The organism is Methylicorpusculum oleiharenae (assembly GCF_009828925.2).
In the GTDB taxonomy this organism is placed as follows: Bacteria; Pseudomonadota; Gammaproteobacteria; order Methylococcales; family Methylomonadaceae; genus Methylicorpusculum; species Methylicorpusculum oleiharenae.
In genome coordinates this window covers 3,574,152-3,689,494 of record NZ_WUTY02000001.1, presented here as the reverse complement: position 1 = coordinate 3,689,494, position 115,343 = coordinate 3,574,152, and the positions used below count along the sequence as shown (strand labels likewise).

Below are 115,343 nucleotides of genomic sequence, written 5' to 3'. Positions count from 1 at the left end.
GTATAAATAGCGCTCAATGGCCCATAGCCGGCGTCAAAGTTAAAAGTGCCCATTAGTTGATCAATTAGGCCAAATCCCAAGACGGCGAGGATATTGAACAGCGTGAAGTACCAGTATTCACTACGGGTAGCACGGCCTTTGAATACGGCGTATTTTCTGAAAGCTGCAAAGTAGTAGTTCACGATAGACTCCAATCGATTGTTTGTTTTCCAAGGTTTGCTAAAGCCTCATTTGCACGGCTAAACGGCCTCGAACCAAAAAAGCCTTTATTGCATGAGCCGCCGATCGGCGAGGGATGGCTCGATTCGATGATTGTATGCTCATTATTAGCGATGAACGGTCGAACCGACTTGGCATGGTTTCCCCAAAGAATGAACACAATGCCCGAATGCTGTTGAGACAGAGCTGATACCAATGCTTCTGTTACCTGTTGCCAGCCAAGTTTGCTATGAGAACCGGGTTTATCTTTCTGGACGCTGAGCATGCGATTTAAAAGCAAAACCCCTCTATCGGCCCAAGCGGTTAAATCGCCGTGATCCGGCGCCGGATAGCCAACATCTTGATTCAGTTCCTTGAAAATATTGCGTAAAGAAGGCGGGATTTTTATTCCCTTGGGTACCGAAAAGCTCAGGCCCATTGCCTCCGGTACTGAGTGTGTTTCTCCGGATTCAAGGCATATTTCTGCAATGCCGTGGTAAGGATCTTGGCCAACGATCACGCATCTTACCTTTTCCGGATCGATTGAAAGAGCCCTATAACGGTGATCGGCAGTGGGCAAAATCACAGCTTGTTTTGAAAGACCATCAAGAATGCTCTCAATTTCAGCAATAGCATCAAGAATCTCAGGTTTGCCAGCGGTCAATAAAAGATTTGCCCAAAGTGATGGGATTTTGATCATTGCTTCTGGCTCCCTGAAAACTTCGGACAATCCGCCGGCACCTCACTGCGAATCCAGCGCGGACTTTTAGTTCCGTCACAGCCTACCCGTTTTTCTACGACGGCAGGTATATCATCTTGAAAATGCAGACATTTGCTGTACGGGTATGGCTTGCCCAAACACCCGCCCGGCGCAGAGTACCAGTTGCGCTTGCAAGCGACGCAAATTGAAACAGAACTCATCAAGATACCAGCCGAGAATAAAAGCTCGCCTTTTCCATTTGCTCAAGCGATGAAACCCGGCAGCGTTCCAAGCCAGGATTGGCAACGATAATAGCCAAGGCCTGGGCACGGGAAACAGCGACATTTAGACGGTTGATGTCGAAGAGGAAATCGAGGCCTCGACTACTTTCCTCTACGTCGCTGACGGCCATGGAAATAATCACCACAGGCGCTTCCTGGCCCTGAAATTTATCAATGGTGCCAATGGCGATTTTGTCGCCTAAGCGATCTTTGAGCAAATTCACCTGCATGTTGTAAGGCGACACAACCAGGATATCCTCATCGGCGATTGAGCGAGCTTCGCCATTTTTAGCGGTACACCGCCCCATTTTGAGGTCGTCGATGATTCGTTGGATGACATCGACTTCCTCTTCGCTGCTTTGTCGGTTGCCATCGTGATCAACGTTGACCACCATGACCCCATGGGTCTGCTTGATCAGCTTCGAGTCCGGTACCGAAACCAGTTGACGATCGTTGTGTTTGGCTGCCTTGAGCTTGCCCTCATAGACCACCTCGGATAGTGGATGACAAACAGCGGGGTGCATGCGGTATGTCCTTTCCAGGAAGATTCCCATATCTTCAGGAATGACGCCATGCCCACCAAGCATGTAATCCAATACTGATAATCCTGAGCTCCCAGGATGACTTCCCTGGATCGGTTGCTCCAACTGCATTTGATCGCCCATCAGGACGATGTTTCTTGCACATCCGGCCACGGCCACAAGATTTGCCAAGGCAACCTGGCTGGCCTCATCCACAAACAAGAAATCCAGTGGTGATTCAAAGGACGTATTCGAGGCAAAGGCATAAGCAGTTGCACCGACCACCGCAAAAGAATGATAAGGATCGCGTTTGGTGAAATTCATGGAAGTCCGATACACGTAATTCGGGAAATCTTTTTCAGAATATTTCTCCTTGAACGCATCCTGTTTGGAACCAAAACCGCCGACTTTGGCAATTCTTGCGTGCTCGGTGGGTCCGTGGAGGGTATCCAAGAGATTCAGGATCGCAGCATGGCTATTACTCATCACTCCAACCCTGTTTCCTTTACGGACAAGCGAGGTAATGATGTGTTTTGCGGTGAAGGTCTTCCCAGCGCCTGGAGGCCCTTGAATACACATCGTGCTGTTATTCATGGCCTCGACCGCTGAAATGATGGCTTCCAGATACAAATCGTCTTCGGGGAATCTTGAACGAGTGATTGGCAAGTAATTGCCATCGGGCTCAGAGTCCGTTTTGAAAACTGGATTTTCTCGGTTCAGTACCGATTGAATTGCGCCTGGCAGTCGACCGTCGAACAATGCTTCCGCCACTTCGCATAGCCGGGTTTCCAAAGTCTCGGTACTGATAAATGGCTCGTCGGCGAACAATGTCATGCGATCGGTGCCAAGCTTTGATATTTGGTCGGGATCAGCGATGAATTCAATAAGTGCGTCCGTTTCGGATTCCGGAAAACGAATGCCTTTCACTCGAATGTCTGTGCCTCTGATCGTCCCGGTGGCAAACTTGTCTTTTCTGACCGGTTGCTTGATGTCGAATTTGTAACGGAAAAGAACGCCATCATCGGATGGCATTTGACCGGTGATGACCACATCGTGAACGCAGGTATCATCGTCGAACAATTCCTCTTCAGGCTTTTCAAGACGCTCGAAATAAGCCCAGATTTTGGGTTTGCGTTCCCGATTATGAAACCCTAGCAGATCCATAACCAATTGAGCGTTGGGATCGTTTTTAAGCGATTCACTCGCTTCGAAGCGTTCGAACAGACGTTGCTGCCAATCGCGGAGCACCTGCTTTTTCTCAGTCGCTTGTATTTGTCGATCGGTTTTTTGCTGGTCAGGTGTTGCGGCATCCGATTTGGGGGCATAAGCGATGCCAGCGATGGATTGTTGTTCACGCAGCCAATTCACCAGCTCCAGCGTGCTTTCACAGTCGTCGATGTTGTAGTCGCGAATGTCTTTCAATTCGGGCCATTGCGCCCAATCAAAAGCGGCTGGATCGGCAAGCCAAGACCAATAGCCGTTGACGTTGTCACTCCAGCGGGTAACGCCACCTTGTTCACGCCATAGCTCATAAGCAATGACTGAATCACCGCCATTGGCGACTTGCGTGGTCCGTTTGCTTCTGAACAGATGTTCGACGTTTTTGATACTGTAACGGGGCTCGCCAATGAGGACGCCATTCAAGACAATCTTATACAGATCGACGAACACGCCGTTGGCCAACATTTCGGCAACCTCTTTGATTCGGGTTTCATACCGGGTAGAGAGTTTGCGTATGGCGGCCACTTCGTAATTGGCATAGTGGTAGACATGCAGGGTGTTGTCGCGTTTCCATCGATCATAGACCCAATCAATAAACCCTTCGAATGCGGATTTTTCTTGGTCAGGGGTATGTGCCCACCAATCTCTAAATGCATAAAACTTACCTTGTGCGGCATCGGGACAGCGGTAACTGCAACCCCAAAGGTATTCGAGTCCGCCGTCATACAACGGATGTCCCTCAATATCGAAAAACACGTCGAGAGCAGACGCCGGCGGCAACGAGGACAGACCCTTACCATTGTCGTTTTGAAGAATCTTGAATAGCGGTTTTTCAAGTCCGCGAGATGCGTGTTGAATTTCGGCTTGGGCTTTCAGTTTTGCCAGTGTCGCGGTTGAGATTCCTTTGAGCAATTCGATGTCGTTACCGGCAAAATCAGTCATGGTTTCAATGCCGGCCGCACGGAGTTTACGGATATGGCTTTTCCGGATACAGGCAATTTGCGCCAGGCTGTCTGTTCTCTCGATCCAGTCCTTTGCGAAAGACGACCAAGCGCCATGATCACTGTAATAGGCTGGATCAGGCATGCAGGCAAAATCTGCGGTGAATGCGTATTGTGCATTGAGAAAGTCGCGTTTCAAGCGGTCGAAAAAGCTGTAATAGCGGGCGATACGAAAACGATCTTCAGTTAAATCACCCAGAACAATGGCGGCCTCGTTTGGGATGATGCCTTGGATCGATTCCAGCATCCAGCTGTAGCAACAAAGCTGGATCAGGAAATAGGGGCGAGTGGTTTGAGAGAGTTTGGTATCCCAGGCTTTGTAATGGTAATCGCCCAAACCGGATTTTCCTTCGAGCTTGACCAGGAAATCGGCGCTGCCGGCGAAGCCGTCCCGCGACAAATAGGCTTGGTAGATGAAAGGATACCCGGCTTGCATGTATTGCAGGGTTTCAATCGCCTTGTCGTGGTGCGATTTGCTTTTGACGATCGCAATAACCTCGGCGCCGTGCTTGTCCTGCAGGGATTGGAGAAAGTTCGCTTCATGGGTATTACCCTTGGCGGCAAGAAGGGCCATCATTGGATCGTGATCTTTCTCGATACCGGAGATCAGGGCAGGAGATTCAATTGCCAAACGTTCCATCCAGGATGCGAAGGGAGAACGCATGGCAAGAACCAGATCGGATGGAGAAAATATTAATTGATTAGTATTATTTTTATACATTATGTTCAGGAAAATCAGTCCAAAATTAACTATTTTCCTGACATCTTAGAAAATGCAAGCAAACCTATCTTTTTTGAAAACACTATTAGCAATGTATGGTTATTCGACATGGTAAGACTTTGGGTAAAAATGTTTTTTGCGTTATCTAGTCTCTTTTTTCGCTGAACTCTTTTTGCATTATTGAGATTTGTTCAATCAATTTATCAGGGCTGCCAGACATCATTAATCTAATCATCTGAGCAGAAAGAGGATGGACCGTCACGTAACATCCCTCATTGACGGAAATATCTGTGCCGTACTTGCGTTTGAAATCGATATTTTCTTCGGCACCTAGAATTTCTGCAATAAAAGGAATTTCTTGATTTTCAATGCTTTTTATATTCCTCATTGATTCAAGCCTTCCCCAGAAAGTTACTTTCTTATCATCGTGTGTCATGGCATGCTGCCATATAACAGGTTTAGTTTGCCCTATTCCCCCATCGAGCAATTCAGTGATAATGTATTGTTCTTTTTTCATTTTCAAAAATCAATTGGCATTTATTCAGCCAAAAGAATTGTGTTCAGTAAATTGAGCTCATTCGATGCAGCAAGGTATCGATCATCGAATATCAAATCCAATCTGGCTGGGTCTTTTTCGCCAATTACCGCTGCATAGGGTATATCCGCATAGCGTGGAATGACAGGTAGGATTTCTGCTGAGGAAGTGGAAATGCAAGCACCTAAAGAATCTCGCCAACTTGCCTCGTCGCTTCCCAAGGATGGTAGTCGGCCTGTAGCGTCTTTTTTCCAAAATCGCGCATAATCCAACGGCACGACCAACCAAGTCGATGGCGATTTCAAGGTCTTAACGGTCGAAAACTCACGGGTAGCTTCTTTTTTCTCTCGCGCCAAAATCCGGTAGAGCTCTTCGGCTGGCTTCCGCAATTTAAAAGGTAGTGTTTCATCGACAAAAATATATTTCAGCTCACCGAACAGATTAGAAATGTAGCGGTCGACATTGGTCGACCAGCCTTCGACGTTGAGCCGTTCCAGCTTATCCACTTTATCCCAATGCTCTAACCAGAATGGGCCTATACAATAAAGATGATCGGGTAACAAGCAATCACGATCGTCGTTTGGGGAGATTAACAGCGGCGCGTTATCGGCACTGGCCCGCCGCGAAAAGGCCTGAATATCCTCCAACTTGGCGACGCTTTTGAAATCCTTGAATTGGGCGGTCCCTTCCAAGGAAAATTTTGAGAATAAGCGATGAATATTTTGCTGGGCACTCACGACCTGACCTCGTCGTTGTTGGTCCGCGGCATGATCTCTAAGAAAAACGTCGGCTTCCTGCAAAAATTCCCTAATGTGAGTGCTCATCAATGACAACATTTCCGTGCTGCCAATGCCACCAACAGGCACCATGGCCAGATTCTGCCTATCTAACCCCGCATCTCCGATAATGCGGGTGTATATCGTTGATCTCAGCATGACTAAATAGGTCAGTAAATCGCTGACTTGGCGGAGCCACTGACGCGGTTCCGGCGTATCATCCTGAGGCAGAAAATCCTGGAGTAACATGACCAGTCGGCGGCTTTTCCAGTCGCCGTCGTCTTTGCGCGCACCGTCATCAGCTGTATAACGTTGCCCTCGCCCCCGGTAAATCAATTGAGCGACCTCCATCAGCGCAGCTTCAATGCCGAAACGGGGTATCAAGGCGATAATCCAGTCGGTTTTAGGGAAAGAAACGCCACGGGCGCCACTTGAGGTCATGAGGAAAACTTTCACGGCATCCCGCCGGTCTTCTGTTATCAGCGCTTTACGTCTGGCGGCCGTGACACTGGAATCCAATATGGCCACTTGTGATTCGTCTAACAGCGCTTCGCTGTCATCAGAGCTGACTAATGCGGTTTGAACCGATCTCAAAAAGGCTTTGTCTTGTGCGAAAAAGATGATTTGGTCGCCCCCCATATTAAGTGCTCGACTAATTTCCTGGATGACATTACCGATAATCGCCTCACCTTGTTGTTCCGCGATAGCTTGGCGAACGGTTTGCGTTCTGCCGTCAGCTAATTCGCCCGGTTTGATCAAGTCGAGCCGCACCCGATAGTCGACGGTCAATTTTGCAGCCGGGTAACTGTTGGTCATGATATGGAGAACCGGCATTCGTTTACCACCAATTCGAACCGGGGTGGCGGCCAGGCGAAAAGGACGTTTTCCTGCGCTTTGGGATACCAATACTTTGTCCGGCGTGCGCGAACCACTATTCAGATAACGGTCAAGGACGATTTCGTTGCCCAACGAGGCGTCCGATACGATCAAGATAACTCGGAATAATGGAGAGCCTTCGAATGGCTGGATGAATTGTTGATCCAACCATCGGGTGACGGCATGAATAAATGGCGCGCCCGCACCGTCGCCGGTTAGTTCGTCGACCATCACCACGATGGTAGGAATACGCTGGACAAACAGGCGTCGCTCTTGTTTGCCGGCTTGGCTATTCGCCGGATTTTTGAACAAGCCTTCCAATGCTGACAATGTGCTTTTGTCTCCACCCAGTTCTCGGTATCCCTGAATCGCGGCTGTCAGAACGACTTTGTTGATGTTACTATTTTCGGCCAGCAATTTGCGGGTGCTTATGGATAATACTTTCAATACGCCCGGACGTTTGACATCTTCCATGCGATCTTGGCGTTCGGTTTCAACCCGCTTACGATGGCTTGCGCCGATATGCGTCAGTTCGAGTTCTTCTTTTTGTTCTGGGAAAAGGATCAATGTACTGCCGTCTGGCAGATTTAGATCTTTAACGCCGTCGGCAACCACGGCACTATCTACACGTCTTTGAGGAACTTCACCTTGTTTTGCTCGCTCCTCATACCAAGCATTGGCGGATCCGATCAATTTCGAGTTAGTGGTAACCGTCAAAATACCGGTAGGATTTTGGGTGTTTTTATCCCTGGCCAGATTTTCGGTGACATCGTCATTAATAATCACCCGAGGACTAACATACAGAAACAAGAAACCAGCGTCGGAACTCTTTAGGTAACTGACAACTGCGGTTGTCTTGCCGATACCGGGATTACCCTCCAGCCCTAAAACGGTCAATTTTCCTAGTGTTGACGCCTTCATGCCGGCAACCACAGCGGCTGCATGTAAATCCCGCAAAGGCACAGATTGATTTTCTGCTACCTGTTCCGCTAAGGTTTCAGCTATGGCTACTTTAGGATCGCCCTTGAGGAAGTCGGCGATGGCCTCATCGGAATTTACCCACGACAAGGTGTCATGCCATGGTAGGGTCTCCATAGGATTTAAAAAACCTTCAACATCTTCTGTGAAATCAAAAGCCAGGCTTTTTCCCAATTCCTGTACTTCACGCAACTCAACAAACTGTTTGCTAATGACCTGAGGTAAGGCTTTGCGGATCGTATTGAAAGCGTGGAGAATATAATCGTTCAATGATTCATCATCACTTTCCGGTGACTTTTCGCTATTGCGATAGGCGCGGCCGAGATTTTCAATTAAAGTCGTACGGGGATCGAGAGTGGGTTGGGTAAAAAATCGTGCACTGAGACTTTCAAAGCCATTTTGCGTGATCGATAGGGCTCGCGCCTTGCAGGGTTTGTCATCGAAGCCCTTGCTTGCCAACCATCGCATGAAAGTGTAAACGTAGGAAGCGGCTTGACAGAGTTTATATAAGGGTTTGTCGCGCCCGGTAAAGGCCGGTAAGTATTGCTTGATATCCGGGGACAGCACGAATTCCTCAGTGGACACTTCGGCGCAGACACGGGAAAAAACGCTGCGAGTATCCATGAACCAAGCAAATCGGCGAAGTTCTTCCAAGTGGGCCTCGGGTTTTCGATAATCGGCTGTTTCAGGTAAACCGTTTAGCGAAAACTCCAAGCATAAGAACTCCCTATCGATTAACTCATCGTTCCCATCCAACCAGAGTAAGAAATCCGCTCTAACCGGAAAACCTTTATCTGCCAAAATCGACTCGACCCGCCGATTTTGTGCGAAGGCAATGGTAAAGTCCTGCAATGCCGCCGTTGTTTCCGCTTCGAAATTATCCTCAATCGTTAATCGAGGCAGCTGTAACGGACACCAAAGGGCTTTGATGCAGTAGTCTTCGGGATCGTACTTTAATCGGCGTAGATATTCGCGCATGGCAGTTTGACCCAACCCCATGCCCAACTCGAACAAGTGGCGCGCGGTCTCTCGTGTTCTGTCTTGCAGATTTCGATCCACTTCTTGAAGAACCTTGGCCAAAGCTTCGTACACATCGGCCGTATCCAATGCTTTCCAAGCTTTCAAATCGATTTTATCCAAACCATTCAAGCCACTGGCTAGCAAGGCCGTTAGAACACCTCTCTTTACCGCGATTTCGAAGGCCTGACCCCACAGCGAATAACGTTGGTTTGGCTCAAGCACAACGATTACCGACTGTGTAAGATTTCTGTTACATGGGATAGCAAGGCCGGCAATGAAAGCAAGACATTGCCTTTCCGCCGGCTGGATGGCAGCACTTCGATTTCGCCGGCAGCTTGATGGGTGGATGGCTTTACCCAACCGAAAGGATCTAAAACAGGTTTAAAAACGCCGCCGTCCGGTTGTTTTTCGGCTTCAAGAAAATGCAGCCCCCTGAGAACGTTTAATAAACTTGAGCGAATACCTAAATTCGAATTCATGAGGTTTGAACGAACTTGCTCTCGCCATTCGCTGTTTTTGACCTGGTAATCTTCATCCCAAAAATAAGTGCAAAACCCCGATTGCGGTCGCGCTGCATCGTCGTTACCCACGATGGCCAAGGTCGCAAAGGTATAAATGGGGATAAGTTTTTTTAAAACCGCTTTATCAGGATTCAGGGCAAATTCATTATGGTCGGAAATTTGTACGGCTTCGAATGCGGATTCGGTTTTTGTTCGGGTATGCAGGCGAGTAGCCGGGAACACGTCTCGCCGCAACATGTAAAGACTGACATGCGGAAATTTGGTGGCCACTTCATCTAAAAAGACGGTTTGCGTATGGGGAGAATGGCGCTGCGCGGCGCGGTTGATCCGACGATTACCGAAATGGTTTGAGATTAGAATAATGTGCTCGTAACCCAGTGCTTGTAGCCTTGAGACTTCTTCGACGATGAGCTTCGGACTTTTGAACTCTTTTTGGGTTTCCACGGCATGGGTCTGCATGCGATCAAAGGCCATCCGGTAACCGGTTGAAAGTTGGCTGATCGATTCGGCCAGATAAGTCTTTGCTTGAAAGATGAAGCCATTGGTATCGTGGACCCCGGGGTGATAATCGCATGGTCGAGTCGTGTAAACGATCGCGGCGACCTTATTGACAGTTGGGGAACAATCTGTTGCAAGGATTATCGGGAACGCCGCTGACAGGGCATAAGCCGCCCCACTTACCCTGTAATAAGCGGGGTTGTTTCTATCGTCGACTTTACTTTTATCGACGACTAAACCTTGCATACGCACCGGCACGTCGCGCATCAAGGCGGATTCGACAGCTTGTGAAATGGCGTAAACCCAGTGATCGCCTTCGTCCTTGGCGGCATTCTTCCCTTGCTGTTGGAAACGTACCATCAAAGCTGGGAAGTGCTTTTCCGCTTGAGAAACCAGTTTTTCGCTGATGACCTGCAGCACGACGTAAATCAATACGGCCATGGCTGTCGCTGTTGCTGCGCGGTATTGGCGTTGATCTTCCTCAAGGAATTTTGGATGGTTACGATATTTCAAACGCTCAGGGTCATACCAGATGTCAATGCCTGATGACATGAGCCAGGATTGATTCACCGCGACCCTGGGTTCACGTTTAATAGGCGTTTGGTTTTCGTCAACCCTAATCGGTCTCCAAACGATGTTTAGGAAACATTCAGGCAGTTCTCGATGGATTTGAATCCTAAGACTCTCACTATCTCTAACCGTGAGCGTTCGTTCATTTAATATTGTCCGGACGAGAATGGAAAACAAGGGGTTGACGACATCATGCGGATTATGCGCGATTTGAATATGGTTGAGCCATTCGATGTTTTCGGATTGGCCAGATCCCGGTTTGATGAGTGGGTCACGAACGCGGCCTTTCGAGCGGTCTATTGACGACCAGTCCACAACACCTTTTTGAACCACTAGGTATAAATCGTCCACTGATCGCTGAGCGTGTGCGATAACATTGCGCGACTGGGTGCGTAGGATGGTAATTAAGGTATTACTGAGATCCTTAACTGCATCGCTCCATGAATTTAAGTCATCTAACAAATCGGACAAGCCCAATTTTCCTTGTTCTTTTAGGCGAGTAGATAGCCGGGCGGCTTCCGTAAGCAATTCGGAATTGTGAATGGCTGGATTTAACACCAGCCACAAAAACGCCACTTCGCTGATACTCCTGCGCAGCATAAATTGCGGTACTTCGTTGTCTGACTCATTCAGTAATGTGTCGCGTAACCGATTAAGACGGGCATTAAAGGCCTGTTCCATCGCATTAAGAGGATCTTTCCCATTCACCCGAAAGCGGTAACTGACTTCGCGAACAACCAAAACCCCTTTGGATTCAGGCTCAACGCTGCGCGTTTCGAACAGTTGCGTATTCCATTCAGCCCAAACCGGTAGGCAGTTATAGAACATAGCCTTGACTAGTTCCTGGGAAATCGAAAATTCGGCGCCTAAGCCAAAATCGCGCGTTAAATCAAGATGCAAGGAGTGGCTGGATTCGGGCGCTCCGTAATGTTGAAAAATTAGGTTGACGCGTCGAATATAATCAATGAAACGTCGATCGGTTTCTTTTTCTGATTTCGATTTTTGTGCCGCGAGGCTGTCCATAATGGCGAAACTGACACGCAAACGCACTCGTGACAACGCCTCATCTTCAAGAAAATTCAAGAATCGCGTGACTTGACTGTCCTCTTTATCAAAGTCCTGGCGTAAGGTTTCAACCAATTTCCTGCGCTGAACGGAATCGAATTCATCATCCCTGTGTGATTGGGCTTTTGAAATACTATCCGCCATTCTTTCCAGCCAATCTTCCGCTTGAACTTCTTCTTGAGCCGAAAAAACGCGCGCAATATCTTTTTCACGAGCATCCTTGGAACGATCGTTCTGGGCAAATTCCATGGCAATCATCTGGGCCGGAAACGTACTGAATAAGCTCTTACAATTGGCGAGCTTTGACAATACTTCCAGGGCCGAAGCCGGCTCTTCTACCAATAAACTATCCAGTGGACAATTTAGACTTTCAATTTCATTTTTGATGAGCTGTTTTAGCTTGGTCAGGGCTTGAGAAAGTCCAGCAATATCGTCGTTGAAAAGCCGCCCTCCCAACTTGGTAGTAAAACCTTTTGGAGGGCTGGCTAGGTCGTGCAGAAATCCTGTGCTCGGGGTATGGCGAAAATGTGTAAGTAATTCTTTCTGGATAAGCAACCGGCGCAGTATCCCGTAGGTATTGATGCCAAGTCGGCGTTTTTCAGAATCGAAGCTTAAAACAGGCCATGTAATAACAGGCTTATCGGATTCGAAATCCGGAGGATAGGCTTTCGTCAAATATTGGATCAACGAAGCCAAATCGGTCGACGGAATTTGTCCGCGCGCATGAACGGACGCTCCGCCTTGTTGGGCGTTTTGAGTCATTGGCATTCTCCATCATAGATTGACCTTTCAAGGTCACATCGCCCTCTAATGTTTGCCAGATACGATAGAGAACGGAATTATCTTTCTATGCCCAAAGTCTATATCAGTTAAATAGATTAAGCTAGATTTTCACCAAATAAACTACTTATGACATGGCCAACATTCAGCGGATAAAAGTAACCATCTCCCAGCGAATTTCATTGAATTTAATCATTTATGGGGTTGAACAGGTTGCTTTTGACCTGGGTCGGCAGTTTTATCTGTTAACTTTCATCGGATTTGTTTGTAGATGTAACTGCAGCCAATACATTACAAATAAGCTGCTCGCCTGAATTCCATGCGGCTCTCCAGAAAACCAATAATTCCAGAGTAAAGATTGTTAGGTAAAGTCCCCAATTAATCCCAGGTTTGAAATATAAACCAATAATGATAAATGCTCCGAAGAATAGATATGCTAGTGATGTCAGATCCCTGAACATTAACCACATGCGATGCGCATGGGAAACAGCCTCCGTTTTTTCGTGAGTTTTGAATAATCGGTACCAAACCTTGTTTTCAATTTCTGGCGTTAAAGCCCATTGATCCTGCAATTCAGGGATTTCTGCTTTCAGTCGGTCATAATCCACGCGGATATCGCGTTGAGCATAGATTGAAAATGCACGGTGGCCGGGCGCCGCGTAGGGCCAGCGTAAATAAACCAGTGCATCTTTAACCTGTCTTGGAAGCATCAGGCTCAACGCTGCGATTGTCGCTGTTGATACTGCTGCAGCTAACCCGGAAAGTTTCCAGTTGTTTAGAAACGACGTAAGGACTTGAGCATCTATTTCTACCCCCTGCGAAAAGAAACACAACAGCCCTGCATTAATCAATGTAGTGGCCACGATACTTGGCATGTTGAGCGATTTTAACGATGGCATTCGATATTTTCCTATGGATTTGTGACTGGACCCGGTACTGCTAACAGTCCATGTGGCCGATAAATTAAACAGACGCTTGGAACGTTACCTCGCTCTCTCGTCAGTTCCGCCAATGTGCTTCGGTCTTTCCCTGATGCGGCGCCGCCATTCGGATGGCTGTGCCAAGTTCCCAAATAGGTGAGCGTATGGCTCGTAGTCTTTTCAATGACACTGATCTGCTTTTTCAGGCCTTGAATACCAAGCACGAATTCGTCAGTTCGAAACTCACTATCCGTAGGAGGTGGAAGAAGGCCGGTGACGTAGATAGTTCGTCTCCCCCAATTGATGTGTCCGATTAAGACGCCTCCGGTTTCCAGCGGTCTGCGCTGCTCAGTTTCCATGCGCATCTGATCTTTTAAGGCAGCAGGAATTCTTAGCTCCCATTTTGATTTGTCTCCGATGTGGAGAACTTCGATCTTGGTCGTAGGTTGACGCAGCCAATTCACTCCTAGACCGTCTTCAGTAAGCAATCCGACCAGAAATTCTCCGTCCTTTGGAATGCCGTTGTCGAGTAGCTGTGATGCTCGTTCAGAAATGCCAGCTGAGAACAATGAGATTTTTGCGTCAGACATTTTCATCGAAAACGATGCGCACCCTTGGCCGGTGTTTATGCGATCGAAATTAGTGGCTTGATATAACACGGCTCCAATCGGGCTGGAATCCAAGCCTAGTTGGTAAAGTTGGGCAACCATATCGTCGACTCTGGGATTTCGATCTTTTCCTTCAAGGCCAAAAAACCCGATCTTCCCGCGGCCATACAGGGCAACTTGCAGCAGTGGTGCGCCGAAATGCTTTTGGCGAACCATGCAAAGAGCATCTTGGACTGAACTGGAAGCTGTCGCGTCGATAATTAGCCCGTTACATTTTGCAAATAGATCAGGCTTGGTTTGCAAAATGGAAATGACATCTTCAAGGGAATTATTGACTTGAGTAACGTTGGCGCCAACTTGCTTTAGCAGGTCTTCAGTTAACCAAACCTTGGGGAGCATGAATTCGGCAGCGGCAGAATTCGCCACAGCATGTCTCGCGGTGTTATGCGGCGAAAAACAATCCTTATCATAAAGCCTAAACGGACCATGCCCAGAGCGAGCGAGATGCAAGGCTATTTTTGAGCCCAGACTGCCGCAGCCGATCATGGCAATTTCCTTGCGGCGGTCTGCTTCATTTAAATTACGATCCGACGTTTCGGCTAGTAACTGTTGGCTCACTTTCTGAATCAGCACTAATGGGAATACCGATGTTCGTGTCAATTGCAATCGGCGGTTTTGGTCCGAGGTAAAAGTAATTCCATAGGGAATAATTTCAATATCAATGTCTTCGCCGATCAGATTGCAGGGGCGTTTCACGGCAAATAAGACGGCAAAATCCAGTTTTTGCTCTATCAAAGGGAGGGTAATGTTTTCGGTAATCTCCTTCAGGCGGTTTTCCAATCCCGATCGACAGCCATAGCTTTCGGCTCTGAGTAGCAGCTGTTCAAGGCTCTCGACATCATCCGGCTGGTAAACATCAATCGTCTTCTTTGTGCCGCCTGAAATAACCATCGCCAGAGAAAAAATGCTTCTAAACGGTGAGCGCTCATTGTTTCCTATCCTAAACTTTCGAATGGCTTCACCGATGTTGGCGTATAAGGTATTTTCATCAATGATCCGACCCGAATGTCCGACGATGGACTGCCAATATTCATATCTAAGATATTGACTTATCGGGTTCTTGGCGTTGGCCATACGCTCGCGAATGATGGAGATATTGGTAACAATCGTCCCATCTACGCTATCCCTTCGAATGGGCTCCCACCCCTGACCAGAGCAATCAAGCAACTCGCCAGTCGCGGCTTTGCTTAACCAATCGGCGAGTTGGTTGATAATGCCATTTATCCAGTCCGGCTCATGTAATAAGTCGTCAAGTCTGCCTTCATAGATGCAAGGCGAAACCAATTCGCCTGGTCTCCCCGGATTGATATGAGGATGGGCTCGGTTGAAATCGGCTCGTAAAAAAAGCCGAGGTGCATGGCTAGGAAAAGATGCTGGAAATTCAATTCTTACCCACTCCGTTGCCTTAACGCCTGTTGTCGATATTCCTTTGTCCCTTGCATCACGGGGCAACGGAACGTCCATGTTAATTTCGATTGTCCAATTGCCATGCTTGTCCTTACTGGGGGCGGTGACTATATCGTTGATAGAAGGATGGTTTGAGATTTGGTCAATCGCTGCTTTCACAGCGATTGGCAGTTCTTGTGACAGTAAACCCATACGGTCAGCCGTGTGGTTTGGGTTTTGCGCTTGAGGCAATGCCGGCGCCTAAGGTAATGTTGCTTGCCCGTTTGGGGCTTTCTTTAGGGCCGTCGGATGTTAAGAGGATTTCAATGACCTCTTGGTCTTTGGTGCCTGTGCAGACAAATTCGCCGCTGACAGTAGCAGCGATCTCTTCGTACTCTTTCTTGGCGCCCCAGCACGGCGGATCGTTATCATCGTCTTTGATGGCATTGCTGCTGGCGACAATCTTGGCGTAGCGTTCTGCCTGAGATAACGCCGATTTTGCGGCTTCATCAACCTTAGGATTTTTAGTGCCGCTCCAACTTTCTTCTGACAAGCTATGCCAAGAGCAATGATGCGGTGTCAATAAGATGTCGTAACGTAAACAGTGCGGGGTGTATTGGTGTTTGCGCCATAGTTCGCGCCAGATTGCGACTTCCGCGTCGCCTCCACACAAAAAACGGTTGGTTTTAGGGCCGTAAGGCCGTGCTGCAATTTTAAATTGCAAGATGACGCTTGAGTGATTCTTGGATAGTCGATCTTCGTCTTCTACATCCTTAGACTGCAACGGGCCAAGCACATACACTTCGACCATTTGCGTTTCCTGGTCATTAATCTTGGTGAAGGTTTGATCAGCCTCAGTCAAGATTGCTTCCAGGCCATCGGTTTTGCCGTTTTCATCTTTGCCGATAATACGGATGCGATCACCGGCTTCGCCGATTTTTTTGGTTTCTTTGTACAGGTTGACTCGGCGCTTCGCTTCGGTATTAAACGCTTTAGCATCTTCGCATAAGGTGTGGCCAGTGCGCCGGTCAGCCCGTCGCCACACAATGGGGGACGACCAAATTTCTTGAATGATGATTTTGGCAAGCTCGCCTTCTTTAGGCTCCTTGTAGTCGTCAACAGCGCCAAGATGGAAATGTTTGGACAAGCCTCTCAAGTGGTCTTGGTCTGGATGAGTTTGCAGGAAGACATCAACGTAGGGACGTCCTTTTGAGTCGTTTTTAAGGCGACTTCTCAATTCGCTGGCAACGTCGAAATAATCCGCATTAGCCTCGTCGTCAGCGCTTTCGCGGATGTTTATGTCAATCAAAATCTTGGTTTGCTTAGCGTCGTCAAGCTCAATCAGTGTCATGTCGCCGTTGCCAACCGGAAAAAATGTAATTTGTGTACTCAAGTTGAGTCTCCAAAAAAGGATGAATAAACACTATATGTCATGAAATCAGCATAAAATAAACACAACATATAGTGGATAGTGCCGATATAGGGTTGCCTGATCGCATTTCAAGGCCACCCCAAAAATAAATTTATCGCATCAAAGCGATTGACGCTAATAATGCTATCACTGTCTTTTTTCGTGTCAAGCAAAAATTGCATCAACTTGTGTGATGCAATATTTTTGACTACAATATGCGTTAAAGCAATCAAGGTTGTAAGCAAGACATGAAGCTCCTAAAACAAATCGCCACCATCCGCGCGGGCCATCCCTTTCGAGGAAAAATCGAGGAAGATCCCAGCGGTAATGCGCGCGTGATTCAGATGAAAGATGTTGATGCTGAGTGTGGCGTTAATTGGGTAGGCTTAGTAGTGACCGACTTACCTGGGAAGAAAGAGCCGGATTGGCTGAAAGCCGGGGATTTGTTGTTCGCTGCCAGAGGTAACAGAAACTTTGCGCTGCTATTGGAGGATGTGCCATTCGATACGGTGTTGTCCCCGCATTTTTTTCACCTCACCGTAAAGCGTGAAGCCAAAGTTTTACCCGGATTTTTGGCATGGCAGATCAATCAGGAACCGATTCAGCAATATTTGCAAAAATCGTCGCACGGCAGCCAAGTGCAAGCGATTGGTCGGCAAGAACTGGAAAACATGCAACTGGCGATACCGCCACTCGAAAAACAGCACGCCATCGTGGCGTTGAACAAAACTTGGCAGCAACAGCTGCGGGTGATGGCCGCCTTAACCGACAATATGCAGCGCACGATGACCGGCATTACCCGCCAGTTGCTGCGTGATAACTAGAAAAACCAGAGAACGCGCTATGAACGAAACCATGGATCAAATCAAACAGGACGACATCAACAAAGCCGTCTGGGCCGCTTGCGATAGCTTTCGCGGCACCGTCGACCCCAGTATTTACAAGGATTACGTCCTGACCATGCTATTTCTGAAATACATCTCTGACGTCTGGCAGGATCACTATGACCAATACCAAAAAGAGCATGGCAACGAGCCGGAATTGATTGAAGAGCTGATGAAAAGCGAGCGCTTTGTGTTACCCAAGTTCGCCAGTTTTTACAATCTATTCGACCGCCGGCATGAACCCGGTAATGGCGAGCGCATCGACCAAGCCTTGCATGCCATCGAAGAAGCCAACATTACCAAGCTACGCGACGTATTCCAAGACATCAGCTTCAATTCCAACAAGCTGGGTGACGACAAACAGAAAAACAACATCCTGCGCCATCTGCTGGAAGACTTTAATAAATCCACCTTGGATCTGCGCCCCTCGCGAATCGGTCAGTTGGATATCATCGGCGGCGCTTACGAGTTTTTGATCAAAAACTTTGCCGCCAGTGCCGGCAAGAAAGCCGGCGAGTTTTATACGCCACCGGAAGTATCCGACCTAATCGCCGAAATTTTGGAGCCGCGCGAAGGCGACGAAATCGGCGATCCGGCCTGTGGCTCCGGTTCGTTATTGATGAAATGCGGCCGTAAAATTCGGGAAAACTTCAACGGCTCCAAAAAATACGCACTGTTCGGCCAGGAAGCCATCGGCTCCACCTGGGCGCTGGCCAAAATGAACATGTTTTTGCACGGCGAAGACAATCACCGTATTGAATGGGGCGACACCTTACGCAATCCCAAATTGCTCAACCCGGATGAGACGCTCAAACATTTCGACATCGTTACCGCCAATCCGCCGTTCTCGCTGGAAAAATGGGGCTACGAAGAGGCCCAGCATGATCGGTTTGGTCGGTACCGCCGAGGATTTCCTCCCAAAACCAAAGGCGACTATGCCTTTATTCTGCACATGATCGAAACCCTCAAACCCGGCACTGGGCGGATGGGTGTGGTCGTGCCACATGGTGTTTTGTTCCGTGGCGCTGCCGAAGGTCAGATTCGCAAAAAACTGATTGAAGAAAACTTGCTGGATGCCGTCATCGGTCTGCCGGAAAAACTGTTTTACGGCACCGGCATTCCTGCCGCGATTCTGATTTTCAAAAAGCGCAAAACCGACGATAAGGTATTGTTCATCGACGCCAGCCGCGATTACCGCGACGGCAAAAACCAGAACTTCCTGCGTCCGGACGACATTCTCAAAATCGTTACCACCTATCGTCAACGGCAATCGGCTGATAAATATGCCTACTTGGCCAGTCTCGGCGATATTCAGGAAAACGATTTCAACCTGAACATTCCGCGCTACGTTGATACCTTCGAGGAAGAGGCGGAAATCGACTTACTGGCGGTACGCAAGGAACGCGAGCAGTTGAAGGCGCAATTGGCGGAGCTGGAAATCGAAATGAACCACTACTTGAAAGAGCTGGGTTATGACGCTTGATACCAAAAATAACCGGCTTGAATAATGTCGGCTGCTGTCGAATTGGAACGCAGTGTGTCTCAAATTGCGCTGAAAACAACATCTGGTCATTTAATCGATTTTTTGGAGAAATAGGAGCAGTTCATGCCTACCATTAGTATATTTTACGGTATTGTCATTCGTATGTTTTTTGACGAACATGCACCGCCACATTTTCATGCCCAATATGGAGAATTTAAAGCGTCTATCGATATTCGGACCTTGTCTTTAATGGAGGGGGAATTACCGAGACGTGCTTTGGAACTGGTTTTGGATTGGGCTGAATTACATCAAGCCGAATTACTCCAAGATTGGGATTTATGCCAGCAACATTTACAGCCCATTAAAATTGAACCGTTACACTGAGGTTAATGCTATGTATTTTGATGTGATAGACGCAAAAGTAACCCGCCATCTTGAATTTGTTGTCACGTTTGCCGATGGTTTATCCGGCGCGGTTAAGATTTTGCCAAGCCATTTATACGGCGTGTTTGAGAAATTAAAAGACCCACAATTCTTTAATCGCCTGGAGATAACCGATGGCTTTGTAGCCTGGCCGGATGAAATCGATTTGGCGCCGGATGCGATGTATCAAGCGATCAAACAAAATGGCGAATGGGTTTTAAAATGATCACTGAAAGCGTACATAACTTCGTTTTTAATTATGGCGAATTCGCCATAATTAAAAATCAGACCATTGGCTTACAAGCTAAAGTAGGCTTAAAAGAGCTAAGCTATGACGCTTGATGCCGCAAACCATCAACTGCTGTCGGCTATCCGGCAAATCGTCGAACAGGCGCGCAATCGGGTACACCAAACCGTCAACAGCGAAATGGTGCAGGCCTATTGGCATATCGGCCGCGTGATCGTCGAAGATGAACAGCAAGGGCAGCAACGCGCCACGTATGGTAAACAGCAGTTGCAGCACTTGTCGGAGCAACTGACGCGGGAATATGGCAAAGGCTTTGATGTTTCCAATTTGCGTAACATGCGCCGGTTTTATCAAAGCTTCCCAATTCGAGACACACTGTGTCTCGAATTGAGTTGGAGCCATTATCGCGTGTTGTTGCGACTGGAAAACCCGCAAGCCCGCGATTGGTATATGCAGGAAACCTTGGAGCAGAACTGGAGTGTTCGAGCATTGGAGCGCCAGATTGGCGTGTTGTATTACGAACGCCTGCTGGCCAGTCAGGATCGCGCCGCCGTCGAGCAGGAAGCCAAGGCAAACACCACGGAATTACGCTCCAGGCCGGAAGACTATCTGCGCGATCCCTACGTGCTGGACTTTCTGAATCTGCCATCGCAAACCTTTCTGGAAAGCGAGCTGGAACAAGGCCTGATCGACAACTTGCAGCAATTTCTGCTGGAGTTGGGCAAGGGTTTTGCCTTCGTCGCCCGGCAACAACGCATCAGCACCGACGACCAGGATTTTTACATCGATCTGGTGTTTTACAACTTCAAGCTCAAATGCTTTTTGCTGATCGACCTGAAACTCGGCAAGCTGACCCATCAGGACGTTGGGCAAATGGATAGCTATGTGCGGATTTACGACCGGCATAAAAAAGGCGAGGACGACAATCCAACCATAGGCCTGATATTGTGCAGCCAAAAAAGCGAAACCATCGCCAAATATTCGGTACTGTCCGACAATCAGCAACTGTTTGCCGCCAAATATCTGCCTTATTTGCCCACTGAGGACGAGCTGAGACACGAACTGGAACGCGAACGGCAATGGGTGCAGCAACAGTTGGTGGGAAAAGGGAACGAGAATGAAGGTTAAATGGGAGGGAAGCGGTTATGTTGCCTGCTAACTGGAAAGCAACCGAACTCGGTGAAATTGCTAAGTTCTCTTCAGGGGGAACGCCGAGTAAGGAAAATGCGGGTTTTTGGGGTGGAGTTCATCCTTGGATAACGGCTAAGGATTTAAAGCAACATTACCTAAAAAAGAGTATTGATACCTTGACTGATGCGGGCCTCGCAAATACGAAGCTTGCGCCAGCGGGTGCGAGCCTGATTTTGGTTCGTGGTATGACCTTACTCAAGGATTTTCCTGTTGGTTATGTCACGCGACCAATGTCGTTCAATCAAGATATTAAGGCGTTGATCCCTGAAAAAGAGGTCGATGGATTATTTCTTTCGTTTTTTTTGGCGAGCCAAAAAGAAAAGATGCGGCAACTGGTCTCCATTGCCGGTCATGGCACAGGCCGACTTGACACGGAAAGTATCAAAAGCTTTCCTGTTAATCTCCCTAGCCTTGGTGAACAAAAGAAAATTGCCAAAATCCTGTCTACTTGGGATCAAGCGATCTCGACTACCGAAAGATTGCTTGCTAATAGTCAACAGCAGAAAAAGGCTTTGATGCAGCAATTGCTTGCTGGAAAAACTCGATTTTCAAAGTTTGAAGGGGAATGGAGACATAGCAGTCTCTCAAGTATTGTTGAAGTCATTATAAGTCCCGTTGATAAAAAATCTGAGTGCGGTGAAGTCGCAGTTAATTTATGTAATTACACGGATGTGTATAAAAATAACTACATAACTTCTCGTATAAAATTTATGAATGCAACTGCCAAGGAAACGGAAATTGAAAAATATTTTCTTAAAAAAGGTGATGTAATAATTACGAAAGATTCAGAAACACCAGGTGATATTGCTATCTCTGCTCTTGTTAGCGAAGAATTAAATAATGTCCTTTGTGGGTATCATTTGGCGATACTTCGTCCAAATAAAAACTTAGTTGATAGTGATTTTTTAAATTTTTTATTTTCATTGCCAATTACAAGATATTACTTTTTTACTTTGGCGACGGGAGCGACACGTTTTGGCTTGTCTATAGGTGGAATTAAAAATGCTCACTTCAACATGCCGTCTTTGGAAGAGCAAAAAAGAATTGCTCAAGTCCTCACCGTTGCCAACAGCGAAATCGAAATCCTGCAACAAAAACTCGCCTGCTTGAAGCAAGAGAAAAAAGCCCTAATGCAACAATTACTCACCGGCAAACGCCGCGTGAAGGTCGATGAGTCATGAATAGTGTTTGCCGTTTATTTGATCCCCTCACCCCAACCCTCTCCCGGTGGGAGAGGGAGCTAACAGCCCCCGTTTTTAGTGAAACCATGTTGATCATGGCAGGTAAGCAGATAATCAAACGTCCAGCTATTTCGATGCTCGGGCTTAATTCCCTCTCCCACCGGGAGAGGGCTAGGGCTAGGGTGAGGGTGAGGGTGAGGGGATATAAAACTCCCTTGCAACCATTGCTCACCGACGCACTCTGCGTGAAGGAAGGCGAATCATGAACGTTGCAATCCGTTTCGCCGAAATCGACCGTCTCAAGTCCCTCCTCGATAGCCTGCGTCCGCTGCCGGAACACACCGTCCGCACCCTGCACGAACAGCAAGTGCTGGAATGGACTTACCATTCCAACGCCATCGAGGGTAATACCTTAACCCTGAAGGAAACCAAGGTGGTGCTGGAAGGCATCACCATCGGCGGCAAGCCGTTGCGCGAGCATTTCGAGGTGATCAATCACAAGGAAGCCATCGATTATGTCGAAGCCATCGTGCAAAACCAGGAAGGCCTGAGCGAGTGGCAAATCAAATCCATTCATCATCTGGTGCTGAAAAACATCGATGACCGTAACGCCGGCCAATACCGGCAGGAAAACGTGGTGATCGCCGGCGCCGAGCATCTGCCGCCGGATTACATCAAGGTGCCTGAAGCGATGGCGGGGCTGATGGACTGGTATCAGAAGGTAACGGGTGATTTTGATTCCCCCTCACCCCAACCCTCTCCCGCTGGAGAGGGAGTTTTACCCATGCACCCGGTGGAATGCGCCGCCCGCTTGCACGTCGATTTCGTCGGTATCCATCCGTTTGTCGACGGCAATGGCCGTACTTCGCGATTGTTGATGAACTTTGAATTGATGCGGCGCGGCTTTTTGCCGGTGATCATTCCGGTCGAGAATCGCCTGGCCTATTACAATGCCCTAGATACCGCGCATACCCGCGGCGATTACGGCCTGTTTATCGAACTGGTGGTTACCCTGGAACAAGCCACCTTGGAACGTTATCTGCGGATCGTGCAAGGTTCAGTACCCTCTCCCTCAGGGAGAGGGCTAGGGTGAGGGGATCAAAATGAAACAACTCGACCGAGCCTTACGAAAAAATCAAACCGATGCGGAAAAATTGCTGTGGTATCGATTGCGTAATCGGCAATTGGCTGGCTGCAAGTTTCGTAGACAACAGGTGATTGGTCCTTATATCGCTGATTTTCTATGTCTGGAACCTAAGTTAATCATCGAGTTGGACGGTGGTCAGCACGCCGAGCAACAAAAGCAGGATGAACAGCGCACTCGATTTCTAGAGTCTTTAGGGTATCGGGTGTTGCGGTTTTGGAATCATGATGTAATCAGGGATATTGAGTCGGTGTTGGAGGCGATTCGATTGGTTGTCATTCGATCCCCTCACCCCGGCCCTCTCCCGAAGGGAGAGGGAGAAGAACGGCAATGAGTATGGTGCCTGAAACCAAGGAAGTCTTCAGTTCGCAAATCCCTGCCTTGCAGGTGTTGATGGCGATGGGCTATGAGTATCTGTCGCCGGCGCAAGCGCTTGCCTATCGCGGCGGACAAACCTCCGAAGTGTTGTTGCGGACAGTGCTGATAGCTGAACTGCGCAAACGCCGGTTCAACTGGAAAGGTCAGGAGTATCCGCTATCCAACAATGCCATCGACGACATCGTGCGGCAGTTAGCCTCGCCCGGTTTGGGCGAAGGCTTGTTATCAGCCAACGAGCGGCTGTATGACCACTTGACTCTTGGGCTGACGGTTACTGAATTCATCGATGGTAAAAAAGCCCAGCCCACCATCGCCATCATCGATTGGGAAAACCCGGCCAACAATTGCTTCCAGGTGACCGACGAATTTGATGTGTTGAATGCCGGAAGTACCGGTACTCGAAGGCCGGATATCGTTTGCTTCGTGAATGGTATCCCCTTGGTGTGTATCGAAGCCAAGCGGCCCGATCCACATAATCCGCACAAGGATATGCTCAAGGAGGGCATCTCACAGCACCTGAGAAATCAAGGCGTCGCCGAGATTCCGCACTTGTTTGCTTACAGCCAATTATTGCTATCGGTGAATGGCCTGGATGGCCGGTATGGGACTACCCGGACGCCCGCCAAATTTTGGGCGTTGTGGCGGGAAGAATTGTTGCAAGACGACACCTTCGATGCGATCAAGAACACGGCGTTATCGGAGTGTCAGGCTGCGCAGTTGTTCGGACATAGGCCGGCTTGGATGCGGCAATATTTCGATAGCCAAGCCGCGCAAGGTAAGCTGTTAGTGACCGGCCAGGATAAGCTGATTGTCAGTTTATTGAATCCTGACCGGTTACTGGAATTCATGCGGTTTTTTATCCTGTTCGATAAGAAAAGCGGCAAGATTGCCGCGCGCTATCAGCAGTATTTTGGTATTAAGAAGCTGGTCGATCAGGTTACGCACAAGGATAGCCGCGATGCCCGCCAGGGTGGGGTGATTTGGCATACCACCGGTTCCGGTAAGTCGTTCACCATGGTATTCATGGCCAAGGCTTTGATTTTGCATGAGCAGTTAAAGCCTTGCCGTTTTTTCGTGGTGACCGACCGCATCGATTTGGAAACGCAGTTGAGCAAGGTATTTGCCAATGCCGGTGTCTTGGCTTCACCGAGGGACATTGAAAAAGCCAAGGCGACGTCGGGTAAAGATTTAGCGCAGCGCATCAGCCAGGGTAACGAGCGGATTTTGTTCTCGATCATCAATAAATTTGCCACGGCTTCCAAACAACCGGAATGCCACAATCCCAGTTCCGACATTATCGTGTTGGTCGATGAAGGCCATCGTAGCCACGGCGGCGAAACCCACGAGCGCATGCGCCAGGCATTGCCGAACGCGGCTTACATTGCCTTTACCGGCACGCCGCTGCTGAAAAACGATAAAACCACCAACAAATTCGGCCCCATCATTCATGCCTACACCATGCAGCGCGCGGTGGAAGATGGCACGGTCACGCCCTTGCTGTACGAAGAACGGGTGCCGGAGCTGGGTACCAATGCCAAGGCCATCGATAACTGGTTCGAGCGTATTACCGAGGGCTTGACCGACAAGCAGCGCGCCGATTTGAAGAAGAAATTCGCGCAAAAAGGCCAAATCTACCAATCCGAAAGCCGCATCGAACTAATCGCGCATGATATTGCCGACCATTTCGTCAAAAATGTAGCCGATGGTTTGAAAGCGCAATTGGCGACCGACAGCAAGCTATCGGCGATCCGCTATAAGAAATATCTCGATGAAACCGGCTTGGTTACCAGTGCCATTGTGATGTCACCACCCGACACCCGCGAAGGTCACGAGGAAGTGGACGAAAGCCACTTACCGGAAGTGCAGCAATGGTGGCTGGAGCATGTCGGTAATCAAAGTGAAGAGGCTTATACCAAGGAAGTGATTCGTCGATTCGCCGACGAAGACGATCCGCAGATACTGATTGTGGTGGATAAATTGCTGACGGGGTTCGACGAGCCCCGAAACGCGGTGCTGTATATCGATAAGCCGCTGAAACAGCACAATCTGATCCAGGCCATCGCCCGCGTCAATCGTCTGCATGAGCTGAAAAAATTTGGCCTACTGATCGATTACCGGGGGATATTGAAAGAGCTGGATACGACCCTGGAAGCCTATCAAAATTTGGCCGAACGCACCCAAGACGGCTACGACATTGATGATTTGGTCGGTTTGTATCGTCAGGTGAACACCGAATATAAAAAGCTGCCAGTTTTGCATGACACGTTATGGGCGATTTTCAAAGACGTTAAAAATCGCGCCGACCTAGAGCAATTTCGCCAGGTGTTGATTCCGCATTACCAAACCGACGATGCGGGCGACAGTTACGATGCCAAGCAAAAGGTGCGGGAAGACTTTTACGAGGCCTTGACGGCGTTTAGTTTGTGTCTGGAAGTTGCGCTGGGATCGAGCAGTTTTTACGAAGATCGCAGCTTCAATGAGGAGGATATTCGCACTTATAAACGTGATGTGCGGTTTTTCAGTCAACTTCGGCAAATTGCCCGCCAGGATGCCGGCGAAACTATCGACTATTCCGACTACGCGGCGCGCATCAAAAAGCTGATCGATAAGCATGTGGTCGGTGAAGGCATTCGCGAGCCGGAAGGCGTATTCATCGTCAATGAACTGGGCAAGCAAAAACCCGAAGATTGGACTGATGAAAAAACCCGCAACGAAACCGACATTATTCGCACCAGACTGAAGAAAACCATCGAGCAGGATTTGCAAGACGATCCTTATGCGCAAAAAGTGTTTTCGGAATTGCTGGACCAGGCCATTCGCGATGCCGAAGCCATGTTCGAACACCCATTCAAACAATACGTGTTGTTTAAGGATTTGGAAGAAAAGCTGGCCGAGCGCGATGTGCCGGATACGCCGGACCCATTGGCGTCCAATTCGCATGCCAAGGCGTATTTTGGAGTATTCAAATTGGTGTTTGGCGAAGATGCATTCAATGCTTTGTCGGAGGCGGACAGGCAAAGTTACGTCGAACAGGCTTTTGCAATTGATGAACTGGTCGATAAGGCTGTTGCGGAAAATTCAGTCAATCCGCAAAACATCGAAGCTGAAATTCGTAAAGGCTTGTTGCCGCGCTTGTTCAAAATGATTGGTATGGATAAGGCCAAGGAAGTCATCGAGCATATCGTGCAAATCACCCGAGTCGGTTTGTCCAAAGAACGATGATGCAGCAGTCCATCCGTTACGGCAGCGAGGAAATCCTTTACCAAGTTGCATTCTTGGCGAGTAAATCAACCAGAATAGCTATCCATATTCATCCGGATGGTGTTGTTCAGGTTGATGCGCCTGTGGGTGCTGAACTGTCCAAAATCAAGCAAGCGGTGTTGAAACGTGCTCGGTGGTTAACGCAGAATCTGACACGTATTCGTGAAGCGCAAGCTGAAGTGCTGCCCAGGCAATACATCAGTGGCGAAAGTCATTTCTATTTGGGGAAGCGCTACCCGCTAAAAGTGCTGGATTTAACCAACAGCCATCGACCGACTGTCAAACTGTTGCGCGGGCAATTACAGGTTGTCACGGCTGATCGTTCCACAGAAAAAATCAGCCAGTTATTGAAAGACTGGTATGCATCCCACGCTCACCAAGTTTTTCATCGTCGTATGCAAGCGTTGGCGCCTGGTGTGCTCTGGCTGAGTGGAGCATTGCCGACGATTAAGCTTTTGACCATGAAGAAGCAATGGGGCAGCTGTTCGCCGCAGGGACATATTTTGCTAAACCCGCATTTGGTTAAGGCGCCCAGAGAGTGCATCGACTACGTGATTATTCACGAGCTTTGTCACCTGAAGGAGCACAATCACAGCCCGGAGTTTTACAGATTGTTATCTTTGCAAATGCCTGAATGGAAACAGATCAAAGCTAAGTTGGATGGGATGGCTGAGTTGCTGTTGAATCGCTAAAAACATTTCGGCAGGCAGGCTGCCAAAGATCTCGGCTGTCTTTTCGTTCAAATGTTCCAAATTAACTAAGTTTGCCAGATTGTGCTAACTCAGGCTTCAAATCGTACAAATGTTTACTAAACCCTTTCCAGGTAGCGGACGATTGAAACTGTCATTGATACTTATCAAAATGTAGAACAAGCTAAAACATCAAAACACTCTTGCATAATCATTGATTCATGAGAATTTTACTCTGTAGTTTTTATTAACCATGCTGCTTTTTCGGGCAACCTAAAAGGTGGCAAAGCTATGGAGAAAATCATGCAAACCAGTTCAGCAGAATTCACAAAATTGCCCATCGATCAAATCAGTGTTCAAGATGGATTTAATCCGCGTAAGTTCTTTGATAATTACGAATTCCAACAGTTAGTCGTTTCGGTACAGGCTGAGGGCGTGATTCAGCCGATCATTGTCAGGTCGGTGGCTGATGGCAATGGCTACTGGGTTGTGGCCGGTGAGCGCCGATGGAGAGCCGCGAATGAAGCCGGATTGACTGAAATTCCAGCCGTGGTGCGCAACCTGAGCGACAGAGAAGCTAGATTGATCGCCACCGTCGAAAATTCACAAAGGGCTGATATGAGTCCAGCCGAAGAAGCGGTGGCGGCAAGGGATGTGTTAACCGATTGTGGTGGTGATAAAAGCGAAGCGTTACGGCTTTTAGGTTGGAGCGGTGTTAAGTTCGATGCGCGGTTATTGCTGCTCCACGCCGCCTCGGAAGTCCTTAACGCACTGACAGAACGCAAGATCAAATTGGGTCATGCTGAATTGCTCTCCCAACTGCCCAGCGACTTCCAAACGGCCACTCTCGCCAAAATTCTCGAAAACGGCTACTCGGTTGCAGAACTGAAAAGCAGACTGGCCTCGTTTGCGCTGGAATTGTCAAAAGCCACTTTCGATAAGACGGGTTGCAATGGATGCCCCCATAACTCCAGTATGCAATCCAGCCTGTTCGAGGAACATATCAGCGAAGGGCGGTGCGCGAATCGGGCCTGCTATGAGCAGAAAACCGAAACGGCGATGCTAGAGAAAAAGGCGTCATTGTCCGAACAATACGCAGCCGTTTTCCTCGACACCGAAAGAAGACCGGATTCTTACAAGATCATTTGCCAGTCCGGTGCGGAAGGTGTTGGCAAAGCCCAGCTTGAACAAGGTTGCAAACAATGCGCCCATTTCGGCGCTTTGCTGTCCACTTCGTCGGATCGCCTGGGTCGAATTACGGAAGATTGCTGCTTTAATCTGGATTGTCACAAAGACAAGGTTGTCGGTTATCAAGAGAGCTTCAAGGCAGCATCCACACCTGCTAGCAACGATAAAGGCAAAGCTTCGACTAAGAAATCAACCAAGCCCATCCAGTCAGTAACGGGAAGAAATCCTGACACCTCCAATAATGATGCTGATGAAAAAGAGGGGGATACTGGCAATACAAGCGCGGCGATTCCCCCTACCAGAGTGATTGAGAAGATCGAGGCGTTTTACCGCGACCTTGGCGCAAAACAAATTACGGATAACAAACTGGCCGTGTTGTGCGTGAACACCTTTGCGCTTTATCGGCTGGTAAGAAGCTCGTTGCCGGTTGAAAAAATGCCTGAATCTTTAAAAGATCCGACAAGAATTGGTTGCGAAATCGAGGGATTCGTGAAAGCGCTGTCATCTTTGGGTATCGAAGAAACGCTGGCATTCAATCACCGGCTGTTGAGTCATTTACTGGGGGAGCATGAAAAGTCAACGCCGATTCTGAACAAGACCTGGGCGAAAGGCGCTGCGTCCGTGTTGAATGTGACGAAAGCAAGATTGGCTGACCATTTCATTCTGGACAGGGAGTTTTTGGGTTCCTTCACCAAGGCCGGTATCGAAGGGGTGTTGCGCGAAGCCATAAACGGCAAAGGTTTGTCATTTGTCGAGCATTACGAAAAGCAAAGCGAGAAACACAAGATTGCCGCGCTGATGAAGAAGAAAAACAACGAAATCTTGGATGATGTTTTGGGGTGTGGTTACGACTTCGCTGGTTTTGTACCGAGTTGCGTTTTTAAGTTCATGGGTGACGATAGTCATCAAGACATGACATCGCACACTCAAACGCCAAACGCCGTTGTCGAGCCGGTTTCGTCCGAGCCAACCACTGAATCCCAGGCAGATGAAGCGGATGTTGAGGTGGCGAAAGAAAACGGTGCTCAACATGCAGTAGAGCCGGAGAGTGAGTCTTTAACTGATGCAGAGGATTCAAGCGATCAAACCGATTTTGAAGATCTGAATGACGATTTGGATGCCGACCTGCCAAGAACGGACGCCGTAAATGGCGACGACGAAAGCGCGATCTTGGACGCTGTGATAGCAAAAACAGGTGAATTCGATGATCTGGATGCGGAAGAATCATCAAGCCCTTCCAATTATCTCAGCGATTCGGATTGGCTCGATGACGAGGAAAAAGCCATGTCTTTAAACGCTAACGGTTACACCCAAGACCCCGAAGAAGAGGCTGCTTAATATGATCTTTGAAACCTTCCATAACATGCTCAAAAACGATGAGCGCATTCAGTTTACAGTCACCCGCAAGGGTGACCTGCTTGCCGTACTGGTTCAGCCGGTGCTGCAGGGGGCGGCAGACGAGAAAGCCTCAGAAGCCATTCAGTCGCTGAGAGCGGCGCTGGCGATGCCTTTGTACGTGGTAACACATCCTCAAGCGCTAGACGCGGATTTTCCGCGTTCTCTGGCCGATTTTGCCGATGTGCGCGAAGGCGGTCATAACGACTTGAAGGACGCCATGAGTCGAATCAAGGAGGCTGGAAAGAAAGGGAAGGCCGAAGCAGTCAAGAACAAGCAGGCGGATAAGCCGACAGAAAGATCCCGGTTTGAAGAACCGAATCATCAGAATGCGGCAAGCGAAAAAACAGCGGAAATTGCCGTAACCGATAAATCACTGTTTTGAGGATTCAACATGGAAAATAACAATACCACTGTCATTCGCCCGGTCAGAGTCTTCAAAATGGGTGCTGTTCGTCTTGCCGATCCTGCACCCGATTTATCGCCGGAAGAAGCCATCAAGCTCTATGCGGCCTCATACCCGCATCTGGCTCATGTCGAACTCAATGAGCCTGAACTGATAGGCGAGGAATTGCACTATGCCATCAAGCCGCATCAAGAAGTCAAAACCAAAGGCTGATAAGGCTGATAGCGTTGGAATAGCACAATTGAAAGAATGGGGGAGCCAATCTCCCATTGATAACAACGTCAAGACCGAGAACGAGCCAACATGCTTTCAGTTCAAGCTGAACCTGCCAAAACTGCCCAACCGAACCATTATGGGTATCGACCCCAAACAACTTCCGATGCTGTAGGTCAATTATTCGGTCAAGTCAGGATCGAAACCGACCTGAACGGTTTGATCGACGAGATTCGGCACCGAAAAGACAAGGCCGATTTTGAAACCAATCGCTCCGGAGTTTCTTGCATGATCTTGTTAGCCCATTCAATGGGGCTAGTTGAAGAAGCTGAAATCGATCTGGCCGTGACGGCTGGCTGGGAGGCTGTCTATCGCCTATATCAGGAGGTCGTTGCCAAAATCATGGATCACTTGAATCAAGAATCGATGAGTATTGCAGGTATCGACTCGGTCCACAGCGACTTTGAGCCGATGAGCTTTGAAATGCAGCAAAGTAAGAACGAGGGTGTTTTTTTGGTGTTGGGCGTTTATCCCAGATTTTCCCAGTTTTCCTTGTTGGACATTGATCGTGAACTTGCCAAAGCGGTGGCTGGTTGTCTGAAATGGACAATCTTCAATGGCGGCATAGGCATCTTAGTCGATGATCTGTCCGAAGCATGGATGATGATGGGTGATGAACTGGACGCGCTCAAGGAGGCATTGGAAACTCAAGGCCATCTGAGCAACGGGGAATTGGCTGAGTTTTTTTTGGAAAACGATGTTTATCCGTTTACCGAGATAACCGACGATCAGGAGTATCTGGAGGATCGCATTGGTTATCTGAAATCGGTTTTAACCAATAACTGCAAATCGATGTTCGGAGCGTTGCCGGAAATCCGTGATATCAGGCGAATGCTGGTCAGTTGGCGAAAATCAAATCAGGCCATCTATCAGAATCCTTGGGTCAAGTTCGTTCGGGAAACGATCAAGGTTTGTAAGTGGATTGAAAAGTTCGGACTAAAAGCCTCCGAATGTAGAATATCACCCTGCGATAATAATCATGGGGATGTGCATCTGGACTATGGTCATGTCATCGGATGCGGCTTTGATTGGGAAGAGTCTGTGGTGTCGGAAGTTTATAACGATATGGCTCAAACAGGTGAAAACCCGGAAAGCATCATTCGATTGAATCCGCTTGCATGTTCGGAAGTCGGTGAGAGACTGACCTTGTTGGCCAAGTCGAGAGGGTTGATTCGATTGGCCGAGGTGATCAATGCTGATTTGGAGGCCCAAGTTGAAGCTTAACGATTTTTTCCAGTTCTACCAAGTCGAAAAGCCGAGCATCGTGCAGAAACACGCCCTCCTGATTCATCAGGCCAAAGCGCTTTCAAGTGGCTATTCCCAGTATCGATCAGGTGATTTTCTGGCGTCGATGCACGATTTCGTGATCAACGAGCAAGGGGAATCCATTATCGGCGCCGGCCGCTTAATGTCCAAAGATGATGTGGAGTCGGTTTTGCGGTCGATGCTGGAAATGGGTAAGCGAAAAGTAAGCCTGTTGCCGCCGAATGTCGTGTCGATTTCCGAAACCCATATTGCCTGGACAGTGCCAGCTAAGGTTCGCCCCATGCTGTTCAATATTACCGGGATGCCAATGAAAAAGATCGATGTGCCTTGGCCAAGGTTGCTGATGGTGGCGAATCGTAATGGCAAGCTGGCTGTGGCGGCGTTGAAAACCAATGGCAGGGTCAGTGCCAAAACAAAGCTTTACCAAGCGCCGTTAATGAACGTGTATACCAATGGCAACGTGTGTACGGGGTCAGCGACGTTGCCCAATGAGTGTGGCATCGATCAGATCAAGGCTTGGGAATCGGTCATGTTCGATAGCGCCTTCTCCCATGTCAATAATCCCTCAACCCTTTCTCTGGATGGGGATAAGGATCAAGCGGTTGATAACAAAGCCCATTATCGGTTTTGGCATTCCCTTTCCAAGAATAAGGCAGATAAATTCCCGAATGAACATTTGAATACCTTGCGCTATAGCGTAGAAAATTTCATTGAAAATCATTCCTAAAAGGTAAACACAAAATGAGCGAAATAGAGGCATGGTCAACTAACAATTAGTGTTGAGGGCGAAAAATGCTTAGTAAAGAAGAACGTGAAATTGCGCTAAAGAAAATGGATGTCATTGTGGACGATTTTTATCGGCAAGCTATTGGCGTTAACAATCATCCATTCATTGAATTCGCCGGGATCATGCAGGCATACATCAAGACATGCCAACGTGCTCACGAGGCTGGGATTGATTTCACCGAATGTAACCGGCATACGGGTAATCCATTGCCAATGGAAAGCTTCGAAATAACGTATCTGAAAGAAAAGTTGAATTGCATTTTTGATGGACGAATAACTGCCAATGATGACTAGCTACCTCACCGACCAACGCGACCAAATTGTTTTTGGCGAAACACCAACCTTGATGCAGTCTTTACATGGAGAAGGATTGCCCAAGCCGGAAACAGGCAAGCATCGGTTCGTGTTTTCTGGTGATGGCGTGTATATCGAAGCGATCAATCCGGTATTGGAAGTTCGGCTGCCGGTGGCGGAGTCATCGATCAAGTTGCCCTACGAACGAATAGGCACGATCGGTGTGCGGTTGCCGCATGGCCAAATTCCGAAACGGATTTTGCAAGATGTTTGCGAGAAAACTTTCCTTTGCGCCCCGAGCGAGTGGGCTGGATTGGTGGTGTGGGACAAAATCCGAAAAGAATATTCTCTGTATGAGCCGGATGTGATTTCATTTAGTGCTGGACATGTTTCCTATTTGAATGTGCTGCCGGATGAATATGAGCTGGTCATGGATCTGCATTCGCATGGCGATATGCCTGCGTTCTTTTCCAAGGCAGACGACAAGTCCGATATTGGTGGTTTCTATATCGCCGGTGTGGTTGGCAACTGCGATTCAAGTGAACCGACTTTTGCCACGCGGATCCTGTTCAATGGGCATTTCTTTGAGTGCCGGGATTTTCGGAAATTTTTTAGTTCAGAGGGGTAATGAATGGCAGCAAATAATTCCGATCAACAGCGAGAGCATCATTTCTACGTTGCGATTGCGAAGCACGTCTTTGAGCATCCTGAGCATGGCGTTGTATTCAGCGGTGAAACCATTGCATTATCCGATGCCGCTAGATTCAGCTTAAAACCCCTAATACTCTATGGGTTAACTGTCCCTGGAACTCAAATCCAATGGTTTGCCTTTTCGTGTCTTGATAACCCGCGATCATTTCTTGGTTTTTTGATCGAAGCATGGTCAAAAGGAGCCGGATTGAAAGGATGTCCAGATATTTTGAAAATCAATAAGCATATTGCTGAATCCTGCCCTGATCTCAAGCTGAATATAAAAAAGCTTGGGGTTGATGTCGTAATTGCTGAAAAAGGGGACAAAAAGTTGTCCGGTTCTTTAAGAGCTGCTCAAGGCGAAGTAATGAGATTTGGTTGGCTTGCCCGAAAAAATGAAAAGGATTTCTATAACCTGGAAGCTCTGAATGCTCATGCCAATACGGAACATAATCATCACGTAGAAAATAAAAGGTGGACTTGGTATAGCAACAAATCCGTTCGAGAAGCTGCTGAAAAATGGATGACTTTGCCTGTCAAAGAAATGGAAAACCATTTGGATTCATCCAAAATAGACTGGGAACCCGGCCAGTGGCTTTCGTCCTGGGAAGTTAATGCGGTTCCGATTGGACGTAGGACTTTCAGGAAGGATGACGGTGTTACCTGGTTGAGCGCCGGAAGTGATGACGTTGATGATTACGATGGTGATGATTCTTCGGAATTTGAAATGAATGCTATGGAAGGGGCCTGTGCCGAAAAAACAAAATTGCTGATGGATTGTTGGCCCAACAATCCTGCAGAAATCGCAAAAGCCCTTGGCATTACTGCAAAGCGACTGCAAAGATTTGTTTCGAAGGTTGCCAAGTTGCCTGACGAGAAAATAGACGCATTGAAAGAAATGCTAGGGCTTGAAGAAAGCGAGCGCTTCTATGATTTCGATGCTGTAGGCCCTTGCATTTTAGTCGGCGACAAACCGACTAAAATTTCAGAGGTATATAACCTTCTTACCCATGGCGGGGATTTGGCCTACTCACTTGAGGTAATTCCAGAAAAAGGTAATGCCGATCCAAGCTGGCGGTATGTCATATTCAAAGCCTGCGGCGAATCGCCAAATATCATTATGTTTGGGCGTGGCAGCGCATCTGCGGAGAAAATTGGGGATAAGATGCTGATGAATTTTGATGGCGTAAAATCAATTCCAGCAACTATCTACAGGGATGTTGTTTCGACGTGCGCTAAAGCATGCAGCGATCCTTGGTCAAATCGAAAAAAGATGTTCGAATTCATCGATCGCCAAGATCAGTTCTTTGATGGATTTTCTCGCTGGTAAGTATGCACAATTCAACCAATATTTCCGGCTGGCCAGTAATGAAAGGCAAATGCCCGACGTGTCCATTCAACAAGGATGAGAATGGACGTGAGGCTGCGCCGGATATTGCCGATATGGTTAGGCGTCGATGCTTAACGGAAGCATCGCAGATATGCCACCACCCTAGACTTCATGGTAAGAAAGAAGACCATCTGTGCCGTGGTGTACGAGATTTCCAGTTAGAGATTTTCATCGGCTTGGTTTGGAGATGCCAACGGATGAAGCCTGGGAAAAGAAAATGCAGGAGATTTCGGCTTGAAGCGATCGACAGCGATAAAGACAGCTTTGGAAATAGCGGATCGAGTGAAAAAATGCAACGGCATTATTGGTACACCAGAATGCGAATTCACAGCATTCAGAATCAATCGCATGTGGTTATTCGGCTCCACGGCAAAGGGATACGAAAATCCTAATGATGTCGATATTTTGATCGATGGTGGCGAATGCGGCCTGATTCAATTTGCTAATTGGAAGAACAAAAAATCAATGGCTGGCTTCGTTAATGATAGAAAGAAAAGATCGGATAGGTCTTTTGTAAAGTTCCGGTTAGGCAAGACGGACAAAGGCTATTTGAGAAGTTGTGGGGTGTATACGGCTGTTTCTTCAAGAATAACGGCGCTTCGAAGTATCAGGGGAAGTAGCAAGATGGTCAGATTTCACGAGTACGTGGTTGATGGCAATCTTGCCCATCCAAGGATAATGCTGTATCCGCGAAACGATTTCAAAACACAGATCGAAAGTTAGACCATGAAATTGAATGTAGATTTTGACGATCTGTATAAAGCCGCAGAAGAAATGGGAGCCAAGCCGGTTGAAATCGATCTCAAGCTTTGCGATGGGAAAATCTCAACCGATCGTATCACCGTAGATTTTGAGCGAAAAAACTGGATCAATGTTGCTGCCCAGGAGAAACAAACTCAGAAAAAATCAACGTAACGCTGTGGCGATTTCTCCGTAACGGTCGACCATTCACTCTGCAAACTTTTGAAAATTCTGTCCACGAACTTTTCATCCTCGGCAGCTTTCTGGCCGACATAGCCATTGCCTTGCACGAAGGTTTCATAACGCAACATTAGGTCCGGGTTTGTTTGATCAAATCCAACTGGATTTATTTCGCTTGGGAGTGGAGTCAAAGCCACGTCACCATTCATGGCTACCCAAAGCACATGATGGCCGATGGTATCGTTGCAAGAGGAAAATAAAGCTTTTAGCTGTTCTTTGGTTGGGTTTTGGTTGAGATTCATTAATTATTCGTCCTGGCTAAAAATTTGTTGCTACCAATATTCTGACTCCCGACCAATTATTGCACACAACCAAATGCGGATGAAAAAAGAGAGTTCTAATAGGATTTTGAGCCACTTTCTGCCGGTCAACACGTTTGTGCGAAGATCATAAATTTCTCATTCTGAAAGCCGGTATTCAGCACCGCACGCTACCCCACGGATGGATCGAAAACTTTGAAAATGTAACACTTGAAAATCGATAGAAATGCCCATAAATTTTGAATGGCATTCTTAATCTAAAACCAGATTTCAAAATTCTGTTTTGACTGCCTACTTAGTCTGGATGCAGGTCTGTAAATTAAAATACAGTGTCGTCTAATAGCAATGGATAAAGAAGAATAATGCTTACCCTCATCAAAGCCCAAGTTTGGAAGTACAAATCGATTGATGATTCAACGCCAGTTGATCTTAGTAATCATGTAACAGTACTAGTCGGCAAGAATGAGTCTGGTAAGACGGCCTTTCTTGAAGCACTGCACAAGTCAATGCCATTAGGCACAGCAAAGTACAACTATGTAGCTGACTATCCCCGAAAAGAATTCACTCGTTACCGTCAGCAACATGAAGCACAAAACTATCAGAAAGTAGTAGAGCTCACTTTACGCATAGAGGAAGCTTTAGCCGATAAGATAAATAAAGGGGTTTTTGGTGGTGTAGCGATTGTAGCTCCACAGACTACCTTTACTCGCAGCACGACTATCGGAAACACTAGTACCATCGGGTTTGATATCGACCAGAAGGCTGCACTTTCCGCAATACAAAACCCACTGATCGATTTGGAGCATGCAAAGGATGTTTTTAAGGATGCTGAAACACTAGCAGATGTATTAAATAGGATTGATGAGTTGGGACTCTCACCCGACAACAAGTTAGCTATTTTCGCGGCTCAATGGCGAAGCTGGGAGCCTAAATCTAGTAGTTGGGGTTGGTAGAAGGGCACATCTGGCAAATGTATTTGTCTCCAGCAATGCCAAAATTTTTGTATTTTGATGACTACAAATTGCTCGAAGGCAAAATAAATTTGCCTTCATTGCAACAACGCCAATCCGCTGGGCAACTGACAGATGCCGACGAAACAGCACTTGGTCTATTGGAATTAGCAGGTACTTCGCTTAAAGATTTGATCAGTGATGAAGGTTATGAGACTGCTAAGGCCGAACTGGAAGCCATAGGTTTAGACATTACTCAGAAGGTTTTTGACTTTTGGAAACAGAATCAAGACCTTGATGTTGAATTCGATCTTAAAGCTGATTCAAAGGATGCTCCACCATACAACAACGGGGTAAATCTATACATACGCATCAAAAACAGACGGCATGGCGTGACTGTACCCTTTGATCAACGAAGCAAGGGATTTATCTGGTTTTTTAGCTTTCTGGTTTGGTTTGATGCTGTTAAATCCCGAGTGAATACAAATAATGACCTGATACTGTTACTGGATGAACCAGGTTTGAACCTGCACGCATTAGCTCAAGCCGACTTTCTTGCCTACATTCGAGAGTTATCCGAGCAACATCAGATAATTTACACGACGCATTCTCCTTTTATGGTCGATAGTGCTTATCTTGAAGATGTTCGTGTGGTTGAGGATCGAGTCAAAGAGGGAACAAAGATTACCCGCGAGTTGGCTGGTTCATCAGACGAAAGTGTTTTCCCGTTACAAGCTGCTCTCGGTTATTCGATTGCACAAAATCTGTTTATAGCTAAAAAGAATCTTTTAGTCGAAGGTCCCGCCGATTTGATTTTGTTGCAGCACATGGGTTCAGTATTGGAAGCAAATGGTAAGCAGGGGCTTAATGACGCCATCTTAGTACCTGTAGGCGGATTAGATAAGCTTGCAACATTTGTGGCCTTACTTGGAGCAAACAAACTTAAAATTGCTGTTCTACATGATCGAGCAAGTACACCTCATCAGAAACTTGAAGATTTGATTCGACAACGATTGATAGAGAGGAAACGAGTGCTAGATTTCTCGATGTTCCTGGATGAGTCCGCGAATGAAGCGGATATCGAGGATTTACTCCCTTCAGAACTTTATATTGATGCCTTTAATGCGTCTTATGCTAAGGAATTAAAAGGCAAAACACTTACAGTTGAAGAACTTGGTGATCACCCGAGAATTGTTGAACGCATTAATAAATGGCTAAAACAAAATGGAATTACTTTGCTTAAAGATGGTGGCTTTAATCATTACCGTGTTGCTCAAGCGGCTTTACCAATGCTGACGAGTGAGTCACTTAAGCCAGAAGAGCTTGCGATTTTTGATAAGCTGTTTAAACGTGTCAGTGACGCATTCTGACTGTTTAATCTGTTCTGGTAAGTGGGAGGAAGCGGTGACCCGGTCAAAACAAAATTGCCAGCGTTCAATCAGACGGAGTGATCGACCGTAACGGGCCGATAGCCGCTAATCGGCGTCAATCTTACATAAGTCGACGGATTAGCTCCTGTCAACCTGCGTCCAAACCCTATTTTAATCGACTGGTAAAGTTGGCTTGCATGATCAATCGACGGTGTTAAAAGACTGGTAACTAAACGATCTTTTAATCGGTAATCCATGACAACCAGTTCCATCAAGTCCTTCAAATTCTGCACTCCAGACCATTGGCTTCGTAAGCCCGTCAAAATCTGTTTAATCGGTGTCGGTGGCACCGGCTCTGAGGTCTTAGCCAGTCTGGCCAGAATTGATTACGCTATCCGAGAACTTGGTCATCCTGGCCTGCATGTGACGGCATGGGACGGAGACGTGGTTGAAAGACCCAATATAGGCCGTCAAGCCTTTTACCCCGCCGATTTAGGCCAGAACAAGGCAACCATTACAATCCAAAGGATCAATTATCTGTATGGCCGTGATTGGGTGGCCATGCCACGCATGTTAGATATCAATGAAGATTGCAGCGGCATGAACTGCGATTTATTGATTACCTGTGTTGATGTGGCGCAATTCCGAGCTGACTTGGCAAAGTGCCAAAATAATCTGTATTCAAGATGCCTATGGCTGGATACCGGTAACGGCGAGAGCACGGGTCAAGTCATTTTAGGAAGGCTTGGGCATGCCAACGAGAATCCAATCAAGCTGCCTTCAGTGTTTGATTTCTACCCCGAGCTGGATGGCATGGTGGATAACAATACCCCGTCATGCAGCATGGAAGTAGCCTTGTCCAATCAGGATTTGCCTATCAACCGTGCAATCGCAAACGTGGCTATGCAGTTGATCTGGTCGTTATTGCGGCATGGCGGATTAAATCATCAAGGGGCTTTTGTGGATATCCGAAAAGGCGCCCAAACACCGATTAATATTCTCTAAAAATATTGGTCATTCCTGAATTCCATAAAGCATGTATTCGTCGCTGGCATTTTCGTAGATAAAATCTTCGTCGATCAAAACGGGTTGTTGATTGCCTAGCTGTGGCTGCAGGAGGATTAGAAAATTCGCAATGGAATCTGGTGTGTAGCCATTAAAATAATCTTGTTGGTTTTTGTTTCTTTGGTTTTGTGACACTGGGGCTGGTCTGTCGCTAACACCAAAAAATCCATTTCTTTGATGAATTTCTGATTCATCACTGTAATCGGCGTCATCGGCTACAGGGTAGCAAAATTCGACCAACGAACAAGATAGATATGGATATTTTCAGCAAACTGAGATCTATTCGTATTTGCAAGCCCCTGCTGATGGTAAATAACATATTAAATCGTCCGTACTCAGCCAGGACTAATATGTGCCTATTATCACAGTGAAGGGCGCGCTGCATACGCTCAATTCAGCCTTTTGGATGCATAGATATCAAAGTCGGATAACTTCGTGGTTTGCTAACGCGTTCGACACCCAGTTCGCAGCACGCAAAGCACGAAGGCCATCGGCATATACCGGCTGCCCCTTTTCAAGCGCCCTAAAACTGAGGATAACAGTAGCGCGTTGCGGCTCCCGTCGCGACGGCTCACCAGCACGCCGTAGTAGCTCAAGCTTCAAACGGAAATTTCTTCCGGCCTTACCGCGAGGAAATCGACCGTGATAGACCTTTACAGGAGACCACTTAAAACCGTGATCAACCATAGCTTTCTCGTATAAGTCTTCTCGCCGAGGCGCATCAAGTGGTACTAACCCGTGATGATGCAGTTCACCGTCGTCGTCTGGATCGTAATTACCGAATGAAGCATCGACATTAGCTCGAACATATTCGGCGCCATGCTTACCATCTAAAGGCGGGGAATACACCAAGGTCATTAAAATTTCCGCCCTAAGATGAGTGCCGCTTGAATGGAGACAGGCAGGAACAGGGAATGGCGTTTTTTCCCAATAAATTCCGTCGTAAAGTTCAGCGTCGAACATTAAGGTGAAAGTATCGGGTGCGCAAAATAAAACATCAAGCACAGAATTCGGGATACCGAAGCCATAGTAATCTCGCTCATCGGTTTTACGCAAAGGGGATGTCAGCGCTGCCGCGTGGATCATCAGCGCCTTGACGATCTCCGGGTTAGCTGAGTGACCACGTCTGTCAAGCGTCTGCCATACATTAGCAGCAAGAGTCGATACTAAAGGTGTAGAGAAACTTGTGCCGATCGACTCTCCGAGTTTTCCACCAGGAAGGAATGAGCGAATACCGGAGCCAAAGAATTCACCATTGCTAGAGCAATTACCTCCGTGATGTACAACATCTGGTTTCGGCGTTCTTGCAGCGCCTGGTCCTCTCCGGGAAAATGGCGAAGGATCATTTGGTTGTACCAAGGAGGGTTTATGGGCTACTGAACCAACTGTAATTGCACGCAAGGCTTCTGCAGGTTGGCTGATTCTGTCCATACCGCCGAGATCGGCGCTAGGAGGCCAGTTTCGCAGAGGTAATGTCTCATAATTACCGGAGGAAATGACAAATAACACGCTGTGCTTATCGGACAATATATCTAAATCTTGGGCAAACTGACCGAACAATTCAGCATGTCCTGGTACCTTGGAGCCAAAAGAACAATTCCAAACTTTAACATCCGGATTGCCTTTAATTGCGGTCTCTATGTTGAGAAGAAGTTCATCGGCGGTCGTCAGACCGGTAGAGAGGGTAGCTACATCAAGCACTTTTGATCTTGCCACGGGAAACAGAGAATCATCATTATTTAGCACTCTCGCACCGGTCACCAATCCAGCAACGAAGGTGCCGTGAAGATGATCAGTATCCGGTGGCAATACGAAAGTTTCCCTCGCTGCAATCCATGATTTAAGGATAGTATCGTTTTTTTGGATACCACTATCCACAATTGCAACTACTGGAAGATCAGGCTCCGGCGGTGGTAACAAATCTGCTGGGGCATCACCAAGCAGAGCAAACATCTGTGGTCGGACTTCGATCGGAGAAAATTCGTCCACGGGAGCAATCCTTCTCACTGCTGGACATGCGGCAAGTAGCATTGCATCATCAAGTGAGGATATGCGGATAAAAACCGAAGTTTCACCTAATGTCTTCGGTATCGTTGTGCCAATCTTTGCATTAATTTGCTGCAACTTTAAGTTAACGACTGTTGCAAGAGCACTATCTGTCGTTTTTTCATCACTAATGAAACGTTCAATTAGTATTGGTTTATCTGCTTCGATCCATGCTGCGAGGTTCAACGCGCTTGCGTCTTTTTCGTCAAGCTCATTCCAACCTAGGACATCGTTGATGCTCCACGGGAAAATTTCGGCAATGGCTGATAGATTTGCTCGAATTGCCTTTGAATCATTATTTTCCACGATCTCGGATAAGTGCTTTAGGCTGCCGGTCGTCGCAGGAAGTAATAATTCACCGAATTGCCGTGTACCAATAGGTAGCATCCCAACGCGCTCCAACAGTAACATTGGCCGGTGTGATTTTGCCATTGCCTCAACATGCAACCGGAGAGCAACTACCGCTGGGATGGTTGGATAATCTGTAAAGCTACGTTGTAGTTCTTGTGCTGCTCTTACAATGCGTGAAACCAATGCATTCCGGAAGGTAGGCGTGACTTCGACGATTTCCTTGGGTTCGCCAAAACCCTCAATGATGCGCTGCTTTAGATCTTGTTTACGTGGCTGAACGAGCAGAATCGGATTTTCGATACTTGAGGTCATTAATTTCCCCTTTGGCGGCATTAGAGATTTGTCTTACCGAGACGTCATAATAATTTGCGAGTTTTCGCAGGGCTAGCTGACGCGGCGCCCACTCTCTTAGAAACGCAATTTCTCGTTCTTTTGAGTCAAGGCGCAGGCCGCGAGTCATCGCAATGGTGAGTCCAAGGCGCCGCAGCAGATCAACTTCATCTATTCGTGATTCGCCACGAAGAATAGTAGAGCGGATAGCGTCATGTGCCACATGCTCGATAGTGGCGCCGGAAAGTCCTTCAGAAAGCTCCGCTAACAAAGCAGCAGACGGTTCCACGGGCGCTCGATTCCCTAGCTTCATCGACCAAATTTGCGCACGCAGTTCTGAATCTGGGTACCCCATAGAAATATGCCATGCAAAGCGTCGCCAAACTGCACGATCCAATAACTCGTCATGATTAGTAGCAGCAATCAGGAGTGTTTCGGGTGACAGCGCATCAATATTCTGCAGAAGGGCAATGACTACTCGTTGTAACTCGCCGATCTCTCGTTCATTGCTACGCGATTTTGCAAGCGCATCGAATTCATCAAGAAATAATATGCAGGGACGGTTTTCGGCATGCTCAAACACTCGGCGTAGATTTCGACTGGTCTGCCCGAGAAGCGATGAGACTAAAGTGTCGCAACGCACAGTAAGAAGTGGCAAATTTAATTCAGCGGCGATCAGTCGGGCAGCCTGTGTTTTGCCGCATCCTGGGGGGCCGTATAGAAAGAGCCTGGCTGGTTGACGCAGGCCGGCGGCAGCTAGTTGTTCGACAGCACGAACTGATCCGACAAACTCATTTAGTCTGATCCTAACATTTCCCGGCAAAGCCAGCTCGATATCTGTAATGTTAGGACGCTCTTCGTCTACTGTGTGAAGCTGGCTTTCCGAATCCACTGGAAGGCTGTGGCTCATGCTGGCTGGAGAGAATAATTCCTGGGGCACGCGAGCAAGTTTCTGCCGGATCATGGAAGCCTGTTTCACCTCGCCTTTTTCTTCCAGTTTATCAGCGAGCAACGCGGCGTAATCGGCAGCCTTGCGCACGTTATGCTGCAGGGCACCTTCTAGAATTTTTAGAACTTCGGAGAGATTATCCATAGTTGCGAATTATATAATTTTGTTTCAGTAAAATCGACTTTTGTTTCACTAAAATGAAATTTATTTCGCATATTGAGATTTATCTATGGAATAAATATTGACTAATACGATTGGTCGCCATGGGGCTGCATCTAGCTTTGCTGCCATCACCATTGCTTAGATTCTTCACGACCGTGTTATATTGATCTTAGCGTTACCGGCGTCCAGTATTTTGTAATAGATCAACCGAATGCCTTCGGGTGCTATTTTGAATACACCAACCCGGGTACGCGCGGGAAAGACCCCCGACAAATAGCGCAGAAGTCAGTCTCACTATACTACATGTTGTGTTTTTTGCTGTTTTGCCCCTTTTGACGCAGGAAAAAGAAAATCACACTCGCCACTCTGCACCGAAAATCCGGCTGCACGATCATTTCCGCCGCCACCAAACCGCTCAGCTAATAACCCCACATTGACAGAACCATCAGACCGAAGCGAACAGAGCCAAGCATTACGCTCGCCATTGAAGTGATACGTCATTCCAAAACTTCCCCTTTCCATGGATAGCATCAGGCCAAGATCGTTAGCGAATGCCGGCGGCGCATTGATGGCCATCCCAACGACATCGCCAAGACAAGCCGAATGACGTGCTTTCATTAATCTGGCGGCAATTCTTCGAGTTTGCTCATTCAGCGCCTTCCCTTCCGATCTTAATTCGCCAAGAGAAATACCCCCAAATTCCATGAGATCCATAGGGAGACGATTGTTCAGCGCGGCAATAACATCGCTGGATGTCTCGATTGAAAATCTTCCTTGATTGTGATCCTGGATCATCTCCAATAAAAGCGGCGTCTTGGTGTGGTTGAAAAACTCCCATGCCATGACACAAGCGCTTCGAGAGCTATCAATTATGAAGGTAAGGTTGTGTGGTACCAGCTGAGCATTGAGCTGATCCAAGTACTTCTCTTCATAATGTGACTGGCTTTCGATAACCACGATTCGTTCTGCGTTGATCGCGGCTTTGTAGAGAATTCCTAAAGAAATTCCACAGCCAAGCACAAAGACTTCCGCTCCGGACTCGAAGTTTGGCATCGGATCATTATACCGATAGGGCCTGTAATAAGCCCCATCGCCAAAAAGCTCCCATGCAGCCCAGGCTGATCCAAGACCATCCGCACTGTATTCTGGATAGATGATGACTTGTTGCTTATGCGTGAATTATTCGGCCTCCCTTGAAATGGATGATCCTAATGAAAAACAACATGTGAGGTCACAACGAAAGGCGTGATTTTTGAGCGTCTTTCGTTACAAGGGCGTTGGTTTCATGAAAATTGCTCCTTAGCGCGGAATTTGCCTTTCATTTTTTTGACTGGCTTTAATCAAACGACTAGAATAATCTCTGGCGCCCGCCTTACTTGCACACGAGTAAAAAAAGGTTTATCTAAAATTGTCATTGATTCAATTTTCTTAAACGGCTTCGTCGTTGGGACGTTAAACGTGTGCATTCATCCCAGAACGATGAAGTGTTGAGGAAATTATTTATGACTATCAAAACATTTGTCTTCGATACACATCAATATTGCCAGACTCATATTGCCGCCCCTTTCAAAAGGACTCATATCTACGAACTTTTAGCTACCGCATTTGGCTATAACTCCTTTGCGGTGCTGAATTCTCAATCTATTTTGTTACCAGGGGATCAAGTACATTCTTGTATCCAGCAATCGAAGTCTCTACATAAGCGTTGCTTGGATCTTGGATACCCAACTGCCGTGGCCGATTTCATTGCCACTCAATTTCCAATTTTAATAGAACAAAAGCGGATCAATATTTTGTTGCTTTCCGATTTGATATTGAAGCTAAGGCAGCAATTATCATATCGAGGTTATTCTGATTGGCAGGAAGAAGATATTGACGAAAGTGAAGACGAAAATCTGGAGCAATGGGTCGACAAGGATTGGCTTCCATTCCATGACGAACCTCAAGACTTGATTTCACAAGAATTACTGAAAACCCTTGAAGATGCTGCTACAAGAGGGAACGCCAGTGCCCATTATGCTTTAGCTTTGATCCACTCCCCCGTAGACGCAGACGAACGGTCACCAGGGTTTGATTATTGGTATAACCAAGAAAAAAGTGGCCGTGTATTAACAGGAGTGGAGAAAGAATGGGCTGAACAGTATGCATTCACCGTTGCGAAGGATCAAAAGTACGAGCACCATCTCCGTGAGGCGGGACGCTTAGGAAATGAGCTTGCTTTGATTGATTTGGCAGATTTTTTCGATGATCCCACATTTTTTGAACAATCCAGAAGTGGGCTTGATCATGATCCGCTAAAAGTAGCAGAAATAGCCGAAAAATTAGATCGTTATCAGGATGTCCATTCCTGGTTAACCGTTGCGGCTGAAAATGGTGAAACGGAAGCAATGCTAAGACTCATCGAAGAATTTGACCAGGGTAACTTGCAGCGTTGTTGGACATGGATTTATCTCGCAGAGTTGTTAGGTACCGATCTGACTAAAGATAATTTTTATGCTATTCATGAAGATGGATCGGATTACGACGATGATGTCGGTGGCCCAATGTATGTTGATGGCAGAGAGGGAGTCAGGCTTGAATCCCTTGGTCAAGAAGACGATGTTAAAGCTCGTAAAAAAGCTCAGGAATTATTCGAAGCGATTCAATAATTGAAACGTTCATTTATTAAAGCACGGGTGGCAATGCCGCCCGTGTGTAAATGAAATCTTTGATTTAATAGCTACTCATCCTGAAAAATCTCTGCTGACTTTGTGGAGCATTTGCTGGAGCTTAAAAAGATAATTCCCATTGCCGTAACTGGCTAACAGTTTCGGGCAGCCCTTGTTGCAACAGGGTATCCAAATATTCTTTGCTCGTTTTTGGTGGGTGTTTTAGGGATTGTCTGTGTTTGGCAATAGCCGCCAATACCCTAGCCGCATTCAAGTCGATCAGATCTGAAATGAATTCATCCGGATGTTGCGCCTCAACATCGTATTTTTCGAGTTCCGTTTCCGGAAAATCCTTCAGGTTGAAAGTTAAAATAACACTCGACTGACTGCGTATTGCAGCAGCGAGCACATGCCGATCATTTTGGTCTGGCAAGGTCAGAGTTGGGATCAGAAATTCGTAGCCGGTTACCAGACAATCACGGGCACTGGTATCCATCAGTTTTCGTGTTCGTTCAAGTTGCTCGCGTGTCAAATCCTGACGAACGGTCAAGACGTTTCGTATCCATTCTTCGTGGATTTCCGCCGTCCATTTTGCTCGGTATAGATCGGTCAGAGAAAGGTGCATCAGTAAATCGCGCAAGGGTGCCGGATACAACACACATGCGTCGTAGACTACGGAAAAGCTTGTCATTAATTAATAGCCCATATTTAGTTCTTGTGCCTGGGCTGACAGTTCTTCCAACGCTGCTAATCGTTCCGAATCGACCTTCGCTTTGTAATCTACCAAATGGAGATAACGCACACGACGATGGGTGCCTACTTTGTGAAAAGGAATCACGCCGCTGTCGAGCAATTTGATCAGATGCGGACGGGAAATATTGAGCATGTCAGCCGCCTCTTGTGTTGTGAGTTCCGCATGCACAGGAATCATACTGACTGCATTACCTTGAGCCATTTCGGACAACACATCGATCAACAAGCGAAATGCGGCGGTGGGAATTCTGACCGCTTCATGTTCACCTGCTTGATCAATGACTCTGATCGATTGTGATTCTTCTTTGGTGCTCAAGTACAAGGAGAGCAACCGGCTGCTTTCCTTTGCTAACGAAACCTCGGCTTCCGTTGGAAGACCTGGACTTTCTTTAGTGTTCATTGTTTTCTCTAGTATTGTCAGTTTGTGCTTATCAGTATTTAGTTAGATGTCGTAATTTTTTCAGTTTCTTTTCGTTGTGTATGATTTTAGTGATTGGCAATTAGCTTAAATTTCAATAGTTCGTTTGTAAAAAAGTCACAGGCACATTATACACAAACGAAATAAACGAAACAAATGAAATAAACGAAAAGGCACGGCGCTAAGTCTTCAGAAGCTTATGTCCTTGCCAGGGTCAGATTGACGCTTAAAATCTTCAATAGATTCTGGATGTCTGAAATGGTGGCAGCGCCATATTGACCGGCTTCGATTTCATTGAGGATCGTGGAATCGCAACCCGACAAGTTTGCAAGCTTGAGGATCGGCATACCTTTCGTCTCACGGGCTGTCTTGATGGCAGCGGAAAATTCGGTAAAGCATAAAACAACATTAGGTTGATCTTCATTAGCTTCCGGATCATCAGAATATGCGTCCATCTTATGCGGCCGTGGAGGTTTCTCTGGTTTACCAAGCCAACTCCAGAGCTGACACAACCCTAACCAGTAATCGTAAGCCGATTTCTCCGGCATATCTCGATGAGTTTTCCAGAAGTTGATGACATGCCGTTTGCCCAAGCGGTGCAGCGAGGTCAATCCTTCCTGGGCGTCGGTAAATTCCAGGAAATTCACGATCAAGGATACCTGCTTGCGGCGGTTTTGTTTTCCACCCCGGCGCACGTAGTCATGGGTGTAGGATTCGAGTTTCTTAGCCCAGGTACGCATTGCTGATCTCCACGCGAGAATGACCTAATTCCATTGAGATTTTGAGGCGTGCTCTGCGGTCAATGTCCTTGGCTTCTTCTACGGAAGTTGACAGGTATTCGGCCAGTTTTTCTATCCGGCCTTTGTGCTCCCATCCAGCCTCAAGTGGACACGGCGCATTGACCAACTCGCGGTAACGCTTTTGCGCGAAGGCATGGCGTTCCGGATGGAAGGAAATTTCATTCGCCTTTGCCTGCTGGTAGCATTCCTGGCGGAATTTGATGTAGGTCATTTCCTTGGGAATCATTGATTTTCCGCTTTGGATTTCTGCGGCCACCTGGATCACTTTGCGCATTTCGTCGTCGCTGGGCAAGCGCCTTGGCCTTCCTCCCTTGGTACCAGTCTGAATAGTGATGAAGCCAAATTTATCGAGTTGTTTCAAAGCGGTTTTAGCATCGAAAAGGCAGCTTTCTTTGAAACGCAAACCCAATGTGCGTTGCAGATCCATGATCCGGGACAGTCGGTCATCGATCGCTTGCTGTACCTCGTGATGCCTGGTTTCAGGCAGTGCCTTGGATTCCTTGGGAATGTATTTTCTGCGTTCGATGCCACAATCTTTGCTTGGGCGAACCGTTTTCCATTGTCCTCCGGTTGCTAGGCGCATGACGCAATTCACGGCCGACAGGTAATTCTTTGGCGCAGATGCGCTGGAATACAGGCCGGCTTCCAATTGCTTTTGCAGATGCTGGCCATAGCTAATCACGAATGCCGGCGTGACATCCACCATTCTTTTAACCCCATTTTCTTCGGCGTACATGCAGAATAACCGCCAACGGTCACTGTAATCCGCCTTGGTTTTAAAGCCGTTGGGTGAGCGGTTTTTCAATAGCATTTTCCCAGCGGTAAACATGTCCCGGCTGCCAATTTCATAGTTTCGGCTCATGGTTTTTTATCCAGATAATCTTTGAGAAATTCAATACCAAGCACACCGATTTCTCTGGCAATGACATGACGAATGTTTTTGTCGAGGCCTTTGGCTTCCGATAATGTCTTATTGGAATACTGAGCGAGTTTTTTCCAGTGTTCAGCTTGGTTGAGGCCAGAAATAATCGGCGGTTCCACAACGGTCAATTCCTGGTACCGGTCGCGAACGTAAATGCCTCGGGCGGTATTGGTGGAATAGCCTTTTCTTGATGCAAGCTTGTTATGAGCCGCTAAAAAATCATCAAACTCCCATTTTTTCGGCAATAGTTTTTGTAATCGCCGTGCGGTAATTCCTTTTCCAATGGCTTTAATGGCAGATGAGCGACAAGGAACTTTTCTCCTTAAACCATTTTGAAAGTTGTTTATCGTTACAAATCCTGTCGAACGTCCCTCAATAAGCGCTTCTTTTAAATCCAGGCTCAGGGCTTCTCGAATAACGACGCCAAGTGAAATTTGGAGATCGAGTAAATGGCCTGCCAAGCTTTCAATATCCGGCAAACCATTTTTGTCTAATTCCGGTTTATTGTTCGGAATATGAGAAAAAGGCTCCAAACCGCAATCTTGAATAGGGCTTACCTTTTTCCAATCATCGTGAATCAATTTCATCACGTTATTTATGCCCGATATGTAACTCACTGCACTGGAGGTACTCGCAAATCTTCCGTTGTCGAATTCAGATTTCAGATATTGTCCGTAACGGATAATATGTTCGCGCGTTACTAACTTGATATCTTCGAGCTGGTTACCGTCCTTGGTTATCGACCAAGTACAAAAATTCAGCCATTGGTTAATAAGCCGTTTTTGTGCTTTGGTATCTTCTGAACAGCCACGCGTGATTTCAGTTTCGCCGTTCTTGAACAGCGAATGAAGGCGGGTTTTATGACGCAGAAGTGTTTTGTCCATGTTATGGCTTCACAAGGCCATGTTCATCAACAAAAGACGCCATGATCTGCCTTTTGCTGTTCCTCCATTTACTACAAAGGCAACGAGAATTAAGAGCGTCTTTTAGACTATACGGTGTCAGATGTTCGGTCATGGAATCCTCTTGGAAAATCAATACATCAAATTGTTGTTATTCAGCCCCACGCCGGAACAGCCATTGGCCGCTCTGGGGTGGAGCCGGGTCGTCCTAAATATCTTTAATGTCGAGAGCAGGCATAACCGGCTCCAGTGGGAATTCCAACAGGAATCCCCAACGCCTCTTTTTCTACGGACACACTTCTCTCGACGGTGAGCATAAGGTGCTTGGGACTGGCCTCCCAGCAGGGTGTAGAAAAAACGAACGTCAATGCGCTACTTCTTCTCCGCCGCGCGTGGCGAAATATTTGATGAAAAAACGCCTAGCAGGTGGGTGTCATTCGGGCTGGCCATACACTTTCTATGGACAGGCGCTGCCTGGTTCTGAACGATTTCAACGTGAATTTTGAAAGCAACCCCAACTTTTCCTATTGAGAATTGGAAGTGTTGGAGTGTATAAGCCATTGTTCTTGAAAGAAACTCAGGCGCGGTTTTGACTAAGACTAAAGTGTCTATGTTTTAAAAAAAAGACCGGGGGTAAAAAAATTTTGACCGGCTTTAGATGGTTTTAGTGGTTACGTCTGCGAGTACGTCTTGATCTCGTCAACCCGGAACCAGAGGGAAATGCCCGTGAAATTGCCGTCTTACGGATCGATCATTTGCGGGTCCTGTATTACAGAAAAAGGCATTTTTGCCGGATGATTGACCGCCCAGCGGCGGACAAAGGGCACAACTTGGGTGCGATGATTTTCTGGATTAGTTTCCCAGAAAATGGAGAGTTAGCTCAGCCTGTGCTGAAACCGTAGTCCCGGTGACTTCCTTGCCGCCGTAGCTGTCCGGGTGATCTCGAAGCTTTTTATACTGCGATCGTCGCAGTTCTTGTCGGGTTAGTGCGTCCTGTTGCAGTAAACCCATCAACGAATCTTCATTCTGCACTGGCATTCAATCCATTGTCAACGCCCCTCACCATCCAAAATCAAAAGACGCTCTTTTTCGATCTCTTTCGATCCGATGCAGCGCCTCTGCTTCTGGCAAAGTTCTCTCAAGTGACTTGAAGGGCTTTCAAATGACTTGGTAGGCTTTTGAGTTCATCAAGGGGGCGTCAAGGACTTTTTGACTTACGAATCACACGGACCGCGAGAGCACCAAAAGGCACTTGGCGAGACGTAAAGGCCTGCCAATCAACCTGAAAGCACCTGGAGACCGTGCAGGCTATAGCACCTAAAGGGACCTAATGGTACCCATCGGCATTCGAAAGGCCATCAAGTCACTTAAATGCGATTAATGAACAGTAGAAATCAACAGAGGTATACAAAATGAAGGTTAAGGCGGTCGATGTGGGTTATGGCAACGTGAAGATTTGCCACGGTGAGACAGATAACGAAGAGATGCTGTGTAGCCATTTTCCTTCTATAGCAAAGGCTCATACCGGTATCGATCGGGGCGCGAGCGTAATGACAAAAAGGGATTTAATCGAAGTCGAAAGTGGGGAAAGTATTTACATGGTAGGTAAAGATAGTATTGACACGTTATCGGCCAGAGACGACCGAATTGCACACCTGCAAACTAATTATATCGATACGCCGCAATATCTTGCCCTGTATAGAGGGGCGTTGGCTTATATGAACGAGGAAAATATTGATTTACTGGTATCTGGATTACCCGTCAATAACTATGCACAAGACAAAGCAAGAATGCGTGAGTTATTAATGGGAAACCATAAATATCAAAACGGAAAAAGCGTAACGGTAAAAGACGTTTGGGTAATACCTCAGCCTGTCGGTGGGTTTATCGATTTCTTTATGAATAATAACGACGATAGAAATCTCGACGAAATTATGTCGCTGACGCTTGATGTGGGCTATTACACATTGGACTGGTTAACTTGCCGTGGTTTGAAAATGAATGAAGAGCGAAGCAGCAGCACACCAGGTGGAATGTCCCTAATACTGGAGAAACTAACACAGCTTATAGCAGTTGATCGGAAAGATTCATTTTCAAATATTGGCATGGTAGATGCCGGAATTCAAAAGGGATTCAAAACCAGAATCCAAGGTGTTGAATATGACTTCTCACATTTGATTCCAAAAATGGAAGATCACATCACAACAGCAATTCAATCGGTCGTTAGAAGCGTTGGGTCATTAGATGACATCGATGTGATTTTATTAGTTGGCGGCGGTGCAAAATGCTATCAAGGGATTTTTGAAAAGGTTCTTGGTAGAGAGATTATTGTACCTGATAGCAGTATATATTCGAACGTCAAAGGTTTCTATTTGGCCGGCAAACAGCGTGCAGCTAGTATTGGGGCGTAATCATGGAAAAAATCACAGTCAAGATTGTAATCGATAAAAGCGCCGATTCTGATCTTTATCGATATTTAGTCAATAAACCAAGCAGACGTAGAGCGACCTTTCTTCGAGAATTAGCTACACAAGGATTGCTCAGCGAAAAAACATTTGCCAATAGTTCGCATACCGAAAAAAAGCCTGAAGATAATAATGTTGTTGATAAACCGGAAAACATTCGAGCGGAATCATTATCGGTAAATTTACCAAGCGCGGCAGAGAGAGACGAAGTAAGAAAGGAGAACGTGAAACAAAATAATGAGCTAAAGAAAGGAAAAGGCAGCCAACTATTATTTGGGATCGCTGGCGGTGGACTTTAATGAAAAAGCAACTTGCGTTTTGTTTAAAGCATGAGATTTTCTTGGAAAAGTATTTTTAAATGAGGAAATCATGCAGTTGACGCAAGAACAAAAAACCATCGTTGAAACAGAATCCCCTATTCTGGTCGTAAGAGCTTTTGCGGGAGCCGGTAAGACTTCCACTCTTGTTGAATTTGCCAAAACCAGAAGGCACAAAAGAATGCTTTACCTGGTTCTCAATAAATCGGTGCAAATCGAAGCCGAGCAAAAGTTCAAAGGCACTCGGGTTAAGCCTATGACATCTCATTCTCTGGCCTACCGTCATACCGGGATACGTTACAAACACAAATTGATTAGAGGGCTAAAACCCCACGAAGTAGAGAAAGCATTACGGCTTCGAGAGGAACTGGATCGAGAGATAGGTTACAACGGAAGTCATAACGATGACATGGTTATTGCCAGCGTGGTATTCGACACTCTGATTAAGTATCTCTACAGCCCAGACAGGGAAATCCAAGCGAAACACGTACACGAGAATTACAGTCGCTTGAGCAAAGTGTTTAATGAGATCGTCAGCATCGATGATAACGCCACCAAGCAATTGATCATGATCCAGGCCAAAAGACTATGGTCAAAAATGATCGATGTAAATGATCGTGATGTTGGGATGTTGCACGATGGCTATCTGAAACTCTTTCAGTTATCAGACCCCGTTCTTTCTGAATATGACTATTTATTGGTCGATGAAAGCCAAGACATGAACCCGGTCAGCATGTCGATCATATTCAAGCAAACGGCGCAAAAGGTATTCGTTGGCGACTCACACCAAGCTATCTATGGGTGGCGGGGCGCTCGTAATGCACTTGGATTTGCGATTAAGCAAGGCGGCGTCGATCGATATCTGACGGGTTCTTTCCGGTTCGGCAAAAACATTGCACATGTTGCCAACAAGATCCTGGCTATGAAAGGAGAATCAATCAGAGTCCAAGGTTTATCAGGTGATGACAGACTCGGAAAAATAAATGAAAGCGAGCCAAAAACGATTATCAGTCGATCAAATGCCGGCGTCTTCTCGCAAACTGCACGCGCTATTAATAGTGGCAGCAGCTGGTGGCATGTGGGAGGAAGTGAAGGATATCGCTTTGATCAGATCCTGGACATCTACTATTTATGGAAGCGTCAATTCAATTTGATTAGGGACCCGTTTATTCGCTCCTTTAATGATTTTGCAGAACTGAAGCTTTATGCGGAAGAAGTTGAAGATGCGGAGATAAAGCCGCGTTGCCGGATAACTGAAGAATACGGAGATAGCATCCCGGACATCATCGACAAAATCGAACGGAAAGTAGGCACCGCTGTGTCCATGGAATATGCCGCCATTGTCATGTCAACAGCGCACAAAGCGAAGGGCCTGGAATGGGCAAATATACAGCTAGACGATGACTTTATTGAGCTTTGCGAAATACCGGATTTATCGAAAATTAGCGAACCGGAAAGATACGAATTATTACGACCTATTGAAGAGGATCTGAACATACTGTATGTCGCAGCAACAAGAGCGCAGAGAATCCTTCAATTAAATTTTGATTTGGCTATGTACATGGGACGGTGATCAGTATGGAAAAGCGATCTGACACCTACTCATTGGCCTATGAATGTTGCAATACGGTCTTCCTGGAAGAAGGACGTTTCCCGACTATTGATGCCATCCGAGATCGCATTCATGTGAATAGCCCTGCTGTGATCAAGAGGGCCATGAATGATTGGACTCTCCATTTTGTCGAAAGGCATCGCAAAAAATTGGAGCATCCCAATATGCCGCCGAATCATTATGGAAGTTAGCACTAGGCGAGGCCAAAAAAGAGTATGAGGAAAGGAATCGGGAGATAACCGTCAAAGAATTAGAGTGGAAATCTCGCATCGACTGCTTTGAAAAAGAGATCAAGGCAAAAACAGATGAGTGGAAAAATGAGAATGAAAAATTGAGCCAGGATATTTCATCTCAAATTACTTTGAATAAAGAAATCTCGGAAAAATTAAACAAGACAGCTGTTAGTTTGAAAGAAGCCGAATCGGAACTTGGCGTTACTAGAGAAAATCTTTCAAGGATTGAAGGAGCATTAGGGGAATCGCGAAAAGCTCACGAAGCGCAAGCCAAGGAATGGGCAGAAAAATCGGAGAGAGATCATCTCTGGCATTTGAAACGTATCGAGGAGGAAAAAGATGCGGCCCGGAATGAGCAGGCCAAAACCATTACTAGTCTGAATCGTTCTTTGGAAACAGCAAAACTCGATCAGGAGTCGTTACGGGCAAGATTGACACAAGTCATGAATCAGGTTGGGGATCAGTTAGAACGTCAGGGTAAACTGGAAGATCAAATTGACCAGTTGCGGGGCAACTTGGCAGACATGGAAAAAGCTTTGAGCATGGAGAAAGAAAAAACAACCAAGTTGCAAGCGTTGGTAAAAAAACAGCGTCGTCCATCCGAAAAACCTTCAAGTGAAAAGGTAGAGCTTTGAATCCGCGTGAAATGGCTTTGATACGCAGTTGGATTCAAGGCGTCTCATGGGATGTTATGGGAGAACTGTATCTCGAAGATGCAGACCGGAATGATGTTATTCGAGCGGTCAAGCAGTTACGCGAAAAGCTTTCCAGAAAGGCAAAACAGCTTGGACTGGACGCTGATGCAAAACTATGGGAGCAGGAACGGGAATACAGCCAAGACTGGATGAGTCGAGCGCTCAAATCCGTCGAATCGCTCAAATCTAAACCAGATCCCAAGCCTCGATTGGATGATCATTACAACCGATGGCTTCCTCATCGAATTTCAGCTCGATTAGCCAGTGTCAAAAAAATAAAAACATTGGCAGAGCTCGCAGTGTTTATCAATCAGCACGGAGGCAGTTGGTGGAAAAAAGTACCCAATCTTGGTAAGCAATCAGCAGAAGTTATCCACGATTTTTTTTCGGCATCAGCGATTGATTTAGGCATTTCGTTGGACCTGTCGCCTAGTAAGGCGGCATATCTAGACGTGGTTGTTGTTAGTAATCGCATTGCACCATTGGAACGATTTGCTCCGCCGGCGCATTTAACAGGTGAAACCGGTACAAACCGGGTTCCAGTTGAACGATGCAGAATTGAGGCACGTAATGACTACGAGTCAATAATGGCCTGGCTATCGCTGTGGGGCGACGACACATCGACACACCGCGCATATCGAAAAGAAGCGGAAAGATTCCTGCTGTGGGCGATCCTTGAGAAAGGAAAGGCCTTGTCTTCAATTACAACGCCTGACTGTGCTGAATACAGACGGTTTCTTGCTGATCCTCATCCAGCCGATCGATGGGTTGGCAAGCCTGCGCCAAGATGGTCACCTGAATGGCGCCCATTAAAAGGGCCACTTAAACCATCCAGCATCCGTCAGTCCGAAGTCATCCTGAGCGGTCTTTGTGAATGGCTGGTGGGTCAGCGCTATTTGGATAGCAATCCATTTACAGGGTTAAGCACACAAGGATATGGACGAAGAACCAACAGTACAGATCGTGTGCTGTCTCCTGCATTATGGGGGCAAATTAACGTATTTGCTGAGAATCAGGCGAAAAATTCAACTTTAACAGAAGCGCAACGCAATGATTACCGGCGCACGGCCTTTATCCTAAAGTTTGCATACCAAACTGGACTTCGACTTCACGAAATAGTGAAAGCACGAGTTGGCGACCTAAAGCAAGTATCAAACTTTGATGGCGATCAATGGTGGCTTGATGTTACTGGAAAAGGTAATAAACATCGAGAGATACCCGTACCACCAAGCCTTATGGATGGAATTAATGCTCATCTTCGGGATAGAAAACTCGGCCCAGTTGGCTACGTGTCTGAGGACACGCCCATTCTCGGAAAGCTGCGCGGGGAAGGCAGAGAAGCGCTTAGCGCGTCAGGACTTTATCAAAAACTCAAAAGATTTTTCGAAGATGCGGCGAGTGAAGTAGCTGATAAAGACCCTTTGGCAGCAGAAAAACTAAAACGAGCCAGCACGCATTGGCTGCGGCACACGCATGATAGTCACGCTGTTGCCAACGGTGTTCCCTTGGCAATCGTTCGAGACAATCTTGGTCACAGCAACATTGCCACGACCTCCATCTATGTTCATACCGACCGGGATGAGCGCTATAAGGCCATGCTGGGATTGAGCGACAAAGAAAAGGCATCTTAGTCGCAGCGATAAAAAAATCGTCCCACAATGAGACACACTCCTGGAAAGGAATCTTTTTGTGGTTGGTTGCATTATTCGAATTGTGTGGAAAATGAACCGTGCTTCGTACAAATCGCAATGTCCCACAATGAGACACATGCCAATAATTCACTCAATTTAATAAACAGGAAAAACAATGAGCGAGAAAAAAACAGGATTAGCGCCGGTCATTACCGTAGCCATTCAAAAAGGCGGCTCAGCCAAAACAACACTTGCCGTAAATTTGGCAGCCGAACTAGGCGCTCAAGGATTCAATGTGCTTTTAATCGACGTTGATCCTCAAGCAAATGCAAGCACTCATGTTTGTGTCGCGCACCCGTCCACGTTAAGCAAAAACTCAAGCGTATTGTTCCGTGGCAGTCTTGAGGAAATTATGGAATCGATTCAAATCGAAACAAATCCAGGGTTTGAAAATGTGCATTTAATTCCAGGGTCGCTAGAACTTGATCAATCAGTCGAAGAGGCGCTGAGAAATTATTCGCCAAGACCGTATGAAGAAATGCGCCGTCGTATTGAAATGCTGCGTGAAGCGTATGATGTCATCATTATCGACACACCACCATCACTGAGATTGCTGACCGGTAATGCTTTGGCAGCGTCAACCCACTACATAGTTCCAATTGAAACGAGCAGTCAATACCCTTTGTACGGGGTGGCTGACCTTACCGCATTTATCAACCGAATCAAAGAAAGCATCAATCCGGAATTGATCAATATCGGCGTATTGATTTCAAGACACGATGAAAGAAGACGGGCCTGCAAAGCTATTTTTGAAACGGTACAAGAGAAGATTGGCAACATATTGCCGATGGTGATCCATGCAGGCGCAAAAGTTGGCGAAGCATCGATCGCACGCATGCCGATACGAAAATTGGAAAAAGACGGGAAAGTAGCCAAAGATTTTGAGGAATTGGCGCGGTATCTGATCGATAAGTTAGGTCTTGAGCAACACAACCAAGAAGCGATCGGAAATTAGATTGGACGCGTCCCAGAATGGGACGGAAAAATTTTCTCTGTCCCAGAGTGAGACAGCCAAGGAATCCTAAAAATGAACGACACTAAAAAACAATCCCCTCTTGATAAACTAAAGTCTTTATCCAAGACCAATCTCGATCAGCATTTGGCATCGGACCCAATCTTTTCATTGACCAGTAGCGACGGCGAAAGTCAACCTATAGCAATGGAATTGATAGACCCGAATCCATGGCAACCCCGGAGAGACTTTAACCAATTAAAAATTGAACAGCTCGCTGAATCAATCGATGTGCACGGTTTAATTGAACCTATCGTTGTTAGAAAACATGGAAACCGGTTTCAAATTATCGCGGGCGAAAGACGTTGGCGTGCACATCAGCAGCTTAAAAAACCGCATATCAGCGCCATAGTGAAATGCGCCGTTGATATGCAAATGCGATTGATAGCGGTGGCCGAAAACCTTGATCGCGAAGGCTTGAGCGATTATGAAGTGGCTTTGGCCATTCATGGTGTGGAAGAAAATTTCGGAAGCCGAACTGAGTTAGCTCGCTATCTTAAAAAAACGAGAAGCGAACTCTACCGCTATTTGGCGTTTATGGAGCTGCCGGACTGGTTGAGATCGAAATTGGATGAAAATCCATTCTTACTCAATCGAACTGCGGCAGAGGAACTGAAAAGACTCTTTGCTAAAGATCCAATCGACCATCAAAATTATCGTGAAGCAACGCTAAAAGCGATTGAGCTTGTTGAAGCCGGGGAATTGACTCAGATTAGAGTGGCTTCCGAGGTCGAAAAAATAGCGACATCAGCTTCATTCAAACAAAAATCAAATTCATCATCTGGAAGTCAATCAAATTCGGAGCCCATGCTTTTCGTTAATCAAAAAGGCAAGGCAGTAGGCAAGTTAAAAAACAATGGAAAAAAGATTACTCTGACATTGTCATGTGCCGCGTTGAATAGTGATCAGGAAAAGGCACTTCATGAGTTTGTCAACGGGCTGTTAAGACGATCTGAAGAATGAAGGGATACTGGGATTCGCAGCATGACTCTTATGCTCTTGAATGGGTGGGCACTTAACCGAACTATAGGAGCAAAATACACAACAATCTCCTGGATTAGGCTGCTGAAGTTATTTTAGGGACGTTACAATAGCTTCTAACTCTTTCAAGCAAGCCAGACATAAGCATTCATCGTAAAGTTGGCGGACATACTCAATCGTTTCAAAGGACAAACAAATGTTCGAACAATCACAGCGATGAATGCGATTAGCCTTACAAATAAACTGACCCTGACAACGCGGACAATGTTTCGCTTCATGTTTACTATCGAAATTTTTGCTGAACAAGAAGTCTCCCCAGTGGAAAATCAGCAATCAAAAGTGCATTACTCCATACTTCAAATAGCAGATTTAGGGTAGTCGCCATGATTGGCCTCGATTTTGTCAATTTCGGCCACTCTCGACGCCTATTACCAAACCAAAGCTCCACCGGTCTGATATTCCGTCACCCGCGTTTCGAAAAAGTTTTTCTCCTTGCGCAAATTGGCTTGCTCGTCCAGCCACGGTAATACGTTGGCGGCGCCGGGAAAGGGTTCTGCCAAGCTTAATTGGCGGGCGCGGCGGTTGGCAACGTAGCGGAATTGCTCGATATGTAACCCGGCGTTGTAGCCCAATATCGGCTCGCGCAGGATGTAACCGGCGTAAGCCGCTTCGGCAGCTTCGGCTTCATCCCACATCTGCCGCAGCGCGTGTGGGTCGAGCGCGAGATTTTCTTCATCCAATAATTGTCTGACCACGCGGATGCCGAACGCGCAATGCAACACCTCGTCGCGCATGATGTATTGCAGCTGCTCGGCGGCGCCCTTCATCAAACCGCGCCGCTGCAACGCGAATATCGGACTGAAGCCGTTGTAAAACCAGCAACCCTCGAACACGGCGGCAAAGAACAGATAGGCCATGGCGAATTCGTGCAGCGCGTCGCGGTCGGTCAACGGCCTGCCGGATTGCAACACGCCCTGCAAGCGGCGGTGGGCCAAGGCGATCTTGCCGTGGATTTCCGGTACCACCCGGTAACGGTTGTAAATCTCGCGTTGGTCAATACCCAGGGTTTCGATGCAATGCTGGTAAGTCCAGGTGTGCAGCGCTTCCTCGTAAACTTGCCGGGCCTGGTAGATTTGCAGTTCCGGCGCACTCATTTTCTCCATCACCGCCAGGCCGATGTTGCGCATTGCCAGGATGTCCGAGGTGGTTAAGTAAGCCAGCACATTCTCGAATACGTGGCGCTCGGCCGGCGTCAATTTGTGCTGGTAATCGTGCACGTCCTGCGCCATCGAGATTTCCAGCGGCGTCCAATGGTTGCGGTTGGCATTCAGAAAAAACGACCATGCCCATGGGTATTTGAACGGCGCCAGTTGGTTGATGTCGGCTTGGCCGTTGACCACCCGTTTCTGTTCAGGATCGACGGCCGCCATTGTCGAACCCGCTGCAATGGTTCGGCTGTCTATGTTATGAATTGCTGGCTGTCCGGTCACGTTGACCGATGCCCCGATACTTACAGACGAAGAAGCGGACGTATCCCAATCGTCAAAGCTTAACGTAGTCTTCATTGGCAGGCCTCGCAATCCGGATCATTAATCGAACAGGCCTTAGGCGCCGCCTCGTCGGCACCGGCTTTTTCCATCGCCGTGGCACCCAAGGTGCGCAGGTAATAAGTGGTCTTCAAGCCCCGTTGCCAGGCCAGGCGGTACATCTGGTCCAGTTTACTGCCGGTCGGGGCGGCGACGTACAAATTCAGCGATTGCGACTGGTCTATCCATTTCTGCCGGCGGGCGGCGGCTTCGATCAACCATTCCGGCTCGATTTCAAACGCGGTGGCATAACGCGCCTTGATCTCGTCCGGCACCCGCTCGATGGCGGCTAGCGAGCCGTCGAAGTATTTCAGGTCGGCGACCATCACCGCATCCCATAAATCCAGGGCTTTCAACTCGCGTACCAATGCGGCGTTGACCACGGTGAACTCGCCGGACAGATTGGATTTGACGTATAGATTCTGATAGACCGGCTCTATAGACGCCGAGACGCCGACGATGTTGGAAATCGTTGCAGTCGGCGCAATTGCCACGCAATTGGAGTTGCGTATGCCGACCTGAGCAATGCGTTCGCGTAACGCGTTCCAGTCAAGACGGCCGCCCGCAGCCACGCCCAAATCACCGCGGGTTTCGGCCAAATGTTCCAAGGTATCCGGCGGCAGCAAACCTTGTTGCCACAAACTGCCGGCAAAGCTGCTGTAGCGGCCGCGTTGCTCGGCCAAATCGGCTGAGGCTTGGTACGCGTAGTAACACAACAATTCGGCGGAATAATCGGCAAACGCCACGGCTTCCGGGCTGGCGTAAGCGATACCCAGTTGGTGCAGGCAATCGGAGAAACCCATCATGCCCAGGCCGACCGGGCGGTGGCGCAGGTTGGCGTTACGCGCTTTGACAGTGGCGTAAAAATTGATGTCGATGACATTGTCCAGCATCCGCATCGCGGTGTTAATGGTGCGTTGCAATTTGTCGGCGTCCAGTTGCCATTCGCCGTTAAGTTCAACCAAGTGCGCGGCCAGATTCACCGAGCCCAGATTGCAGACGGCAGTTTCATTATTAGAGGTATTCAGCGTGATCTCGGTACAGAGGTTGGAACTGTGGATCACCCCGACGTGCTGCTGCGGCGAACGCAGATTGCAGGCGTCCTTGAAGGTAATCCAGGGATGGCCGGTTTCGAACAGCATGGTCAACATCTTGCGCCACAATTGCACAGCACTGATCCGCTTGAACAATGGGATCTCGCCGCGCTCGGCCTTGGCTTCGTAGGTTTGGTAAGCCTCGGCAAAGGCCGCGCCGTACAAATCGTGCAAATCCGGCACGTCCACCGGCGAAAATAAAGTCCAATCACTGTTTTCCCGCACCCGCTGCATGAACAGGTCCGACACCCAGGCGGCGGTGTTCATGTCGTGGCAACGGCGGCGCTCGTCGCCGGTGTTTTTGCGCAGTTCCAGAAATTCCTCGAAATCCAGATGCCAGTTTTCCAGATAAGCGCACACCGCGCCCTTGCGCTTGCCGCCTTGGTTGACCGCGACGGCGGTGTCGTTGACCACTTTCAAGAACGGAATCACGCCCTGGCTATGGCCGTTGGTGCCCTTGATCCGGCTGCCCAGCGCCCGCACCGGCGTCCAGTCGTTGCCCAGGCCGCCGGCGTATTTTTGCAGCAGCGCGTTTTCCTTGATGCTTTGGTAAATGCCGTCCAAATCGTCCGACACCGTGGTCAGATAGCACGACGACAGTTGGGAATGGCGAGTGCCGCTGTTGAACAAGGTCGGCGTCGAACACATAAAGTCGAAGCTCGATAGCAGGCGGTAAAATTCGATAGCGCGCGTTTCGCGGTCGATCTCGTTTAATGCCAAGCCCATCGCCACCCGCATGAAAAAGCACTGCGGCAGTTCGATACGGCGGCCGTCGATGTGTAAAAAATAGCGGTCGTACAGGGTTTGCAGACCCAGGTAATCGAATTGCAGATCACGCTCGGCCTGTAAGGCCAAGCCCAGTTTTTCCAGATCGAACTCGGCCAGCCGAGGGTCGAGTAACTCGGCGGCGACGCCGGCAGCGATGAAATCGGCAAAGCAACCGGCGTAGCGTTCGGCCATGTCGGTTTGCGTCAATGCCGAACCGGTCGCTTCCAGGCGCAGATTGCTTAACAGCAATCGCGCGGCGACTTTGGCATAGTCCGGCTCGGCTTCGATCAAGGTGCGCGCCGCCAAGACCAAGGCCTGACGCACCGCCGCCAGAGGCATGCCGTCGTACAGATTGGTCAAGGTTTCTGCCCAAACCCGCTCGGCATCGACACCGGTTAGGCCGGCGCAAGCCTCGCGGCACAGCGCGATGAACGCGGCACTGTCCAGCGGCCGGCGTTGGCCGTGGTCGTCCACTTGCAAAGCGGGTGTGGCATTGCCGATTGCTTGCTGGGCCGCGCGCTGTTCGGCGTGTTTTTCTCGGTAGAGAACATAAGCGCGGGCCACGTCATGGGCGCCGGAACGCATCAACGCCAGTTCCACCTGGTCCTGAATGTCCTCGATATGCACCGTGCCGCCGCCGGGCAAGCGCCGCGTCAAGGCGTCGACGACGCTGGCAGTGAGTTGGGCCACCTGATCGCGGATCCGCGCCGAATTGACACTGTGCTGGCCTTCCACAGCCAAAAAGGCTTTGGTGATGGCGATGGCGATTTTTTCCGGTTGAAACGCGACCACGGAACGGTTGCGGCGAATGACTTCCAAGCCACTATCCATCGGGCGAGACAGGGCGAGTGTAACATTTTCGGCTGTGCCAGGATAAGAGCTGGCGGGTTGAGCGGCAGTATCCATGTGTTTCTCCACGAAGGGAGCGGGGACATGAAGCCGCAACGGCAGACGCAAAACGGAAGCCGAAATAGCCCGAACCGCAATGCTTGCCATCGTCCTCGGAGACACCCCGCTCCTGGTTGATAAAGGTTTCGAGGGCAGGTCTCCTGGCTTTCGGGTCGCCGTCTCGGTTCGGCCTTCCCGGACTCGCGTCCAGTGGCACGGGGTGAACCTAAACTCGCCGATTACAGTTGCGGGGGCAGCTCCGGCTTACCGGCACTTATGCGAAAAACGCACAAGCGCCTACCGGATTCCCTTTTAATCCCCGTCGGGGGAACCGTCTTAGAATGAAAGTTTAGAGTCCATAGGGAGTGTTGTCAAGCTATAATAACTATATATAGAATTTATAGCGACATTTTTTAACTATATGTTGTGTTTTGTGCTTGAATGCACTGCCATTCTGATTTTAGTGCCTGATGTGCGCAATCCAATCCAACCCGGCCCGCTTGTAAATCATGCCACCGACTTACCGGCATGCTCCACTAACCACTGTAAATATTCCAAGCCAATGTCCTCGTGGCGACAAGCCAAATACATGGTTTTACCGATGGGCAGGCCGACGAAACGCAAGCCGGTCAGGCCGAGTTTGGCGGATTTGTCAGCGAGCAGCCATTCCGGTAGCAGACAGACACCGCGGCCGGCGGCGGCCAGTTGCAGCATGATATCGGTTTCCTCGACCTGGATATGAGCGGCGGGTTCGATGCCGGCCGGTTGCAGCACCTTGCGGAACATGTCGAGGCGGTCTCGGACCACGGGGTAAGTCAACACGGTTTCGCCACGCAGGTCGTCGGGCGTGATTTCGGCGCGTCCGGCTAAGGGATGGCTGTCAGCCACGATCAACACCAACTCAAAATCGAACAGCGGCTGGTAGCTGAGCAAGCCGTTATTGACCGGGTCGGAAGTCAACACTGCATCCAGTTTGTATTGGCGGATGGCTTCGAACGATTCAAAGCGATAACGGGAGGTAACTTCGACGCTTAAATCCGGCCAGGCGCGTAAATAGGGTTGCAGAATATTGCGGAACCATTCGTAGCAGGCATGGCATTCGATACCGATGGTCAGCTTGCCGGTTTTGCCTTTGGCCAACTGCGCCAAATGATTTTCTGCCGAATCAACGGTGGCTATGACCGACTCGGCCACCTCCGACAAATAGCGCCCGGCCTGGCTCAATACCAGCACCCTACCTTGCTTATACCACAGCGTTACGCCCAGGCGCTGCTCCAGGTTTTTGATTTGATGCGACAGCGCCGATTGGGTCAGATGCAGGGTTTCGGCGGCGGCGCTCAGGGTGCCGTGGCGTTTTAACGCCAGCAGGATGCGCAGGTGGATCAATTCCATATTGATGAATATACCTCATGAATAGATGAAGAATCATCGATTATCGTCATTCGTTTGTCTGTTTACAATGTTTTATGTGTCAAACATTCAACAGACGGTATTTTTCATGACGAAAATTCACAATTTAGGTTTTCCCCGTATCGGCGCCAAACGCGAGCTGAAGTTTGCTTTAGAGTCGTACTGGCAAGGCCAGTCCTCGCGCGACGATCTTAAAACACTCGGCCAGCAGTTACGCCAGCGCCATTGGCAACTGCAAGCCGGACTGGATTGGGTGCCGGTCGGCGACTTCGCCTTTTACGACCAAGTGCTGGACATGAGCTTTACCTTGGGCAACTTGCCTGAGCGGGTACAACATTTCCACGGCGACGCGTTGGACAATTACTTTCGGGTCGCCCGTGGCCGTTCGGCGCAATCCGCCAACGAAGCCTCAGCGTGTTGCGGTGGCGTGGCTGCCGGCGAAATGACCAAGTGGTTTGATACCAATTATCACTACATCGTGCCCGAGTTCACCGTCGCCACGGATTTCAAACTGGACGCCTCGCGCCTGCTGGAACAACTGGCCGAAGCCAAGGCGCAAGGCGTCGCCACCAAGCCGGTGATCATCGGCCCGGTCACCTACTTATGGCTGGGCAAGGCCAAAGACGACTCTGACAAGCTGGCACTGTTGCCCAAGCTACTGCCGGTTTACGCGGCGTTGCTGGAAACGCTGGCAAATGCAGGTATCGAATGGGTGCAGATCGACGAACCGATTCTGGTCACCGAACTCGATGCCGTTTGGCAAGGCGCGTTTGATAGGGCTTACCAGCACTTAAGCGACTGTCGGGTCAAACTGTTGCTGGCGACTTATTTCGGCGAACTGGCGGAAAACCTCTGTCTCGCCGCCAATTTGCCGGTGGCCGGCCTGCACGTCGATGCCGTCAACGGCCGCAATGATGTCGAACCGCTGATCGAGCAGTTGCCTGCGGACAAAGTGCTATCGCTCGGCGTAATCAATGGCCGCAATATCTGGAAAACCGACCTCAACACCGTGCTGGATTGGCTGGAACCGATTGCTCAACAACTGGGCGAACGCCTGTGGCTCGCGCCGTCGTGTTCGCTGCTGCACATGCCGGTCGATCTGGACAGCGAGCAGAAACTCGACGCCGAAATCAAATCCTGGCTGGCCTTTGCCAAACAAAAACTCGGTGAACTACAGGTGTTGGCTACCGCGTTAAATCAAGGCCGGGAGGCTACCAAAGTCGAATTGGAGGCTAACCGCGCCGCCATTGAAGCACGCCGCCATTCACCGCGAGTTAATAATCCAGCGGTCAAAGCCGCTCTTGTCGGTATTAGCTCGCAACGGGGACAACGCCAAAGTGCGTATGCGCAACGTGCCATCAAGCAGGCTGCGCTATTGAAACTGCCCAAGTTTCCCACCACGACCATCGGCTCGTTTCCGCAGACCTCTGAAATTCGCCTGGCACGCAGCCAATTCAAATCGGGAAAACTGAGTGAAGCCGGCTATAAAGCCGTAATGCGGGCCGAAATAGCCCGTTGCGTGCGCGAACAGGAAGCGCTCGGTTTGGACGTCTTCGTGCATGGCGAAGCCGAGCGTAACGACATGGTGGAATATTTCGGCGAACAGCTCGACGGCTACGCATTCAGCCAATCCGGTTGGGTGCAGTCTTACGGTTCGCGTTGCGTCAAACCGCCCATTCTGTTCGGCGACATCAGCCGCCCGCAGGCGATGACCGTCGAATGGATCAGCTACGCCCAATCGCTGACCGACAAACCGATGAAAGGCATGCTGACCGGGCCGGTGACCATTTTGAACTGGTCGTTCGTCCGCGACGACCAGCCGCGTTCGGTCACCTGTAAGCAGCTGGCCTTGGCCATCCGCGCGGAAGTGCTGGATTTGGAGAAAGCCGGTATCGGCGTGATTCAAATCGACGAAGCGGCCCTACGCGAAGGTTTGCCGTTACGCAAATCGCAATGGCAGGCGTATCTGGATTGGGCGGTGGAAGCGTTCCGTATCACGACGGGCGGCGTAGCCGACGAGACGCAGATACACACCCACATGTGTTACTCCGAATTCAACGACATCATCGCCGCCATCGCCGACATGGACGCCGATGCCATCACCATCGAGACCTCGCGTTCCGACATGGAATTGCTGGATGCCTTCGAGCATTTCAACTACCCGAACGGCATCGGTCCCGGCGTGTACGACATCCATTCGCCCAATATTCCGAGCGAGCAGCATATCGTTGCGCTGATGCGCAAAGCCGCCGAACGCATTCCGGCCGAACGGCTGTGGGTCAACCCGGATTGCGGCCTGAAAACCCGCCAGTGGGATGAAGTGATACCGGCACTGACCCAGATGGTGGCCGCCGCCAAGACGTTGCGCGCTACGCTGGGTTAATCCTCGTCGTTTCTTCTATGAACCGCCCCGGCCGATTGCCGGGGCTTTGCAATAAGCCAATAGCTGAACATTCGATAGCCGATGAATATTTCGTTTGAAATCGTCCCCAGAACGCTGGAAGCCTTTGATAAGCAATATGCGTTTGTGCAGAGCCTGGATAGCAGTATCAATATCATCAACGTGCCGGATATTCAGCGTTTCGATATCCGCAGTTGGGAGCTTGCGACGCGCATCGACCGGAGGAAATACCGTTTCATGCCGCATTTTCGGGCCATTGATTTTAAAATCGAAAGCGGCGAGTTGTATCGCATCATCGAGCAATACCAACTCGACGACGTCTTGCTGGTCACAGGCGACCCACCGGAAGGTTTGAAACGCAACTATTGCAATACCGACGTGGTTGACTTGATTCGGGCGGTCCGCCGGCGTTTTCCGAAGCTGAGCATTTACGCCGGATTCGACCCGCACAGACAAGGCTTGCAACACGAATGCCATTACATTCAGCGCAAGGCCGATGCCGGCGCCAACGGCTTTTTTTCGCAACCATTCTACGATCATCGCCTGATGGAATTATTTGCCGAACATATGGATGATTTGGAAACCTACATCGGCATCAGTCCCGTGGTGACGCTGGCCTCGCAGAACTATTGGGAAGTAAAAAATCACGTCAAGTTTCCAAAGCATTTCAGACCTGATTACGACTGGAACGTCGAATTCGCCAATCGACTGATCAACTCGGCGGCGGAAAACGGTTGGCATGTGTATTTCATGCCGATCAAGGTGGAGTTAAAAAAATATTTCGAGCGCGTAAGCTTGGTCAAGCCATACCAACACAGCCATTCCCAATGCCATCAGCCGAAACGCGTTGAGCAATTCTTATGACGCCGTCTTCAAGAATACGTAACACATGGCAGAGCATATTCTGTTTCTTACCGGGAAATTGGCCGAAAAGCAGTTGCGCCGTACCATCGAAGACCTGTCGCCAGATTTTGACTATACCGTTCATGTTCTCGGCGTCACGGTGGCGGCGCTGATGACGGCCGACATGATTCAACGCCGCCTGACCGATACTTTCGGCGCCGACCGGATTCTGGTGCCTGGCCGCTGCCGGGGCGATTTGGACGCCTTGTCCCGGCATTTCGGGATACCGGTAGAACGCGGCCCGGAAGAACTGCACGACTTGCCGGAATTTTTCGGCAAAGTCCGCCAACGCCCGGACCTGAGCCGCTACGAACTGCGCATCTTCGCGGAAATTGTCGAAGCGCCGCACATTAATGTCGCCGCCATCGTTCGCCGAGCCGAGGAATACCGGCGTGACGGCGCGGATGTCATCGATCTGGGCTGCTTGCCGTCTACCCCGTTTCCGCATTTGGCCGATGCCATCAAAGCCCTGAAGAGCGAGGGCTTTTTGATCAGCGTCGATTCGCTCGATAGCGATAATCTGTTGCTTGCGGGCCGGGCCGGCGCCGATTATCTGTTGAGCCTCAACGAAGATACGCTGTGGATCGCCGATGAAGTGGCCTCGACGCCGGTTTTGATTGCCACGCCGCACGCCGATTTGGATTCGCTCGACCGCACGATTGCCAAAATGACGGTGAAAGGCCGACGATTCATCGTCGACCCCATTCTCGACCCGATTCATTTTGGCTTTACCGACTCGATCGTTCGCTACCACGAAGTCAGGCGGCGGCATCCGGACGTGGAAATCATGATGGGCGTGGGTAATCTCACCGAAATGACGCATGCCGATACCGCCGGCATGAACGCCATGCTGCTGGGCATTTGTTCGGAATTGCACATACGCCAGATTTTGGCGACTCAAGTCAGCAAACACGCCTGCAGGGCGATCAAGGAAGCCGATCTTACCCGCCGCATCATGCTGGCCGCGCACGAAACCAATCGCCTGCCGAAACATATCAACGACGGTCTGATGGCGCTACACGAACGTGCGCCGTTTCCTCTGCCGTTGGCGGAAATGCAAGAGCTACAGGCCGCCATCCGCGACCCCAGCTTTCGCATCATGATTTCAGCCGAAGGGATTCATATCTTCAACCGCGAGGGCTTGTGGACGAACGCCGACCCATTCGCCTTGTTTCCGCATTTGGGCGTCGAGAACGACGGCGGGCACGCCTTTTATCTCGGCGTCGAATTGGCCCGCGCCCAAATCGCGCAGGAATTGGGTAAGCGCTACGTCCAGGATCAACCGCTTGACTGGGGTATCCACGGCCGGGCCGCCGAAGACGCGCCCGTCGACCCCAATTGTTACACGCCGCAAGGGACAAAGTTGAAAGCATCGTCGTCGCCTTGCCCTACACCTTCAAATAATCACAAAACTTAACCAGACTACGAAGAGCATCAACGAGTTGCCAAGGCCGTCTGAATTGGGATTAAGTTGCAGAATGCCGGCTAAACGGCTCAATGCGAGCCGTTGCACATACAAGCCAGAAAATCATTCCCTCCAATTTAGAAGGGGCCAACATTAGATGTTGTTAGCAATTCTGTCTCTGCCGGAGTTTTTTACATTTTGTGTCAAACGATAACTGCCTTAAATCTTGTCGAAGAAGTCGTACTTTTGGTTTTTCATGATAAGTGATGATAATAGGTGTAATCATCACCAATCATGTAAATAAATGAATTTTTTAGTGAATTACTAAATAAATTTTTCATTATTTCAGGTTAATTCACGGGTTTACCACCCCCCCCCCCCCAGGATTAGAAAGATGACATCGATGCACCCTTGCATTGTTTTAAGAGTGTGAGATGCTGGATCAGGGTAAATTCGATAGTTAAACGCCCGAGGGAGCTCGAGAGAAAGGTTATGGTTAGATTGGTTGTTTTAATGATGGCGGGCTGGTTGACTGGGTGTACTCAAGCTCAAAGATTTGCGCTGGAAAAAAACGCAGAACTGGATGCATGCGCAATGAAGCGAATGACGGAAACTAAAATCAGTGGAGAGCAAGGATATTTGCAAGCCCATCATGAATGCCATCGGATTGTGATGGTTCAAAAATTTTCTGAATCAAGCCTTCATGGGAGTTCCGAGCACGGAAGGCATGCCTCGAAAGAACCATTAGAGGAAAATTCACTTTGCTGGGAATTTGTAAAAGGACTTTACATTGATGAGAATTATCCAGAACTGCGGATACCTCAAGATCTAGCCAACAAATACCGAACGAGACTATGGGCGGAAATAGATGGGCAAAAATCGATTAAGGCCCGTAACGACAAAGTGAAGATTTTGCCAAACCGATTAAACGAGATTTCCAACACGAACTTGGTTGATCTCTATGGGTTAATGGCTGCTAATTCAACGATCGGGCATAAAACACTCTGTAGCCCATGGCGTTACCGAGAGCTGCAATCGGTAATTGGACGCGAGCTTAAGCAACGCCAAGGGTAAAATGAAACTGGCTTTGGTACTTATACAGGCATTACTGATTTCGGCATGCACCAACATCAACCGTGATCGTGACGTCCTGGAATATTTGCCTATTGAAGAGTGTGTCGATAAGAGAGGGAACAGCTCGGGTTTCAATAAAGATAAGAGCCATGCGCTATTGCGGATCGAATGCGAGCAATTGCAGGCGATCGATGAAAACCATCAAAAGATAGCCAACAAAAGGTTTAGAAAGAACAGAAAAGTTACCTATCCGGATGAACAAGAGTACTTCGACGACGGCACATGGTTTTTGGTTACTGAACGCATTCGGGAAACCCACCATCCGAAATACTTAAGCCCTGAACAAGAAGTAGAGAAAGCAAATCTTCTAAATGAAAAACAGACTCGTCTGGAAGACAAATCAGTTCAAAGGCTTTTTGAGCCAAGGCTGCTGCCAGTGAGTCCGTATTTAATGAACTATAGGGAGCTTGAACTGGCTCATGAAGTAATCAGCGACTTGATACATGAAAATTGGGACAACAAAAAATTGCATCGTTCATTAAGTACTCTAAGCGTTATTGTCATCAAGGAAAGAAGCAAGAAAGAACTGCGAAGTTATTGACCAAACTGTGCCTCAAGAACTGCTGCTGGATGGTCGGGCTTACATCAACTTCCCATCCCGATAATCCGCAAGTGCCTGTCCAATTTCATCGCGTGTGTTCATCACAAAAGGGCCATACTGGACAACCGGCTCATGTAAGGGTTTGGCCGCAAGCCTCAGAAAAGAGGCTCCTTTCCTCCCTGCGTGAATTTCCACGCGATCCCCTTCGGAGAGCACGCCGACGGCATGGGTTGCCAGCAACCGACTTTCTGGTATTGAACCGACTTTGGCCAAGCCCTCGTAAAGATAAAGGAATTCGTTATGCCTTTGAGCAATCGGCTGGACAAAATGACCATCTGCTGTGAGCCGAACATCAAGAAACAAAGGGTCGGTACTCATTCCCTGGATAGAGCCGGATACTACTTGACCTTCAATCTGAGCAGTCCCCGCGACGACTTTTACCCGGCCTCCGTTCTGCAGAGTAAGCAAGGGAATTTCCTCGGGTTGAATATCCTGGTACGCAGGTGGTTTCATTTTTTCCCGAGCGGGCAGATTCACCCAAAGCTGGAACCCGCGCATGCGGCCGCTCTCTTGTTGCGGCATTTCGGAATGAATGATTCCACGGCCAGCGGTCATCCATTGCACCGAACCAGGCTTCAAATCACCGCGATAGCCAAGGTGGTCTTGATGCAACATGGGTGACAGTAAGGATTCCTTCGTAAATAAGTAACATCAAAGAATTAACTCTCCCTGAGTATTCATTAAAGTTTCATACTGAAATCATTCAAGATAAAACCTATTTTTAGGCAATCTCGGGTAGTTTTTTATGTCGGTATGCGGCAAAATTCTCAACCGATTTTGTTGATTTTAGCTTAGTGCTCTTCACTATACATTTGTAACTGTGCACAATTGGCTGAAAAGAAGACGTTCATATTAGACTATATTCAATGACTGATTGGATATGCGTAATACAGTCCATGATTGCTTGATAACTTTAGAGTATTTTGCCAGAGAACAAGTTGACAAAATAGATATTTAGGAAAAGATGCTCACCAAAGCACGTTACGCTACTACATGACATTCCCGCCCTTGATGTGGCTTGTGAACCGCTATGCTGGATGCAGATCAGGCTGTGCGTTTTTGCATCGGACCCATCAATCGCGCGTCACATCATTGGTCGCTTTCTGAAACACACCTGTTGGTGCAAAGATGAAACTTACAATTGGAAATCTAGCGAAACAAGCCGAAGTCACCATTGAAACCATCCGCTATTACCAGCGTATCGGTTTGCTGGATGAGCCCGGCAAACCCTTTAGCGGTTACCGGCATTATCCGGCCAATGCCATAGCCAGAATCCGATTTATCAAACGCGCGCAACAAGCGGGTTTTACCTTAAAAGAAATTGCCCAACTGTTGTCGCTCGATGCCGGTCATTGCGCCGACGTGCGAGAAATTGCCGAACAGAAATGCCTGCAAATCGATGCGCAAATAAAAGATTTAACGGCGCTTCATAATGTATTGGAGGCGCTGGTAAAACGCTGCCAGAGCGATTCTTCTGCAGAACATTGTTCCCTCATCGATGCACTTTCAAATAACTCGGACTCAAAATCCTGAGTATTCAAAAAATAATGTAAATTCTGCTTGACACTGTTCTATGGAACAGGGTTTAAACTTTTCTTCGTGCTTTATTAAACCTGACATTCTCAGCATTCGCTAGGCCTTTGCCGAATGCCGATTATCAGACGCTTTGTTTTTATTTAGGAAAATTCTTATGACTACAGAACATGAAACACCACCCCAAGAAGACTCATCCTGGTTAGGGATCGGCGCCGGCCTGGCCGCCATTGGCGCATCGGTTTGCTGTGTCGGCCCCTTACTGCTTTTATCCTTAGGGATTGGCGGTGCGTGGATGAGCGCCTTGACTTCGATGGAAACGGTCAGGCCTTATTTTATTATTCTCACCCTGATTTTTATTGGTCTGGGGTATCGCAGGCTCTATTTGATACCGGCTAGCTGTAAAGAGGGTGAGGCCTGTGCATTACCAGAAGTTAAACACAAACAGCGAATTATCTTCTGGAGCGGCTCTGCGTCGATCTTGCTGCTGTTGGCCTTTCCCTGGTACGCCCCAATTTTTATGGATTAAGGAGAATGATGATGACTATAAAAACCGTATGTTTAACGTTGAGCTTATTAATCACGCCTTTATTATTTCAAACAGCTCATGCTGAAGCAGCTGTTCCTGTTCAAGTGCAAAAGCAAAACAGCAGCCAATCCGTCACATTGGATATGCAGAACATGACCTGTGCGATGTGTAAAATCACCATTAAAAAAGCCCTACAGAGTGTCGATGGTGTGCAAAAGGTGAGTGTTGATGGGGATACTAAAATGGCAGACGTCACGTTTGATCCGCAAAAAACCAGTATAGAAGCCTTGATTAAAGCGACTACAAATGCCGGTTATCCGGCGACTGTTCACCAGCCAAAGTAATTCAAGGAATCGTTATGTGGACTAAAAAACTGAAAATTGATGGTATGACCTGCCCAAGCTGTGCCGATGCCATCGAGAAAAAATTGAATGAGCTTGAAGGCGTCGAGATTAAAGTTTCGCACCCGGAAGGCATTGGCATCCTGACGGTTACCGGTGAAACCCGTCTTGAATCACTGCTTGAGCACATTGCTCAACAAGGTTATCAGGTTAAAGAAATAGACGGTAAAACTGCCGAGACAGATAAATGTTTCGTTTCGCCACGTTGTTGTTAAATTGAAGACAGTCATGGCTATTGAAACTGTGTTTAAGCTAGAAGGAAATCCTCATGTGGACTAAAAAACTGAAAATTGAGGGCATGACCTGTCCCAGCTGTGCCGAGGGCATCGAGAAAAAACTCAATGCGCTTGAGGGTGTTGCGATTAAAGTTTCTTACCCGGAAGGCATTGGCGCCTTAACGGTTACCGGTGAAACCCGTCTTGAATCACTGCTTGAGCACATTGCGCAAAAAGGTTATCAGGTTAAGGAGATTGACGACAAAAGGGCAAGAACCGATAAAAAAACAGCGGCGGCAACCCATGGCAAGCCGCTCCATGTGGCGATCATCGGCAGTGGTTCGGGCGCTTTCGCTTGCGCCCTGAAAGCAGTGGAAAAAGGCGCCAAAGTAACGATGATTGAACGCAGCCCCATCATTGGCGGCACTTGCGTCAATATCGGCTGCGTGCCTTCCAAAATCATGATCCGCGCGGCGCATATCGCCCATTTACAAAAAAATCACGCGTTTGCCGGCATTAAAAAACAGCAAGCGCTGATAAACCGCAAACAACTGGTTGCCCAGCAGCAAGCCAGAGTCGATGAACTCAGAGCGGCCAAATATGAAAATATTCTGGCAACCCATCCTGAGATCAATTTGATCAAAGGGCAGGCGCGGTTCAAAAACGCCAACACGCTCATTGTCGACCAGGAACATGGCGAATTCACCGAAATCACCGCAGACCGCTTTCTCATCGCCACCGGATCGTCTCCTGGCATACCGCCCATTCCGGGTTTGGCGGGCACGCCTTACTGGACTTCCACCGAAGCATTGGTGGCGGAAAAACTGCCGGAACATTTAATCGTCATTGGTTCAGCGATAGTCGCTCTGGAACTGGCGCAAGCCTTTTTACGGCTAGGGTCGAAAGTAACGTTGCTGGCTCGCCATACGCTCATGTATCGGGAAGATCCCGCCATAGGCTCAGTATTGCAAGCCGTCATGGAAGACGAAGGTATGACTATCCTAACCAATACTCAGCCAGAAGCCGTGAGCTATAAAAAGAGCCTATTCGGTTCAGGAAAATTTACCCTGAAAACTCGGTCAGGCCAAATTCTTATCGGAGACCAATTACTGATTGCCACCGGTAGACCGCCTAATACGGAAAGTCTGGGTCTGGAAAAAACGGGGGTTAAAGTCAACAAGGATGGCACTATCAGCATTGACGATCACATGCGCACCAATGTCGAACATATCTATGCCGCCGGCGATTGCACTGACCAGCCGCAGTTCGTCTATGTCGCGGCAGCGGCCGGAACCCGCGCCGCGATCAATATGACCGGCGGCGATGCCGCCATCGATCTGTCGGCGATGCCGGCGGTGATGTTTACCGAGCCGCAAATGGCCACCGTTGGCTTGACTGAAGCCGAAGCGCACCTGAAGAATATCGAAACCGACAGCCGCCTGCTGCCGCTGGAGAATGTGCCGCGCGCCCTGGCTAACTTTGAAACCAGAGGCTTTGTCAAACTGGTCATGGAAGAAGGCAGCCGCCGTTTGCTTGGCGCGCAAATCCTTGCTCCGGAAGCGGGCGAGATGATCCAGACGGCGGCGTTGGCCATCCATAACCGGATGACGATAGAAGACCTGGCCGGACAATTGTTCCCGTATTTGACGATGGTCGAAGGCCTCAAACTGTGCGCGCAAACCTTTGTCAAGGACGTGAAAGAACTCTCCTGTTGCGCGGGCTAATGATGAATGCCTGTTTTAAGGATGACAAGCTGATCAGGCTCTCAACCCTGGCTAAGCAAACCGGTATCAGCGTTCATTGCATTAGAACCTATATCGATCGCGGCTTGATTCAGGTTAACGACAAAACAGCGGGGGGTATGTTCTTGTTTTACGAGCCGGTGATCGAACGGTTGCGGTTTATTCGAATGGCTCGCGATGTGGGTATTCCGTTAGAGCAAATCGACCGGTTATTGGCTGCCCGTAATAACAAGGACGATGACGCTACGGAAACAAGTCTGGCTGAATTGATTCGATACATTGAAACATGCCGAAATAGATTGAATTGTTTTGAACAAAGCCTGAAGCAACATTTTATGGTCTCGCTTTAAGCAAAATATTGTGGAGCATTAAAATGAATGAAAAATTAAGTCAATATGGCGGTTTGTTCGGCGCCGCGGTTGCCGCGGCCTGCTGTCTTGGCGTCACTGTGGTGCTCAGCGCCGTGGCTGCCGTCGGGCTTGGCTTTCTGATAAACGACGCCTTTTTGTTGCCGATGTTTGTGGGGTTCGCCGGTTTAAATTTATGGACGCTTTATCGTTCCGCGAGGAAACATGCAGCGCTCTCGGAGGAAGCGATGCTCGCGTTCTGGACCGGCGGCATCGGCGCATCGGTCAGCACCCTCGGCTTAGGTCTTACCGTTACGGGGATATTGCCGGTCGCCGTGATGCTGGTCTATATAGGGCTTGCGCTTTTTGTCGTCGCTAATGTCTGGGATTTTATGATCGGACGCAACAGCCCTGCTTGTGCGGATGACGAATGCAAGACGGAAGACCGGTGACAAAACCCGCTGATACACTCGGTGATGCTTCCGGAAGATAATGGTTTTTTTATGAAATAAACGATGAGGCCCCTCATTTGCCAAGTTTGTGGATGCTCATTTTAATTAATTTTATCAGTTATTTTCTAATACATTGATCCTCTTGGAGGAATAAAGTAATGAATATGAAAAAAAAGTCTTATGATGCTTATTTTTACCTTAGTTTTGCCCATGCCGCTCATGGCGGCTCAAGGAGAGCAAAGTGGACGTCTCTTTGTGCATTTAAAACCAGCCTAAAACAGGACGATGCGCAAATCTGTGTCGCTTATAACATGATTTTGGCTGCACTTAATCAAGGCTTGGCTGTGGATGTCGTGGTTGATGCTGATGGCATCAACACATTTAAAATGGGTTGGTTCTCGGATAAGGATTCCATTCAGGACTACAAAATCCCGGAAAATCTGCGAAGGGCCCTCTTTACTCAGTTGGACATGCCTCTCAATCAAATTCCCGAAACTTACGGTGATTATCTTATAACGCTGCACAAGGAAGGTGCGCGGTTTTACGTTAACAAAGGTTTTCTCATTGTCTCGGATATAGCACCTGAACCTGATAAGGACATGGGCGAGATCGCGGATTATGCAAAGAAAATCTTTAAACCCGTTAGCCTTCAGGAAATGCTGGATCTAAGAAGACAAGCCGATTTTGACTATACCTATTGATCAAGCTCGATATCCTAAAGCATCACTCATCAGAGATTCAAACGATGGAAACCCCCATTTGCCCGGCTTGTGGATGTTCATTAGTCAGATTAGGCATCCCCAAGAAAAAAGCCGTTCAACATAACCATGCAGGGAAGCAATATTGGTTTTGTTGTAAGGGTTGTCTGGAGTTATTCATAACCGACCCTGATTCATGTCTGGCCGAAACATCCGGTTTGACAGTGTGTCCGGTTTGTTTAGCTGAAAAACCGGTTAATACTACCGTGACAATGGATTTTAACGGCAAACCGGTTGAGTTTTGTCGCTGTCCTCATTGCCTGGAGGTATTTCATAAAGATTCGCACTATTTCATTGCGCGTTTAGCGTGGCAAACAAATTATGCCGGTGTTTTTGGTGAAAATATGGGCTGTTGCAGTAAATGAATTGAAACAAAGAAAGGCGGATTATGGACAATGCATCGGATTTAACCTGTACGAGTTGCGGACGCCGGATCGGTAGGCAACTGCATAGCGCCAGCGGCGGCCGTTGCTGCTGCGAGAATTGTTTTCTGGACGGACGCAAGGCGGCTTCTTGGCCGGACGATGTGTATTCGGCATTCGCCGAGGCTTTGGTAGAGGCGCTCGATCTTCGCGAACATGAAACCGGCCTGCATTCCAAACGGGTGGCCTGTCATACTCTGGTGCTGGCGCGGCGTTTTATTTCCGATCCCATGCGGTTGCGGCAATGCTATTGGGGCGCGCTTTTGCACGACATCGGTAAAATCGGCATCGCAGATGCCATTTTGCTGAAAGAAGGCTCGCTCGACGAAAACGAATGGGCGGAAATGCGCACCCACCCTGAAAAAGGACACGCCATCGTAGTCCGTTTGCCGTTCATGCAGGAAGCCGCGGAGATTATTCTCAACCACGAGGAACGTTATGACGGCAGCGGTTATCCCGGCGGTTTGAGCGGGGAAATGATTCCCCTCGGTGCCCGCTTGTTCGCCGTCATCGACACTTTGGACGCCATAACTTCCAATCGTCCTTACCGAAAAGGGAGCGATTACGATACAGCGAAGCGGGAAATTCTCAAGCGGTCGGGAACTCAGTTCGACCCTTCGGCGGTGGAGGCTTTTATTGCCGAAGAAGCGGTGTTGCGGGAAATGGTGGCGCTCAAATGCGAGTTACCCACAGGATTGATTTTGTCTAGTTTGGAGAATTAACCATGAGCTGGCCGGGAAGGCCTGCCTGTGCGGATGACGAATGCAAGATAGAAGACCGGTAACAAAAAGCCGTTGATGCACTATGAAATACGTTCTTGTATTTCACCCTTCGGGCCAGCCGTTGGCTGTTCAAATTCTCTCCAAGCGAATTTGTCGGCGATCCTTCCGGAAAATAATGGTTTTTAACAATTGAAAGGCGGACCAATGAAAACATGTTTAAATAAAATAGGCCACTTATCCGAGTGCGATAGCGAATCTTGTGCAACTTCTTTAGCACAACAAGATTTCGATCGCTCCCTTTCACCGGGAAGGCGATTAACCGGTTGGTGTTTTGCATCTTTAGCATTACTCGCCTGTCCCTGCCATATTGCTTTTTGGATCATGCTGTTTTCCGGGACAGCATTGGGTAGTTTCCTTTCAGCAGATACGGTAACCGCCGTCATGGTTTTTTCGGCGCTATTCCTGATTTCGTTAACTGCGGCGCTGTTGGCGTTTAATAAAATCAAACTTTAGAGGCGCGTGCTTCGCCTCTCTACTGCTTTATCTTTACATGGTTTTAAGCCCAAGTGACCCGAAAGTTTGCCAATATTCCAACCAATATGGTAATGGGGTTCCTCGGCGCCGGTAAAACCACGGCCATTCTTAATCTGCTTAAACAAAAACCGGCTGACGAAAAATGGGCAGTCTTAGTTAATGAGTTTGGACAAGTCGGCATTGACGGCGCCATATTCGCGGCTTCGGGCTCGATAGTCAGGGAAGTAGCCGGGGGCTGTCTGTGTTGTGCGGTGGGACTGCCTTTTCAGGTTGCCGTTAATCGCTTGTTAACGGAAGTCAAACCGGACCGTTTGCTCATTGAACCAACAGGCTTAGGCCACCCCAAGCGGGTGCTTGACATGCTCACCGGAGGATACTTTCGGACCATGCTGGACGTGCGCGCCAATATTTGCCTGGTTGACCCGAGAAAATTAAGCGATAGCCGCTACACGTCGCACGAAAACTTTATCGATCAAATCGCCTTATCCGATGTGCTGGCCGCCAATAAAATGGATTTAGCCGACCAAGCAGCGACAGAGTTGTTCGAGCGTTGGGCCGATGACAGCCGTCCCCGTAAAGCGGTTGTCGCTCAAACGGTTCAAGGGCAACTGGATGTTGCCTGGCTGGATATAACAAGAAACCCGGAAAGGCAGGCCTCTTTTCCTGATGCCCATCAAGCTGGATCGATCCAAATTGATACGGATTATAGGCGAATGAATTCGCCTCTACAAAATGCAGCAGACGGTTACCGGAGTTATGGCACTGTATTTCCGGAACACAGTTGCTTCGATTATGTACGCATAACACGGTTTTTAAATCAACTGGATGCAGAAAGGATAAAAGCCGTTTTCGCGACCAACAAAGGCTGGTTTATTTTTAATGCAGTTGATGGGGTAATGACTATTGTTCCGTGCAAACCTTCAGCAAACAGCCGGATTGAAATAATCGCTAACCAAAATAACTGGCAGGATAATCTACTAGCATTAAACCGCTGCACTGTAAACAGTTGTTCGGATTCGAATTAAGCATCCTCTTTCCAGGGCTGCAAAGCCCGCCCCGCCTTAACTCATTACGGATTTTTAAAAAAGTCTGCAAACCACGTTTTATATGCCTTATTGAAATTTTAATTATCTGCATAAGCGTTTGGCAAAGAGTTCATCAATATTTGCTTAAGCATTTAATCTCTTTTTAACTTTTTGCTTGACTCTGGTCTTGGGTACGGCATTTATTATCACAATCGTGCTTAATTTTTTCATAATGGGCTGCCGGTTAGTTTGTTCTCCAACAAGAAGAGCTAATCACCCCCCCTCCTTTCTTCAATAGCAAGCACATTTATAGCTTTATTTTTTGGTATTAATCAGGAGATTCATCATGAACAAAATCATTATCACTTCATTTCCATTATTTTTTGCTGTTTTATTTTCCAGTCCCGTTATGAGTGAGGATGCAACATTTCGTCGATCAAATTTCAGCAATGAATTCAATATTAAAACGCCTGAAGGTATTAACGCCAGAGGATCAGCAGCAGTCATATCGACCCAATTAAAACACAAGGTAAAAATTAACGTTAATGGCTTAAAACCGGGTGAAACTTACGTAATCCTCAATCATTGGTTTGAACCGATCCCTGATCGTGGCGTTCCTGATTCACAAGGTGCTGTGGTTGACCCGTCATGTAACGGCCATTTTCAATTTCTGGGCACGCCCGTCACCGCAGATAAACAAGGAGAAATCAAGGTTAACGTAAAAGCCGGTCAACTGGCTCCGCATATCTGGGTAGCAAATCTTGCAAAATTCCAGGAAGTTACCAACGGCGGCACACAAGCTCCAGCTAACGCAGATGCATTCGCAACAGGAGGGCTTCTCATCCCTTACGCCGATATTGTCTCTCGTGAAGCTGATTTTATTGATACTGCTCCATTAACGGACTGTGGCTCGTAATCAGTTGGTGGTGGATCGCAGTAAATTGAATTGGCTTATTATTCTATAAGTAGGTATTAACTATGACTAATACATCAAGAAGAAATATGCTTAAGCTAATTCTACTTTGTCAGATTAACTGGTCTATCAGGCTGTTGATTTTCTCGCCTACGAAAGCCGCATAAAACCGTTGACCGAGAAGCACAGAAATATACTAAGGCATTGTTATATATGTTAAAATAGTTCTATTACAAGATACTATAACGGATAATTCCTGACCATGCGCGGCGCCGACATTACTCAAGAAGAACTGTTCAGCTATCGAACGCTGGAAGCGCGGATACCCAAGCACCATCCCTTACGCAAACTGCGGAAAGTGGTCGACCTTTTACTCGCCACGCTGAGTGACGAGTTCGATGCCCTCTACGCACGCCGCGGTCGGGATTCCATTCCACCGGAACGCCTGCTCCGCGCCAGTCTGTTGCAAGTTCTGTTTTCGATCCGCTCGGAGCGGCAACTGGTGGAACACATCGACTTCAACTTGCTGTACCGCTGGTTTGTCGGGTTGACGCTGGACGACGCCGTGTGGGATCACTCGACGTTCAGTGCCAACCGCGACCGCCTGTTGAACGAGCGCATCAGCCGTTTGTTTTTCGAGCGCGTGCTGGCCTTGGCGGAGTGGCAGAAACTGGTTTCCGATGAACATTTCTCGGTTGACGGCACCCTGATTCAAGCTTGGGCCTCGCAGAAAAGCTTCGTCAAAAAGGACGGCTCCAGCCCGCCGCCGGAAGACGGCAGTCGTAACCCCACGGTCAATTTCAAGGGCGAGAAACGCAGCAACGATACCCACGCCTCAAGCACCGATCCGGACGCCCGGTTATACAAAAAGAGCGAGGGCGACAAGGCGCAACTGTGTTTGATGGGCCATGCCCTGATGGAGAACCGCCATGGCTTGGTGGTGGACGTTGAAGTCACGCACGCCACCGGCACCGCGGAACGGGAAGCGGCCAAAGTCATGGTAAAGCGCACGGTCAACAAGCCAGGCGCCACGTTGGGAGCGGACAAAAATTACGATACCCAAGACTTCGTGGCCGCGATGCGCCAGCATAAGGTCACGCCGCATGTCGCGAGCAAAGAAAAAGGCTCGGCGATCGACCGCCGCACCACCCGGCACAACGGTTACCGCACAAGCCTCAAGGTTCGCAAACGGATCGAAGAAGTCTTCGGCTGGGCGAAGACTGTCGGTCCGCTACGCCAAACCAAATTCCGCGGCTTGAAGAAGGTGGCGGCACAAACGATCTTTACCTTGGCCGCTTATAACTTGACACGGATGGGCTGCATTTTCGGCTGGCGATGCAGTACCGCCTAGGCCCAGGTATGCCTGCAATCCGCCGAAAGGCGGAATTTAGCCTCGAAAGAGGTCATAAATACCGGCTAAAACCGGAAATTCAGGACTGATCTGGATTTCAGCGCTAAAAATTAGTCAAAAAATGGGTTCACAGCCGAAGGCATAAGGGTAAATTTCAACAACCTGCTATACAGAATGCAGTGCTTTGTGTATAATAAGCCATTGTTTTATATAGTTTTATTACGATAATGACGTGAAAATTCCAGAACTTCACTTATTCGTGCCCTTCAAGGGCTTCCAGAAGCGCTTAATACCACTTTGTTAATTTTCCGCTTGACTCTGGTCTAGGGTACGGCATTTATGATCTCAACCGAGCTTTGAATTTTTTCATAGTGACCCGTCGATTGTTTTTCCTGAAAAGGAAAAACAATCGACCCTTTTTATTCGGCAACAAATACGTTTATATCTCACTGTAGATTCTGACTGAGCGATGCATTTAGCCATTCATATTGATTAATTCAACAAAGGTTAAATTTTAATCAGCGACTGTTTGTTGTTCATAGCCTATTTTAGGGTGAATAAAATGACAGATTTTATGTTTTTTGTTTTTACTAAAATTTTACGCATTGACCTGAAAGACCCGCACGACATACCTTGGGGTACGCAATTATTCTTCTACCCGGTTATTGGTTTTCTTATTGCCGCTGTCGTACTTAAGTTCATGGGCTTTCGTTTTAATCTTTTTGAAGAAGATTTTGGGCTTTTGGATGAAGGAGAAAAAGAAGAAAAAAGAAAACAACTGGAATCTATTTCCGATGAAAAGGATGACACAGATGATAAATGAATGGCTAAATATTGCCTTGCAAAAAAATATTCTAACGCGTGCGATCAAAGTTGCGTTGGTGGTTGGTTCAATTCTAATGTTGATCAATCAGGGCGATGTAATACTGAGCAATGGATTACAGATAAAGGAGTTTATCAAAATTACTCTGACCTATTTAGTACCCTATTGCGTTTCAACCTATTCAAGCACTGAAGCGGTTTGCGCTGCTGAAAACAAGCCCAGTATTAATAAATTAATGTGGGAATTTATTAAAAAGAAAGGGCTTGAATTGGCTCAATATTCGTTAACTCTTTTTAAGAGACATATAGGCAAGATGCCTTTTAGTTTTTTGAAAGGAAAAACACCATGATGCAATTTAAATCCACGCTCATAGAGCGCTGGCAGTATTGCCGGGATTGGGCTTCCTTGTACGGCGGAACTCCGTTCGCGTTTATGGTGGCGGGTCTTGGCAGCGTGGGCGCCAGCAACTTGAAGACGCTGGATACCCTGCGCCCGTTGCTCATCGCCATCGCCGCCAATTGTCTTGTATTCGCCTATCGCAAGCTGAGCGATGCTTCCACCCAGGTCTGCCAGATATGTTCGATTTGTACTGAGGTACGAAGCCTATGTGCCTATAAGAATCTCTTCTGGATCATTGCGGCCCTCGCCCTGGCGTCAATCGATTTTTCGTACTTTTTCTATCTGCTTTTGGGTGCCGCCGCGGGATTCCTTTCCGGGCTGTTCGGCATCGGCGGCGGCATCATCATCGTCCCTTTCCTGGTCTGGCTTTTTTCGGCGCAAGGGTTTGCGTCGGACTTAGTTCTGTTGATGGCTGTGGCGACTTCTTTGTCTACGATCATCTTCACTGCGGCCGCCTCTCTTAAGGCCCATCACCGCCTTGGTGCAGTCGATTGGCCGGTTGTGAAGCAACTGGTGCCCGGTATTCTGGTCGGCTCTCTAATGGGTTCGGTTGTCGCCGACAGCCTGCCAACCGATCTGTTCAAAACATTGTTCGCCTTTTTTCCGCTATGGGTAGCCTTTCAGATGCTAAAGTCCTACTCGCCAGAGCTTGATCCTGACCAGCCGACAAGCGAGCGAAACCTGGCCGGAGCCGGCGGCATCATTGGTGCGCTGTGTACCCTTATATCTTGATTCTGGGCTTTCAAAAGTTCAGAATCCCCGATTGATCATCGGGAGGATAGCGGGGAAGTCGTGCCCACCCTGAGGCTTCAAAGCCTGTCTCGTAGATTGAGCTCCTCGCTATCCACACTTGCTATTGTAGTTCGAACGGTATTCTTAGGCTCAAAGCCTGTATTCATAAGGTTGAACATAGCGGTGGTTCCGATCTCATCTTTCCCATTGACTCTTATTGCGAAGCATAACATCAGAATTAATATGTCATTTTTAATTACCATCGGCGTTGATATTGCAAAGTTTAAATTTGATGTCGCTTGCTTGGTTGCTGGCAAATACAAACATAAAACATTTACTAACGATGAACCCGGCCATGTTGCCTTTACAGCCTGGTTTCTTGCCCTGTGTGGTGATGTTAACCCGCTAATTTGCATGGAAGCCACAGGCGCTTACAGCTTCCCGTTGGCTGATTTTTTAGTCCGTCAGGGCCATCCGGTCAGTTTAGTCAACCCCGCTAAAATCCACGCGTTTGCCAAAAGTGAATTGAGCCGGGCCAAGACCGACAAAGCCGATGCCAAACTCATTGCCCGTTACGCATTAACCATGAATCCACCTTTATGGACACAGCCCCCAGCCAATATCCGTGAATTACAAGCATTGGTTCGTCGTGTTGAGCATCTTTTGGAAATGATTCGAATGGAACGCAACCGTCAAGATACTGCCAACGCTAAGATTACTGATTCTATTAACACGGTTTTGGGAATACTCGAAGCAGAACTTCAAGCCACACGCAAAGCGATTCATGACCACATAAATAACCATCCAGACCTCAAACAACGTGGCGATTTACTGGCTACAATTCCAGGTATTGGTGATGCCTCTATTGCGCATTTGTTAATTGCGTTGAGTCAACATCACGCCTTTATCCATGCCAAACAAGTGGTTGCCTTTGCAGGACTTGCCCCTGCACTACGCCAGTCTGGGCAATGGTCTGGCAATACCCATATTGCCAAAAATGGCGATGCGCTTCTCCGCAAAGCACTGTACATGCCAGCGCTTTGCGCGTTACGTTTTAATCCTCTAATTCGCACCTTCAGTGAGCGTCTTAAAGCTAATGGTAAAAATGGTAAAGCCATTGCCTGTGCCGCTATGCGTAAGCTGATTCATATTGCTTTTGGAGTGCTTAAATCAGGTAAGCCTTTTGACCCAAATTATGCCGCTTAATTATTGCTTGCTTTTGGATCAGCAAGACGGTATCTACTGGGCGCCGGCGTCGGGCTCATCACCGTCCCGTTTCTGGTCAAGCGCCGGTTTAACATGCGCCAAGCCGTGGCCATTTCCAGCGCTTGTGGTTTGCCCATCGCCATTGTCGGTTCTCTTGGCTACATCATCCTGGGTTGGGGCAACGCCGGTCTTCCCAGTTGGAGCATGGGCTATATCCATACACCGGCATTTCTCTGCATCGTAACCAGCAGCCGGATATTCGCTCCAATGGGGGGCGCAACTCGCGCATAAGTTGCCGACCGAGAAACTGAAACGGATATTTGCGCTGTTTTTGTTCGCGGTCGGGATACGGCTGCTTTGGCAGGCGGTCGTTTAATTCTCTTGCATTTATGAGAAAGAACCAACAAACCCTTCGTTATTCTGCCCCTGCGGTTACGCTGGGCAACAATTCATCGGCGAAAAACTTTGCGTATTTCACGCCTTGGCTTTTTGTATTCACCCTCATCTGGCTTGCTGGTTACGCGACTATATTTCCAGACCCAATCGGGCTTGCCGCTCTCAATTGGCCGCTGATCATCGTCGGTGTGTTCGGCGCATTCATCGGTAACGCTACCGCGATTGGGGGCGGCATTGTTTTTATCCCCGTGCTGATGTTCGCTTACCAAGTGGATCCCGTCAGTGCCTTGAAACTCACGTTCGTCACGCAAGCCGTCGGCATGAGCAGCGGCGCATCCGGTTGGCTGCGGCGCGGCGAAGTGCCGTTATCGCTTTTGCAATGGACCGTGCCCGCGCTTATTATCGGGACGATGATGTCCACATTCTTGATCCACCCGCAGCCGCTGTTGGTTAAAGGGCTGTTTGGTCCCATTGCGTTCATAGCGGGCTTGCTAACGCTCATCACGCTTGATCGAAAAGGCGGGCGAACGGAACTTCCAGCAAAAGCCCGTATCCCAATCGTTTTGGTTTCTTTTATCGGCGGCATGATTACCGGCTGGGTTGCGATTGGCGAGGGTGAAATCATCGCTGCCTTTTGTATGCTCGCCTACGGCCTTAACGCTAACCGGGCAATCGGTCTGGGCGTGGTATTGTTGTCGTTAAACTCGCTTTTGCTGGCCTTCGTCCATGCCTTGTATTTTGGCGGCGTACCCTGGGATATGGCGGCATTCACCATGCTCGGTGTACTCTGGGGCGGGCGGCTGGGGCCATTTCTCGCGCAATGGATTTCTCCGCGTGCTACGAAAAAGGGTTTCGCCTTTATCGCGCTGCTTGATGGCTTGATGATTACCCTACAGGCGAGCTATATGATGTATTTTCGCTAAAGAATTTAAACACTCCTTGACTTATGCGGTACAAAAAATCGAATCGCTGTTGGGCGTGAAAGCGTTCGAGATTCAGGGGCGCAAAGCCATTCTTACGCCGACCGGCCAAATGCTTTACCGACGCGCATTGGCATTAGTCGATGAGGCAAGCGATCTGGAGCAAGCGGCGCATACGCTATCGACAGGTTGGGAGGCGGAGATTCGCATTGCGGCAGAAATCCTTTTTCCTTCACGGTTACTGCTGGTCTGCCTGGATCGCTTCGGCCATGAAAGTCCGCGAACACGGGTTGAGTTGATTGAATCGGTGTTGGGCGGGACAGCCGACGCGCTGCTCAAAGGGGAAGTCGACTTGGTTATTTCCCCTCAACAGCCGCCAGGTTTTCTAGGCGAACTCTTAATGCGAGTTCGATTGGTCGCGGTCGTGCATGCCGATCATCTTTTGCATTGTTATGGCCGCGCGTTAAGCAATCGGAACCTGTGTGCCTATCGGCATCTGGTGATACGGGATTCGGGCACTAAGCGCGACCGGCGCGCAGTGTCTGTCGAAGTCGACCAGCGCTGGACGGTAAGCCAAGATGCCACTTCGATCCAAGCCGTCTCCATGGGTTTCGGTTTTGCTTGGCTTCCAGAAGAGCATATCCGTGAGGAGTTAAAGACAGGATTGCTCAAGCCTCTACCTTTGCGTGAAGGCGGAACACTTGAAGTTCCGTTATACATGATTTTGCCACTCCAGACTTTGTTGGTATTGGAGTGAACCATATCGCCGAGATAATCAGGGAGTCGGTGGAGACTTGCAACGCAGAAATGGATGGACCGTCCCGAATGAATGACGACCTTGGCTACTAGTCAGAGACGTGGCAAAAGTTTTTTTTTGAAGTTATAAAGGCGGTTTTGGCCATAAACGCCCCAGAATTCACCGTTCTTTGATGCATGTGGATGCTATGTCAATCACAGAAAACACGTCATCATTTGAGCCTGTCCCAAAATGAGACATCTAAACAGGCAACCAAAAGAGTCATTTTTGAGCACTCTTTTACGCCGACAGATATTTTTCGCAAAAGATAGCATGGTTGTTCCGATAATCAGGAATGTCAAAAAATCATGCTATTCAATTCGCCAGAATTCATCTATTTCTTCCTTCCATTTTCCTTAGCAGCCTGGTGGATGCTCCAAAAACTGGAGCGTGAAAATGACGCGCAATTACTGGTCATCATCTGTTCCGTGTATTTCTATGGATGGTGGGATACGCGATACGTGCCGTTGCTAATTGGTAATGCTATTGGGAATTTCTTCTTGGGATGGCAGATCTCCAAAACAAAATCCAAGCTTTTGCTGGCTGTCGGATTACTCTACAACATTGGTTTGCTGGGATACTTCAAGTACGCAGATTTCTTCATTGGCAACTGGAATGACTTGACCGGATCAGGCGTTGAAGCCTTGAAATTGGTCCTGCCGCTAGGCATTTCATTTTTCACATTTCAGGTTATCGCTTACTTAGTCGACTGTTACAAAGGCTATGTAGAAGACTTCAACCTGAGACGGTTTTCCTTCTCGATCTCTTTTTACCCTCACCTTATCGCGGGGCCAATACTTCATTACTCGGATGTCATGCCGCAACTCAAAGAGCGGATTGCATTTGATGCGCGTCAGTTTTCCCAAGGCTTGTTTTTGTTTGTAATCGGGCTGTTCAAAAAAAGTGTCATTGCCGACAGAATTGCCGAAAAAGTAGACCCGCTATTTGCCGCCGACACGACATTACAGTTCTTTGAGTCCTGGACGGCTTCTCTGGGATATGGATTGCAAATTTACTTTGATTTCTCCGGATATTCCGATATGGCCATAGGGATAGGCCTGATGTTTGGAATCACTCTGCCTCAAAACTTCAACTCCCCTTACCAGGCAGTCAGTATTGCCGACTTTTGGAAACGTTGGCACATAACCCTATCGAGATTTCTATGTGACTTCGTGTATATCCCGCTTGGAGGCAATCGAAATGGCTTCGTTAAAGGCGTTATGGCTGCTGGGTTGACAATGATCACTGGTGGCTTTTGGCATGGCGCCGCATGGACGTTTGTTTTGTGGGGGCTATTGCATGGTTTGTTCATTGGCATGCACAGAATTTGGGAGCGAACACGATATGCGCTTCCGGAAACTGCGGCAATCGGCTTAACGTTTCTGTCGGTGACAGCGGCTTGGGTTGTGTTTCGAGCCGAATCGGTTGGCCATGCTATTTCAATCTGGAAAGGGATGGTTGGCATCAACGGTGTTGCAATCCCAAGCATGCTATCTGGCCTTTGTAATAGCTGCGCACAAACAAGTCTAATTTCGGGCATGGAGTTCATTCAAATCGGAATTCTGCTATTCGTGTGCATGAATTATGTGAACGCACAAAAAGATGTTCAATCACTACAGCCCTCGTTAAAAACAGTGGGTTATTTATCAGCTCTATTTTTCACCAGCATTTGGATGTCAGGTTCACATGAAAGCTTTATCTATTGGCAGTTTTGATTCATTTTGGAAAGCCAGCTTGTTTTGTACCGGAGCTGTTGCATGGGCGTTACCCACCTGGAATGTAGTGGTAAACCCGTACCAGATATTCAATGACAAGCACTCGATTGGGGCTCGATACACATCGTCGACAACAAACGAACGTTACTTAAAGGTCGCGCATCTTGTAAGGGAAGCGAGGGAAAGATCACCCCTGGCAGCTGAAAATATTGTTTCGGTAATTAACGAATCGCTAGACGATCGCCAAAAACCAAAACGGGAATTACCGAACGCATTCATTGTGGGATCGTCAATCATGGGCATGATTGAACCGTCTTTAATGGAAACACGTTTGCCTGGGACACACTTTTACAATCTCGCGTTTCTGGCCGCAAAACCCGATGAAATCTTGGCTACGCTGAAAGGTTTGAAGCGCGAAGGTGTACTAATAAACAACATTGTCTATGGTTTGGAGCCAATTGCCTTTACGGACATCAAGTCGTATGGTCCGGCTTACCAACTACACCCGCTAGCCGATGAAAGCAGTAAACAGAAGGTGTTGTTTGATTATTTATTCGCATCGAGTCTGTCAGACGGATTTAGCCGGCTTGTCACTGTCTTACGCGGTGAGCCATCGGTAAGGTATGACATAGAGGGAACAGGACGATATTACCTCGACCGTTACGACCGCGAAATCAAAAAAGATCACGAAGCTTTCATTCGCAAACAATTTCCAATCGATGCCAAACCGTTAAATGCACCGCCCTGGATCGAAAACCGCTTTAGCGAATTAAAGGGGCTGGTTCAATGGCTTAAGCAAGAAAAAGTGAATGCGAGGTTTTATCTGAACCCACTTCATCCCTATGTTGCAAACGCATACGGAGATGATCGTCTAAATGAATTCAAGCAAAGGATGACCGAATTAACTGGTCAAGCAAACCTCAATGATTGCACTCGATTGCTGATTAATGAGGACGTAAATCGACGATTTTACGACTATAAGCATTTTAGAGACGTTGAGGCAGGTAAGGTGCTTGATTGCGGGTTAGGCATTATCGGGTCAAGCTAAAGAGACTGAAAAATCGCGCCTTTCACCCCGATGTAAGCACAAACGCGTTTTTAGAATAGCAACATCATTACTTGATGTTGACCAAATGAAGATAGAGCTCGGACAAGATGATTATCTCTTGTCAAAAAATCAAGCGTCCCCGGTGTTTTGCGATTTCGATTGCCTAGTGAATGCCCATATGCTGGTTATGGGAAAAACAGGCATGGGGAAAACAACTTTTTTGCGACATGTGATTCAACAAATGCATCGTTTTTCACCGGCGCCACGGATTCATATCATGGACGTGCATGGTGATATTAATCTGAGCAGAACATCGTCCGTCAGGTTCTCGGAATCCACCGAATACGGGCTAAATCCATTTGTAGTAAGTCAGGACCGCCATTTCGGTGGCGTGAGAAAGCGTGTGCAAGACTTTATTGCAACGATCAACGGATGCCGTCCGATCGGTTCACGGCAAGAGGCAGTGATGAGGCATTTGATTACCGATCTCTATGCCGCGAATGGATTCTTTGCCGACAATTACAAATCCTGGGTTTTGCATGATGGAATTGATCGTAAGTACCCAAAACGGTACCCGACCATGGATGACGCCTGCCGTTACGCATTTGTAAAACTCAAACAGCTCATTATTGGAAGTGACACACAAGCTGGACGAGCCCTGGAAGAACTAAACAAAATCACAACGAAGCTCTACAAAATAAACAAGCAGCTTTCAGCGCCTAGCGCAAAGCCTGATGGCGATTTGCTAGAGAAAGCGATGGATCTGCGTCAAAAAGCGATCAAGTCATATAAAGATTACATAGAGAACCTGGTAACCGGCAAGGAACTGGAAGACTTCATCAAATATGAATCAAAGGAAGTTTTGAAATCGGTTGTTGAGCGATTCGACAACCTCAAAGCAAGCGGGATATTCAAAAATCAACAACCACCATTTGATTCATCAAATCCAGTTTGGCATTACGACATTACAGCGTTGCGAGAGGATGAAAAGCGCATGTTTGTTGAATTCAAACTTCAAGAAATTTTTTCATCCGCACTCGAAAGAGGCCCGGTTCGAAAAGAGGAAGAAGGTCTATTGAGGGACATCATGATTATTGATGAGGCTCATCTGTTCTTTAGAGACGATGAAAATAACATCCTGAACACCATTGCTAAAGAAGGTCGGAAGTTTGGCCTTGGTCTCATCTGCGCAAGTCAATCACCTACACACTTTTCTGAAGACTTTTTTTCAAACGTTGCCACAAAGATCATCTTGGGCGTCGATCAAATGTATTGGGACAACTTAGTAAGAAAAATGAAGGTGGAATCAAAATACATGCAATACATCAAGCCATTTCAAGTCATCGGAGCACAGATGAGTAATAAGGGCGAGACACGATCGCGTTTTACGATGGTCAGAGTTCCAAATTCCCGCGTTCAAAACCAAACCCATTGAATGCTGCGTAATTAAGTTAGAACCAAGAACTTTCAGGAGAACCAGAAATGCCAAAAAACAAACTGATGAATTTAAGGATGAATTCGTTTGCAAGTTTCGACGATGCGATGGACATGTGCGAATTGTTGTCACGGGAAACGGGCGACGAATACACCGTAATGCCTGATAACCATTTGGGCTTTACGGCAAATCGGATTCAATCAAGCATCAAAAAATCAAATAAAAAAGGAGAAATAGAAAGTGAGTTCAATGCGCGCGAGCTTCGTCAAGCTTGGCGGGGATTCATAACGAATTATTTTGAAATTTTTTTAGGACTGTTGCTAATTATGAACCCATACAGAGTTATGGGTTGGGTGTTTTATTGCTTGAGCATCGAAACGCTACCAGAATGGCTTAATTTAAAAGGCGTTGGCGATTTACTTGGATTGGGCGGTGTATTGTTGATCCTTTATGGACTGAGGTTTATTTACAGTTATTTTGCCGAAAAACTTTACATTGATGAGGATGGCATCATCCTCAAAAAAGGGATTCTTGCTCAGTCCCAAGTACAAATACGATTTAGCGATATAAAAACAATCGGTGTTCAACAAGGCATATTAGACAGATTGATGGGAATTGGCACAGTTCATTTGGATTCTGCCGGCACGAACGGAACAGTAGACATAGAGTTCAAAAACACCATCGACCCTATAAGGATGCGTCGAAATATTCAGATTCTCATCGATAATCACATCAAGTTTCATGGATAAATAATGATCAAAAAAATTGCTGCGATTTTTACGAAAAAAAAGCTTCCACGTAGCAAGTTAAATCTTGAGAAATCGGATGTTGTAAATACCAAGTCAATTAGCCTGGATATCTTTGAGGAATATTCTCAGAGATTACCGGGATTTCCAACTGGTATACCGGTAATTCCAACTGATTTGCTGGTCGAAAAAAATAAGGACATGATCAAGCAAATCATTTTGGCAAGAGGATTGGCTGGAGCACATAACAAGGATGAAGTAGAAAAAAAGATCATGTCCCCAGTAAGGCATCTTGCTGAAATGACGCACTTGCTGCCTGCTTCCGAGAAAAATCATTTCAAGTTGTTGGGAGGATTATTTTCTTTCTGCCTGGAAGTCTCTCTGTTTTCAATCAGGTACGCAGAACGAAGAATATTGACACGAGCAACGCCTGAAATAAGAAAAGACGAAGAATCTCTTTGGACTCACGCTGCATTCCTGACAGGCTTATTTAGCGAGGCAATAACAGCCATATCCAAAATATCGGTGTATGCCGAGGATAAGGGTATTGAATGGCGACCAGGTGCTGAATCACTTTATGAATGGCTTCAAAGAAATGAATTGAAACGCTATCACATCCGATGGAGCGATAAGGAAGATCGGTCAACGGTTTATATCATGGCAGGAAAATCCATTCAGAAGGAACAAACGGATATTTTTGCTACCGGTGAAAAGGCGATTTACAAAACGCTTTATGCAGCAATGCAAGACCAAAAAGACCATAGCAATCCCCTGGCTAACATCGTTGACACGGTGAAGTACAAAATCATGGAACGAGATGAATGGAGCTATGCGGATCGTTATGGCAAACCATTGGCGGGCATGCATCTGGAACCCTGGTTGATCGATGCCATGCGGCATTTGGTTCAGAAAAAACGTTGGGTGCCCAATGATGAGAATGGCCGTATTTGGCACGGTCAGGACGGGGTGTTTCTGGCGTGGCCATTGGCAGCAAACGATATGCAAGTTCAATTAAAGTCCGCGGAATGCCCATTTATTCCGAGTACGCAAGAGATATTGGCCGATATCCTCCTGGATGCCGGAATCATTGAGAAAAGTAGACTTGGCGGATACCTGTTTGATATTGAAGTTCCTGCAGCTGAGAGCAAAGAGAAGAAGCATCTAGAAGCGCTTAAATTAGCCCGGTATGAAATTCTGTTTGTAAAAACTCAACATAAACCGATCGATGGAAACCTTCGGATCAAAGTTGATGACAACGAAAATTCGGCAGACCGAATCGAATTACAAGACCAATCAAATATTGATAGTGAAGCTCATGAACATACATCGAAGAATCAATTCGACAAAACTCATTCGGAAAAAATCGAGCATACGCATGAGAGAAAAACAGATCCCAACCAAGAAGGGATCGATGAAAATGACGAGCTCCAAAATACCGATATCAATGCAGATGGTGGTGTGCAGACTGTCTTGCCAACTCATGACGAGTTAATCGATACGAGCATTTTGTTTCAAAAATCTGAAATAACTCAAACAAAAAACAAAACCAAGAGGAATTCAAATAATAAAAGAAATAATGAATTTAGTTCTGATAATAAAAGCCATACCGATACCTTGGCAATAAACAATTATGACGATGATTATGCGGCCGACTATCTACCCGCAAAAGAAAACGAATATGGTGAACTTGCTTTTGAGCGTGACGAGAAGGCGAAACTACCGGAAAAGAATCAAGTAACGATTCAGGATGCCAATAAGGAAATCCATACGGACAACAATGGTACTGAAGATCCCTTAGGTTTTTTAATTGGATCATCAAAAAATGAGCCTAAAAAAATCAAGTCAAATCTGAAAGAACAGGAAGCTGGAAAATCAAATGTGCCCGAGTTAGATAGCTTGTTGGGTAAAAAGACAAAAGAAAAAGAGAACGCAAAAAGCGATGATGGATCAGGGAGAGCCGGTTTAATTTTAAACAGACTGAAAAAACTACCCATTGAATATCTTGAGTCACAGCCAGGCGGGTTAACAAAAATTAGATCAATAGGATTGAAAGATACAAAAATGGACCTGAAAGACTGCATATCTGTACTGAAAGCATCTGGTTTACTTGAAATGATCGATGGTTATGAAACAGGCCTTGATAGTTCTGGAAAACCTCAATCGCGTTATTTCCTGGTAAGGGCGGACTTGCTGAATGGCAAATAACTACGATCCCTATATACGCAAACCCTACGAATTGTATATCGCCACTGCTTGGTTTGTGGCTACCGCAACGTCATTTGCCGGATACATCGTATTGCCTGGTGGAAACTCTATGATGCTTCCTTGGTTGTGTTTTGGGTTCATGGCTCTCCAGTCTGCTATCAAGGGTCTTGATTTAGTTGGACGTGGAAAGGTTGGCGAAATGCTGACGTTTATGGATGTCGGAAAACTTCTGGAATTGGTCAAGCCAGAAAAAATGTGGTTTGGCTGGGGATTCGACTGGATGCCTATTCATACACAACGGGCAGTTGATTACATGCTGTCTGGCGTCAAAATAAACCATGACCAAGAGAGTCCTGGGAGTCTTTGGATTCATGGTTTGAACTTAGGAAAAGAAAAAGACGTTTTGATTCCGCTAAAATCGCTTGAAGGCCACACCATCATGTTTGGCACCACGGGTGCCGGAAAAACGAGAGCCTACGAAGTAATGGTTACCCAAGCCATTCACCGGGGCGATACAGTCATTATGATCGATCCAAAGGGTGACAAAGAATTGCGCGATCGCATGGAACTTGAATGCGCAAGGGCAGGACGAGATGATTCATTCTTGTTTTTTCATCCGGCATTCCCTAAATCTTCAATCCGTTTGGATCCAATGCGGAACTTCACACGCACAACTGAAATTGCATCCAGGATAGCCGCATTACTCCCATCACAGACTGGTGGATCAGATGCATTTACCGCATTTGCTTTCAGGGCGCTAAATCTGGTCGCACAAGGTCTTCTTGAAACGGGTAAACGTCCGTCAATCAAACAATTGCGGTATTACATAGAAGGTGGAGCAGAATCATTATTGGTACACGCCATCGAAGCTCATGCGGACCGCGTTGAGCCTAACTGGAAAGAGGGTAGCGCGGAACCATTCTTTACCAAGGCCAAGGCCGGCAAAGCGAAAAAAATGGAGACAATTACAAATCCAGATTGGCTGGCCACGATTGAATGGTACCGCGCAACGATGAGTAACGGGCCCAATGGTTCTGAAGGGATCGATGGATTGTTGTCGCTTGTCGAACACAATCGGCTTCATTTTTCGAAGATGATTGCCTCTCTTATCCCAGTACTAAACATGTTGACATCTGGAGACCTGGGCGAACTTTTGTCACCAAACGAAGATGACACCCGCGATTCCCGACAGATATTTGATACATCAACAATCATTTCCGGCAAGCATGTTTTATACGTAGGGCTAGATTCCTTATCGGATTCCATTGTTTCTTCAGCAATTGGCTCGATAGTTCTGGCTGACTTCGCATCCGTGGCCGGGATGATCTACAACAGCGGGAAAAAGCCAGGACGAATCTCCATGTTTGTTGATGAGGCGGCTGAAGTCGTCAATTTGCCTTTCATCCAAATACTTAATAAAGGTCGCGGCGCAGGGTTTCAGGTTGTCATGGCGACACAAACGTTACCTGATATTGTTGCCAGGCTGGGAGACGAGGCAAGAGCAAGACAGGTCGTCGGCAACTGCAATAACCTTATCACGCTCCGGATCAAGGATGGCGACACCCAACAATTTGTCGTAGAGACATTTGGACAAACCTATATCAAAACCGTGCAACAAAGCATATCGAGCGCGGTTAATTCGGCCGAAAACATCATCAATTATTCTGGAAATAGTGGGCAATCATTGAGCTTCGGTGAGCATGACCTATTCCCGCAACATCTTCTCGGGCATCTGCCCAATTTTCATTACATTGCATCAATCGCCGGCGGCAGGGTCATTAAGGGACGACTGCCCATCATTACCCATTAGGATTAAAAACATGCATGATCAGTCAGCCGAAATAATTTTTTTGAAAAAACCTTTACCACATCCGCTTGAATCCGCTTCGATTGAAATGAAGAAGGCCTGCAGGGCAACGAAACGCTATCCCAGCTCTCAGGAGTTATTTGCGAGATGGCCTAATCTTAGGGAAGCTTCCCAGCGATTAACCTCATTGTTGACACTGTATTGGCCAGACCATAGGAAAGGCGGTGAAAGTTTGTTGGTTAATTGTCTCGATGCTGGCTTTGCGGAGGCTGAAAAATCTATCTCAAGAGATAGCAACGACCTGACTGAACAAAAAGCATTTATCACCCGAGTTTCGGCCGAATTGGTTCAGTGCCTTGGTTTGACGCTCATGATCAAACGTAGTGGCCTGTGGACAATTTACGATCCAAGCATTGAGGGATACTTGGATGAAATCGTGAAATCGACAACCAGCGAAGAATTGACATGGGTTAATCAGCCGCACAGTGCCTTTAGGAGCGCTCAGAGTCAATTGCTCTGTGCATCGAGGGTGTTTACGATGAATGAGCTGAAATTGGCAGGCTTGCTGGAATAAAACCGATGGGGAAACACTTCCTGATATGGCTCATGATCATGTTTTTCACCCCATTGGCGTTACCGGCATTACTGAGCCCTAAAACGATATCCGAGTACATCAGGGCTGATTACAATGCGGCGATTAACATTTTGGGTAACAAAGAAACAATAAATCAAGAGCTGATTGATTTATATAAGAGAAACCTAACCGCTGTCACTGCTTTTGCTAATGAATTCAGAGATCGGCATGATGATTCTGATAAATTCAGGAACAGTGGCGATCGTATCGGAGAAGCGATCGCAGATATTCCTGGTGATTGGGCTGCATCGGTAAAACTTCAGGCTTATAGCCTCGCTTTGCGTATGGTCATATTATCAAAGTGGGGGATTTGGTTGGGGGTGCCGATTGCCATGGGCTTTGTCGCCGGCGTATTTGAGCGTCGATTGAAATTCGAAACCTTTAGTTCTCCAGTCCCTCCCATTTACAATACTTCGGCGCATATGTTACTTGCACTAAGCTGTATGATCGCATTATGGCTTATTTGTCCGATCCCAATACCATTGCCAATTATTCCAGCGATTGCCGTGCTAATCAGTGTTTTTATAAGCTTGGCAATTGCAAATTATCCAAACTATTAAGTGGACAGAATCCGACGCTAAGACTGTAGCGTGGCACATCCTGCAGTTCCTACTGGGAAAATTGGCACTTTTCGCGGCTAGGCCGGAGGCACGCAACAACTCAAATTCGAAGTATCGGATGTTATTGGCGAGATAGATTGATGCTCTAGTCTGCAATCCGGACCGTCTCAGCAGCGAATAGACAAAGCAACTATATCGATAATATGACCGAAGATATGAGTGTGGATTAATACTTTTGGGCGAGCTGTAACAAAGTTTGTTTTGAATGGATTAGTCTTCTCTTATAATAGAGGAAGGAACCGATTTTCCGCCCCAAAATAACTGCGTAACATATTGTTTTTTATAGGGCCGCAATAGGCTATTTTGTGGTGTATTTTTCGGGTGAAGTATATATTTAAATTGTTGATTTATATGAATAAAATTAAGATTCTTTTCGTCTGCATGGGCAATATTTGCCGGTCACCTACAGCTGAAGGGGTTTTTACAAAACTCGTTAACGATCAGGATTTGAGTCATGTTTTTGAGATAGATTCGGCTGGAACACATGCATATCATGAAGGAGAAGAGCCCGATCTCAGATCACAAAAATCTGCAAAAGAGCGAGGCATCGAATTAAATCATCTTAGAGCCAGAAAAGTCGTGCTGTCCGATTTTGAAAAGTTTGACTACATTTTGGCTATGGACAGCGATAATTACTCACTTTTAAAAGGAGCTTGTCCAGAGCATCACAAAACTAAAATTCACTATTTTTTGGATTTTGCGCCTCATTTAAATGTCAAGGAAGTGCCTGATCCTTACTATGGAGGCCGATTTGGTTTTGAAAAAGTGCTCGATCTGGTTGAAGAAGCCTCGCTCGGCTTTCTGAATTCTATTAGAACTCAATTGGAGGATAAATGAACATTTTTAAGTGGTTTTTTTTAGCGGTTGTAGTGTTTCATTCTGAAATTACGTTAGCCGAAATTTCCAAGCCGATAACTCATGTCGTCATTGTCTGGTTAAAAGAACCCGGCAATGAAGACAACAGAGCGCGTTACATAGAGGAAAGCAAACGCTTGAATGATCTGCCCGGCATCGTCGCTCGGCATACCGGCGTCATTGCTCCCAGCGGACGACCCATTGCCGATGATAGTTTCGACGTTGCGGTGACTGTCACCTTAAAAGACAAAAAGGCATTGGATGCCTATTTGGCGCACCCAAAACATAAGCAAATTCTGCACGAAAAATTGCAGCCTTTGGTCAAAAAAGCGGTTACTTACGATTTTATTACGCCCTGAGGAATTGACATGGCCATCGTTTCGAACACTGTAGGTTACCTTGATGATGACACCCTTTTAGAGGCCTATTTTGCAGTTGATGACGCATTGGAAGGGCAGCGGCCGGTTGTGTTGATCTGTCACGCATGGGGCGGGCGAGATGAATTTGTCGCCGAAAAAGCCAGAAAATTGGCTGAACTAGGCTATGTGGGATTCGCTGTCGACATGTACGGTAAGGGCGTTAGAGGTTCCGGACCCGAAGAAAATGCAAAATTGATGCAACCTTTTATGGAAGATCGGGCTTTATTGCAAAAGCGAATTTTAGCGGCTTTGAGTGCCGTAAAGTTATTGCCTTGGGCTGATGAAAAACGCATTGCCGCCATTGGTTTTTGTTTTGGTGGATTATGTACGCTGGATTTGGCGCGAAGTGGTGCAGACATCGCCGGAGTGGTTAGTTTTCATGGTTTGTTGATTCCTTCGCCCTTGCCCACAAAAAAGATCACTGCCAAAGTATTGGTTTTAAACGGTAATGACGACCCTATGGTACCGGTTGATCATGTTCTTGCTTTGGAGGCGGAATTGACCGAATCCGGAGCAGATTGGCAAATTCATACCTACGGACATACGATGCATGCTTTTACAAATCCGGTAGCCAATGATCCTGACTTTGGCACGGTATATAACCAGATTGCCGATAAACGTTCCTGGCAAAGCTTACTGGCATTTCTAAACGAGGTTTTTTGTTAATCCGCCTTTTTATTACAGCCAGACTTATCATCGGACCCCCTACCGCTGAATTGAATAGGTAAGCTTCGACTCAGCAAAGACAATTTGATACAATGCGCGCTTTTTAAGCGTTTAGTAATAACCAAAATTGCAGCAGTATGCATTTTTATTATTAACAATATGGAAACTATGTTTGCCAACCTCAAGTTTGTCAGGCATTTATTATAAATAAAACGGAATCATGTCAGACTTTGCCAAAGAAATAATTCCTGTCAATCTTGAAGACGAGATGAAGCAGTCCTACCTCGACTACGCAATGAGTGTAATCGTAGGCCGAGCCTTGCCTGACGTCAGAGACGGACTTAAGCCAGTTCATCGCCGTGTGCTTTATGCCATGAGCGTACTGGGAAATGAGTGGAACAAACCTTATAAAAAATCGGCTCGTGTGGTCGGTGATGTTATTGGTAAATACCATCCTCATGGTGATACGGCTGTCTACGATACGATAGTTCGTATGGCGCAACCTTTTTCAATGCGTTACATGTTAGTCGACGGGCAAGGTAATTTCGGCTCGGTTGATGGTGACTCGCCAGCGGCCATGCGTTATACGGAAGTGCGCATGTCTAAAATTGCCCATGAATTACTGGCTGATCTGGATAAAGAAACGGTCAACTTTATTCCCAATTATGACGAATCCGAATCCGAACCTCAGGTTTTACCCACACGGGTCCCCACATTACTGATCAATGGCTCTGCCGGTATCGCAGTGGGCATGGCTACCAACATACCTCCACATAACCTGGGCGAGGTGGTCAGTGCCTGTTTGGCTTTAATCGACCAGCCTGATATTACGATTACCGAGTTAATGCAGTATATTCCGGGGCCTGATTTTCCTACTGCAGCGTTTATTAATGGCGCAGCCGGAATAAGAAGCGCTTATATGACAGGGCGTGGCAAAGTCTATTTGCGTGCGCGCTGCCATTTTGAAGATATCGGCGATGGCGGACGCCAGGCAATCATCACTTCAGAGCTGCCTTATCAGGTCAACAAAGCTAAATTGCTGGAAAAAATTGCTGAAATGGTCAAGGAGGGCAAGCTAGAAGGCATCTCTGCCCTAAGAGATGAGTCCGATAAAGACGGTATGCGCATGGTAGTGGAACTTAGGCGCGGTGAAGTTGCTGAAGTCGTTTTAAACAATCTGTACAAACAAACACAAATGCAAACGGTGTTTGGCATCAATATGGTTGCGTTGTTTGATGGCCGACCCCACTGCATGAGTCTCAGAGAAATTCTGGTTGCATTCATCGATCACCGCCGCGAAATTGTTACACGCAGAACGATTTTTAATCTTCGTAAAGCCAGGGAAAGAGCTCATACGCTGGAAGGGCTTGCCATCGCCCTGGCCAATATCGATGAAATGATCGATCTGATCAAAAATTCTAATAATCCTGCGGAAGCAAAAGCCGGCTTATTATCCAGAACCTGGCAAGCCGGTCTCGTAATTGCCTTATTAGATAGGGCGGATGCCGACCGTTCAAGGCCCGAAGATTTACCTGTTGAATTTGGTCTGTCCGAAGGCTATTACCGGCTGTCTGAAGCTCAAGCCCAGGCCATTCTTGATTTACGACTGCATCGACTAACAGGGCTGGAGCAGGAGAAAATAGTCAATGAATATAAAGAATTATTGAAGTTGATTGATGAGTATCTGGCCATTTTGAACAGCGATATCAGGCTGATGGAAGTTATCAGGGAAGAACTGGTCGCTATCAAGGATGAATATGCCGATGAGCGAAGAACAGAAATTCTGCAGGACCATCTTGACCTGAGCGATGAAGATCTTATTACCGAAGAAGATGTGGTCGTAACGATGTCTCATGAGGGTTACGTCAAGTCTCAGCCATTGACTGACTACAAAGCGCAGAGACGGGGTGGTCGAGGCAAATCGGCGACTGCGACGAAAGAAAAGGACTTTATTGACAAACTCATCGTGGCCAATACGCATGACACCATTTTGTGCTTCTCATCTCTCGGCAAGGTCTATTGGCTGAAAGTCTACAATCTTCCCGTGGCCAGTCGCGCCTCTCGAGGCAAGCCGTTTGTCAATTTATTACCTTTGGAAGCGGGCGAAACTATCAATGCCATTTTGCCGATCCGTGAATTCAGTGCCGATAAATTTATTTTTATGGCAACATCGGCAGGAACCGTCAAGAAGACGCCATTAAATGAATTCGAGCGTCAACGTGCCAACGGTAAAATCGCCATTGATTTACACGAAGGTGATCGCTTGGTCGGCGTGGCAGTAACCGACGGCAAGCAAAACGTATTGCTTTTCAGCAGCACCGGCAAAGCGGTCTGTTTCAATGAGACGGATGTACGCTCAATGGGCAGAACGGCGTCGGGTGTTAGAGGTATTCGTTTGCAAGAGGGACAAAAAGTCATCTCTTTGATTGTTGCAGCTGAAGGAACAGTGCTTAATATTTGTGAGAACGGCTACGGCAAACGGACTCGAATTGAAGAATTTACCTGTCATAAGCGCGGAGGTCAGGGGCTTATTGCTATCCAGACGTCTGAGCGCAATGGCGATGTAGTGGGTGCTGTTTTGGTTTCGGACCAGGATGAAATCATGCTGATTACGGACGCGGGGACACTGGTAAGAACCCGGGTTGATGAAATTTCAGTTGTCGGAAGAAATACACAAGGTGTTACGGTTATTCGTCTTGATAAAAATGAAAAAGTAGTGGGAGTGGATCGTATAGAAGGACTGGCCGAGGATGAAACCCAAGAAGACGAATTTAATACCGGAGAAGAAGAAAATGAAGAGAATTTATAACTTTAGCGCAGGCCCCTCAATTCTTCCTGAAGCTGTCTTAAAACAAGCTCAGGAAGACATGCTCGATTGGCAGGGAACCGGCATGTCCGTCATGGAAATGAGTCATCGCGGCAAGCATTTTTCTGCGATTGCAGCTGAATTGGAGACCGATTTAAGAGAATTGATGGGCATCCCTGATAATTATAAGGTATTGTTTATGCAGGGGGGGGCTACCGGGCAGTTTTCGTTCATACCCATGAATATATTGCGTGGCAACACCAAAGCCTGTTACATCAATACCGGAGCCTGGTCGACCAAGGCGATAAAAGATGCGGGCCGTTTTTGCGATGTCATCGTATCGGCCACCTCGGAACAAGGTGGTTTCAAAACCATTCCGGATCCTTCCAGCTGGACTATCGATACGGATGCGGCTTATCTGCATTACACCTCTAACGAAACCATTCATGGAGTGGAGTTTCCTTATATACCCGACAGTAAGGGATTACCCCTGGTTTCGGACATGTCATCCAATATTCTTTCGCGTCCGGTTGATGTCAGCCAATTTGGCTTGATCTATGCGGGAACTCAAAAAAATATGGGTCCCGCCGGCGTGACTGTCGTTATTGTAAGAGATGATTTAATCGGTACTGTCGACAAAAAATTGCCCGACGTATTTAACTATGCGGTGCAGGATAAAGACAAATCCATGTTGAATACCCCGGCAAGCTACAACTGGTATTTGGTTGGTTTGGTCTTGAAGTGGTTAAAGTCCTTAGGTGGAATAGCGGCTGTGGAATCGAAAAACATTGCCAAATCTGCAAGGCTTTATCAGGCAATTGATCAGTCAAGCTTATTTAGCAACCCCGTTGATCCGGCATTTCGTTCACGAATGAACGTGCCTTTTATTCTGAGCAATCCGGATCTTGACAAGACATTTCTGGCTGAAGCTGAAGCTAAAGGTTTGGCCGAATTGAAAGGCCACCGTTCCGTTGGCGGCATGCGAGCCAGTATTTACAATGCCATGCCCGATGAAGGTGTTGATGCGCTGATCGACTTTATGAAAACCTTTGAAAAGACATATGGCTGATTAAAACCATGAATGCCGTTACTCCCCTTTCAGAATTAAGAGCCCAAATTGATGCGCTTGATGAGCAAATATTAAGCTTGATCAATCAACGGGCCCAATGTGCAATTGAAGTTGCTAAAACCAAAATTGCCCAAGGGGAGGACGGCTGTTTTTATAGGCCTGACCGGGAAGCCCTGGTTTTGCGCCGAGTCAAAGAATTAAATGCGGGACCGTTAAGCGACACCACCATGGTTCGCTTTTTTCGCGAAATCATGTCCTCTTGTCTGGCGCTGGAAAAGCCCCTCGATGTCGCCTATCTGGGGCCTGAAGGCACGTTTACCCAGCAAGCCGCAATCAAGCATTTTGGCCATGCAGTCAATACTTTAGCCACATCTACCATCGGTGAAATTTTCAACCTGGTTGAGAATGAACACTGCCAATTTGGCGTGGTACCCGTTGAAAATTCAACAGAGGGAATTGTCAACCATACGCTAGACCGCTTCATTAATTCAGCTGTCCATATTTGCGGTGAAGTGGAGCTCAGAGTGCATCAAAATCTGATTGGTCTGAGTCAAGATGTCAATGGCATCATAGAAGTCTTGGCTCATCAACAATCATTGGCCCAATGCCGTCAGTGGTTGGATGACAATATTCCGGGCGCCAAGCTGACTGCGGTGAACAGTAATGGTGAGGCTGCTCAACTGGTTTCCAATGATAAGTCCAAAGCCGCCATAGCCAGTATGGCGGCAGCCGAGCGCTACAGTTTGAATATTATCAAACAAAACATTGAGGACGAGTCAAACAATACGACCCGGTTTATTATCATCGGTCACCAAACTTCGCAATCAACTGGCAATGATAAAACATCATTACTCATTTCTACCGGCAATCAGCCCGGGGCGCTCTACCGGGTTCTAGAGCCTTTTGCGGAATACGGCATAGGCATGCTGCATATCGAATCACGTCCTTCTCGCCAGGGCTTGTGGGACTACGTTTTCTTCATCGATATTGATGGGCATGCGGAAGATGATAAAGTGACCAAGGCCTTGGATACGTTAAAACACCGTGTCAGTATGATTAAGTTGCTAGGCTCTTACCCTAAAGCGGTAATTTAAAAATAGCCTTCTACCTTTTTTTATTAAAATCCCCGAAATTAACCCTATCCAAAATGAATTGCGATTCCATTTATCAATTAGCGTTACCCGGTGTTCAACAGCTGATTCCCTATAAAGCCGGTAAACCCATTGAAGAGCTTGAACGTGAATTGGGTCTGACCAATATCATTAAACTCGCCTCCAATGAAAACCCGCTAGGACCCAGTCCTCTTGCCCTCGCTGCAATTCAGGGAACACTGAAAGACTTGGCGCTTTATCCGGATGGTAACGGATTCAATCTAAAACAGGCCTTGTCATCAAAGTTTAATATCGACGCCAGACAAATCACATTGGGTAATGGCTCAAATGAATTGCTCGAATTGATTGCCCGAACCTTTGTCTCGCCTGAGCATGAAGTGGTATTTTCCCAACATGCCTTTGCAGTCTATCCCATCGTGACTCAAGCGGTAGGAGCCAAGGCTGTCATAGTCCCTGCAAAACAATACGGTTATGACCTGGATGCAATACGTCATGCGATCTCGGACAGAACCCGGGTCGTCTTTATTGCCAACCCCAACAATCCAACAGGCACTCTTTTAGCCGGCAATGAGTTGGAATCGTTTATCAGCGACTTGCCTAAAACAGTCATCTGTGTGCTGGATGAAGCTTACTTTGAATTCATAGCAACTGAAAATCAGGCGAATTCATTTGAGTGGCTTGATCGCTATCCTAACCTTATCGTTACCCGGACTTTTTCTAAGGCTTATGGATTGGCGGGTTTGCGTATAGGCTATGGATGCTCCAGTGCCGTGATAGCGGATTTATTAAATCGCGTGCGCCAGCCTTTCAACAATAACATGCTGGCACTCGCGGCCGCCGAAGCTGCCCTTAATGATCACGAACATCTACAGAAAACCGTGTTGAATAACCACCAGGGCATGGCGCAATTGCTTGATGGTTTCCGGAAACTGAAACTGGACTGGATCCCTTCAGCAGGTAATTTTGTGTCGGTTGATTTACAGCAATCGGGCGAAGCGGTATATCAGGCTTTATTACACAAAGGCGTGATTGTCAGGCCGGTAGCCAATTACGAAATGCCCAATCATCTGAGAATCAGCATTGGTACTCAGACTGAGAATCATATTTTTCTCGATGCTTTAGAGTCTATTTTGGCGCATGTTTAACCGGATTTGCATTATCGGTGTCGGGCTCATTGGGGGGTCTATAGCACGAGCTGCCAGAGAACAAGGCCTATGTTCGGATATCGTCGGATTTGGCCGTATTGATGACAAGGAAAACCTTGAACAGGCTTTGCAGCTCAAAGTAATTGATCGTTATTCTTTTGATATTCAATCAGCCGTTGAACAGGCTGATCTTGTTATTATTGCAACGCCGGTAGGCAGTATCAAATCGGTACTTTCAATGCTGAAACCCGTTTGGTCAGAATCTGCCGTATATACCGATGTAGGAAGCACAAAAGCTAATGTCGTTGCTGCTGCAGTTGAAATATTTGGTCATGTTCCGGTCAATTTTGTTCCGGCTCATCCAATCGCAGGTGCCGAGCAAAGTGGTGTAAAAGCTTCCCTGTCCGATTTGTTTAAAAATAAGCGTTTAATCATAACGCCGGCAGCAGATACTCATCCTGATTCGTTGGCTAAAGTTCAGGTATTCTGGGAGAAACTCGGGGCGGTGATATCCGTCATGGATGTTGAGCACCATGATGCTGTGCTTGCTGCAACCAGCCATCTTCCCCATCTGCTTGCTTTTGCTCTGGTTCACATGCTGGGGCGCAAGGATGAGCAAGTCGAAATTTTTAAATTTGCTGCAGGTGGGTTTAAAGATTTTACGCGTATCGCTTCCAGTGACCCAACTATGTGGCTGGACATCAGTCTCGCCAATAAAAACCAGTTGCTGCCTCTAATTGAGCAATTGAAACACGAGCTTAATACTATGGCGCTGGCGTTAGACACCAATAACAGTCAGCAACTTCTTGAAACCTTCACGTATGCCAGGCACGCCAGGCAACGCTTTCTTGATCAGTTAAATAATAATTAATATGTCTAAAACAGTTACTTTTATAGTTCAGCCCGGTGGAAGTCTTAATGGTAGTGCAAGAGTTCCAGGAGACAAGTCAATATCTCATCGATCTATCATGCTGGGTTCATTGGCTGAAGGCATAACTCACGTTAAAGGATTTCTCCAGGCCGAAGATGCTTTAGCTACCTTGCAGGCATTCCGGGATATGGGCGTCAGAATTGAAGGTCCGAAAGACGGTGAGCTGACTATCTATGGTGTAGGTAAACACGGCCTAACCGCACCGCAAAAGCCTTTGTATCTCGGTAATTCGGGGACTTCAATGCGCTTGCTGTCGGGTTTGCTGGCAGGGCAGGCATTTGATTCCGAATTAACCGGTGATAAATCGCTTTCAGGAAGACCCATGAAACGGGTTACGGAGCCTTTGGCTGAAATGGGCGCCGAGATTGAAACAACTGAAAAAGGGACTGCACCTCTCAAGATAAAAGGCCAGGCGGGCAAACTCAAAGGCATTGATTACCAAATGCCCATGGCAAGCGCCCAGGTCAAGTCATGCCTGCTATTGGCCGGTATGTATGCAAAGGGGATAACCTCGGTTACCGAGCCCGCGCCAACACGCGATCATACCGAGCGCATGCTAAGCGGTTTTTCATATCCGGTCGAAAAACAGGGTTCTAAAGTTTCAATCAGTGCAAAAGGATCATTGACAGCGAATGATATCGACGTGCCCAGTGATATATCATCCGCTGCTTTTTTCTTGGTGGGTGCCTCAATCGCGCCTGGTTCGGATATTGTCCTGCGTCATGTCGGCATCAATCCAACCCGAACAGGTGTTATTGACATACTCAGATTGATGGGAGCCAAGATTGAGGTTCTCAATGAGCGCATCGTTGGCGGCGAACCGGTAGCTGATCTGCATGTGGTTTCAAGCCCCTTAACCGGGATTGATATACCAGACGCATTGGTTCCTCTTGCAATTGATGAGTTCCCTGTATTATTTGTTGCCGCCGCTTGTGCACAAGGGCAAACACGTTTATCCGGTGCAGAGGAATTAAGAGTCAAGGAATCTGATCGCATTCAAGTCATGGCGGATGGTTTACAAGTTCTCGGCATCGATGCTGAACCGACAGCAGACGGCATGATTATCCAGGGTGGGCCCATAGGGGCGGGCAGGGTAATTTCTCATGGAGATCATAGAATCGCGATGGCATTTTCCATTGCAGGACTTAAAGCCAGTGGACCTATCGAGATTGAGGATTGTGAGAATGTAAACACCTCTTTTCCTGAGTTTGTCAGCATAGCGACCAAACTGGGCCTTAAGCTGATCAGCGAGCAAGCGTCATGACAGTTCCGGTGTTAACAATAGACGGTCCAAGTGGGGCGGGAAAAGGCACGGTTAGCCGTGCTGTGGCTAGAAAACTGAATTGGAATTATCTTGACAGCGGTTCTATATACCGGTCTTTGGCAATAGCCGCGTCAATTGCAGGAATCGATATCAACAATGAATCCTCGGCGGCAGCTGTTGCTGAAAAAATGGAACTGGCTTTTGATTGTGGTGATGAATTAAGCGTTTTTTTGAACGGTGAGAATATTACGCAGCTATTGTCCCTTGAATCGACAGCTAAATCAGCCTCAATCGTTGCTGCATGGCCTGAAGTTAGACGGGTTTTACTTCAAAAACAAAGGGATTTTAAGGTATTGCCCGGATTGGTTGCTGATGGGAGGGACATGGGAACTGTCGTTTTTCCGGAAGCAAAAATTAAGGTGTTTTTAACGGCAAGTGCCGATGAAAGAGCATTAAGGCGCTATAAACAGTTGAAAGAGAAAGGAATTGATGCTAACCTTGCGCAGATTACTTGTGAGATAGAAGAGCGGGATCGCAGGGATCGCGAGCGAGCATCAGCGCCGTTGATAATAGCAGAGGATGCTGTTTTGATCGACTCTTCAACTATGAGCATTGAATCAGTTATCGCTGAAGTGCTTGCACTAATCCCTTGAGTAATAAAAATGGTTGCCGCTAAATACAGGCGGTTTTTCTTAACTTTGATAAAAAATATAAGCTTGTAAAGATAAAACAAGCTTGGGAAAGAAGATAATGAGCGAAAGCTTTGCTGATTTATTTGAAGAAAGTTTAGCCAAGACCGAAATGCGTCCTGGTGCGATGTTAATGGGTACCGTTGTAGATATCGAAAATGAATTCGTTATTGTCAGCACTCAAGCCAAATCTGAGGGTATCATTCCAAAATGGCAGTTCTTGAATGCCGATGGTGATTTGGAAGTTGAAGTAGGCGATGTAATTGAAGTCGCCCTCGATTTGTTTGAAGACGGTTTAGGTTCTACTCTTCTTTCTCGTGACAAAGCTAAGAAAAACAAAGCCTGGGGTGAGTTGGAATCTGCATTTTCAGATGATAAGACCATTACGGGCCGTATCACTGGAAAAGTACGTGGCGGCTTTACAGTATCAGTCGGCGCATTGCGGGCGTTTCTCCCTGGTTCTTTGGTTGATGTTCGACCTATTCGCGATACTACATTCCTTGAAAATCGTGACTTGGAATTCAAAGTTATAAAGATTGATCAAAAACGCAATAACGTCGTCTTGTCTCGCCGTGCAGTCGTTGAGAAAGAGTACAGCGCAGAAAGAGAAGAATTGCTGAAAACGCTTAGCGAAGGCGCAATTGTTACCGGCGTTGTTAAAAATCTGACTGACTACGGTGCATTTATTGATTTGGGCGGCATTGATGGTTTGTTGCACATTACCGATATGGCTTGGCGTCGTGTTCGCCATCCGTCTGAATGCGTAGAAATTGGTCAAGAAATTCAAGTTAGAGTCCTGAAGTTTGATAAAGAGAAAAACCGGGTTTCTCTGGGCATGAAGCAAATGGGTGAAGATCCATGGCAAAACATCGCACGCAGATATCCTGCCGGTACCCGTGTATTCGGCAAAGTTAATAACCTGACTGATTACGGTTGCTTTATCGAAATCGAAGAGGGCGTAGAAGGTCTGGTTCACGTTTCAGAAATGGATTGGACCAACAAGAACGTCAATCCTTCCAAGGTTGTGCAGTTGGGCGATGAAGTCGAAGTCATGGTGCTTGAAATCGATGAAGAACGTCGTCGTATTTCACTCGGCATGAAGCAATGCAAAACCAATCCATGGGATGAATTTGCTGCAACCCATAATAAAGGCGATAAGATCACTGGAAAAATCAAGTCAATCACTGACTTCGGTATTTTCATTGGACTGGATGGCGGTATCGATGGCTTGGTTCATATGTCTGATATTTCGTGGACCGATGATACTGAAGCTGCGGCACGCGATTACAAAAAAGGTGATGATGTAGAGACTGTTATTTTGGCCGTCGATGCAGAACGCGAACGCATTTCTTTAGGCATCAAGCAATTAGAACAAGACCCTTTCCAAAACTTCCTTGCCTCTAACGAGAAAGGTAGCTTGGTGTTGGGTACTATCAAAGAAGTTGATGCTAAAGGCGCGGTAATCATGCTGGCCGACAATGTTGAAGGCTACTTGAGAGCATCTGAAATTCAACGCGACAGAGTTGAAGATGCGCGTACATTCCTGAAAGAAGGTGAAAAAATAGAAGCTAAATTTATCGGCATCGATAAGAAAAGCAAAACTATTTCACTGTCCATTAAAGCCAAAGATCAGGATGAAGAATCCGAGGCAATTAAAGATTACACCCAGCAAGCGGCAGGCACGCCGACATTGGGTGATATTTTTAAACAAATGGAAAAATAATCGCAATAAGGATACGGGTGTGCAGCTATTGCACACCCTTTGATTTTATTCATCTTCGCAGGACAGAATGTGACAAAATCGGAACTAATTGAAGCGCTTGCCAAACAACAACCTCATTTGGCTCTCAAAGATGTTGAATTGGCAGTCAAGTGTATAATTGAACAAATGAGTCTTTCACTGGCCTCAAACGAAAGAATTGAAATTCGGGGATTTGGCAGCTTTTCCTTGCATGAGCGTGACGCAAGAATGGGAAGAAACCCCAAAACGGGTGATTCTGTCGCCTTGCCAAAGAAATATGTTCCCCATTTTAAACCAGGGAAGGAACTTCGCGATCGTGTTGATGAATCGCGGGAAAAATGCAATATTGTCGATTAATCATTAAATCAGCGCGGTACAGTAATAAATTAAATGAAACTAATAGTCGCCATTGTTTTTATATTAATTTTTTCTGTTGCGTTGATTTTTTCAATACTTAATTTTCAATGGATAGAGATCAATTTATTTTTCTTTAGCATCTCTCTTCCTCTAGTTGTAGCTCTCACCATAGAGTTGTTTGCCGGCATCCTTATTGGATACTTGGTCGCTGCAAATGAAATCTTCAAATTAAAATCTCAAAACTCCAAACTGAATAAGTTTTCCGACAAGTAAACTTATCAGGCTCCACTTTCATCTCATCCCGCATTAAAAGTAAAGTCAGACAGGTTAAATTTGACAGCATTTGCATGTATGTTATATTGCTATCAAATGAGAATTATTATTAATACTAATTTTTTGTAACATGTGAGCACTTAACCGGAGTAGATCAATATGACTTTAAGTTTGAAGAACCTAACAACAGGTGATTCAGGCCGTGTCGTTGGATTTGATAAAACTTCAAAAGCCTATCGGAAAAAATTGCTGGCTATGGGGCTTACACCCGGAACAGAATTCAGTGTGACGCGGTTTGCTCCAATGGGTGATCCTATTGAAATTAAATTAAGGGGCTTCTCTCTTACCTTGCGTAAAGACGAAGCTTCGGTTTTATTGATCGAGAAACTCTAATGAAAGCTGATTTTGTAGTTGGCGTAGTCGGAAATCCAAATTGCGGTAAAACGACACTATTCAATGCTTTAACCGGTGCCAGACAGCATGTAGGTAATTGGCCCGGCGTTACAGTTGAGAAAAAAACCGGGGAGTTCTTTTTTGACAACAAACAAATTGAATTAGTCGATTTGCCTGGAACCTATTCTTTAGAAGCTGCTGACGATCAGGTCGCTCTGGATGAAAAAGTGGCCAGAGATTTTGTAGCCTCTCATGAAGCTGATTTAATCATCAATATTGTTGATGCTTCTAACATTGAAAGAAATCTTTATTTAACCTCTCAATTGATTGAGATGAAAGTACCGATGATTTTGGTGCTGAATATGATGGACGCACTTAAAGAACGTGGTCTAACGATTGATATCGATACACTGTCTGAGCAAATCGGCTGCCCTGTGGTGCCTATCAGTGCGGCGCAGGGTCAGGGGCTTTTGCAGTTAAAACAAGAAATTATCCGTTCAGCTTCAGCCAAACCCATACCTTTCGTCCTGATTGAGTACGCGCCCGCTCTCGAACAAGCCATCAGTAAAATTTCCATTCCATTAAGTGATGCCGCTTATCAGGCAGGGTGTGATTTGAGATGGCTGGCAATTAGGCTTTTGGAAGATGACACTTTAGCTAGGGCAATTGCCGGAACCAATCTGACACAACACGTTATCGAACTGCAAAGACAGGTTGAAAGCGAAACCGATGATGAAATTGATATTTTAGCGGCAGATGCCCGCTATGGTTTTGTCAATACAATCACGCAATTGTGTGTTACAAGAAAAAACCAAATCAATCGGCATACAACCGATGTAATCGACAGGGTAGTGCTTAATCGCTTTCTGGGCATACCTATCTTTCTGTTGGTTATGTACGCAATGTTTATGTTCACCATTAACATAGGCAGCGCATTTGTTGATTTTTTTGATCAATTATCCGGCGCTTTTCTGGTTGATGGGCTGACGGCCGTGTTAAACAGCATGAACTGGCCTGAATGGCTCATCGTTTTACTTGCGAATGGCGTAGGGGGCGGAGTCCAGGTTGTAACGACTTTTATCCCGATTGTCGGATTTTTATTTCTTTTTTTATCGGCACTGGAAGATTCCGGCTATATGTCTAGAGCAGCCTTTGTTGTCGACCGGTTTATGCGGTTTATAGGCTTGCCAGGAAAGTCGTTCGTGCCGATGATTGTGGGATTTGGTTGTAATGTCCCGGCCATCATGGCTACACGGACTTTGGATAGTCAGCGCGACCGCATATTGACTAATTTAATGAATCCTTTTATGTCATGCGGCGCAAGACTCCCGGTTTATGCGCTTTTTGCCGCGGCATTTTTTCCAGTCGGGGGACAAAACCTGGTTTTTGGCCTGTATCTGTTCGGCATTACAGTCGCTGTGCTGACCGGTTTAATTATGCGTCACACACTCTTTAAAGGTTCTTCAACGCCTTTTATCATGGAACTTCCCGCCTACCACATGCCCACTTTACGTGGTGTTCTTTTAAGAACTTGGGATAGATTAAAAGCATTTATCATTAATGCAGGAAAAGTCATTGTCCCCATGGTGCTGGTACTTAACTTTCTCAATGCGTTGGGGGTTGACGGCAGTTTTGGCAAAGAGAACACGGACAAATCGGTATTAAGCGAGATTGGTAAGGCCCTCACACCGGCTTTTCATCCTATGGGCGTAAGCAATGAAAACTGGCCCGCCACTGTCGGAATTTTTACCGGAATTCTGGCCAAAGAAGCGGTTGTCGGAACACTGGATGCTTTATACAGCCAAATGGGCGCTGAAAACTCAGACACAGAAAGCGAGGTTGGTTTTGATCTTGGAGATGCGCTGACTGAAGCTTTATTAACAATTCCTAATAATTTAAAAGATGTAGCTGATAACGTATTAGACCCTTTAGGCTTGAATATCGGCGATGTCAGCGATATAGAGAACGCATCTGCAGAACAGGAAGTCGATACCAGGACATTTACAGCGATGAGAGCGAGTTTCGACGGAAAGGCGGGCGCTTTTGCCTATTTATTGTTCATATTGCTTTATGCTCCCTGCGTTGCTGCAACGGCGGCCATATACCGGGAGACCGATCTGGGCTGGACGTTATTTGTGGTCTTCTGGACTACCGGGCTTGCCTATATGAGCGCCACTGTTTTTTATCAAATCGCAATTTTCAGCCGCAATCCGTCTTATTCACTCAGTTGGATTCTTGGTTTAATCACATTGTTTTGCACTGTTCTGTTTGGGCTATGGCTTTATGGCAGAAAAAGCGATCAAACCACTGCTCTGGAGGTTAACCGTGATACTGTCAGATCTTAGAGACTACATTAAAGTCCAGCGCAAGGTAGCGCTTATCGATTTGATCAATCATTTCCATATGGATGCTGATGCGATCCGGGGAATGCTGGGTAAATGGATCAGTAAAGGTACAATTAAAAAAATACCTTTAGAAACTTCGTGCGGTACCAGTTGCTGCAAGTGCGACCCTGCGTTGACAGAAATTTACGAGTGGGTAGAAAAAACCTGATAGGCTTAATTTTATCAATTATCCACCAAAGCCTCGAAATATCAGTTGTGGAACTTGGACATGGTTTTGCCTGAGAAAACAATATAATTCAACAAAGCTGATTTTTAATAACAGCTCTCCAATGCCGCCCTACTTACGCTTGCTAACTTTGCAATTTACCAAACTCGACTAAGCTTGAGCTATGTTTATTTGGTATCTGCTCACCCCCTCCAATCTTAGTGGGTGTAGGTGGTTGATTGAAAAGGCTTCTGCAACAGGGATGTTGCAGAGAGCTACAGGGACGCATGGATGCGTCCTTTGAAATCAAGCACCTACACCCTTAATTCAAAGCGGGCGAGTAGTTACTTTATTTGTACCTATTTAGCGGTGCAACAAAACAATGGAAATGCACCCTGCAGGTTGCGGTTGGCGATAGCCAACCCAACATTTCAAGGCCATGGCGTTAATTGTTGGGTGGCAAAAAGTATGCAACCCAACTTACGCTAAAAAATTACGTTTTTTATAAAGGTACTCAAATGTCCGAACATGACTCAAGCAGTGTTCTGATAGGTTATTTATCCGAAGTGCGGGGCGATGGCATGGAAGCCAGACTGGCCGAACATCACTCAACTGATATTCCTCTGATCACCATTGACGGTGAAAGTATATTGGCAGGAAATATAGGCTCTTATGTTGTCATTCGGCAGTTGGATATCAACGTTCTTGCTCTTGTTTATAAAATGTGGGAGGAGGATCGCTTTGACAGCAGCGGCGGAGTCCGGCATACAGACCGGTATATTTCACTGATTCCCGTCGGGGAGATCCAGAACGACAGTACATTTATTCGCGGGGTAAGGCATTATCCTACACCCGGCGCTAAGGTCTATGCCGTTGGCCTTAAAGAGATCAATGCCATCTTTTCCAAGTTCAGGTCTTATGAATTCTATATCGGCCAATTAGCTAATCACAAGGACTACCATTTAAGCCTGGATCCCAGGGCTTTATTCGGTCGCCATTTTGCTATTATTGGCCAGTCCGGTTCCGGTAAATCATGGACCGTAACCAGTTTGATTCAACATACCGTCAGAGCCATGCCTAAGGCTCATCTGATCATGCTGGATCTTCACGGCGAATATTGCTGGAAAGATGAAGCCGGGCAAGTTCAGTCCGCATTTCCCAAAGAAATGGTTAATTACGTCGATGCGATGGAAATGGAAATGCCTTACTGGATGATGACCTATGCCGAGCTTATCGATTTATTTATTGACCGTGAAGACAAAGGCGCATCCCTGCAAATGGCTTTCATGCGTGAAATTCTGCAGCAGCTCAAGCGAAAGGAAGCAAAA

Annotated in this window: 106 protein-coding genes, 2 pseudogenes and 1 riboswitch (2 of these 109 cut by a window edge); of the genes and pseudogenes, 82 read left to right on the top strand and 26 right to left on the bottom strand. The window is 47.3% G+C overall.

The annotated features are described in order from the left end of the window. The 9 genes from GO003_RS16625 to GO003_RS16585 form a co-directional block, all read right to left on the bottom strand. On the bottom strand, positions 1-182 hold the 5' portion of the coding sequence (locus GO003_RS16625; protein ID WP_036250395.1) for a DUF805 domain-containing protein. Its footprint begins 208 nt before the window's first position; the window shows 182 of its 390 coding nt (coding positions 1-182); its start codon is at positions 180-182; its stop codon lies off the left edge, out of view. Further along, positions 179-898 (bottom strand): uracil-DNA glycosylase, encoded by a 720-nt coding sequence (locus GO003_RS16620; protein ID WP_159654238.1) that lies wholly within the window; start codon positions 896-898, stop codon positions 179-181. Before GO003_RS16620 ends, GO003_RS16625 begins: the two co-directional genes overlap by 4 nt. Positions 899-1,118: 220 nt before the next feature. Continuing rightward, positions 1,119-4,643: a TM0106 family RecB-like putative nuclease gene (locus tag GO003_RS16615; protein ID WP_159654240.1), complete on the bottom strand. Its 3,525-nt coding sequence runs from the start codon at positions 4,641-4,643 to the stop codon at positions 1,119-1,121. A gap of 145 nt (positions 4,644-4,788) precedes the next feature. After that, on the bottom strand, positions 4,789-5,160 hold the full coding sequence (locus GO003_RS16610; protein ID WP_159654242.1) for a hypothetical protein: 372 nt from the start codon (positions 5,158-5,160) through the stop codon (positions 4,789-4,791). Positions 5,161-5,180: 20 nt separating this feature from the next. Further along, entirely contained in the window at positions 5,181-9,050 is a 3,870-nt protein-coding gene (locus tag GO003_RS16605) for a helicase-related protein (RefSeq protein WP_159654244.1), read from the bottom strand. A 5-nt stretch (positions 9,051-9,055) separates the two neighbouring features. After that, positions 9,056-12,244: a hypothetical protein gene (locus tag GO003_RS16600; RefSeq protein WP_159654246.1), complete on the bottom strand. Its 3,189-nt coding sequence runs from the start codon at positions 12,242-12,244 to the stop codon at positions 9,056-9,058. 263 nt (positions 12,245-12,507) lie between these two features. After that, the gene (locus GO003_RS16595) at positions 12,508-13,161 is read right to left on the bottom strand and encodes a hypothetical protein (RefSeq protein WP_159654248.1); all 654 of its coding nucleotides are present in this window, start codon (positions 13,159-13,161) and stop codon (positions 12,508-12,510) included. A gap of 11 nt (positions 13,162-13,172) precedes the next feature. Continuing rightward, positions 13,173-15,488 carry a Mov34/MPN/PAD-1 family protein gene (locus tag GO003_RS16590; protein ID WP_159654250.1) on the bottom strand — a complete coding sequence of 772 codons (2,316 nt, stop codon included), beginning with the start codon at positions 15,486-15,488 and terminating at the stop codon, positions 13,173-13,175. Next, a complete protein-coding gene (locus GO003_RS16585; protein ID WP_159654252.1) occupies positions 15,454-16,629 on the bottom strand; it encodes a ComEC/Rec2 family competence protein in 1,176 nt (391 codons plus the stop codon). The genes GO003_RS16590 and GO003_RS16585 overlap by 35 nt, the downstream gene beginning before the upstream one ends. Positions 16,630-16,895: 266 nt before the next feature. Between GO003_RS16585 and GO003_RS16580 the strand changes: the two genes are divergently transcribed. From GO003_RS16580 to GO003_RS16485, 20 genes are all read left to right on the top strand, one after another. Further along, on the top strand, positions 16,896-17,471 hold the full coding sequence (locus GO003_RS16580) for a restriction endonuclease subunit S (protein WP_159654254.1): 576 nt from the start codon (positions 16,896-16,898) through the stop codon (positions 17,469-17,471). 19 nt (positions 17,472-17,490) lie between these two features. Continuing rightward, a complete protein-coding gene (locus GO003_RS16575; RefSeq protein ID WP_159654256.1) occupies positions 17,491-19,014 on the top strand; it encodes a type I restriction-modification system subunit M in 1,524 nt (507 codons plus the stop codon). A gap of 123 nt (positions 19,015-19,137) precedes the next feature. Next, positions 19,138-19,398, top strand: a complete 261-nt coding sequence (locus tag GO003_RS16570; protein WP_159654258.1) for a DUF4160 domain-containing protein — start codon at positions 19,138-19,140, stop codon at positions 19,396-19,398. A 10-nt stretch (positions 19,399-19,408) separates the two neighbouring features. Then, positions 19,409-19,663 carry a DUF2442 domain-containing protein gene (locus tag GO003_RS16565; protein ID WP_159654260.1) on the top strand — a complete coding sequence of 85 codons (255 nt, stop codon included), beginning with the start codon at positions 19,409-19,411 and terminating at the stop codon, positions 19,661-19,663. 105 nt (positions 19,664-19,768) lie between these two features. Continuing rightward, positions 19,769-20,812, top strand: a complete 1,044-nt coding sequence (locus GO003_RS16560) for a PDDEXK nuclease domain-containing protein (protein WP_159654262.1) — start codon at positions 19,769-19,771, stop codon at positions 20,810-20,812. 17 nt (positions 20,813-20,829) lie between these two features. Continuing rightward, on the top strand, positions 20,830-22,056 hold the full coding sequence (locus GO003_RS16555) for a restriction endonuclease subunit S (protein WP_159654264.1): 1,227 nt from the start codon (positions 20,830-20,832) through the stop codon (positions 22,054-22,056). 262 nt (positions 22,057-22,318) lie between these two features. Beyond that, positions 22,319-23,149, top strand: coding sequence for a Fic family protein (locus tag GO003_RS16550; RefSeq protein ID WP_159654266.1), 831 nt, complete (start codon positions 22,319-22,321; stop codon positions 23,147-23,149). Between the two features lie 10 nt (positions 23,150-23,159). Continuing rightward, positions 23,160-23,534, top strand: coding sequence for an endonuclease domain-containing protein (locus tag GO003_RS16545; RefSeq protein WP_159654268.1), 375 nt, complete (start codon positions 23,160-23,162; stop codon positions 23,532-23,534). After that, entirely contained in the window at positions 23,531-26,800 is a 3,270-nt protein-coding gene (locus GO003_RS16540; RefSeq protein ID WP_159654270.1) for a type I restriction endonuclease subunit R, read from the top strand. The genes GO003_RS16545 and GO003_RS16540 overlap by 4 nt, the downstream gene beginning before the upstream one ends. Continuing rightward, entirely contained in the window at positions 26,797-27,531 is a 735-nt protein-coding gene (locus GO003_RS16535; protein WP_231089036.1) for a M48 family metallopeptidase, read from the top strand. Before GO003_RS16540 ends, GO003_RS16535 begins: the two co-directional genes overlap by 4 nt. A gap of 300 nt (positions 27,532-27,831) precedes the next feature. Then, the gene (locus tag GO003_RS16530) at positions 27,832-30,054 is read left to right on the top strand and encodes a PRTRC system ParB family protein (protein WP_159654272.1); all 2,223 of its coding nucleotides are present in this window, start codon (positions 27,832-27,834) and stop codon (positions 30,052-30,054) included. A gap of 1 nt (position 30,055) precedes the next feature. Next, on the top strand, positions 30,056-30,496 hold the full coding sequence (locus tag GO003_RS16525) for a hypothetical protein (protein ID WP_159654274.1): 441 nt from the start codon (positions 30,056-30,058) through the stop codon (positions 30,494-30,496). A 9-nt stretch (positions 30,497-30,505) separates the two neighbouring features. Next, complete coding sequence (locus GO003_RS16520; RefSeq protein ID WP_036250235.1) at positions 30,506-30,730, top strand: PRTRC system protein C; 225 nt, start codon at positions 30,506-30,508, stop codon at positions 30,728-30,730. A gap of 90 nt (positions 30,731-30,820) precedes the next feature. Next, the gene (locus GO003_RS16515) at positions 30,821-32,014 is read left to right on the top strand and encodes a hypothetical protein (RefSeq protein ID WP_159654276.1); all 1,194 of its coding nucleotides are present in this window, start codon (positions 30,821-30,823) and stop codon (positions 32,012-32,014) included. Continuing rightward, on the top strand, positions 32,004-32,783 hold the full coding sequence (locus tag GO003_RS16510) for a PRTRC system protein B (protein ID WP_159654278.1): 780 nt from the start codon (positions 32,004-32,006) through the stop codon (positions 32,781-32,783). Before GO003_RS16515 ends, GO003_RS16510 begins: the two co-directional genes overlap by 11 nt. 65 nt (positions 32,784-32,848) lie before the next feature. Then, positions 32,849-33,136, top strand: a complete 288-nt coding sequence (locus GO003_RS16505; protein ID WP_036250243.1) for a hypothetical protein — start codon at positions 32,849-32,851, stop codon at positions 33,134-33,136. Beyond that, a complete protein-coding gene (locus tag GO003_RS16500; protein ID WP_159654280.1) occupies positions 33,126-33,764 on the top strand; it encodes a PRTRC system protein A in 639 nt (212 codons plus the stop codon). Before GO003_RS16505 ends, GO003_RS16500 begins: the two co-directional genes overlap by 11 nt. 3 nt (positions 33,765-33,767) lie before the next feature. After that, the gene (locus GO003_RS16495) at positions 33,768-35,156 is read left to right on the top strand and encodes a hypothetical protein (protein WP_159654282.1); all 1,389 of its coding nucleotides are present in this window, start codon (positions 33,768-33,770) and stop codon (positions 35,154-35,156) included. 294 nt (positions 35,157-35,450) lie between these two features. Further along, positions 35,451-35,939, top strand: a complete 489-nt coding sequence (locus tag GO003_RS16490; protein WP_159654284.1) for a hypothetical protein — start codon at positions 35,451-35,453, stop codon at positions 35,937-35,939. 3 nt (positions 35,940-35,942) lie between these two features. Continuing rightward, entirely contained in the window at positions 35,943-36,131 is a 189-nt protein-coding gene (locus GO003_RS16485) for a hypothetical protein (protein WP_159654286.1), read from the top strand. Here GO003_RS16485 and GO003_RS16480 read toward each other — a convergent pair. Next, positions 36,113-36,439 carry a hypothetical protein gene (locus tag GO003_RS16480; RefSeq protein ID WP_159654288.1) on the bottom strand — a complete coding sequence of 109 codons (327 nt, stop codon included), beginning with the start codon at positions 36,437-36,439 and terminating at the stop codon, positions 36,113-36,115. The genes GO003_RS16485 and GO003_RS16480 overlap by 19 nt on opposite strands. Positions 36,440-36,819: 380 nt before the next feature. On the opposite strand from GO003_RS16480, the gene GO003_RS16475 reads away from it, so the two are divergent. From GO003_RS16475 to GO003_RS16465, 3 genes are all read left to right on the top strand, one after another. Beyond that, positions 36,820-37,410: an AAA family ATPase gene (locus GO003_RS16475; protein ID WP_159654290.1), complete on the top strand. Its 591-nt coding sequence runs from the start codon at positions 36,820-36,822 to the stop codon at positions 37,408-37,410. Continuing rightward, positions 37,404-38,777 (top strand): ATP-dependent nuclease, encoded by a 1,374-nt coding sequence (locus GO003_RS16470; protein ID WP_159654292.1) that lies wholly within the window; start codon positions 37,404-37,406, stop codon positions 38,775-38,777. The genes GO003_RS16475 and GO003_RS16470 overlap by 7 nt, the downstream gene beginning before the upstream one ends. Before the next feature lie 255 nt (positions 38,778-39,032). Continuing rightward, a complete protein-coding gene (locus GO003_RS16465; protein ID WP_159654294.1) occupies positions 39,033-39,782 on the top strand; it encodes a PRTRC system ThiF family protein in 750 nt (249 codons plus the stop codon). A 9-nt stretch (positions 39,783-39,791) separates the two neighbouring features. Here GO003_RS16465 and GO003_RS16460 read toward each other — a convergent pair whose 3' ends face one another. From GO003_RS16460 to GO003_RS16445, 4 genes are all read right to left on the bottom strand, one after another. After that, positions 39,792-40,082, bottom strand: a complete 291-nt coding sequence (locus tag GO003_RS16460) for a hypothetical protein (RefSeq protein ID WP_159654296.1) — start codon at positions 40,080-40,082, stop codon at positions 39,792-39,794. 177 nt (positions 40,083-40,259) lie between these two features. Then, the gene (gene iteS, locus GO003_RS16455; protein WP_159654298.1) at positions 40,260-42,551 is read right to left on the bottom strand and encodes a S8 family anti-phage peptidase IteS; all 2,292 of its coding nucleotides are present in this window, start codon (positions 42,549-42,551) and stop codon (positions 40,260-40,262) included. Continuing rightward, complete coding sequence (iteA, locus tag GO003_RS16450) at positions 42,505-43,662, bottom strand: anti-phage ATPase IteA (RefSeq protein WP_159654300.1); 1,158 nt, start codon at positions 43,660-43,662, stop codon at positions 42,505-42,507. Before iteA ends, iteS begins: the two co-directional genes overlap by 47 nt. A gap of 312 nt (positions 43,663-43,974) precedes the next feature. Continuing rightward, positions 43,975-44,733 (bottom strand): DHH family phosphoesterase, encoded by a 759-nt coding sequence (locus tag GO003_RS16445; protein WP_159654302.1) that lies wholly within the window; start codon positions 44,731-44,733, stop codon positions 43,975-43,977. A 449-nt stretch (positions 44,734-45,182) separates the two neighbouring features. On the opposite strand from GO003_RS16445, the gene GO003_RS16440 reads away from it, so the two are divergent. Beyond that, positions 45,183-46,328 (top strand): hypothetical protein, encoded by a 1,146-nt coding sequence (locus tag GO003_RS16440; protein ID WP_159654304.1) that lies wholly within the window; start codon positions 45,183-45,185, stop codon positions 46,326-46,328. Between the two features lie 121 nt (positions 46,329-46,449). Here GO003_RS16440 and GO003_RS16435 read toward each other — a convergent pair whose 3' ends face one another. The 6 genes from GO003_RS16435 to GO003_RS16410 form a co-directional block, all read right to left on the bottom strand. Next, on the bottom strand, positions 46,450-47,019 hold the full coding sequence (locus tag GO003_RS16435) for a PIN domain-containing protein (protein ID WP_159654306.1): 570 nt from the start codon (positions 47,017-47,019) through the stop codon (positions 46,450-46,452). 3 nt (positions 47,020-47,022) lie between these two features. Further along, positions 47,023-47,481, bottom strand: a complete 459-nt coding sequence (locus GO003_RS16430; RefSeq protein ID WP_159654308.1) for a helix-turn-helix domain-containing protein — start codon at positions 47,479-47,481, stop codon at positions 47,023-47,025. 215 nt (positions 47,482-47,696) lie between these two features. Then, the gene (locus GO003_RS16425; RefSeq protein WP_159654310.1) at positions 47,697-48,239 is read right to left on the bottom strand and encodes a helix-turn-helix domain-containing protein; all 543 of its coding nucleotides are present in this window, start codon (positions 48,237-48,239) and stop codon (positions 47,697-47,699) included. Next, positions 48,223-49,161 carry an integrase domain-containing protein gene (locus tag GO003_RS16420; RefSeq protein ID WP_159654312.1) on the bottom strand — a complete coding sequence of 313 codons (939 nt, stop codon included), beginning with the start codon at positions 49,159-49,161 and terminating at the stop codon, positions 48,223-48,225. Before GO003_RS16420 ends, GO003_RS16425 begins: the two co-directional genes overlap by 17 nt. After that, positions 49,158-50,105, bottom strand: a complete 948-nt coding sequence (locus GO003_RS16415; protein WP_159654314.1) for a hypothetical protein — start codon at positions 50,103-50,105, stop codon at positions 49,158-49,160. The genes GO003_RS16420 and GO003_RS16415 overlap by 4 nt, the downstream gene beginning before the upstream one ends. An 870-nt stretch (positions 50,106-50,975) precedes the next feature. Continuing rightward, entirely contained in the window at positions 50,976-51,161 is a 186-nt protein-coding gene (locus GO003_RS16410; protein WP_159654316.1) for a hypothetical protein, read from the bottom strand. 374 nt (positions 51,162-51,535) lie between these two features. Between GO003_RS16410 and GO003_RS16405 the strand changes: the two genes are divergently transcribed. From GO003_RS16405 to GO003_RS16375, 8 genes are all read left to right on the top strand, one after another. Next, positions 51,536-52,534: a PRTRC system protein D gene (locus GO003_RS16405; protein WP_159654318.1), complete on the top strand. Its 999-nt coding sequence runs from the start codon at positions 51,536-51,538 to the stop codon at positions 52,532-52,534. A 2-nt stretch (positions 52,535-52,536) separates the two neighbouring features. Next, complete coding sequence (locus GO003_RS16400) at positions 52,537-52,887, top strand: hypothetical protein (protein ID WP_159654320.1); 351 nt, start codon at positions 52,537-52,539, stop codon at positions 52,885-52,887. Positions 52,888-52,957: 70 nt separating this feature from the next. Beyond that, the gene (locus tag GO003_RS16395; protein WP_159654322.1) at positions 52,958-54,478 is read left to right on the top strand and encodes a UvrD-helicase domain-containing protein; all 1,521 of its coding nucleotides are present in this window, start codon (positions 52,958-52,960) and stop codon (positions 54,476-54,478) included. 5 nt (positions 54,479-54,483) lie between these two features. After that, positions 54,484-54,708, top strand: a complete 225-nt coding sequence (locus tag GO003_RS26625; protein WP_159654324.1) for a DNA-binding protein — start codon at positions 54,484-54,486, stop codon at positions 54,706-54,708. Beyond that, entirely contained in the window at positions 54,630-55,385 is a 756-nt protein-coding gene (locus GO003_RS16390) for a coiled-coil domain-containing protein (RefSeq protein WP_159654326.1), read from the top strand. The genes GO003_RS26625 and GO003_RS16390 overlap by 79 nt, the downstream gene beginning before the upstream one ends. Next, entirely contained in the window at positions 55,382-57,076 is a 1,695-nt protein-coding gene (locus tag GO003_RS16385; protein ID WP_231089035.1) for a tyrosine-type recombinase/integrase, read from the top strand. The genes GO003_RS16390 and GO003_RS16385 overlap by 4 nt, the downstream gene beginning before the upstream one ends. 175 nt (positions 57,077-57,251) lie before the next feature. Beyond that, positions 57,252-58,091 (top strand): ParA family protein, encoded by an 840-nt coding sequence (locus GO003_RS16380; RefSeq protein ID WP_159654330.1) that lies wholly within the window; start codon positions 57,252-57,254, stop codon positions 58,089-58,091. A gap of 72 nt (positions 58,092-58,163) precedes the next feature. Continuing rightward, positions 58,164-59,111 (top strand): ParB/RepB/Spo0J family partition protein, encoded by a 948-nt coding sequence (locus GO003_RS16375; RefSeq protein WP_159654332.1) that lies wholly within the window; start codon positions 58,164-58,166, stop codon positions 59,109-59,111. Here the strand turns inward: GO003_RS16375 and GO003_RS26410 are convergent. From GO003_RS26410 to GO003_RS16355, 5 genes and pseudogenes are all read right to left on the bottom strand, one after another. Next, positions 59,091-59,207: pseudogene (locus tag GO003_RS26410) on the bottom strand (hypothetical protein); the annotation flags it as partial. The gene GO003_RS16375 and the pseudogene GO003_RS26410 sit on opposite strands and share 21 nt — an antisense overlap. A 12-nt stretch (positions 59,208-59,219) precedes the next feature. Beyond that, positions 59,220-59,435 carry a cysteine-rich CWC family protein gene (locus tag GO003_RS16370; RefSeq protein WP_231089034.1) on the bottom strand — a complete coding sequence of 72 codons (216 nt, stop codon included), beginning with the start codon at positions 59,433-59,435 and terminating at the stop codon, positions 59,220-59,222. A gap of 122 nt (positions 59,436-59,557) precedes the next feature. After that, the gene (locus GO003_RS16365) at positions 59,558-60,694 is read right to left on the bottom strand and encodes a ribonucleotide-diphosphate reductase subunit beta (protein ID WP_206444614.1); all 1,137 of its coding nucleotides are present in this window, start codon (positions 60,692-60,694) and stop codon (positions 59,558-59,560) included. After that, complete coding sequence (locus tag GO003_RS16360) at positions 60,691-63,483, bottom strand: ribonucleoside-diphosphate reductase subunit alpha (RefSeq protein WP_159654334.1); 2,793 nt, start codon at positions 63,481-63,483, stop codon at positions 60,691-60,693. The genes GO003_RS16365 and GO003_RS16360 overlap by 4 nt, the downstream gene beginning before the upstream one ends. A 116-nt stretch (positions 63,484-63,599) precedes the next feature. Continuing rightward, positions 63,600-63,816, bottom strand: a riboswitch (cobalamin riboswitch). A gap of 156 nt (positions 63,817-63,972) precedes the next feature. Then, positions 63,973-64,857 (bottom strand): LysR family transcriptional regulator, encoded by an 885-nt coding sequence (locus GO003_RS16355; RefSeq protein ID WP_231089033.1) that lies wholly within the window; start codon positions 64,855-64,857, stop codon positions 63,973-63,975. Between the two features lie 106 nt (positions 64,858-64,963). On the opposite strand from GO003_RS16355, the gene metE reads away from it, so the two are divergent. From metE to GO003_RS16330, 5 genes are all read left to right on the top strand, one after another. Then, complete coding sequence (gene metE, locus GO003_RS16350) at positions 64,964-67,258, top strand: 5-methyltetrahydropteroyltriglutamate--homocysteine S-methyltransferase (RefSeq protein ID WP_159657964.1); 2,295 nt, start codon at positions 64,964-64,966, stop codon at positions 67,256-67,258. 81 nt (positions 67,259-67,339) lie between these two features. Beyond that, the gene (locus GO003_RS16345; protein ID WP_159657965.1) at positions 67,340-68,140 is read left to right on the top strand and encodes a methylenetetrahydrofolate reductase; all 801 of its coding nucleotides are present in this window, start codon (positions 67,340-67,342) and stop codon (positions 68,138-68,140) included. Positions 68,141-68,165: 25 nt separating this feature from the next. Further along, entirely contained in the window at positions 68,166-69,596 is a 1,431-nt protein-coding gene (locus GO003_RS16340; protein WP_159657966.1) for a DUF6513 domain-containing protein, read from the top strand. A 480-nt stretch (positions 69,597-70,076) separates the two neighbouring features. Further along, entirely contained in the window at positions 70,077-70,658 is a 582-nt protein-coding gene (locus GO003_RS16335) for a hypothetical protein (protein WP_036250286.1), read from the top strand. A gap of 1 nt (position 70,659) precedes the next feature. Then, the gene (locus GO003_RS16330; RefSeq protein WP_206444714.1) at positions 70,660-71,259 is read left to right on the top strand and encodes a hypothetical protein; all 600 of its coding nucleotides are present in this window, start codon (positions 70,660-70,662) and stop codon (positions 71,257-71,259) included. A 39-nt stretch (positions 71,260-71,298) separates the two neighbouring features. Here the strand turns inward: GO003_RS16330 and GO003_RS16325 are convergent, their stop codons facing one another. Next, a complete protein-coding gene (locus GO003_RS16325) occupies positions 71,299-71,934 on the bottom strand; it encodes a pirin family protein (protein WP_159657862.1) in 636 nt (211 codons plus the stop codon). A gap of 513 nt (positions 71,935-72,447) precedes the next feature. Here GO003_RS16325 and GO003_RS16320 point away from each other — a divergent pair. The 45 genes and pseudogenes from GO003_RS16320 to GO003_RS16100 all read left to right on the top strand — a co-directional run. Then, entirely contained in the window at positions 72,448-72,852 is a 405-nt protein-coding gene (locus GO003_RS16320) for a MerR family transcriptional regulator (RefSeq protein WP_159657864.1), read from the top strand. A gap of 157 nt (positions 72,853-73,009) precedes the next feature. Then, positions 73,010-73,725: pseudogene (locus tag GO003_RS26620) on the top strand (mercuric transporter MerT family protein). A gap of 14 nt (positions 73,726-73,739) precedes the next feature. After that, positions 73,740-73,997 (top strand): heavy-metal-associated domain-containing protein, encoded by a 258-nt coding sequence (locus GO003_RS16305; RefSeq protein ID WP_159657870.1) that lies wholly within the window; start codon positions 73,740-73,742, stop codon positions 73,995-73,997. Positions 73,998-74,050: 53 nt separating this feature from the next. Further along, positions 74,051-75,721, top strand: a complete 1,671-nt coding sequence (merA, locus tag GO003_RS16300) for a mercury(II) reductase (RefSeq protein WP_159657872.1) — start codon at positions 74,051-74,053, stop codon at positions 75,719-75,721. Continuing rightward, complete coding sequence (locus GO003_RS16295) at positions 75,721-76,089, top strand: MerR family transcriptional regulator (protein ID WP_159657874.1); 369 nt, start codon at positions 75,721-75,723, stop codon at positions 76,087-76,089. The genes merA and GO003_RS16295 overlap by 1 nt, the downstream gene beginning before the upstream one ends. A gap of 23 nt (positions 76,090-76,112) precedes the next feature. Next, entirely contained in the window at positions 76,113-76,538 is a 426-nt protein-coding gene (locus tag GO003_RS16290; RefSeq protein ID WP_159657876.1) for a MerC domain-containing protein, read from the top strand. A 158-nt stretch (positions 76,539-76,696) separates the two neighbouring features. Continuing rightward, positions 76,697-77,239, top strand: a complete 543-nt coding sequence (locus tag GO003_RS16285; protein ID WP_159657878.1) for a hypothetical protein — start codon at positions 76,697-76,699, stop codon at positions 77,237-77,239. 44 nt (positions 77,240-77,283) lie between these two features. Then, a complete protein-coding gene (locus tag GO003_RS16280) occupies positions 77,284-77,661 on the top strand; it encodes a hypothetical protein (RefSeq protein ID WP_159657880.1) in 378 nt (125 codons plus the stop codon). A gap of 23 nt (positions 77,662-77,684) precedes the next feature. Beyond that, the gene (locus GO003_RS16275) at positions 77,685-78,440 is read left to right on the top strand and encodes an HD-GYP domain-containing protein (RefSeq protein ID WP_159657882.1); all 756 of its coding nucleotides are present in this window, start codon (positions 77,685-77,687) and stop codon (positions 78,438-78,440) included. A 204-nt stretch (positions 78,441-78,644) separates the two neighbouring features. Next, positions 78,645-78,953, top strand: a complete 309-nt coding sequence (locus GO003_RS16270) for a hypothetical protein (RefSeq protein WP_159657884.1) — start codon at positions 78,645-78,647, stop codon at positions 78,951-78,953. A gap of 53 nt (positions 78,954-79,006) precedes the next feature. Then, on the top strand, positions 79,007-79,999 hold the full coding sequence (locus GO003_RS16265) for a CobW family GTP-binding protein (protein ID WP_231089032.1): 993 nt from the start codon (positions 79,007-79,009) through the stop codon (positions 79,997-79,999). A 346-nt stretch (positions 80,000-80,345) separates the two neighbouring features. Then, entirely contained in the window at positions 80,346-80,915 is a 570-nt protein-coding gene (locus GO003_RS16260; protein ID WP_159657886.1) for a hypothetical protein, read from the top strand. A 259-nt stretch (positions 80,916-81,174) separates the two neighbouring features. Further along, entirely contained in the window at positions 81,175-82,263 is a 1,089-nt protein-coding gene (locus GO003_RS16255; protein WP_159657888.1) for an IS5 family transposase, read from the top strand. A 562-nt stretch (positions 82,264-82,825) separates the two neighbouring features. Beyond that, on the top strand, positions 82,826-83,086 hold the full coding sequence (locus GO003_RS16250; RefSeq protein WP_152565063.1) for a hypothetical protein: 261 nt from the start codon (positions 82,826-82,828) through the stop codon (positions 83,084-83,086). Continuing rightward, a complete protein-coding gene (gene nrtS, locus GO003_RS16245; RefSeq protein ID WP_200882589.1) occupies positions 83,076-83,435 on the top strand; it encodes a nitrate/nitrite transporter NrtS in 360 nt (119 codons plus the stop codon). The genes GO003_RS16250 and nrtS overlap by 11 nt, the downstream gene beginning before the upstream one ends. Further along, on the top strand, positions 83,432-84,217 hold the full coding sequence (locus GO003_RS16240) for a TSUP family transporter (protein ID WP_231089031.1): 786 nt from the start codon (positions 83,432-83,434) through the stop codon (positions 84,215-84,217). Before nrtS ends, GO003_RS16240 begins: the two co-directional genes overlap by 4 nt. A 243-nt stretch (positions 84,218-84,460) precedes the next feature. Next, entirely contained in the window at positions 84,461-85,423 is a 963-nt protein-coding gene (locus tag GO003_RS16235) for an IS110 family RNA-guided transposase (protein ID WP_159657890.1), read from the top strand. Positions 85,424-85,426: 3 nt separating this feature from the next. Further along, positions 85,427-85,714 (top strand): TSUP family transporter, encoded by a 288-nt coding sequence (locus GO003_RS16230; protein WP_159657892.1) that lies wholly within the window; start codon positions 85,427-85,429, stop codon positions 85,712-85,714. A gap of 98 nt (positions 85,715-85,812) precedes the next feature. Beyond that, positions 85,813-86,742, top strand: coding sequence for a sulfite exporter TauE/SafE family protein (locus GO003_RS16225; RefSeq protein ID WP_159657894.1), 930 nt, complete (start codon positions 85,813-85,815; stop codon positions 86,740-86,742). A 16-nt stretch (positions 86,743-86,758) separates the two neighbouring features. Next, positions 86,759-87,496 (top strand): LysR family transcriptional regulator, encoded by a 738-nt coding sequence (locus GO003_RS16220; RefSeq protein WP_231089030.1) that lies wholly within the window; start codon positions 86,759-86,761, stop codon positions 87,494-87,496. A gap of 410 nt (positions 87,497-87,906) precedes the next feature. Then, positions 87,907-89,250, top strand: coding sequence for an MBOAT family O-acyltransferase (locus tag GO003_RS16215; RefSeq protein ID WP_159657896.1), 1,344 nt, complete (start codon positions 87,907-87,909; stop codon positions 89,248-89,250). Continuing rightward, positions 89,222-90,298 (top strand): hypothetical protein, encoded by a 1,077-nt coding sequence (locus GO003_RS16210; protein ID WP_159657897.1) that lies wholly within the window; start codon positions 89,222-89,224, stop codon positions 90,296-90,298. Before GO003_RS16215 ends, GO003_RS16210 begins: the two co-directional genes overlap by 29 nt. An 85-nt stretch (positions 90,299-90,383) precedes the next feature. Beyond that, positions 90,384-91,733, top strand: a complete 1,350-nt coding sequence (locus tag GO003_RS16205; RefSeq protein WP_159657898.1) for an ATP-binding protein — start codon at positions 90,384-90,386, stop codon at positions 91,731-91,733. A 47-nt stretch (positions 91,734-91,780) separates the two neighbouring features. Then, positions 91,781-92,482, top strand: coding sequence for a PH domain-containing protein (locus GO003_RS16200; protein WP_036250337.1), 702 nt, complete (start codon positions 91,781-91,783; stop codon positions 92,480-92,482). Positions 92,483-92,485: 3 nt separating this feature from the next. After that, positions 92,486-94,684 carry a MobH family relaxase gene (gene mobH, locus GO003_RS16195; RefSeq protein WP_159657899.1) on the top strand — a complete coding sequence of 733 codons (2,199 nt, stop codon included), beginning with the start codon at positions 92,486-92,488 and terminating at the stop codon, positions 94,682-94,684. Then, positions 94,674-96,494 carry a conjugative transfer system coupling protein TraD gene (gene traD, locus GO003_RS16190; protein WP_159657900.1) on the top strand — a complete coding sequence of 607 codons (1,821 nt, stop codon included), beginning with the start codon at positions 94,674-94,676 and terminating at the stop codon, positions 96,492-96,494. Before mobH ends, traD begins: the two co-directional genes overlap by 11 nt. Positions 96,495-96,504: 10 nt before the next feature. After that, the gene (locus tag GO003_RS16185; protein WP_159657901.1) at positions 96,505-97,065 is read left to right on the top strand and encodes a hypothetical protein; all 561 of its coding nucleotides are present in this window, start codon (positions 96,505-96,507) and stop codon (positions 97,063-97,065) included. A gap of 5 nt (positions 97,066-97,070) precedes the next feature. Then, complete coding sequence (locus GO003_RS16180) at positions 97,071-97,685, top strand: DUF4400 domain-containing protein (RefSeq protein WP_159657902.1); 615 nt, start codon at positions 97,071-97,073, stop codon at positions 97,683-97,685. 411 nt (positions 97,686-98,096) lie between these two features. Further along, positions 98,097-98,582 carry a low molecular weight protein-tyrosine-phosphatase gene (locus tag GO003_RS16175; protein ID WP_159657903.1) on the top strand — a complete coding sequence of 162 codons (486 nt, stop codon included), beginning with the start codon at positions 98,097-98,099 and terminating at the stop codon, positions 98,580-98,582. Further along, the gene (locus GO003_RS16170; protein ID WP_159657904.1) at positions 98,579-98,959 is read left to right on the top strand and encodes a Dabb family protein; all 381 of its coding nucleotides are present in this window, start codon (positions 98,579-98,581) and stop codon (positions 98,957-98,959) included. The genes GO003_RS16175 and GO003_RS16170 overlap by 4 nt, the downstream gene beginning before the upstream one ends. Positions 98,960-98,968: 9 nt before the next feature. Further along, positions 98,969-99,685 carry a dienelactone hydrolase family protein gene (locus GO003_RS16165; protein WP_159657905.1) on the top strand — a complete coding sequence of 239 codons (717 nt, stop codon included), beginning with the start codon at positions 98,969-98,971 and terminating at the stop codon, positions 99,683-99,685. A gap of 220 nt (positions 99,686-99,905) precedes the next feature. Then, on the top strand, positions 99,906-102,494 hold the full coding sequence (gene gyrA / locus GO003_RS16160; RefSeq protein ID WP_159657906.1) for a DNA gyrase subunit A: 2,589 nt from the start codon (positions 99,906-99,908) through the stop codon (positions 102,492-102,494). Next, a complete protein-coding gene (gene serC, locus GO003_RS16155; RefSeq protein ID WP_159657907.1) occupies positions 102,478-103,560 on the top strand; it encodes a 3-phosphoserine/phosphohydroxythreonine transaminase in 1,083 nt (360 codons plus the stop codon). Before gyrA ends, serC begins: the two co-directional genes overlap by 17 nt. 8 nt (positions 103,561-103,568) lie before the next feature. Next, complete coding sequence (gene pheA, locus GO003_RS16150) at positions 103,569-104,654, top strand: prephenate dehydratase (RefSeq protein WP_159657908.1); 1,086 nt, start codon at positions 103,569-103,571, stop codon at positions 104,652-104,654. Between the two features lie 53 nt (positions 104,655-104,707). Next, positions 104,708-105,817 carry a histidinol-phosphate transaminase gene (gene hisC, locus GO003_RS16145; protein ID WP_159657909.1) on the top strand — a complete coding sequence of 370 codons (1,110 nt, stop codon included), beginning with the start codon at positions 104,708-104,710 and terminating at the stop codon, positions 105,815-105,817. Next, positions 105,810-106,688 carry a prephenate dehydrogenase gene (locus GO003_RS16140; RefSeq protein WP_159657910.1) on the top strand — a complete coding sequence of 293 codons (879 nt, stop codon included), beginning with the start codon at positions 105,810-105,812 and terminating at the stop codon, positions 106,686-106,688. Before hisC ends, GO003_RS16140 begins: the two co-directional genes overlap by 8 nt. A 1-nt stretch (position 106,689) precedes the next feature. Continuing rightward, on the top strand, positions 106,690-108,012 hold the full coding sequence (gene aroA, locus GO003_RS16135; RefSeq protein ID WP_159657911.1) for a 3-phosphoshikimate 1-carboxyvinyltransferase: 1,323 nt from the start codon (positions 106,690-106,692) through the stop codon (positions 108,010-108,012). Next, the gene (gene cmk, locus GO003_RS16130; RefSeq protein WP_159657912.1) at positions 108,009-108,665 is read left to right on the top strand and encodes a (d)CMP kinase; all 657 of its coding nucleotides are present in this window, start codon (positions 108,009-108,011) and stop codon (positions 108,663-108,665) included. The genes aroA and cmk overlap by 4 nt, the downstream gene beginning before the upstream one ends. Positions 108,666-108,762: 97 nt before the next feature. Next, positions 108,763-110,424, top strand: a complete 1,662-nt coding sequence (gene rpsA, locus GO003_RS16125; RefSeq protein ID WP_159657913.1) for a 30S ribosomal protein S1 — start codon at positions 108,763-108,765, stop codon at positions 110,422-110,424. A 69-nt stretch (positions 110,425-110,493) separates the two neighbouring features. Further along, positions 110,494-110,799, top strand: a complete 306-nt coding sequence (locus GO003_RS16120; RefSeq protein ID WP_159657914.1) for an integration host factor subunit beta — start codon at positions 110,494-110,496, stop codon at positions 110,797-110,799. 33 nt (positions 110,800-110,832) lie between these two features. Beyond that, positions 110,833-111,072 (top strand): lipopolysaccharide assembly protein LapA domain-containing protein, encoded by a 240-nt coding sequence (locus GO003_RS26615; RefSeq protein ID WP_159657915.1) that lies wholly within the window; start codon positions 110,833-110,835, stop codon positions 111,070-111,072. Between the two features lie 159 nt (positions 111,073-111,231). After that, positions 111,232-111,465 (top strand): FeoA family protein, encoded by a 234-nt coding sequence (locus GO003_RS16115; RefSeq protein ID WP_159657916.1) that lies wholly within the window; start codon positions 111,232-111,234, stop codon positions 111,463-111,465. Beyond that, positions 111,465-113,810: a Fe(2+) transporter permease subunit FeoB gene (gene feoB / locus GO003_RS16110; RefSeq protein ID WP_159657917.1), complete on the top strand. Its 2,346-nt coding sequence runs from the start codon at positions 111,465-111,467 to the stop codon at positions 113,808-113,810. The genes GO003_RS16115 and feoB overlap by 1 nt, the downstream gene beginning before the upstream one ends. Further along, complete coding sequence (locus GO003_RS16105; RefSeq protein ID WP_159657918.1) at positions 113,791-114,018, top strand: FeoC-like transcriptional regulator; 228 nt, start codon at positions 113,791-113,793, stop codon at positions 114,016-114,018. Before feoB ends, GO003_RS16105 begins: the two co-directional genes overlap by 20 nt. A gap of 515 nt (positions 114,019-114,533) precedes the next feature. Then, positions 114,534-115,343, top strand: the beginning of a protein-coding gene (locus GO003_RS16100; RefSeq protein WP_159657919.1) for an ATP-binding protein. The gene runs 858 nt beyond the window's last position; only the first 810 of its 1,668 coding nucleotides appear in the window; its start codon is at positions 114,534-114,536; the stop codon falls past the right edge of the window.

Bases quoted from the DNA above. Each gene is read 5' to 3' on its own strand.
- GO003_RS16345 (WP_159657965.1), top strand. From the start codon at position 67,340: ATGAATATTTCGTTTGAAATCGTCCCCAGAACGCTGGAAGCCTTTGAT.
- GO003_RS16270 (WP_159657884.1), top strand. From the start codon at position 78,645: ATGAAAACATGTTTAAATAAAATAGGCCACTTATCCGAGTGCGATAGC.
- GO003_RS16555 (WP_159654264.1), top strand. From the start codon at position 20,830: ATGTTGCCTGCTAACTGGAAAGCAACCGAACTCGGTGAAATTGCTAAG.
- GO003_RS16360 (WP_159654334.1), bottom strand. From the start codon at position 63,483: ATGGATACTGCCGCTCAACCCGCCAGCTCTTATCCTGGCACAGCCGAA.
- GO003_RS26625 (WP_159654324.1), top strand. From the start codon at position 54,484: ATGGAAAAGCGATCTGACACCTACTCATTGGCCTATGAATGTTGCAAT.
- GO003_RS16115 (WP_159657916.1), top strand. From the start codon at position 111,232: ATGACTTTAAGTTTGAAGAACCTAACAACAGGTGATTCAGGCCGTGTC.
- GO003_RS16210 (WP_159657897.1), top strand. From the start codon at position 89,222: ATGAAAGCTTTATCTATTGGCAGTTTTGATTCATTTTGGAAAGCCAGC.
- GO003_RS16325 (WP_159657862.1), bottom strand. From the start codon at position 71,934: ATGTTGCATCAAGACCACCTTGGCTATCGCGGTGATTTGAAGCCTGGT.
- GO003_RS16395 (WP_159654322.1), top strand. From the start codon at position 52,958: ATGCAGTTGACGCAAGAACAAAAAACCATCGTTGAAACAGAATCCCCT.
- GO003_RS16205 (WP_159657898.1), top strand. From the start codon at position 90,384: ATGAAGATAGAGCTCGGACAAGATGATTATCTCTTGTCAAAAAATCAA.
- feoB (WP_159657917.1), top strand. From the start codon at position 111,465: ATGAAAGCTGATTTTGTAGTTGGCGTAGTCGGAAATCCAAATTGCGGT.
- GO003_RS16425 (WP_159654310.1), bottom strand. From the start codon at position 48,239: ATGCGTACCTGGGCTAAGAAACTCGAATCCTACACCCATGACTACGTG.
- GO003_RS16340 (WP_159657966.1), top strand. From the start codon at position 68,166: ATGGCAGAGCATATTCTGTTTCTTACCGGGAAATTGGCCGAAAAGCAG.
- mobH (WP_159657899.1), top strand. From the start codon at position 92,486: ATGATCAAAAAAATTGCTGCGATTTTTACGAAAAAAAAGCTTCCACGT.
- GO003_RS16465 (WP_159654294.1), top strand. From the start codon at position 39,033: ATGACAACCAGTTCCATCAAGTCCTTCAAATTCTGCACTCCAGACCAT.
- GO003_RS16535 (WP_231089036.1), top strand. From the start codon at position 26,797: ATGATGCAGCAGTCCATCCGTTACGGCAGCGAGGAAATCCTTTACCAA.
- GO003_RS16525 (WP_159654274.1), top strand. From the start codon at position 30,056: ATGATCTTTGAAACCTTCCATAACATGCTCAAAAACGATGAGCGCATT.
- GO003_RS16305 (WP_159657870.1), top strand. From the start codon at position 73,740: ATGTGGACTAAAAAACTGAAAATTGATGGTATGACCTGCCCAAGCTGT.
- GO003_RS16600 (WP_159654246.1), bottom strand. From the start codon at position 12,244: ATGACTCAAAACGCCCAACAAGGCGGAGCGTCCGTTCATGCGCGCGGA.
- GO003_RS16400 (WP_159654320.1), top strand. From the start codon at position 52,537: ATGGAAAAAATCACAGTCAAGATTGTAATCGATAAAAGCGCCGATTCT.
- GO003_RS16610 (WP_159654242.1), bottom strand. From the start codon at position 5,160: ATGAAAAAAGAACAATACATTATCACTGAATTGCTCGATGGGGGAATA.
- merA (WP_159657872.1), top strand. From the start codon at position 74,051: ATGTGGACTAAAAAACTGAAAATTGAGGGCATGACCTGTCCCAGCTGT.
- GO003_RS16440 (WP_159654304.1), top strand. From the start codon at position 45,183: ATGACTATCAAAACATTTGTCTTCGATACACATCAATATTGCCAGACT.
- GO003_RS16620 (WP_159654238.1), bottom strand. From the start codon at position 898: ATGATCAAAATCCCATCACTTTGGGCAAATCTTTTATTGACCGCTGGC.
- GO003_RS16180 (WP_159657902.1), top strand. From the start codon at position 97,071: ATGGGGAAACACTTCCTGATATGGCTCATGATCATGTTTTTCACCCCA.
- GO003_RS26615 (WP_159657915.1), top strand. From the start codon at position 110,833: ATGAAACTAATAGTCGCCATTGTTTTTATATTAATTTTTTCTGTTGCG.
- GO003_RS16540 (WP_159654270.1), top strand. From the start codon at position 23,531: ATGAGTATGGTGCCTGAAACCAAGGAAGTCTTCAGTTCGCAAATCCCT.
- GO003_RS16545 (WP_159654268.1), top strand. From the start codon at position 23,160: ATGAAACAACTCGACCGAGCCTTACGAAAAAATCAAACCGATGCGGAA.
- hisC (WP_159657909.1), top strand. From the start codon at position 104,708: ATGAATTGCGATTCCATTTATCAATTAGCGTTACCCGGTGTTCAACAG.
- GO003_RS16320 (WP_159657864.1), top strand. From the start codon at position 72,448: ATGAAACTTACAATTGGAAATCTAGCGAAACAAGCCGAAGTCACCATT.
- GO003_RS16330 (WP_206444714.1), top strand. From the start codon at position 70,660: ATGAAACTGGCTTTGGTACTTATACAGGCATTACTGATTTCGGCATGC.
- GO003_RS16275 (WP_159657882.1), top strand. From the start codon at position 77,685: ATGGACAATGCATCGGATTTAACCTGTACGAGTTGCGGACGCCGGATC.
- GO003_RS16225 (WP_159657894.1), top strand. From the start codon at position 85,813: ATGAGAAAGAACCAACAAACCCTTCGTTATTCTGCCCCTGCGGTTACG.
- GO003_RS16295 (WP_159657874.1), top strand. From the start codon at position 75,721: ATGATGAATGCCTGTTTTAAGGATGACAAGCTGATCAGGCTCTCAACC.
- GO003_RS16415 (WP_159654314.1), bottom strand. From the start codon at position 50,105: ATGGACAAAACACTTCTGCGTCATAAAACCCGCCTTCATTCGCTGTTC.
- GO003_RS16515 (WP_159654276.1), top strand. From the start codon at position 30,821: ATGCTTTCAGTTCAAGCTGAACCTGCCAAAACTGCCCAACCGAACCAT.
- GO003_RS16435 (WP_159654306.1), bottom strand. From the start codon at position 47,019: ATGACAAGCTTTTCCGTAGTCTACGACGCATGTGTGTTGTATCCGGCA.
- GO003_RS16235 (WP_159657890.1), top strand. From the start codon at position 84,461: ATGTCATTTTTAATTACCATCGGCGTTGATATTGCAAAGTTTAAATTT.
- GO003_RS16530 (WP_159654272.1), top strand. From the start codon at position 27,832: ATGCAAACCAGTTCAGCAGAATTCACAAAATTGCCCATCGATCAAATC.
- GO003_RS16175 (WP_159657903.1), top strand. From the start codon at position 98,097: ATGAATAAAATTAAGATTCTTTTCGTCTGCATGGGCAATATTTGCCGG.
- GO003_RS16255 (WP_159657888.1), top strand. From the start codon at position 81,175: ATGCGCGGCGCCGACATTACTCAAGAAGAACTGTTCAGCTATCGAACG.
- pheA (WP_159657908.1), top strand. From the start codon at position 103,569: ATGAATGCCGTTACTCCCCTTTCAGAATTAAGAGCCCAAATTGATGCG.
- GO003_RS16570 (WP_159654258.1), top strand. From the start codon at position 19,138: ATGCCTACCATTAGTATATTTTACGGTATTGTCATTCGTATGTTTTTT.
- iteA (WP_159654300.1), bottom strand. From the start codon at position 43,662: ATGGATAATCTCTCCGAAGTTCTAAAAATTCTAGAAGGTGCCCTGCAG.
- GO003_RS16165 (WP_159657905.1), top strand. From the start codon at position 98,969: ATGGCCATCGTTTCGAACACTGTAGGTTACCTTGATGATGACACCCTT.
- GO003_RS16505 (WP_036250243.1), top strand. From the start codon at position 32,849: ATGCTTAGTAAAGAAGAACGTGAAATTGCGCTAAAGAAAATGGATGTC.
- GO003_RS16485 (WP_159654286.1), top strand. From the start codon at position 35,943: ATGAAATTGAATGTAGATTTTGACGATCTGTATAAAGCCGCAGAAGAA.
- traD (WP_159657900.1), top strand. From the start codon at position 94,674: ATGGCAAATAACTACGATCCCTATATACGCAAACCCTACGAATTGTAT.
- GO003_RS16500 (WP_159654280.1), top strand. From the start codon at position 33,126: ATGATGACTAGCTACCTCACCGACCAACGCGACCAAATTGTTTTTGGC.
- GO003_RS16615 (WP_159654240.1), bottom strand. From the start codon at position 4,643: ATGTATAAAAATAATACTAATCAATTAATATTTTCTCCATCCGATCTG.
- GO003_RS16170 (WP_159657904.1), top strand. From the start codon at position 98,579: ATGAACATTTTTAAGTGGTTTTTTTTAGCGGTTGTAGTGTTTCATTCT.
- GO003_RS16185 (WP_159657901.1), top strand. From the start codon at position 96,505: ATGCATGATCAGTCAGCCGAAATAATTTTTTTGAAAAAACCTTTACCA.
- GO003_RS16285 (WP_159657878.1), top strand. From the start codon at position 76,697: ATGAATATGAAAAAAAAGTCTTATGATGCTTATTTTTACCTTAGTTTT.
- iteS (WP_159654298.1), bottom strand. From the start codon at position 42,551: ATGACCTCAAGTATCGAAAATCCGATTCTGCTCGTTCAGCCACGTAAA.
- GO003_RS16420 (WP_159654312.1), bottom strand. From the start codon at position 49,161: ATGAGCCGAAACTATGAAATTGGCAGCCGGGACATGTTTACCGCTGGG.
- GO003_RS16335 (WP_036250286.1), top strand. From the start codon at position 70,077: ATGGTTAGATTGGTTGTTTTAATGATGGCGGGCTGGTTGACTGGGTGT.
- GO003_RS16475 (WP_159654290.1), top strand. From the start codon at position 36,820: ATGCTTACCCTCATCAAAGCCCAAGTTTGGAAGTACAAATCGATTGAT.
- GO003_RS16550 (WP_159654266.1), top strand. From the start codon at position 22,319: ATGAACGTTGCAATCCGTTTCGCCGAAATCGACCGTCTCAAGTCCCTC.
- GO003_RS16595 (WP_159654248.1), bottom strand. From the start codon at position 13,161: ATGCCATCGTTAAAATCGCTCAACATGCCAAGTATCGTGGCCACTACA.
- GO003_RS16560 (WP_159654262.1), top strand. From the start codon at position 19,769: ATGACGCTTGATGCCGCAAACCATCAACTGCTGTCGGCTATCCGGCAA.
- GO003_RS16260 (WP_159657886.1), top strand. From the start codon at position 80,346: ATGAACAAAATCATTATCACTTCATTTCCATTATTTTTTGCTGTTTTA.
- GO003_RS16280 (WP_159657880.1), top strand. From the start codon at position 77,284: ATGGAAACCCCCATTTGCCCGGCTTGTGGATGTTCATTAGTCAGATTA.
- GO003_RS16580 (WP_159654254.1), top strand. From the start codon at position 16,896: ATGAAGCTCCTAAAACAAATCGCCACCATCCGCGCGGGCCATCCCTTT.
- GO003_RS16520 (WP_036250235.1), top strand. From the start codon at position 30,506: ATGGAAAATAACAATACCACTGTCATTCGCCCGGTCAGAGTCTTCAAA.
- GO003_RS16495 (WP_159654282.1), top strand. From the start codon at position 33,768: ATGGCAGCAAATAATTCCGATCAACAGCGAGAGCATCATTTCTACGTT.
- GO003_RS16365 (WP_206444614.1), bottom strand. From the start codon at position 60,694: ATGAAGACTACGTTAAGCTTTGACGATTGGGATACGTCCGCTTCTTCG.
- serC (WP_159657907.1), top strand. From the start codon at position 102,478: ATGAAGAGAATTTATAACTTTAGCGCAGGCCCCTCAATTCTTCCTGAA.
- GO003_RS16140 (WP_159657910.1), top strand. From the start codon at position 105,810: ATGTTTAACCGGATTTGCATTATCGGTGTCGGGCTCATTGGGGGGTCT.
- GO003_RS16355 (WP_231089033.1), bottom strand. From the start codon at position 64,857: ATGGAATTGATCCACCTGCGCATCCTGCTGGCGTTAAAACGCCACGGC.
- GO003_RS16200 (WP_036250337.1), top strand. From the start codon at position 91,781: ATGCCAAAAAACAAACTGATGAATTTAAGGATGAATTCGTTTGCAAGT.
- nrtS (WP_200882589.1), top strand. From the start codon at position 83,076: ATGATAAATGAATGGCTAAATATTGCCTTGCAAAAAAATATTCTAACG.
- GO003_RS16380 (WP_159654330.1), top strand. From the start codon at position 57,252: ATGAGCGAGAAAAAAACAGGATTAGCGCCGGTCATTACCGTAGCCATT.
- GO003_RS16445 (WP_159654302.1), bottom strand. From the start codon at position 44,733: ATGCCAAACTTCGAGTCCGGAGCGGAAGTCTTTGTGCTTGGCTGTGGA.
- GO003_RS16215 (WP_159657896.1), top strand. From the start codon at position 87,907: ATGCTCCAAAAACTGGAGCGTGAAAATGACGCGCAATTACTGGTCATC.
- GO003_RS16290 (WP_159657876.1), top strand. From the start codon at position 76,113: ATGAATGAAAAATTAAGTCAATATGGCGGTTTGTTCGGCGCCGCGGTT.
- aroA (WP_159657911.1), top strand. From the start codon at position 106,690: ATGTCTAAAACAGTTACTTTTATAGTTCAGCCCGGTGGAAGTCTTAAT.
- GO003_RS16575 (WP_159654256.1), top strand. From the start codon at position 17,491: ATGAACGAAACCATGGATCAAATCAAACAGGACGACATCAACAAAGCC.
- GO003_RS16405 (WP_159654318.1), top strand. From the start codon at position 51,536: ATGAAGGTTAAGGCGGTCGATGTGGGTTATGGCAACGTGAAGATTTGC.
- GO003_RS16240 (WP_231089031.1), top strand. From the start codon at position 83,432: ATGATGCAATTTAAATCCACGCTCATAGAGCGCTGGCAGTATTGCCGG.
- GO003_RS16565 (WP_159654260.1), top strand. From the start codon at position 19,409: ATGTATTTTGATGTGATAGACGCAAAAGTAACCCGCCATCTTGAATTT.
- GO003_RS16410 (WP_159654316.1), bottom strand. From the start codon at position 51,161: ATGCCAGTGCAGAATGAAGATTCGTTGATGGGTTTACTGCAACAGGAC.
- rpsA (WP_159657913.1), top strand. From the start codon at position 108,763: ATGAGCGAAAGCTTTGCTGATTTATTTGAAGAAAGTTTAGCCAAGACC.
- metE (WP_159657964.1), top strand. From the start codon at position 64,964: ATGACGAAAATTCACAATTTAGGTTTTCCCCGTATCGGCGCCAAACGC.
- gyrA (WP_159657906.1), top strand. From the start codon at position 99,906: ATGTCAGACTTTGCCAAAGAAATAATTCCTGTCAATCTTGAAGACGAG.
- GO003_RS16250 (WP_152565063.1), top strand. From the start codon at position 82,826: ATGACAGATTTTATGTTTTTTGTTTTTACTAAAATTTTACGCATTGAC.
- cmk (WP_159657912.1), top strand. From the start codon at position 108,009: ATGACAGTTCCGGTGTTAACAATAGACGGTCCAAGTGGGGCGGGAAAA.
- GO003_RS16375 (WP_159654332.1), top strand. From the start codon at position 58,164: ATGAACGACACTAAAAAACAATCCCCTCTTGATAAACTAAAGTCTTTA.
- GO003_RS16430 (WP_159654308.1), bottom strand. From the start codon at position 47,481: ATGAACACTAAAGAAAGTCCAGGTCTTCCAACGGAAGCCGAGGTTTCG.
- GO003_RS16480 (WP_159654288.1), bottom strand. From the start codon at position 36,439: ATGAATCTCAACCAAAACCCAACCAAAGAACAGCTAAAAGCTTTATTT.